This window comes from Halomonas sp. EF61 (assembly GCF_040147045.1).
Classification (GTDB): Bacteria; Pseudomonadota; Gammaproteobacteria; order Pseudomonadales; family Halomonadaceae; genus Halomonas; species Halomonas litopenaei.
In genome coordinates, this window is sequence record NZ_JAMSHM010000001.1 from 57,672 (window position 1) to 173,014 (window position 115,343).

At 64.3% G+C, this 115,343-nt stretch carries 101 protein-coding genes (1 of these 101 only partly in view); 39 read left to right on the forward strand and 62 right to left on the reverse strand.

Annotated features, from left to right (window positions below; genetic code table 11):
- Positions 1 to 2,311, reverse strand: partial view of a phosphoenolpyruvate--protein phosphotransferase gene (ptsP, locus tag NFI08_RS00255; protein WP_349586315.1) — the 5' portion only. The gene continues 578 nt to the left of window position 1, outside the view; the window shows 2,311 of its 2,889 coding nt (coding positions 1-2,311); the start codon lies at positions 2,309 to 2,311; its stop codon lies off the left edge, out of view.
- Between the two features lie 331 nt (positions 2,312 to 2,642).
- Between ptsP and cra the strand changes: the two genes are divergently transcribed.
- Positions 2,643 to 3,641: a catabolite repressor/activator gene (gene cra, locus NFI08_RS00260; protein WP_108448258.1), complete on the forward strand. Its 999-nt coding sequence runs from the start codon at positions 2,643 to 2,645 to the stop codon at positions 3,639 to 3,641.
- A gap of 66 nt (positions 3,642 to 3,707) precedes the next feature.
- On the opposite strand, the gene NFI08_RS00265 is transcribed toward cra, so the two are convergent.
- From NFI08_RS00265 to NFI08_RS00290, 6 genes are all read right to left on the reverse strand, one after another.
- Positions 3,708 to 5,882, reverse strand: a complete 2,175-nt coding sequence (locus tag NFI08_RS00265) for an ATP-binding protein (protein WP_108448257.1) — start codon at positions 5,880 to 5,882, stop codon at positions 3,708 to 3,710.
- A gap of 166 nt (positions 5,883 to 6,048) precedes the next feature.
- Positions 6,049 to 6,462 carry a putative pterin-binding protein gene (locus NFI08_RS00270; RefSeq protein ID WP_240184182.1) on the reverse strand — a complete coding sequence of 138 codons (414 nt, stop codon included), beginning with the start codon at positions 6,460 to 6,462 and terminating at the stop codon, positions 6,049 to 6,051.
- A gap of 242 nt (positions 6,463 to 6,704) precedes the next feature.
- The gene (locus NFI08_RS00275; RefSeq protein WP_045994083.1) at positions 6,705 to 7,523 is read right to left on the reverse strand and encodes a DUF2189 domain-containing protein; all 819 of its coding nucleotides are present in this window, start codon (positions 7,521 to 7,523) and stop codon (positions 6,705 to 6,707) included.
- Positions 7,524 to 7,744: 221 nt separating this feature from the next.
- Positions 7,745 to 8,173: a universal stress protein gene (locus tag NFI08_RS00280; protein WP_045994084.1), complete on the reverse strand. Its 429-nt coding sequence runs from the start codon at positions 8,171 to 8,173 to the stop codon at positions 7,745 to 7,747.
- 11 nt (positions 8,174 to 8,184) lie between these two features.
- The gene (locus tag NFI08_RS00285) at positions 8,185 to 10,779 is read right to left on the reverse strand and encodes a TRAP transporter permease (RefSeq protein WP_045994085.1); all 2,595 of its coding nucleotides are present in this window, start codon (positions 10,777 to 10,779) and stop codon (positions 8,185 to 8,187) included.
- A 213-nt stretch (positions 10,780 to 10,992) separates the two neighbouring features.
- On the reverse strand, positions 10,993 to 11,976 hold the full coding sequence (locus NFI08_RS00290; RefSeq protein ID WP_045994086.1) for a TAXI family TRAP transporter solute-binding subunit: 984 nt from the start codon (positions 11,974 to 11,976) through the stop codon (positions 10,993 to 10,995).
- Positions 11,977 to 12,395: 419 nt separating this feature from the next.
- On the opposite strand from NFI08_RS00290, the gene NFI08_RS00295 reads away from it, so the two are divergent.
- Both NFI08_RS00295 and NFI08_RS00300 read left to right on the forward strand, forming a co-directional pair.
- Positions 12,396 to 13,262, forward strand: a complete 867-nt coding sequence (locus NFI08_RS00295; RefSeq protein ID WP_349586323.1) for a carbon-nitrogen hydrolase family protein — start codon at positions 12,396 to 12,398, stop codon at positions 13,260 to 13,262.
- An 11-nt stretch (positions 13,263 to 13,273) separates the two neighbouring features.
- The gene (locus NFI08_RS00300; RefSeq protein WP_204248980.1) at positions 13,274 to 13,801 is read left to right on the forward strand and encodes a macro domain-containing protein; all 528 of its coding nucleotides are present in this window, start codon (positions 13,274 to 13,276) and stop codon (positions 13,799 to 13,801) included.
- A gap of 76 nt (positions 13,802 to 13,877) precedes the next feature.
- Here NFI08_RS00300 and NFI08_RS00305 read toward each other — a convergent pair whose 3' ends face one another.
- From NFI08_RS00305 to NFI08_RS00315, 3 genes are all read right to left on the reverse strand, one after another.
- Positions 13,878 to 15,173 carry a TRAP transporter large permease gene (locus NFI08_RS00305; protein WP_045994088.1) on the reverse strand — a complete coding sequence of 432 codons (1,296 nt, stop codon included), beginning with the start codon at positions 15,171 to 15,173 and terminating at the stop codon, positions 13,878 to 13,880.
- Entirely contained in the window at positions 15,163 to 15,639 is a 477-nt protein-coding gene (locus NFI08_RS00310) for a TRAP transporter small permease (protein ID WP_045994089.1), read from the reverse strand. Before NFI08_RS00310 ends, NFI08_RS00305 begins: the two co-directional genes overlap by 11 nt.
- 89 nt (positions 15,640 to 15,728) lie before the next feature.
- On the reverse strand, positions 15,729 to 16,760 hold the full coding sequence (locus tag NFI08_RS00315; RefSeq protein ID WP_045994090.1) for a DctP family TRAP transporter solute-binding subunit: 1,032 nt from the start codon (positions 16,758 to 16,760) through the stop codon (positions 15,729 to 15,731).
- Positions 16,761 to 17,174: 414 nt separating this feature from the next.
- Between NFI08_RS00315 and NFI08_RS00320 the strand changes: the two genes are divergently transcribed.
- Complete coding sequence (locus tag NFI08_RS00320; protein WP_306168556.1) at positions 17,175 to 18,071, forward strand: DMT family transporter; 897 nt, start codon at positions 17,175 to 17,177, stop codon at positions 18,069 to 18,071.
- On the opposite strand, the gene NFI08_RS00325 is transcribed toward NFI08_RS00320, so the two are convergent.
- The 9 genes from NFI08_RS00325 to gcl all read right to left on the reverse strand — a co-directional run bounded on the left by NFI08_RS00325 (position 18,068) and on the right by gcl (position 27,788).
- The gene (locus tag NFI08_RS00325; RefSeq protein WP_349586330.1) at positions 18,068 to 18,577 is read right to left on the reverse strand and encodes a DUF192 domain-containing protein; all 510 of its coding nucleotides are present in this window, start codon (positions 18,575 to 18,577) and stop codon (positions 18,068 to 18,070) included. The two genes, NFI08_RS00320 and NFI08_RS00325, sit on opposite strands and share 4 nt — an antisense overlap.
- Positions 18,578 to 18,586: 9 nt before the next feature.
- Positions 18,587 to 19,735 (reverse strand): ABC transporter ATP-binding protein, encoded by a 1,149-nt coding sequence (locus tag NFI08_RS00330; RefSeq protein WP_349586333.1) that lies wholly within the window; start codon positions 19,733 to 19,735, stop codon positions 18,587 to 18,589.
- A 2-nt stretch (positions 19,736 to 19,737) separates the two neighbouring features.
- Positions 19,738 to 20,406, reverse strand: a complete 669-nt coding sequence (modB, locus tag NFI08_RS00335) for a molybdate ABC transporter permease subunit (RefSeq protein WP_349586336.1) — start codon at positions 20,404 to 20,406, stop codon at positions 19,738 to 19,740.
- Between the two features lie 7 nt (positions 20,407 to 20,413).
- Positions 20,414 to 21,229 carry a molybdate ABC transporter substrate-binding protein gene (gene modA, locus NFI08_RS00340; protein WP_349586339.1) on the reverse strand — a complete coding sequence of 272 codons (816 nt, stop codon included), beginning with the start codon at positions 21,227 to 21,229 and terminating at the stop codon, positions 20,414 to 20,416.
- 46 nt (positions 21,230 to 21,275) lie between these two features.
- Positions 21,276 to 21,998 carry a GntR family transcriptional regulator gene (locus NFI08_RS00345; RefSeq protein WP_349586342.1) on the reverse strand — a complete coding sequence of 241 codons (723 nt, stop codon included), beginning with the start codon at positions 21,996 to 21,998 and terminating at the stop codon, positions 21,276 to 21,278.
- A 162-nt stretch (positions 21,999 to 22,160) separates the two neighbouring features.
- Positions 22,161 to 23,636, reverse strand: coding sequence for a pyruvate kinase (gene pyk, locus NFI08_RS00350; protein ID WP_045994096.1), 1,476 nt, complete (start codon positions 23,634 to 23,636; stop codon positions 22,161 to 22,163).
- Between the two features lie 582 nt (positions 23,637 to 24,218).
- Positions 24,219 to 25,130: a 2-hydroxy-3-oxopropionate reductase gene (locus tag NFI08_RS00355; RefSeq protein WP_331281210.1), complete on the reverse strand. Its 912-nt coding sequence runs from the start codon at positions 25,128 to 25,130 to the stop codon at positions 24,219 to 24,221.
- Between the two features lie 19 nt (positions 25,131 to 25,149).
- Positions 25,150 to 25,929 carry a hydroxypyruvate isomerase gene (gene hyi / locus NFI08_RS00360; RefSeq protein WP_045994098.1) on the reverse strand — a complete coding sequence of 260 codons (780 nt, stop codon included), beginning with the start codon at positions 25,927 to 25,929 and terminating at the stop codon, positions 25,150 to 25,152.
- Positions 25,930 to 26,012: 83 nt separating this feature from the next.
- Positions 26,013 to 27,788 (reverse strand): glyoxylate carboligase, encoded by a 1,776-nt coding sequence (gene gcl / locus NFI08_RS00365; protein ID WP_349586346.1) that lies wholly within the window; start codon positions 27,786 to 27,788, stop codon positions 26,013 to 26,015.
- 634 nt (positions 27,789 to 28,422) lie between these two features.
- Here gcl and NFI08_RS00370 point away from each other — a divergent pair.
- Complete coding sequence (locus NFI08_RS00370) at positions 28,423 to 30,477, forward strand: EAL domain-containing protein (protein ID WP_349586349.1); 2,055 nt, start codon at positions 28,423 to 28,425, stop codon at positions 30,475 to 30,477.
- Between the two features lie 60 nt (positions 30,478 to 30,537).
- Here the strand turns inward: NFI08_RS00370 and NFI08_RS00375 are convergent, their stop codons facing one another.
- The 3 genes from NFI08_RS00375 to puuE form a co-directional block, all read right to left on the reverse strand.
- Positions 30,538 to 31,380: a bifunctional allantoicase/(S)-ureidoglycine aminohydrolase gene (locus NFI08_RS00375; RefSeq protein WP_045995186.1), complete on the reverse strand. Its 843-nt coding sequence runs from the start codon at positions 31,378 to 31,380 to the stop codon at positions 30,538 to 30,540.
- A 66-nt stretch (positions 31,381 to 31,446) separates the two neighbouring features.
- Entirely contained in the window at positions 31,447 to 31,938 is a 492-nt protein-coding gene (locus NFI08_RS00380; protein WP_045995185.1) for an ureidoglycolate lyase, read from the reverse strand.
- A 77-nt stretch (positions 31,939 to 32,015) separates the two neighbouring features.
- Entirely contained in the window at positions 32,016 to 32,957 is a 942-nt protein-coding gene (gene puuE / locus NFI08_RS00385; RefSeq protein ID WP_349586353.1) for an allantoinase PuuE, read from the reverse strand.
- A gap of 796 nt (positions 32,958 to 33,753) precedes the next feature.
- Here puuE and NFI08_RS00390 point away from each other — a divergent pair.
- The 4 genes from NFI08_RS00390 (at position 33,754) to NFI08_RS00405 (ending at position 39,460) form a co-directional block, all read left to right on the forward strand.
- Positions 33,754 to 34,512: an aspartate/glutamate racemase family protein gene (locus tag NFI08_RS00390; protein ID WP_108132434.1), complete on the forward strand. Its 759-nt coding sequence runs from the start codon at positions 33,754 to 33,756 to the stop codon at positions 34,510 to 34,512.
- 71 nt (positions 34,513 to 34,583) lie between these two features.
- Positions 34,584 to 35,945 (forward strand): NCS1 family transporter, encoded by a 1,362-nt coding sequence (locus NFI08_RS00395; RefSeq protein WP_108132433.1) that lies wholly within the window; start codon positions 34,584 to 34,586, stop codon positions 35,943 to 35,945.
- Between the two features lie 87 nt (positions 35,946 to 36,032).
- Positions 36,033 to 37,484 carry an NCS1 family nucleobase:cation symporter-1 gene (locus NFI08_RS00400; protein WP_108448251.1) on the forward strand — a complete coding sequence of 484 codons (1,452 nt, stop codon included), beginning with the start codon at positions 36,033 to 36,035 and terminating at the stop codon, positions 37,482 to 37,484.
- 377 nt (positions 37,485 to 37,861) lie between these two features.
- Complete coding sequence (locus tag NFI08_RS00405) at positions 37,862 to 39,460, forward strand: inorganic phosphate transporter (RefSeq protein WP_108448250.1); 1,599 nt, start codon at positions 37,862 to 37,864, stop codon at positions 39,458 to 39,460.
- Positions 39,461 to 39,639: 179 nt separating this feature from the next.
- Here NFI08_RS00405 and NFI08_RS00410 read toward each other — a convergent pair whose 3' ends face one another.
- The 3 genes from NFI08_RS00410 to uraH all read right to left on the reverse strand — a co-directional run bounded on the left by NFI08_RS00410 (position 39,640) and on the right by uraH (position 42,148).
- Positions 39,640 to 40,374 carry a GntR family transcriptional regulator gene (locus NFI08_RS00410; RefSeq protein WP_083970245.1) on the reverse strand — a complete coding sequence of 245 codons (735 nt, stop codon included), beginning with the start codon at positions 40,372 to 40,374 and terminating at the stop codon, positions 39,640 to 39,642.
- 110 nt (positions 40,375 to 40,484) lie between these two features.
- Entirely contained in the window at positions 40,485 to 41,717 is a 1,233-nt protein-coding gene (locus NFI08_RS00415) for a urate hydroxylase PuuD (RefSeq protein ID WP_045991738.1), read from the reverse strand.
- 77 nt (positions 41,718 to 41,794) lie between these two features.
- Positions 41,795 to 42,148, reverse strand: a complete 354-nt coding sequence (gene uraH / locus NFI08_RS00420; RefSeq protein WP_045991737.1) for a hydroxyisourate hydrolase — start codon at positions 42,146 to 42,148, stop codon at positions 41,795 to 41,797.
- Positions 42,149 to 42,586: 438 nt separating this feature from the next.
- Between uraH and uraD the strand changes: the two genes are divergently transcribed.
- Positions 42,587 to 43,105 (forward strand): 2-oxo-4-hydroxy-4-carboxy-5-ureidoimidazoline decarboxylase, encoded by a 519-nt coding sequence (gene uraD / locus NFI08_RS00425; RefSeq protein ID WP_045991736.1) that lies wholly within the window; start codon positions 42,587 to 42,589, stop codon positions 43,103 to 43,105.
- Between the two features lie 715 nt (positions 43,106 to 43,820).
- Here the strand turns inward: uraD and NFI08_RS00430 are convergent.
- Positions 43,821 to 44,177 carry a hypothetical protein gene (locus tag NFI08_RS00430; RefSeq protein ID WP_045991735.1) on the reverse strand — a complete coding sequence of 119 codons (357 nt, stop codon included), beginning with the start codon at positions 44,175 to 44,177 and terminating at the stop codon, positions 43,821 to 43,823.
- Positions 44,178 to 45,012: 835 nt separating this feature from the next.
- Positions 45,013 to 45,726: a glutathione S-transferase N-terminal domain-containing protein gene (locus NFI08_RS00435; RefSeq protein WP_045991734.1), complete on the reverse strand. Its 714-nt coding sequence runs from the start codon at positions 45,724 to 45,726 to the stop codon at positions 45,013 to 45,015.
- A 357-nt stretch (positions 45,727 to 46,083) separates the two neighbouring features.
- On the opposite strand from NFI08_RS00435, the gene NFI08_RS00440 reads away from it, so the two are divergent.
- Positions 46,084 to 47,787 carry an L-lactate permease gene (locus tag NFI08_RS00440; RefSeq protein ID WP_045991733.1) on the forward strand — a complete coding sequence of 568 codons (1,704 nt, stop codon included), beginning with the start codon at positions 46,084 to 46,086 and terminating at the stop codon, positions 47,785 to 47,787.
- Between the two features lie 614 nt (positions 47,788 to 48,401).
- Here NFI08_RS00440 and NFI08_RS00445 read toward each other — a convergent pair.
- From NFI08_RS00445 to NFI08_RS00490, 10 genes are all read right to left on the reverse strand, one after another.
- Entirely contained in the window at positions 48,402 to 48,926 is a 525-nt protein-coding gene (locus tag NFI08_RS00445; protein WP_045991732.1) for a gamma carbonic anhydrase family protein, read from the reverse strand.
- Between the two features lie 88 nt (positions 48,927 to 49,014).
- A complete protein-coding gene (ltaE, locus tag NFI08_RS00450; protein ID WP_045991731.1) occupies positions 49,015 to 50,043 on the reverse strand; it encodes a low-specificity L-threonine aldolase in 1,029 nt (342 codons plus the stop codon).
- A gap of 141 nt (positions 50,044 to 50,184) precedes the next feature.
- Entirely contained in the window at positions 50,185 to 53,193 is a 3,009-nt protein-coding gene (locus tag NFI08_RS00455) for an FAD-binding and (Fe-S)-binding domain-containing protein (protein WP_349586364.1), read from the reverse strand.
- A gap of 65 nt (positions 53,194 to 53,258) precedes the next feature.
- Positions 53,259 to 54,482: a pyridoxal-phosphate-dependent aminotransferase family protein gene (locus tag NFI08_RS00460; RefSeq protein WP_108448249.1), complete on the reverse strand. Its 1,224-nt coding sequence runs from the start codon at positions 54,480 to 54,482 to the stop codon at positions 53,259 to 53,261.
- A gap of 178 nt (positions 54,483 to 54,660) precedes the next feature.
- On the reverse strand, positions 54,661 to 55,848 hold the full coding sequence (locus tag NFI08_RS00465; RefSeq protein WP_349586368.1) for a CaiB/BaiF CoA transferase family protein: 1,188 nt from the start codon (positions 55,846 to 55,848) through the stop codon (positions 54,661 to 54,663).
- A gap of 25 nt (positions 55,849 to 55,873) precedes the next feature.
- A complete protein-coding gene (locus tag NFI08_RS00470) occupies positions 55,874 to 56,668 on the reverse strand; it encodes an enoyl-CoA hydratase/isomerase family protein (RefSeq protein ID WP_349586371.1) in 795 nt (264 codons plus the stop codon).
- A 28-nt stretch (positions 56,669 to 56,696) separates the two neighbouring features.
- Complete coding sequence (locus NFI08_RS00475) at positions 56,697 to 57,983, reverse strand: TRAP transporter large permease (RefSeq protein ID WP_045991726.1); 1,287 nt, start codon at positions 57,981 to 57,983, stop codon at positions 56,697 to 56,699.
- Positions 57,984 to 57,996: 13 nt separating this feature from the next.
- Positions 57,997 to 58,563 (reverse strand): TRAP transporter small permease, encoded by a 567-nt coding sequence (locus NFI08_RS00480; protein WP_071211091.1) that lies wholly within the window; start codon positions 58,561 to 58,563, stop codon positions 57,997 to 57,999.
- Positions 58,564 to 58,625: 62 nt separating this feature from the next.
- Positions 58,626 to 59,600: a TRAP transporter substrate-binding protein gene (locus tag NFI08_RS00485; RefSeq protein WP_348814752.1), complete on the reverse strand. Its 975-nt coding sequence runs from the start codon at positions 59,598 to 59,600 to the stop codon at positions 58,626 to 58,628.
- Between the two features lie 436 nt (positions 59,601 to 60,036).
- The gene (locus tag NFI08_RS00490; protein WP_349586376.1) at positions 60,037 to 60,513 is read right to left on the reverse strand and encodes a GlcG/HbpS family heme-binding protein; all 477 of its coding nucleotides are present in this window, start codon (positions 60,511 to 60,513) and stop codon (positions 60,037 to 60,039) included.
- A gap of 235 nt (positions 60,514 to 60,748) precedes the next feature.
- On the opposite strand from NFI08_RS00490, the gene NFI08_RS00495 reads away from it, so the two are divergent.
- The gene (locus NFI08_RS00495; protein ID WP_349586379.1) at positions 60,749 to 61,408 is read left to right on the forward strand and encodes a GntR family transcriptional regulator; all 660 of its coding nucleotides are present in this window, start codon (positions 60,749 to 60,751) and stop codon (positions 61,406 to 61,408) included.
- Between the two features lie 46 nt (positions 61,409 to 61,454).
- Here NFI08_RS00495 and glcC read toward each other — a convergent pair whose 3' ends face one another.
- Positions 61,455 to 62,228, reverse strand: a complete 774-nt coding sequence (gene glcC / locus NFI08_RS00500) for a transcriptional regulator GlcC (RefSeq protein WP_045991722.1) — start codon at positions 62,226 to 62,228, stop codon at positions 61,455 to 61,457.
- A gap of 186 nt (positions 62,229 to 62,414) precedes the next feature.
- On the opposite strand from glcC, the gene glcD reads away from it, so the two are divergent.
- From glcD to NFI08_RS00550, 10 genes are all read left to right on the forward strand, one after another.
- The gene (gene glcD / locus NFI08_RS00505) at positions 62,415 to 63,914 is read left to right on the forward strand and encodes a glycolate oxidase subunit GlcD (RefSeq protein ID WP_108448248.1); all 1,500 of its coding nucleotides are present in this window, start codon (positions 62,415 to 62,417) and stop codon (positions 63,912 to 63,914) included.
- Between the two features lie 281 nt (positions 63,915 to 64,195).
- Positions 64,196 to 65,281 carry a glycolate oxidase subunit GlcE gene (gene glcE / locus NFI08_RS00510; RefSeq protein WP_045991720.1) on the forward strand — a complete coding sequence of 362 codons (1,086 nt, stop codon included), beginning with the start codon at positions 64,196 to 64,198 and terminating at the stop codon, positions 65,279 to 65,281.
- A gap of 128 nt (positions 65,282 to 65,409) precedes the next feature.
- Positions 65,410 to 66,642, forward strand: a complete 1,233-nt coding sequence (glcF, locus tag NFI08_RS00515; RefSeq protein ID WP_108132418.1) for a glycolate oxidase subunit GlcF — start codon at positions 65,410 to 65,412, stop codon at positions 66,640 to 66,642.
- Positions 66,643 to 67,047: 405 nt separating this feature from the next.
- On the forward strand, positions 67,048 to 67,449 hold the full coding sequence (locus NFI08_RS00520; protein WP_045991718.1) for a GlcG/HbpS family heme-binding protein: 402 nt from the start codon (positions 67,048 to 67,050) through the stop codon (positions 67,447 to 67,449).
- Positions 67,450 to 67,590: 141 nt separating this feature from the next.
- Complete coding sequence (locus tag NFI08_RS00525; RefSeq protein WP_108448247.1) at positions 67,591 to 68,487, forward strand: DMT family transporter; 897 nt, start codon at positions 67,591 to 67,593, stop codon at positions 68,485 to 68,487.
- Positions 68,488 to 68,669: 182 nt separating this feature from the next.
- Entirely contained in the window at positions 68,670 to 68,984 is a 315-nt protein-coding gene (locus tag NFI08_RS00530) for a hypothetical protein (RefSeq protein ID WP_045991716.1), read from the forward strand.
- A gap of 533 nt (positions 68,985 to 69,517) precedes the next feature.
- Complete coding sequence (locus NFI08_RS00535) at positions 69,518 to 69,868, forward strand: hypothetical protein (RefSeq protein ID WP_108132416.1); 351 nt, start codon at positions 69,518 to 69,520, stop codon at positions 69,866 to 69,868.
- A gap of 275 nt (positions 69,869 to 70,143) precedes the next feature.
- Positions 70,144 to 71,718 carry a GNAT family N-acetyltransferase gene (locus NFI08_RS00540; protein WP_349586387.1) on the forward strand — a complete coding sequence of 525 codons (1,575 nt, stop codon included), beginning with the start codon at positions 70,144 to 70,146 and terminating at the stop codon, positions 71,716 to 71,718.
- Positions 71,719 to 71,721: 3 nt separating this feature from the next.
- Complete coding sequence (locus tag NFI08_RS00545) at positions 71,722 to 72,564, forward strand: M90 family metallopeptidase (RefSeq protein WP_108448245.1); 843 nt, start codon at positions 71,722 to 71,724, stop codon at positions 72,562 to 72,564.
- Positions 72,564 to 73,271 (forward strand): TVP38/TMEM64 family protein, encoded by a 708-nt coding sequence (locus tag NFI08_RS00550; protein ID WP_108448244.1) that lies wholly within the window; start codon positions 72,564 to 72,566, stop codon positions 73,269 to 73,271. The genes NFI08_RS00545 and NFI08_RS00550 overlap by 1 nt, the downstream gene beginning before the upstream one ends.
- A 16-nt stretch (positions 73,272 to 73,287) precedes the next feature.
- Here the strand turns inward: NFI08_RS00550 and NFI08_RS00555 are convergent, their stop codons facing one another.
- From NFI08_RS00555 to NFI08_RS00565, 3 genes are all read right to left on the reverse strand, one after another.
- Complete coding sequence (locus NFI08_RS00555; protein WP_349586391.1) at positions 73,288 to 74,364, reverse strand: sensor domain-containing diguanylate cyclase; 1,077 nt, start codon at positions 74,362 to 74,364, stop codon at positions 73,288 to 73,290.
- A 168-nt stretch (positions 74,365 to 74,532) separates the two neighbouring features.
- A complete protein-coding gene (locus NFI08_RS00560) occupies positions 74,533 to 75,870 on the reverse strand; it encodes a glycosyltransferase (RefSeq protein ID WP_349586394.1) in 1,338 nt (445 codons plus the stop codon).
- A gap of 236 nt (positions 75,871 to 76,106) precedes the next feature.
- Positions 76,107 to 76,985 (reverse strand): LysR substrate-binding domain-containing protein, encoded by an 879-nt coding sequence (locus NFI08_RS00565; RefSeq protein WP_349586396.1) that lies wholly within the window; start codon positions 76,983 to 76,985, stop codon positions 76,107 to 76,109.
- Between the two features lie 164 nt (positions 76,986 to 77,149).
- Between NFI08_RS00565 and NFI08_RS00570 the strand changes: the two genes are divergently transcribed.
- Complete coding sequence (locus NFI08_RS00570) at positions 77,150 to 78,328, forward strand: TauD/TfdA family dioxygenase (RefSeq protein WP_349586399.1); 1,179 nt, start codon at positions 77,150 to 77,152, stop codon at positions 78,326 to 78,328.
- 16 nt (positions 78,329 to 78,344) lie between these two features.
- Here the strand turns inward: NFI08_RS00570 and NFI08_RS00575 are convergent, their stop codons facing one another.
- A complete protein-coding gene (locus tag NFI08_RS00575; protein WP_045991710.1) occupies positions 78,345 to 79,250 on the reverse strand; it encodes a LysR family transcriptional regulator in 906 nt (301 codons plus the stop codon).
- 173 nt (positions 79,251 to 79,423) lie between these two features.
- Here NFI08_RS00575 and NFI08_RS00580 point away from each other — a divergent pair, with 173 nt between their 5' ends.
- A complete protein-coding gene (locus NFI08_RS00580) occupies positions 79,424 to 80,500 on the forward strand; it encodes a tartrate dehydrogenase (RefSeq protein WP_045991709.1) in 1,077 nt (358 codons plus the stop codon).
- Positions 80,501 to 80,539: 39 nt separating this feature from the next.
- On the opposite strand, the gene NFI08_RS00585 is transcribed toward NFI08_RS00580, so the two are convergent.
- From NFI08_RS00585 to NFI08_RS00600, 4 genes are all read right to left on the reverse strand, one after another.
- Positions 80,540 to 81,853, reverse strand: a complete 1,314-nt coding sequence (locus NFI08_RS00585; protein ID WP_045991708.1) for a TRAP transporter large permease — start codon at positions 81,851 to 81,853, stop codon at positions 80,540 to 80,542.
- Positions 81,853 to 82,362: a TRAP transporter small permease subunit gene (locus tag NFI08_RS00590; protein WP_240184180.1), complete on the reverse strand. Its 510-nt coding sequence runs from the start codon at positions 82,360 to 82,362 to the stop codon at positions 81,853 to 81,855. Before NFI08_RS00590 ends, NFI08_RS00585 begins: the two co-directional genes overlap by 1 nt.
- Before the next feature lie 55 nt (positions 82,363 to 82,417).
- Positions 82,418 to 83,467 carry a TRAP transporter substrate-binding protein DctP gene (gene dctP / locus NFI08_RS00595; RefSeq protein WP_108132408.1) on the reverse strand — a complete coding sequence of 350 codons (1,050 nt, stop codon included), beginning with the start codon at positions 83,465 to 83,467 and terminating at the stop codon, positions 82,418 to 82,420.
- A 509-nt stretch (positions 83,468 to 83,976) separates the two neighbouring features.
- Complete coding sequence (locus NFI08_RS00600) at positions 83,977 to 85,038, reverse strand: class I SAM-dependent methyltransferase (protein WP_349586405.1); 1,062 nt, start codon at positions 85,036 to 85,038, stop codon at positions 83,977 to 83,979.
- 155 nt (positions 85,039 to 85,193) lie between these two features.
- Here NFI08_RS00600 and NFI08_RS00605 point away from each other — a divergent pair, with 155 nt between their 5' ends.
- The 11 genes from NFI08_RS00605 (at position 85,194) to msrA (ending at position 95,301) form a co-directional block, all read left to right on the forward strand.
- Positions 85,194 to 85,790 carry a lipocalin family protein gene (locus NFI08_RS00605; RefSeq protein ID WP_108448237.1) on the forward strand — a complete coding sequence of 199 codons (597 nt, stop codon included), beginning with the start codon at positions 85,194 to 85,196 and terminating at the stop codon, positions 85,788 to 85,790.
- 128 nt (positions 85,791 to 85,918) lie between these two features.
- Positions 85,919 to 86,941, forward strand: coding sequence for an SMP-30/gluconolactonase/LRE family protein (locus tag NFI08_RS00610; RefSeq protein WP_045992790.1), 1,023 nt, complete (start codon positions 85,919 to 85,921; stop codon positions 86,939 to 86,941).
- A gap of 428 nt (positions 86,942 to 87,369) precedes the next feature.
- On the forward strand, positions 87,370 to 88,377 hold the full coding sequence (locus NFI08_RS00615; protein ID WP_349586409.1) for a succinylglutamate desuccinylase: 1,008 nt from the start codon (positions 87,370 to 87,372) through the stop codon (positions 88,375 to 88,377).
- Positions 88,378 to 88,600: 223 nt separating this feature from the next.
- Positions 88,601 to 89,371, forward strand: coding sequence for an ABC transporter ATP-binding protein (locus NFI08_RS00620; RefSeq protein ID WP_045992792.1), 771 nt, complete (start codon positions 88,601 to 88,603; stop codon positions 89,369 to 89,371).
- An 18-nt stretch (positions 89,372 to 89,389) separates the two neighbouring features.
- Positions 89,390 to 90,094, forward strand: a complete 705-nt coding sequence (locus NFI08_RS00625; RefSeq protein WP_045992793.1) for an ABC transporter permease — start codon at positions 89,390 to 89,392, stop codon at positions 90,092 to 90,094.
- On the forward strand, positions 90,094 to 90,825 hold the full coding sequence (locus NFI08_RS00630) for an ABC transporter permease (protein ID WP_045992794.1): 732 nt from the start codon (positions 90,094 to 90,096) through the stop codon (positions 90,823 to 90,825). The genes NFI08_RS00625 and NFI08_RS00630 overlap by 1 nt, the downstream gene beginning before the upstream one ends.
- 194 nt (positions 90,826 to 91,019) lie before the next feature.
- The gene (locus NFI08_RS00635; protein WP_371931862.1) at positions 91,020 to 91,787 is read left to right on the forward strand and encodes a transporter substrate-binding domain-containing protein; all 768 of its coding nucleotides are present in this window, start codon (positions 91,020 to 91,022) and stop codon (positions 91,785 to 91,787) included.
- Between the two features lie 438 nt (positions 91,788 to 92,225).
- The gene (locus NFI08_RS00640; RefSeq protein ID WP_349586414.1) at positions 92,226 to 93,008 is read left to right on the forward strand and encodes a transporter substrate-binding domain-containing protein; all 783 of its coding nucleotides are present in this window, start codon (positions 92,226 to 92,228) and stop codon (positions 93,006 to 93,008) included.
- Positions 93,009 to 93,069: 61 nt separating this feature from the next.
- The gene (iadA, locus tag NFI08_RS00645) at positions 93,070 to 94,227 is read left to right on the forward strand and encodes a beta-aspartyl-peptidase (RefSeq protein ID WP_349586417.1); all 1,158 of its coding nucleotides are present in this window, start codon (positions 93,070 to 93,072) and stop codon (positions 94,225 to 94,227) included.
- 115 nt (positions 94,228 to 94,342) lie between these two features.
- Positions 94,343 to 94,789 (forward strand): peptide-methionine (R)-S-oxide reductase MsrB, encoded by a 447-nt coding sequence (gene msrB, locus NFI08_RS00650; RefSeq protein ID WP_108132402.1) that lies wholly within the window; start codon positions 94,343 to 94,345, stop codon positions 94,787 to 94,789.
- A gap of 2 nt (positions 94,790 to 94,791) precedes the next feature.
- A complete protein-coding gene (gene msrA / locus NFI08_RS00655; RefSeq protein WP_045992797.1) occupies positions 94,792 to 95,301 on the forward strand; it encodes a peptide-methionine (S)-S-oxide reductase MsrA in 510 nt (169 codons plus the stop codon).
- A 142-nt stretch (positions 95,302 to 95,443) separates the two neighbouring features.
- Here the strand turns inward: msrA and cadR are convergent, their stop codons facing one another.
- Positions 95,444 to 95,893 (reverse strand): Cd(II)/Pb(II)-responsive transcriptional regulator, encoded by a 450-nt coding sequence (gene cadR / locus NFI08_RS00660; protein ID WP_222515997.1) that lies wholly within the window; start codon positions 95,891 to 95,893, stop codon positions 95,444 to 95,446.
- Positions 95,894 to 96,396: 503 nt separating this feature from the next.
- On the opposite strand from cadR, the gene NFI08_RS00665 reads away from it, so the two are divergent.
- Positions 96,397 to 98,499 carry a heavy metal translocating P-type ATPase gene (locus tag NFI08_RS00665; protein WP_349586422.1) on the forward strand — a complete coding sequence of 701 codons (2,103 nt, stop codon included), beginning with the start codon at positions 96,397 to 96,399 and terminating at the stop codon, positions 98,497 to 98,499.
- Positions 98,500 to 98,639: 140 nt separating this feature from the next.
- Complete coding sequence (locus NFI08_RS00670; protein WP_287164245.1) at positions 98,640 to 98,891, forward strand: FitA-like ribbon-helix-helix domain-containing protein; 252 nt, start codon at positions 98,640 to 98,642, stop codon at positions 98,889 to 98,891.
- 12 nt (positions 98,892 to 98,903) lie between these two features.
- On the opposite strand, the gene NFI08_RS00675 is transcribed toward NFI08_RS00670, so the two are convergent.
- From NFI08_RS00675 to NFI08_RS00730, 12 genes are all read right to left on the reverse strand, one after another.
- Positions 98,904 to 99,158, reverse strand: coding sequence for a type II toxin-antitoxin system Phd/YefM family antitoxin (locus tag NFI08_RS00675; protein ID WP_045992800.1), 255 nt, complete (start codon positions 99,156 to 99,158; stop codon positions 98,904 to 98,906).
- Positions 99,159 to 99,369: 211 nt separating this feature from the next.
- Entirely contained in the window at positions 99,370 to 99,639 is a 270-nt protein-coding gene (locus NFI08_RS00680; protein ID WP_108132401.1) for a BrnA antitoxin family protein, read from the reverse strand.
- Positions 99,608 to 99,892, reverse strand: a complete 285-nt coding sequence (locus NFI08_RS00685; RefSeq protein ID WP_108132400.1) for a BrnT family toxin — start codon at positions 99,890 to 99,892, stop codon at positions 99,608 to 99,610. The genes NFI08_RS00680 and NFI08_RS00685 overlap by 32 nt, the downstream gene beginning before the upstream one ends.
- 128 nt (positions 99,893 to 100,020) lie before the next feature.
- Positions 100,021 to 100,755, reverse strand: coding sequence for a glutamine amidotransferase-related protein (locus NFI08_RS00690; RefSeq protein WP_108132551.1), 735 nt, complete (start codon positions 100,753 to 100,755; stop codon positions 100,021 to 100,023).
- Between the two features lie 122 nt (positions 100,756 to 100,877).
- Positions 100,878 to 102,056 carry an iron-containing alcohol dehydrogenase gene (locus tag NFI08_RS00695; protein WP_185696393.1) on the reverse strand — a complete coding sequence of 393 codons (1,179 nt, stop codon included), beginning with the start codon at positions 102,054 to 102,056 and terminating at the stop codon, positions 100,878 to 100,880.
- Between the two features lie 7 nt (positions 102,057 to 102,063).
- A complete protein-coding gene (locus NFI08_RS00700; protein ID WP_349586429.1) occupies positions 102,064 to 103,449 on the reverse strand; it encodes an aldehyde dehydrogenase family protein in 1,386 nt (461 codons plus the stop codon).
- Between the two features lie 111 nt (positions 103,450 to 103,560).
- A complete protein-coding gene (locus tag NFI08_RS00705) occupies positions 103,561 to 104,940 on the reverse strand; it encodes a glutamine synthetase family protein (RefSeq protein WP_349586432.1) in 1,380 nt (459 codons plus the stop codon).
- A gap of 99 nt (positions 104,941 to 105,039) precedes the next feature.
- Positions 105,040 to 106,098 carry a twin-arginine translocation signal domain-containing protein gene (locus NFI08_RS00710; RefSeq protein WP_045992803.1) on the reverse strand — a complete coding sequence of 353 codons (1,059 nt, stop codon included), beginning with the start codon at positions 106,096 to 106,098 and terminating at the stop codon, positions 105,040 to 105,042.
- A gap of 136 nt (positions 106,099 to 106,234) precedes the next feature.
- Complete coding sequence (locus tag NFI08_RS00715; RefSeq protein WP_045992804.1) at positions 106,235 to 107,557, reverse strand: TRAP transporter large permease; 1,323 nt, start codon at positions 107,555 to 107,557, stop codon at positions 106,235 to 106,237.
- An 83-nt stretch (positions 107,558 to 107,640) separates the two neighbouring features.
- Positions 107,641 to 107,769 carry a hypothetical protein gene (locus NFI08_RS00720; protein ID WP_349586437.1) on the reverse strand — a complete coding sequence of 43 codons (129 nt, stop codon included), beginning with the start codon at positions 107,767 to 107,769 and terminating at the stop codon, positions 107,641 to 107,643.
- Positions 107,766 to 108,332: a TRAP transporter small permease subunit gene (locus tag NFI08_RS00725; protein ID WP_349586440.1), complete on the reverse strand. Its 567-nt coding sequence runs from the start codon at positions 108,330 to 108,332 to the stop codon at positions 107,766 to 107,768. The genes NFI08_RS00720 and NFI08_RS00725 overlap by 4 nt, the downstream gene beginning before the upstream one ends.
- A gap of 183 nt (positions 108,333 to 108,515) precedes the next feature.
- Positions 108,516 to 109,475, reverse strand: coding sequence for a LysR family transcriptional regulator (locus tag NFI08_RS00730; protein ID WP_349586443.1), 960 nt, complete (start codon positions 109,473 to 109,475; stop codon positions 108,516 to 108,518).
- A 183-nt stretch (positions 109,476 to 109,658) separates the two neighbouring features.
- On the opposite strand from NFI08_RS00730, the gene NFI08_RS00735 reads away from it, so the two are divergent.
- Positions 109,659 to 110,459 (forward strand): TraX family protein, encoded by an 801-nt coding sequence (locus NFI08_RS00735; RefSeq protein ID WP_349586446.1) that lies wholly within the window; start codon positions 109,659 to 109,661, stop codon positions 110,457 to 110,459.
- A 334-nt stretch (positions 110,460 to 110,793) separates the two neighbouring features.
- Here NFI08_RS00735 and NFI08_RS00740 read toward each other — a convergent pair whose 3' ends face one another.
- Positions 110,794 to 111,738 (reverse strand): LysR substrate-binding domain-containing protein, encoded by a 945-nt coding sequence (locus NFI08_RS00740; protein WP_349586449.1) that lies wholly within the window; start codon positions 111,736 to 111,738, stop codon positions 110,794 to 110,796.
- Positions 111,739 to 111,939: 201 nt separating this feature from the next.
- Between NFI08_RS00740 and NFI08_RS00745 the strand changes: the two genes are divergently transcribed.
- Positions 111,940 to 112,950 (forward strand): YeiH family protein, encoded by a 1,011-nt coding sequence (locus tag NFI08_RS00745; RefSeq protein WP_108132395.1) that lies wholly within the window; start codon positions 111,940 to 111,942, stop codon positions 112,948 to 112,950.
- A gap of 205 nt (positions 112,951 to 113,155) precedes the next feature.
- On the opposite strand, the gene NFI08_RS00750 is transcribed toward NFI08_RS00745, so the two are convergent.
- Together NFI08_RS00750 and NFI08_RS00755 are read right to left on the reverse strand one after the other, a co-directional pair.
- Positions 113,156 to 114,064 carry a BMP family protein gene (locus tag NFI08_RS00750; protein WP_349586453.1) on the reverse strand — a complete coding sequence of 303 codons (909 nt, stop codon included), beginning with the start codon at positions 114,062 to 114,064 and terminating at the stop codon, positions 113,156 to 113,158.
- Positions 114,065 to 114,199: 135 nt separating this feature from the next.
- Complete coding sequence (locus NFI08_RS00755; RefSeq protein WP_108448226.1) at positions 114,200 to 115,315, reverse strand: 5-(carboxyamino)imidazole ribonucleotide synthase; 1,116 nt, start codon at positions 115,313 to 115,315, stop codon at positions 114,200 to 114,202.
- Positions 115,316 to 115,343 lie beyond the last annotated feature (28 nt).

Here is a 115,343-nt window from a genome sequence, read left to right on the forward strand (position 1 = left end):
CGCTGAACTGATCGCGCAGCACCTGGGGACGCCTGAGGGCCAGACGAATGCCACGCAGGCCGAGGAAGGGGTTGTCCTCCTGGGGCAGTGGCCAGTAAGCCAGCGGCTTGTCGCCACCCACGTCCAGGGTCCGCGCCACCAGCGGGCGGCCGTCCAGAGCATCCAGGGCTTCGCGATATTCGCGCTCCTGGGTCTCCACGTCCGGCAGCGAGGCGTGGGCCATGAACAAAAACTCGGTACGCAGCAGCCCCACCCCCTCGGCGCCGCGCGATACGGCGTCGCGGGCGTGGGCGGTATTGCCCAGGTTGGCGACCACCTCCACGCGGGTACCATCCTCGGTCCGGGCGTCCTCGAAGCGAGCGTCCCAGGCACGTGCCTTGAGCGCCTCCAGCGCTTCCATGCGCGCCTCGAAGCGCTCGCGACGCGCTTGCGAGGGTGCCGGCACGACCCAGCCTTCATCGCCGTCGAGCAGCATCTCAGTGCCATTGTCGAGCGCCAGCACGCCGGCACCGGCACCGACTACCGCCGGTATCCCTAGTGCCCGGGCGAGTATCGCGCTGTGGGCGGTGGCGCCGCCCCGGGCGGTGAGGATGCCGCGAACCCGCTCGGTGTCCAGGCGGGCGACATCGGACGGACCGATATCGTCGGTCACCAGCAGGTAAGGCACGGCCGGCGGCTCGGGCAGCTCGACGTCGCACAGGATACCCAGCACACGACGGCCGACGTCACGCAGATCCGCGGCTCGTTCGGCCAGCAGGCGATCGGCCAGCTGTTCCTGGGCGCGGGCGGCGACGTCGATGGCCTGCCACCAGGCGGCCTCGGCGGAAAGCCCCTCGTCGATGCCCTCGCGCGCGGCCTGGGCCAGTTCCGGGTCTTCGAGCATTTCCTCATGCATCGACAGAATGGCGGCGACCTCGCCTCCGGCGGTCCGGGCGATCAGGGCCTTGAGCTGCTCGCCGCCCTGGGCGATGGCCCGCTCGAGGCGCTGTCGCTCTAACGCGGAGTCCGCCGCCTCGCGGGGATAGTCGAAGTCCGGGGTCTTGATCACGAAAAGCGGCGCCACCGCGAGTCCCGGCGATGCGGCCACCGCTTCCAGCGGCTGGTCGGCGGGCGGCATGCTTGCCGCCACCGGCTCCTCGACCGCCTGCTCGGCTTCGCCTTGCGACACAGCCGAAGACGCCAGTGGCGTCACCTGCTCCCCCAGACCATCGTTGATCGCCTCGACCAGCGATGTCAGCGCCTGTTCGGCACCCTCGCCTCGCGCCGACAGGATCAGCTCCTGTCCTCGTCTGGCACCAAGACCGATCACCTTGGTCAGCGACGCCGCCGACACCGGGCGTCCGCTGCCCTCGGCCAGGCGCACCTGCACGGCGACCCCGCTTTCGCGTGCCTTCTGGACCAGCACCTTGGCCGGACGCGCGTGAAGCCCATGGGCGTTGAGCAGGCGTACGCGACGACTCTGGGCCGAGCCACCTTCGCCAGCCAGCAGCGCCAGCCAGTCGTCGGCGTCCCGCTCGCGCAGATGGGCGGCGTCGGACTCATCCAGTGACGCCACCAGCGACACGATGGCGTCGGCCAGCGGGCGTCCAGCCTCGCCATGGGAGGCCAGGCACAACACCGCCTCGACGTCGCTGCCCTGATGCTGGACGGGCTTGGCCGGCGTCACCGCAGCGAGTGCCGGCGTGGACACGCCGGCTTCGCTGGACGCAAGCCACAGCCCCCGTCCCAGGTGCGTCGGCATGGAGGTGACCATCTCGGCAAGATAGGCGGTATCGACCAATGCCAGCTGGCGCAGCCGCTGAGCCCCGGCCAGCGCCAGATCGAGCAGGTCGTCGGCGCGATGGCCCAGCACCAGGGTGTCCTGGTCCAGTCGCGGGCGAACCACCGGCCGAGCCAGCAGCTCGGTGATCTCCTCGGCGCTGCTCGCCTGGGCCAGGCGTTCGGAGACACCGTCCCGGTCGAGCACGTGGGTCAGGCTTCTGAGGATATCCAGGTGCTCATCACTCTGGGCGGCGATGGTCACCAATACATGAACGAGGTTGCCGTCGTGCCAGCGCACGCCCTCGGGGAACTGCAGCACCCGCACCCCGGTGCGACGCACCGCGCCTCGACTCTCGGGGGTGCCGTGGGGGATGGCGATGCCATTGCCAAGCCAGGTGGAAGACTGGGACTCCCGATCGACCAGGCCCTGGCGGTAGCCGTCATCGACCAGGCTGGCCGCCTTCAGGGCGTCAAAGGCGGCGTCGAGGGCGTGGCGCCAGCTCTCGGCACGACAATCCAGCAGGATGTCGTCGGCGTTCAGCGTCAGCATGAAGGGCTCTCCTGGGTGAGGTGCAGCGTTTCCTCACCGGTATCGGTTGAACGGTGTCGGCGAGGAGGTCCAGCGCCCCGGCACTGCCGGGATGCAACAGATACAGCGCACGCCGGATGCTGGGATCACCTGGCTTCGGCAAATGCAAATTGCTCGAAAGCTGAATCGTGTCACCTCACCATGCCACAATGCTGGTACGATTCAGCGCACATGGCAAGTCGCAAAAGCTACGACTTTGGCAGGGGGACACTGCTGCCATGCCAGGTAGACTAGAGGGAATTGACACCTTGTCGCCGTGACCACGCCCGACGCCTTCAATGGAGACACCCGCATGACCTTGGCCGAAATTGCCCGCCTGGCCGGCGTTTCCCGCACCACCGCCAGCTACATCGTCAATGGCAAGGCCAGGGAGCGCCGTATTCGTCAGGACACCGTGGACCGAGTGATGGCGGTGGTGGCGGAGCATGGCTACCGTGTCGATGCCCAGGCGGCGGCCCTGCGGCGCGGCAGCAGCCGCATCCTGGGGCTGATCGTGCCGGACCTGGAAAACTCCAGCTACGCCCGCCTGGCCAAGCACCTGGAACGCGGAGCGCGGGCCCAGGGCTACCAGCTGCTGATCGTCGGCTCCGACGACCAGCCCGACAGCGAGCGGGACCTGGCCCTGTCACTGCGCGCCCAACGCTGCGAGGCGCTGATCGTGGCAAGCTGTCTGGCGCAGCCGGCGTCCTTCTATACCGAATTGATGAATGAGGGTCTGCCGATCATCGCCATCGACCGGGGCCTGCCCGAAGCGAGCTTCGCCAGCGTCGTCAGCAACGACCGCGAGGCCGCCGAACAGCTCACACGCTCGCTGATGACGCCGGCAGTCAAGAGCGTGCTATGGCTCGATGCGGTGCCGCACCTTTCGATCACCGAAGAGCGCCGCGCCGGCTTCCGCGCAGGCGTAAGGGGACGCGAGCTCGAGTGCACCCTGGAAAGCGGCGACCACTATGCCCGCGAGGAAGGCGCCAGGCTGCTGGCTGACTACATCGACAAGAAGGGACTGCCCGACGCCCTGGTAACCGCGTCCTACATTCTGCTGGAAGGCGCCCTGGACGAATTGATTGCACGCGGCGGCCTGCCCCCGCGTCTGGCCATGGCGAGTTTCGGCGACAACCGCCTGCTGGACTTCCTGCCGCTGGCGGTCAACTCCGCCGTCCAGGATCATCGGGGCATCGCCGAGCAGGCCCTGGCGCTGGCGATGGATGCGGTGCGGGGTGAGTACCGGGCCCAACGGGTGGTGGTGCCACGACATCCGCGCTGGCGGCGTCCCCGTCCCCAAGGCAACTGAAACGGCACTTTCCCACGACCACTGAACAGTAGAGCTCAGCAACACAGCGGGACGCCGAAGCCGACCTCAGGTCTGGGAGGCGCGCCTCTCGCTGCGGGCAAAGGCCGCCAGGGTGCGTTCAAGCAGCTCAGGCAGCGCATCGATGACGCCTCTGGCATCCTCGATGCAGCCATCCAGGGCACAACGCTCCAGCGCTCGCGCCGCCTCGGCCAGAGCCATGGCGCCGACGCCGGCGGCCTCGCCCCTGAGCTGATGGGCCAGTTGGGCCAGCGGCTCCTCCTCGCCTCGCCGGTAGGCGCTCTGGATCTCCGGCAAGCGTTCGCGCGCCTGTCGCCCGAACAGGTCCACCAGAGCATCCCGGCGCTCGCCCCCAAGCCCTTCGTCCAGGGCATCGAGCGTATCGGCATTGATCAGTGAGGTGATACCCCTCGGAGTCGTCGAGGTCTCGGACTCTCCCAGCAGGTGGCGCTTGAGCACCATCAGCAGCGTGCCCATCAACAGCGGCTTGGTCAGATAGTCGTTCATGCCGGCGGCCATGCAGTCCGACTCATCGTGACTGGCGCCACCAGCGGTCATCGCCACCACGGGAACCTCACTACGCCAGTCGGAAAAGCTGCGAAGGCGTCGGGTGACCTCGCGACCATCGAGGTCAGGCATCTGGACATCCATCAATATCAGGTCAAAACGGCGCTGTGAGCAGAGAGCCAGCGCTTCCTTGCCGCAGGAAGCCAGGGTAGCCGAACAGCCGAGGCGTTCCAGCATCGCGATCGCCACTTCCTGGTTGACCAGATTGTCTTCCACCACCAGCAGATCCGCCTCGGCGAGCTGTTTGGGATGCGCGCGCGCCCTGGCCACCGTCAGCGGTTGACGGCGGGGTTCGTCACAGGGCACCAGCGGCAATCGGAACCAGAAGCGACTGCCCTTGCCTCGACGGCTGTCGACCCCTATCTCGCCCCCCATGGCCACTACCAGGCGCTTGGAAATCGCGAGGCCCAGACCGGTGCCGCCATAGCGCCGGGCGACGGAGGCATCGCCCTGGCGGAAGGGCTCGAACAACTGAGGCAGCAGGGACGCCTCGACACCCTGACCGGTATCCACCACGTCGAACTGCACCCAGCCCTCGTCCACAGGCGCTACCGACAGCCTCACCATGCCGCGGTCGGTAAACTTGATGGCGTTGGCCAGCAGGTTGAGCAGCACCTGCCGAAGCCGGCCTGGGTCCCCCTGGAGTCGTGCCGGCAGCGTCTCGTCCACGTGGCCAAGCAAGCGCAACCGCTTGTCGAGTGCGCGCGGACGAAACAGCTCCAGCGCATCTTCGATCAAGGCATCGAGTGCCACCGGCTGAACATCCAGCTCCATGCGTCCTGCCTCGATCTTGGAGAAGTCGAGGATGTCATCGATCATGCCCATCAGTTGGCGGGCGCTGTCATGAATGGTGTGCGAGTAGCGGCTGGCGGGCTCCGACAGTTCGAGATCACGCAACAGTTCGCTCATGCCGATGACGCCGTTGAGCGGCGTGCGGATCTCGTGGCTCACCGTGGCCAGAAAGTCGGACTTGGCCTGACTGGCGGACTGGGCGCGCCGGGCACTGATTTCCAGTTCGCCGCTCAGCGTCTCCAGTGCCTTGCGCGAGGCCTCGTTGTCACGGGCTTCCTTGAAAAGTACGGCAAGCATGACCCCTCCGGCCAGGCTCATACCGAGGATCATCACCAGCAGCAACAGGTACAGTCGCTGCAGACGAACACGCTCTGCGGTATTGATCTCGGCCAGATGGCCGTTGACGGCCATGATCAACCTTTCGGTCTCGGTGGATAGCGCGGCAAGATGCTGGTCAAGAACGGCCTCTGCCTCGCTATCGAGGGACGCCAGGGCACTGACCTCGGCATCCAGGTCCTGCATCAGGCTGATGATGATCGACAGTTGGCGACGCGCGGCCGGAGCCTCCTCGACCAGATCGTGAATGTCGCTGTGGCGAAACAGGTTCAGTCGACTGAACAACAGGTCGAACTCGAGCCTGAAGCCGGCCAGTTGTTCGGGTCCATGCTCCCCGAACAACAGGTGATTGCGCAGCAACACCACGTCTCGGTCCAGCTTGTAGGAATGCCAGGTGATGTCCTCCACCACCTGGTGGGAAAGATTGTCATGGCGCCAGGCGACCAGACCGATCACCACCATGGCAGCAGCAAAGAAGGTCAGTGCCGCCACGGCGCTGAATACCAGTCTCAGAGGATAGCGTCGCATACGGAACGGATGCGCCGAGCACCCTCCTCCTTGGGTCGGGAATCTGCTGGCAGAATGTTCGGGTCGACACCAGCCGATACACCGGGATCACTCACTATGGTATTGGGGCGCTGCACTCCCTGCCTTGCCTCCTGATGGCCTTCGACCGATCTCCCGGTGACATTGATCACGGGACCTCGATGGCATCTACCTGCCACACCGAGCGAAACTGGACCGACTCGTTTCGCAGTTCTGGATGATCATCGAAAGGGTACAACACGAACAGCGGGCCGAAGTTTCGCACCGACATCGCTTCGCCGTCCTGCTTCATGGCCAGGATGACGTCATAGCGATAGGCATCGGAGACCGGGATATCGGCCACGAAGCCGTTCAAGGCGTGCACGCGAATGCTGTCGGCGGTGACACCGGCGGATTCCAGCACGCTGCGGAGCAGCGGCCCCTCGAAACGGCTGGCCTGGCTATGCCACGGGGTATCGGTCACCAGCGCACGACTCTCCAGATCGTCGAGCATGGCACGATCCAGCAGAAGCTGTGCATCCACATTGGTGTTCTGGATATTGCCCGATACTTTAAGCAGCACAGGCCCCACCGGAGCTGGCAAAGGCTGGGAATGGGCCTGGCCGATTCCCCCTGCTACCAACAGCCCCAGGAGGACACCCACCTGGCAAAGGAAAGCTGGCACCCGCATGACGTCTCCTGACTCTTTCTGCAGGAGTAGATTACGTGATCGAGCGCCAAAGGTCAGTCTGCGGGCCCCTCGAGCTTTGCTGGTTCAGGAAAACGCCCCCTGTCGGGGCGTCTTCGCGGACCAGGTTGCCGCCCTCAGGCGCCGGGGTCGTCCAGCCGTTCGCACACCACCAGGTCTTCGTAGGCGTGCCAGCTCGCGTGCCCCAGTACCGGCAGAATCAAGGCAAGCCCGATATAGAAGGTGGCCATCCCCACCAGTACGCAGCCGGTGAGAATCGCTGCCCACAGCAGCATCGGTCGGAAATTGCGTGCCACCGAACGAATACTGGCCTCGATGCCCTCCATGAACGTCAGGTCCTGATCCATCAGGGTTGGAATCGCGACCACGCTAATGGAAAAGGCGCCAAACGCCAGCACACAGCCAAAGGCCAGCCCCACCACCAGCATGCCGAGGCCTTCCGGCGTGGTCAGAAGTGACGCATAGACCGTGGACGGATCCGGCGACTGGAGACCGAAGAACAGGGCAAACAGCAAGGTGGCCAGGCGAATCCAGGCGAGAAAGAAGATCATCATCATCACGCCCATCATGGCCAGTTGCCCGGTGTGGCCGCGCCAGGCGCCAAAGGCATCCCCCAGGGTCGGGGAGCGGCCTTCTTCCAGCGCCCTGCTGATCCCGTAGGAGCCCACCGCCACCAACGGCCCGATGAACATGAAGCCGGCCACCAGCGGCAACAGCCAATGCCACAGTCCCAGCGTCAGCGCCCCTGCCGTGACGGCGATGCTGAGCCCGACCCAGAACATGCCATAGGAAAGGCTGACCGCAGTGGCGGCCCGAAAGTCCTCGAATCCCGAAGATAACCACACCCTGGGCCGCCCCATACCGACGTTCTTGATGGAGATCTTTACCCTGGCCCCGCTCGACTCCTTGTCGTGTCGTGATGCTGCTGCACTCATCATCTACTCCCCCTTGTACCCACGGATGACGGTTGCCACCGCCCACCTGTCACGGGAGTCAAGGGGCAAGATGCGAGGTTCCTTCACGCCATCGCCGGCGCCCATCGACTCTAATTTGACTGTAGTTGATGGGCCCTGGATTCGCCTTCAACCTACGCAAGCTTACGAAAACGCCCCCTCATGTGAGGGGGCGTCGATGGCGCTAGCGCTTGTCGTCTGGGTCAACGCACGATCATCACCGAACACTTGCTGTGATGGACGACGTGCTCGGCGTTGGGGCCGATCACGTAGTCGGCGAACTTGCGCTTGGTATGCGAGGCCATGACGATCAGGTCGGCATCGATCTTCTTGCCGACCTTGATGATGGCTTCCCAGGGGGAGCCATCGGCGATGATCGCCTGAGCCGTCAGGTCCTCCGGCACGTGCTCGACGATGAAGTCATGCTGCGCCTTCTGTACCGCTTCATGGGCCTTCTTGGCGAAGTCCTTGGGGAAGTAGGACCCCACCAGCGGCATGCGGTAGTCCGGCAACACCGTCACCAGGTGCAGGCTGGCACCAAAGTTGCGGCACAGCGAGAGCGCCACCGGCAGTGCCCTCTCCCACGACGATGGCTCATTGAGATCGACCGGTAACAGGATCTTCTGGTACATGACGGACCTCCTCAGGCCGTGGCCTCAGTGGTTTCAGGGGGCCGGCGACGGCGTTGTGCCAACACGATCAGGGCGAACAGCAGCAGCGCCGGAATCCACATCAGCTCTTTCGGCCAGCGGTCCACCGGTGCCTGAATCTCGACGATCTCCTGATCGAAGTCGAAGCCGAGATCCGCAGCCTGACTGCCATAGGTCACCATGTCGACGATGGCGCGACCGTCCTCGACGATCAATTCCAGACCGAGATTGAGCAGGCGATCCTCACCGGTCTCGCCGTCTGCCACCGGCAGCGTCATGTAGGTCGTCAGCGGATCGCCGAAGGCGTCCTCGCCCTTGACCTGCAGACGCAGGGTGCTGTCCTCGTCCACGTTGCCGTAGGCCTCGACGAACTCGGACGGCGGCACACTGCGATAAGGATCATGGATGATGTCCATCCAGAAGCCCGGGCGGAACAGGGTGAAGGCCACCAGCAGCAGCAGGATGCTCTCGTACCAGCGATTGCGGGTGATCATGTAGCCCTGGGTCGCCGCGGCGAAGATCAGCATGGCGATGGTCGCCACCACGAAGATCAATACGCCCTGCAAGGGCGCCACATCGATCAGCAGCAGGTCGGTGTTGAAGATGAACAGGAACGGCAACGCGGCGGTACGCAGGCTGTAGTAGAACGCCTGGAAGCCGGTGCGGATCGGATCCCCTCCAGAAACCGCCGCGGCGGCAAAGGAGGCAAGGCCCACCGGCGGCGTGACGTCGGCCATGATGCCAAAGTAGAACACGAACAGGTGCACCGCGATCAGCGGTACCAGCAGACCATTCTGCTCACCCAGTTGCACGATCACCGGAGCCAGCAGCGCCGACACCACGATGTAGTTGGCGGTGGTCGGCAGCCCCATGCCCAGGATCAGGCTGAGAATGGCGGTGAAGAACAGAATCAGCATCAGGTTGCCCATGGACAGGATCTCGACCACGTCCGCGAGCACCAGGCCGACACCGGTCTGGGAGACCGCACCCACGATGATGCCGGCGGTGGCGGTGGCGATACCGATACCGATCATGTTGCGCGCGCCGGTCACCAGCCCCGTCCACAGGTCCAGACAGCCTTCGCGCAGATCCTTGCCAAGATCACCCCGCCCACGGAAGGCGTGCATGATCGGGCGCTGGGTCAGCATGATGAAGATCATGAACACCGTCGCCCAGAAGGCGGACAGTCCCGGTGACAGGCGCTCCACCATCAGACACCAGATCAGCACGATCACCGGCAGGATGTACTGCAGGCCTACCAGCACCGTGGGTCGGGTCTGGGGCAGCTTGTAGATAGGCTCGTTGGGATCATCGAGCTCGAGCTCGGGATAGTTTGCACCCAGCTTCAACAGCGCCACGTAGACCACCGAGAGCGCCACGGCCACCACCCAGGGAGTCGCATCACCCAGTACCGGCTTGAGCCAGCCCAGGCCGTAGTAGACACCCAGCGCCACCACCATCATCAGCAGCAGACCACCGAGGAAGCCGATCACCTTGCGTACCAGCGGCTTGGGCGGGTTGGAGCTTTCCAGCCCCTCCATGTTGGCCTTGAGCGCCTCGAGGTGAACGATGTAGATCAACGCGATATAGGAAATCAGCGCCGGCAGGAAGGCGTGCTTGATCACCTCCACGTAGGAAATGCCGACGTACTCCACCATCAGGAAGGCGGCGGCGCCCATCACCGGCGGCATGATCTGGCCATTGACCGAGGAGGACACCTCCACCGCACCGGCCTTCTCCGAGGAGAAGCCGACACGCTTCATCATCGGAATGGTGAAGGTACCGGTAGTCACGGTATTGGCGATGGACGAGCCGGAGATCAGGCCGGTCATGCCGGAGGCCACCACGGCGGCCTTGGCGGGCCCGCCCTTGTAGTGGCCCAGCAACGAGAAGGCGACCTTGATGAAGTAGTTGCCGGCACCTGCCTTGTCGAGCAGCGCGCCGAACAGCACAAACAGGAAGACGAAACTGGTCGAAACGCCCAAGGCGATACCAAACACACCCTGGGTGGTCAGCCACTGGTGATTGACCAGGCCGTAAAGGCTGACGCCACGGTGAGCGAGGATACCCGGCATCCAGGGCCCCGCCAGCGAATAGAAGATAAAGATCGAGGCGATGATCATCAGCGGCGGCCCGAGCGCCCGCCGTGTTGCCTCGAGCAGCAGAATCAGGCCGGTCACACCGACGATGACGTCCTGCAGGATGGGTGCGCCAGGACGGTCAGCCAGCTGTTCGTAGAACACGAACATGTAAGCCCCGGCGGAAGCGGCCAGAATCGCCAGCACCCAATCCTGAAGAGGAATGCGGTCCCGCGGCGAGCGCTTGGTCGCGGGGTAGGCCATGAAGGCCAGAAACAATGCAAAGGCCAGGTGAATAGAGCGCGCTTCGGTGGCGTTGAAGACGCCGACGCCGGCCATGAACGGCAACGGCGAAGCAATCCATAGCTGGAACAGCGACCATGCCGCCGCAACGCCTACCAGCAGCTTGCCGGGCGCACCCAAGGGGTTGCGCGAACCGGAGTCGCTGGAGGCGACCATGTCCTCGAGATCCACTTCGGACTGCGTGGATCTCTTGTTGTCCTCAGTCATAAGCGTGCCCTGCCTGGAAGAGGAATCGTCATGATGGAGGGCTTCGCCTCCATCCCCGAATGCCCGCTTTCGCGGGCCAGTCGTGCTGGCGCTGTCTGGTCTCTACCGAACGTCCGGTGTCGATCCATCGACGGGCCACAACGCACTGCGCGGCCGCCCAACGGCCGACCGCGCAGAGATTAGCTGGCTATTCCCCCGAGAGGGGAAGAACCCTTACTCGATCCAGCCCTGCTCGCGATAGTAACGAGCGGCACCTTCATGCAGCGGTGCGGACAGACCGTTGGATACCATGTCCTGCGGATCCAGGTTTTCGAAGGCCGGGTGCAGACGCTTGAAGCGATCGAAGTTGTCGAACACTGCCTTGACGGTCTGGTAGACCAGCTCGTCGTCGGCCTCGGCGCTGGTCACGAAGGTCGCGGCGACACCGAAGGTCTCGACGTCATCCGGGTTGCCCTTGTACAGACCGCCTGGAATGGTGGACATGGAGTAGTACGGATACTCCTCGACCAGGCCCTTGATGGCGTCGTCGTTGAGCGGCACCAGCTTGGCGTCGACGGTGGTGGTGGCTTCCTGGATGGAACCATTGGGGTGGCCGACGACGTAGGCCATGGCGTCGATGTTGTTGTCCGACAGGGCAGATGCCATCTCGGCTGCGTCGAGCTGCGAGGCCAGCGAGAAGGTGTCTTCGGTCCAGCCCTTGGCGTCCATCACCACTTCCATGGTGTTGCGCTGGCCGGAACCCGGGTTACCGATGTTGACGCGCTTGCCGGCCAGGTCATCGAGGCTCTCGATGTCGGCGTCGGCACGGGCCAGGATGGTCAGCGGCTCGCCATGCACCTTGAACACGGCACGCAGGTCTTCGTAGGCTTCGCCCTCGAAGTTGCCGGTACCGTTATAGGCCTGATACTGCACATCAGACTGGGCGACACCCATGGTCAGCTCGCCACTGCGAATACCATTGACGTTGGCCACGGAGCCACCGGTGGACGGCGCGTTACAGCGGATGCCGGTCTCTTCGCTGTTGCGATTCACAAAGCGGCAGACAGACTGGCCAACGACGTAATACACGCCGGTCTGACCCCCGGTGCCGATGGTGATGAACTGTTCTTCGTCCTGGGCCATGGCCGGGGACGTGAACATGGCGGCTCCGAGAATGGCGCTGGACAGTGCAGCGGCGGAGAAAGCATGGCGCTTCATGGTCACACCTCTTTTGGTATTGTCGACGTTGACGGCATGGACTCGTGCCTTGCCCCTCCTGGGCCGGCAAAAGATCCACCAGTCATTCCTTTTGCGATAAATTCACCTGGAGAGACCAGGCCGAATCATTGTAAAACGAGAGTTTAGCTACCGCTAACGTTTAGTGGGCGTTAATTTTTTCTGCACGCCCCTCAGGGCGTGGAGAAATATCCCTTCCCTCCCCGTCGGCCTGCAACGATGGCCAGGTACACAACGAGGACTTAAGGCGCTCGACCACTGACACTCGCGGAGCGGAAATCGAGCGTCGACGGTCTACCGTGAGCATAGCCCTTGGCACCGCTGACGCAATCGACTGCCGCCCATGTCGTCGCGCTGTCGATTCGGGTTACCCTGCCTCTTTCGCCAACTGCGAGGAATCCATGCGCCTGCTGGCTTGCCAGACCACAATCCCGGCGACCCGCAATCGGCTCGACCAGCGCGACCACCTGGACGCCCTGGCCGGGCGCCTGCGCACTGCCGCGTCGCAGCAACGCCCACAGCTGATCGTGCTGCCGGAGCTGTCGTCCCAGGAGTACGGCGAGCAGGCCTTCGAGGCGATGGATGAACTCGATGACGACCTGCAAGGGCCTGTGACAGCACACTATTGCGCGCTGGCCCGGGAACTCAGGTGCCCGATCGCCTTCGGCGTGGCGCGCAGATCACGCCGGGCCGACGGCTCCCTCCGGCGCCATATCAGCCAGGTGGTCGTCGACGCCGAGGGGCAACTGGCGGGAGCCTACGACAAGCTGCACTGCGCCCAGTTCGGCGCCAGCGCCGAGGCGGCCCACTTCAGCCCGGGCGAGCGCCTGGTGACGCTGGATATCGCCGGCTGGCGCGTCGGCTTCATGATCTGCTACGACCTCAGGTTCGGTGAGCTGGCCGCCCGCTACCGCCGGTTGGGCGTCGACCTCATGATCCACCCGGTGGCCTTCACTCGGGACTTCTCCTTCACCAGCTGGCACAGCTTCGTCATCACCCGGGCGATGGAAAACCAATGCTACTGGCTAAGCCTCAACCGGGCCGGTAACGGCTGGGGGCACTCGCTGTTGTGTCCGCCACTGGTCACCCCCGAGGCGTCGCCAGAGGTTCTGGGCGAAGAGGAAGCGTTGGTCAGCTGGCAGCTCGAGCGCGACACCCTGGAGCGTGCCAGGAAGCGGCTTCCACTGGCGGGCGACCGCCGTCAGGACATCGACCGGCTGGCCACAGGGCCGCTACCGTCACCGACGGTTACCACCGCAAGCCAATGACAGGAGTCTCCATGGACTATCCCTTGATCGAATGCATTACCGGTGACATCGCCCGCCAGGCCGACGTCGAGGCGGTGGTCAACGCAGCCAACGCCCAGCTGGAAAGCGGCGGCGGTGTGGCCGGCGCCCTTCACCGTGCCGCCGGCCCGGAGCTGGCCCAGGCCGGGCGGCCGCTGGCACCGATTCGCCCCGGCCAGGCGGTCATCACCGAAGGCTTTGCGCTGCCCAACGCCTGGGTGATCCACTGCCTCGGCCCGGTCTACGGCGTCGACGAACCGAGCGCCGAACTGCTCGCCGGCTGCTACCGAGAGGCGCTGGGCCTGGCCCAGCAGCAAGGCATCCGTCGAGTGGCGTTCCCGGCACTGTCCACCGGCGTATTCGGCTACCCGCTGAACGAGGCGGCGGAAATTGCCGTGTCCACGGTCCTGACCACCCTGCCCGCCTGCCCCGATATCGAACTGGTACGCTTCGTGCTGTTCGACGAGGCCAGCCGAGACGTCCATCAACGCTGGCTCGAGACGCTGACCGACAACGACTGAAGACCATGAACACAACAAGGCGCGAGCCATGCTCGCGCCTTGTGCCCCCACTGCCCAGGGTACTGCCCCAGGCGGCCTAGACGTTGTAACCCAGCACCCGAGGCAGCCACAGCGCGATCTCCGGGAAGATCACCACCAATGCCAGCGCCGAGGCCATCGCCGCCACGAACACCATGGCCCAGCCCAGGGTCTGCTCCAGCCTGACCTTGGCGACCTCGGTGGTCACCATCAGGTTGACCGCCACCGGCGGAGTAAACTGGCCGATGGCGATGTTCATGGCCAGCAGGATGCCGAACCACACCGGATTCCAGCCGAAGTGCTGCATCACCGGGATCAGGATCGGCATCATGATCAGGTAGATCGAGATGGCGTCCAGCAGCATGCCCGCGGCCAGCACCGCCAGCATGATCAACAGCAGCAGCAAGGTGCCGTTGTCGGATAGCCCGATGACCCACTCTGCCAGGTGACGGAAGGTGCCGAGCATGGTCCCGGACCAGGCGAAGATGCCCGCCAGGGCGATGATCAGCATGACCACCCCGGACACCACCGCCGCCTCGCCCATCAGCCCCCACAGGTCCTTGAGCGACAGCTCACGGGTCAGCACCAGGCCGACCAGGATGCCGTAGGCCACGGCGACCACCGCCGCCTCGGTGGGCGTGAACAGGCCACTGCGCAGACCGCCGAGTATGATCACCGGCGCGAACAGCGCCGGCAGCGCCTCGCGGAAGCTCTTGCCGATGGGTGGGCGCTCCATCTCGGCAGGGTCTTCCCAACCATAGCGCCGGGACAGCCACAACGCCGGAATCAGCAGCGAAGCGCCGGCCAGCACCCCGGGAAAGAGTCCGGCGGCGAACAGCGCCCGCAGATCCACTCCCGGCACCACGATGGAGTACAGGATCAAGGCCACCGAAGGCGGGATCAGGATGGCGGTAGACGCCGAGGAAGCGATCAGGGTCGCCGAGAAGGGCCGCGGATAGCCCGCGCGGGTCATGCTCGGCAGCATCACCATCGCCACCGCGGCGGCGTCGGCGGGGCCGGAGCCGCTCATGCCCCCCATGATCATGCACACCACCACCGCGACCACCGCGAGGCCACCATGGCGAGGCCCGATCAGCGCCTGGGCGAAGCGCACCAGGCGTGCCGCGACCCCCGCCCGCTCGAAGATCAGCCCGGTCAGGATAAATAGCGGAATGGCGATCAGCGGATACTTGGCCACGCTGTTGTAGGTATTGGTGCCAAGGGTCGCCAGCATCGCCGGCGACAGCCCGGTGACGATGCCCACGGCGCCGGACAGGCCCAGCGAAAAGGCCACCGGCACGCCGGCGATCAGCAGCACCAGAAAGGCGATCAGCATCCATACATCAGGCGTCATCGTGAGCACCTCCGCGCAGTCGCTCCAGGCTCGCCTGGCACTGGCGGAGGAACATCAGCCCCGACAATAGCGGCAGCCAGATCAGGTACCACCACTGGGGCAGCCCAAGTCCGGGCGACAACGACTGCCACTGGTACTCCTGCCAGGTCATGAGCGCACCGAACCAGGTGATCAGGCCCAGCACCAGCAGCCCGCACAAGCCCTGGAAGATCACCAGCAGGCGATAGCCAAGCGGCGGCAGCGCCCGCTCCAGCAGGCCGATACGGATATGGCGATGGCTTCGCAGAGCCACCGAGGCACCGGCGAAGGTCAACATGACCAGCAGAAAGACAGAAAACTCTTCGGTGAACGCAAAGGAACCACCGGTGATGTAGCGCACCACCACATTGACCAGGCTGATCGCACCGATGATCAGGATCGCCAGGGTGGCCAGGGTGCGCTCGATTCGTGCATCAGGACGTTTCATCGAGAAAGGGCGTCGGTAGGGAGTCAATCAACGCCGACCCTCGATCATGAGGATCGGCACAAGGTTTACCGCCGCGTCAGAGCGGTTGCTCAGCGCGCGTCGATGGCGCTTCGGGCGGCCTCGACCAGGTCCTCGCCGATGCGCGGTACCCACTTCTCGTAAACCCCTTCGGTCGCCGCGACGAACGCCTCGTGCTGCTCCTCGTTCAAGTCGGTGACGGTCACACCACGCTCCTGAATGGCCGCCAGGCGCTCGCTCTCCTGCTCGCGGGTCATGGCGATCTCCCAGGCGCCGGCTTCGACCGCGGTCTCACGCAGCAACGCCTTCTCGTCATCGGACAGGGTGCTCCAGACCTGCTGGTTGGCGGCGAAGATCAGCGGATCGTTCATGTAGTTCCACAGCGTTACGTGCTCCTGGCCGACCTGGTCGATACGCGCCACGTCGAACACCGACAGCGGGTTCTCCTGGCCATCCACCGCGCCGGTGGTCAGCGCCGGCTTGGCGTCGGCCCAGCTCATCTGGGTCGGGTTGGCGCCCAGTGCGCTGAAGGTGTCCTGGAACAGCGGCGACCCCACCACCCGGATCTTCAGGCCTTCCAGGTCCGCCGGCTCGTCGATCACGCCCTGGGAATTGGACAGCTGGCGGAAGCCGTTCTCGCCCCAGGCCAGCGGCACCACGCCCCGCGACTCGATCGCCTGGAACACCAGCTCGCCGGCCTCACCTTCGGTGATCGCGTCCACCGCGCTCTCGTCCGGCATCAGGAAGGGCAAGGAGAACAGATTGAGTTCCGGCACCTGGGGCGACCAGTTGATGGTCGAGCCCACCGCCAGGTCGATCAGCCCCGAGCGCATCGCCGAGAACTCCCGGGTCTGGTCACCGCTGACCAGCTGGGAATTGGGAAAGACCCTGAGCGTCAGCTCGCCGTCGGAACGCTCCTCGACCAGGTCAGCCCACTTCTGAGCGGCCTGGCCCCAGGGGAAGGCATCGGAAAGCACCGTGGAGACCTTGAGTTCCCGCGCTTCGACGTCCGCCGAGGCGGCCAGCGAGCCAAGGGCGATGGCCGCACCGACCAGGGTGAGAGAGAAACGAGACGGCGAGCGCGAGCCGAACAGAGATGTCATGACGTGTCCTTGCATTGATGCCCCCTTGGCCAGGCCAACGCTGAGCGGTACCTGACACAAGCGCTGCATCAGAAGCCGGATCTAGCCTGGCGAAGGCTGGGGGTCGAGTGTGGTGATTAAGGGAGAAACGTATTGATCTTGTCGACTTTTCAATATGCCTGCAAACGGTAATCCGCGACAAGTGCCGCGCGATGCGCGAAAGGCCCGTTGGCCTTCGGACACGCACGCTCAGATGTCCTCGCCATGTCGTTCGTGCGAGGGCTGCACGGCTGGAGCTTGTGAGAGCGTGGACACCAAACGTCTGCGAAGGGGGTGCTAGCATGACGCGGTGAACAAGGCAGTCGAACGAAGGCGCCCCTCGGACCGGCCCAGGGGCTCTGCTATGCTGCTCGTTTTACCCATCAAGGACGACCGGTGCCCCTACGCGACCTCCTCCTCGGCCTCCTGGTCATCGCCATCTGGGCGTTGAATATCATCGTCATCAAGCTTGGCGTGTCAGACATGCCGCCCTTGCTCCTGACTACCCTGCGCCTGGCACTGGTGGCCGCGCTGCTGGTGCCCTTTCATCCGGTGGCGCGCCATCAGCTGCCCTTCCTGGCACTGCTGTCGGTGACCTTCGGGGTGATGAACTTCGCCCTGCTGATCATCGGGCTCGGCCAGGCCGAGGCGGGTACCGGTGCCTTGCTGGTGCAGATGGGTACGCCCTTCGCCACCCTGCTGGCGGTGATCTTTCTCAGGGAGCGGCTCGGCGCAAAACGCCTGGTGGGACTGTTGCTGTCGTTCGGTGGCATCGGCGTGCTGGCCGGAGGGCCGACCCTGCCGGCGCCGCTGCCTACCGCACTGCTGCTGGCCAGCGCCCTGGGCTGGGCGGTATCCCAGCTATTGATCAAGCTCGGGCCCAAGGTCTCGCCGATGGCGATGGCCGGCTGGATCGCGCTGTTCGCCACCCCACAGCTGGCGCTGGCCTCCTGGTGGTTCGAGGACAACCACTGGCAGGCGCTGCAGGATGCTGGCCTTGCGGGATGGGGGGCGGTGCTCTACACCGCCCTGATGTCCTCGATCCTGGCCTACGGCATCTGGTTTGGCTTGATCCGGCGCCACGACGTCAACCGGGTGGTACCGCTGACGCTGCTGGTGCCGGTGCTGGCGGTGATCCTCGGCATCGTGCTGCTGGGTGACAGCGTCAACGCCTACAAGCTGGGCGGTGGTGGCATGGTGGTCGCAGGGGTGGCGCTGATCGTCATCCGCTTCGGGCCTCGTCGTGCTCCCGCCACCCCGCCGGTACCCACCGCCGCCAGCAAGGACCCCTAGCCGCTGCAGCTCTCGCTGCTGCCCGGCCAGCTGACACAGTCGCCGGGACCGACGCCCAGCGCCTCGAACGTCCCGGCCTTGACCTCCAGGGCAGCGTGGTAGCGCGACGCCGGACGGGTGGTCGGACATCCCTGGGCCTCGCCCTGGCAGGGCTCCATGCGACGAATCTCCTGGATGCGTCCGTCGGCACCGATAAAGGCGATATCCAGCGCCAGCAGGGTCTGATACATCCAGAAGCCGTTATGCACCCCCTGGGGACTGGCGTAGAGAAACAGCATGCCGGCATCATCGGCCAGTCGCTCGCGCCCCATCAACCCACGGTTGCGCTCCGCCGCCTCGTCGGCCACCTCGACCGTCAGACGACTCGGCCCCTGGGATCCGTGGACCACCAGGGTCACCTCTTCCCTGTCGGCGGCGGCAAAGGCCGACGTCACCAGAAAGGGAGTAGAAAACGCCACCGGCGCGAGCGCCAGGGAGCTGAGGAATCGACGGCGAGTCAGGGTCATGGAGGCCTCTCAGTCAGGATGGTCATCGGCAGACAAGGCAGGCAGCTTATCCGCTTGCATCAGGTGGATGCCAGCGGCCAGCAACGAGACATTGACCCAGGCACCCTGCGCAAGCCCATTGCGCCTGGCGGCGTGGGTCGAGATATCAAAGCGCAGGGGCTGGCTTTCGTGGGGCACCCTCAGGGTCACGGAACTCTGTCCGCCCAGCACCAGCAGCTCATCCACCCGCGCGGTGACCAGGTTTTCCCGCACCCCGCGGGAGGGCCGGTCGCGGCGCTGCAGCACGATATCGGATTCCGGCAGGTACCAGGTCACCCTGGCTCCCTCGCCAAGCCCCTCGAGGCCTGCGGCCACCTCAAGACACCACTCGCCCCAGCCAAGGCGCAGTCCCTGGGCGGTATCGACCACTCGCCCGCTGAAGATGTTCGGCCGGTCCAGCAGGCGCGCCACCTCAGGACTGTCGGGGCGCCGGAACAGTTCGCTCGGGGTGCCCTGCTGCAGGGTCCGGCCGCCATGCAGCACGCACAGGCGATCGGCCAGGGCGCTGGCCTCGTTGAGGTCGTGGGTGACCAGCACGATGGGGATATTGAGGCGTTCGCGCAACTGCACCAGCTCACGCTGAAGCCGCCGGCGCGTCACCTGGTCCACCGCCGAGAAGGGTTCGTCGAGCAGCAGCACCTGTGGCTCCCTGGCCAGCGCCCTGGCCAAGGCCACCCGCTGACGCTGGCCACCGGACAGCTCTCGCGGCAGGCGCCGCTCCAGCCCTTCGAGGTTGACTCGCTCTAGCCAGTGCGCGGCTCGCAGGCGACGTTCACGCCGCGGCAGGTGTCCCAGGGCGGTGGCGATATTGTCGGCGGCGTCGAGATGAGGAAACAGCGCATAGTCCTGAAACACCAGCCCCACCCTGCGCCGCTGCGGCGACCACACCACCCCCTGTTCGGCGTCAAACCACCGCTCGCCGCCACAGCGCACCGTCCCCGAGGCAGGAGCATAGAGCCCCGCGATGGCGCGCAGCAGGGTCGACTTGCCGCTGCCCGAAGGACCGACCAGCGCCAGCAACTCCCCCGGGCGGCAGGCGAACCGTGCCTCGAGCGGGATCGGCCCGGGCTGGGCCAGGTCGACGTCGAGTCCCGTATGGACATCCTGCTGATGGTGCATGCTCAACGCCCCCGCCAGCGGCGGCGTGCCGCCAGCCCGTAGACCACAGCAATGGTCACGAAGGAGACCACCAGCAGCAGCGCCGACATCACCCCGGCGGCCCCCTCGTCGAAGGCCTGGACGTGGTCGTAGATGGAAATCGCCAGGGTGCGGGTCTCGCCATCGATGGCCCCTCCCACCATCAGGATGACGCCGAACTCCCCCAGGGTGTGGGCAAAGGTCAACGCCAGCGCCGAGATGACGCCAGGCATCACCAGCGGCAATTCGATGGTCATAAAAGTGCGCCAGGTCGATAGCCCACTGCACCAGGCGGCCTCACGCAGGTGGTCCGGCAAGGCCTCGAAGGCACGCTGGATCGGCTGTACCGCGAAGGGAATGTTGACCACCAGCGAGGCCAGCAGGATGCCGCTGAAGGAGAAGTTCAGGCTGGTGCCGGTCAGCGCCTGCCAGGCGCCGCCCAGCGGGGCGTCGGCACTGAAGGCGAGCATCAGGTAGAAGCCCATGACGGTGGGCGGCATCTCCAGCGGCAGTGCCACCAGGGATTCTGCCAGCGGCCGCCAGCGTGACCGGCTGTGGGCCAGGCGCCGCCCCAGCCAGATACCCGGTGCCAGCAACAAGAGACTGGTCAGCAAGGCCAGCTTGAGCGAGACGACCAGCGCCAGAGCGTCCATAACGCGGCTACTCGCCGGTCACGGGCGCAGTGAAGCCATAATCCCGCAGAATCTCCTGCGCCTCGGGCGTCTGCAAGAAGTCAAAGAAGGCCTCGGCGCCGGCGCCCGCCCCTTCGAGCAGCACCATGCGCTGTATCAGCGGTCGATGCCAGTCAGCCGGGATCAACCGCCAGGCAGCGCGCTCGGCCAGGCGTGGCGCCTTGACCAGGGAATAGGCGACCAGGCCGCCGGAGGCCTCGGCGGACAGCGCGAACTGGGCGGCCTGGGCGACGTTTTCACCTAACAGTTGCAGGGGTTCACTTGCCTGCCACAGCCCTTGACGTTCGAGTACCTCGCGGGCGGCCATGCCATAAGGGGCGTGGCGCGGGTTGGCCAGGGCGATACGCCGCGCAGGGCCGCCCTGCTCAAGCCCTGCGACCGCCTCACGCACAGCCTCAAGCGGTGCGTCCTGCGGCGGCAGCGGTCGGTCGTCACGCTGCAGCCAGACCAGCCGGCCCTGGGCATAGTCGACGCCCTCGCCCTGGGTCAGCCCGGCCTGCTCGAGGTCCCGGGCGCGGCGCTCATCCGCCGACAGAAACAACGCGAAGGGCGCCCCCTGTTCGATCTGGCGCTGCAGATTGCCCGAGGCGCCGAAGGTGACGCTGAGGTCGATGTCGCCATCCTTGCTGGCGCCGCTGTCGCTCGTCTTGAAGCGCTCGATCAGGGAGGGCATCGCGAACTGCAGCGAAGACGCCGCCGCGACGTGAACCCGGTCGGCCACGGCGGACATCGGTGCAAGTCCGAGAGACAGGCCAAGGAGAAGGATCGACAAGGGAAAACGCATGATCAACACGGCTCGCGGCGGCAATCAGGAAGAAAGGAGTCTCGCCTCAACCCTCGCCGCCCAGGATCGACTTGAGGTCGATACGGCTGTCCCGTGGTCCCAGGTCGAGAAGGCCCATCAGGCTGTCGAGGTGATGCTCGATGTCGTTGCGACTGGCTGCGGCGTCGCCACTGCGCAGGTGCTCGAGCAGACGGTGGTGATCGCCCTCGAGATAGCAGCTACCGAGCCCCTGGCGCTTGTACAGCGCGATGACGATCGAGGTGCGCAGGATCAGGTCAGTGAGCATGGTGCCCAGCACCCGGTTGGGAGAATGCTCCGCCAGCAGGTGGTGGATCGCCAGGGAATGTTCGATGCGCGAAGGCTCATCATTGGCGAGAAAGGCCTGACGCTCACGGTCGGCACGATCCTCGATCTGCAGCAGTACCGTCGATGGCAGCGTGCCGGTAGTCAGCGCCGCCAGCTCACCTTCCACCAGACGCCGGGCGGCAAAGGTCTGGCGGGTTTCGTCGACGTCCGGTGAGCGCACCCGCGCCACCTGATTGGGGCGCTGGTCGACCACGTACTCGGAGGCCAGACGGGTCAGCGCCTTGCGCACCACCGAACGACTCACGCCGAACACCTCGCCCAGCGTCACCTCGGGCAGTCGGGTGCCCGGCGGCAGCCGCTGGGCCAACACGGCTCGGCGAACCTGGCGTACGATATCCCCATCGCTGATGCGTCCCCCGGCCTTGATCTCGGCCAGCACCTCTTGCTGCCAGGCGTTGCTCATTGCTGCCTACCCATCATCTTGGAAAGCTTGACCTTCTCACGTTTTCTGCCATTGCACCACATTCGGCGCATCATATGTATACACCAGTGGTGGCACCCCACAACGACCGCGCCCGATCCATTGGATCGGGCGCGGAACCTGTGCATCGGGCTGAGTGAAGGTTCAGCCAGCGACGTGACCGTCGTTGACGTCCAGGATCTTCAGGGTATTGGTGCCGCCGTGGGCGTTCATGTGGTCGCCGCGGGTCAGGATGACGTGGTCCCCCGGCACGGCCACGCCGTGGTTGACCAGACGCTCCAGGGCGCGGTCGTTGAGCTCGGAGGCGGACATTTCGCTGGTGTCGAAGGGCAGCGAGATGACCCCGCGATACAGCGCCATGCGACGCTGGGCGATGGGGTTGTGGGCCAGCCCTACGATCGGCAGGCCCGAGCGGATGCGCGAGGCGATCAGCGGGGTGTAACCGGTAGAGGTCATGCAGGCGATGGCGGCCACTCCCTCCAGGTGGTTGGCGGCGTACATCGCCGACAGCGCGATGGTCTCGTCGATGCGCTCGAAGCCTTCGTGGATGCGGTGCCCGGACTCCTGGGCGATGCGCTCGCGCTCGGCGCCCAGACAGACGCGATCCATGGCTTCGATGGTTTCCACCGGGTAGTCGCCGGCGGCGGTCTCGGCCGACAGCATCACCGCGTCGGTGGCGTCCAGCACCGCGTTGGCCACATCGAACACCTCGGCCCGGGTGGGCAGCGGCGACTCGATCATAGACTCCATCATCTGGGTGGCGGTGATCACCGCGCGGTTGTGGCTGCGGGCATGCTTGATGATGCGCTTCTGGGTACCGATCAGCTTCTCGTCACCGATCTCGACGCCCAGGTCACCACGCGCCACCATCACCGCCTCACTGGCCTCGATGATGCCATCCAGGGTCTCATCGGAGGCCACCGCCTCGGCGCGCTCGAGCTTGGCGACCAGGCCGATCTCGGCGCCGGCCTCGCCCAGCAGGCGACGCGCCTCCAGCATGTCCTCGGCGGTACGCGGAAAGGACACGGCCAGATAGTCGACGCCGATATCGATGGCGGTCTTGAGGTCTTCCTTGTCCTTGTCGGTCAGTGCCGGCGCCGACAGGCCACCGCCCTGCTTGTTGATGCCCTTGTTGTTGGACAGCTTGCCGCCGACCACCACACGGGTATGGATCTGGCTGCCGTCGACGCGGTCCACGTCCAGCACCACGCGGCCGTCGTCCAGCAACAGACGGTCGCCACCGGCCACGTCGTCGGCCAGTTCCTTGTAGTCGCAGCCGACCCGAGTGGCGTCGCCGGCCTGGGAATCCATCGACACATCGATGACGAAGTCAGCGCCTTCTTCCAGATTGACCGCCCCCTCGGCGAAGCGGGCGATGCGGATCTTGGGTCCCTGAAGATCCCCCAGCGCGGCCACACTGCGACCGAGTCGATCGGCGATGGTCCGGACCTCGTTCAGGCGGCGGCGATGGTCGTCGGCGCTGCCATGGGAAAAATTGAGGCGAACCACGTCGACGCCGGCACGCAGCATCTCCTCCAGGACCCCTTCACGATCACTGGCGGGCCCGAGGGTGGCAACGATCTTGGTACGACGTACGGGGGTATGCGGGAGTTGGCTCATGCTGTCCTCGACTGGTTCGAAAATGACGCAAGCAGGATAGGTGGAAGCCACTTCGATGGCATCCAGATCCGAATCCTGTAATTTTACTACAAAATGATCGCTGTAGCGACCACCACTAAAGGCCAAGATGCTGGTGCCGCCACCTATACAATGCGCCAAGGTTAGGCGCAACCTGATGATAGACAAGGATCATCACGGAATGCGAGCACGCCAATTCCAGCGCAGGAAAATTTGATCGCGGCCTGTAATTAAACTACAAAACTTTCGTGATAGCGGGGCTCGCCAGCAGTGATACCTGTTCAAGGCTGCCTTGCTCAAGAGGCTATCGCAATCCCTCTTTCCGTCGATACGACAGAGATGCCCAGGACGAAAGGCAGAGAGGGCTCAGGTCAGCATCGCCTGGCATCAAGCGTCGCCTGTCAGCAAAAAGAGCTCACCGATGGGAAAAATGGGGGGGGCCCATCGGCGAGCAAGGATCGCCTGCGCGATCCCGACGAGTGACGACCTCACACCCGCCGTTCAGGGAGCAGTCATCTCCCTGCCCGGCCCCCGGACCTTGCCGGCCCGAGGGCTCGAACCCGTCTACTGCCCGATTTCGTGATCGGCCAGGGCCTCGAGGGCACGCACGATACCGGCGTGATCCCAGTCGCTGCCACCCAGGGCGGCACAGGACTGAAACAGTTGCTGAGCGTTGGCGGTACCCGGCAGCGCCAGATTGAGCCCTCGTGCTCCTTCCAGTGCCAGATTGAGATCCTTCTGATGCAGGCGAATACGGAAGCCAGGATCGAAGGTCCGCTGGATCATCCGCTCGCCGTGCACGTCGAGGATCTTCGACTGGGCCAGACCACCCAGCAGCGACTCACGCACCTTGGCCACGTCGGCACCTGCCTTGGAGGCGAACAGCAATCCCTCGGACACCGCCTCGATGGTCAACGCCACCACGATCTGGTTGGCCACCTTGCAGGTCTGCCCGGCCCCGTGACCGCCGATATGCGTGATGGTCTTGCCCATCACCTCCAACAGCGGCAAGGCACGCTTGAAGCCTTCCTCGGTGGCGCCCACCATGATCGTCAGGGCGGCATTGATGGCGCCCCCCTCGCCGCCGGATACCGGCGCGTCGACGTACTCGCCTCCGGCCTCGTGAATACGACGGGCAAATTCCTGGGTCGCCAGGGGCGCGATCGAGCTCATGTCGATCACCAGAGTGCCGGGCTTGAGCCCTTCGATCACGCCGTCTTCGCCGAACAGCACGTCTTCGACATCCGGGGTGTCGGGGACCATGGTGATGATCACCTCGCTGGCCTCGGCCACGGCCCTGGGGCTTGCGACCTCACTGAGCCCCTTTTCCGCCAGGGTCGCGTCGAGCTTGCCGCGCTTGACGCTGACCAGCTCATGCCCGGCATCCAGCAGATGTCCCGCCATGGGACGCCCCATGATGCCCAATCCGATAAAACCGATCTTGCTCATTGTGATTCTCCTTGCCTGATATTTCAGGGGGTTACGAATATCGGGATCACGCCCTGGCCTGGTCGAACCAGCCCAGGCCTTCCTGGGTGGTCGTGGCCGGCTTGTACTCGCAGCCGATCCAGCCCTGATAGCCGATCCGGTCGAGGTGGGCGAACAGGAAGGGATAGTGGATCTCGCCACTGCCCGGCTCGTGACGTCCGGGGTTGTCCGCCAGCTGCACGTGGGCGATGCGTGCGAGATGACGCTCCATCGTCGGCGCCAGATCCCCTTCCATGATCTGCATGTGATAGATGTCGTACTGCAGCTTCAGATTGTCGCTGCCCACCTCATCGAACAGCGCCAGCGCCTGTTCGGTGCGATGGAGAAAGAAGCCCGGGATGTCACGGGTATTGATCGGCTCGGCCAGCAGCACGATACCGGCGTCGGCCAGGCGTTCGGCGGCGTAGCGCAGGTTGTCGACCAGCGTACGGTGAGCCTCGTCCTGACTGACGCCCTGGGGCACGATGCCGGCCAGACAGTTGACCTGACCGCAGCCCAGGGCGGTGGCGTACTCAATCGCGGTGTCGACGCCGGCACGAAACTCTTCGACGCGATCCGGGTGGCAGGCGATACCGCGCTCTCCGGCGGCCCAGTCGCCGGCCGGCAGGTTGTGCAGCACCTGGGTCAGGCCATGGGCGTCGAGCCGCGCCTTGATCTCCTCGGCGGGATGGTCATAGGGAAAGAGGTACTCGACACCCTGGAAGCCGGCCTTGGCGGCGGCCTCGAAGCGATCGAGAAAGTCCACTTCGGTGAACAGCATGCTCAGGTTGGCGGCAAACTTGGCCATGAAAATCTCCTGTTGCGCGTAAGACACTTCGTCGATCGACGACCGCCAGACCACGGCGGCCGTCGCTCTCAGTTAGAGCTGAATCAGGTCAGAGCAGCGATGGAACTCGGTGCATCCTCGAGGTTCTCGGCCAGCGCCTCGAACTCGTTGATACCGGTCAGGTCGGTGCCCATGGCGATATTGGTGACCCGCTCGAGGATGACCTCGACCACTACCGGTACCCGGTGCTGGCGGGCCATCTCGCGGGCCTGCTCCAGCGCCGGCGCAATGTCATCGGGCCGGCTGACCCTGAGCGCCTTGCAGCCCAGTCCCTCCACCACCGACACATGGTCGACGCCGTAGCCGTCGATCTCCTCGCAGTTGATGTTCTCGAAGGCGAGCTGCACGCAGTAGTCCATGTCGAAGCCGCGCTGGGCCTGGCGAATCAGGCCGAGATAGGCGTTGTTCACCAGCACGTGGACGTAGGGCAGTTTGAACTGGGCGCCCACCGCCAGCTCCTCGATCATGAACTGGAAGTCATAGTCTCCCGACAGCGCCACCACCTCGGCCTCGGGATCCGCCCGGCAGACACCGAGGGCGGCAGGAATGGTCCAGCCCAGGGGGCCAGCCTGACCGCAGTTGATCCAGTGGCGTGGCCGATAGACGTGCAGGAACTGGGCACCGGCGATCTGTGACAGGCCAATGGTGCTGATGTAGCGGGCGTTGCGGCCGAAGACCTTGTTCATCTCCTCGTAGACCCGCTGGGGCTTCACCGGCACATCGTCGAAGTGGGTCTTGCGCAGCATGGTGCGCTTGCGCTCCTGACAGGACTCGGCCCAGCCGCTGCGATCCTTGAGCCGCCCCTGTTCACGCCACTCGCGGGCCACCTCGACCATCGTCTCGAGCGCCGCCTTGGCGTCGGAAACGATACCGTAGTCGGGGCCGAAGATACGCCCGATCTGGGTCGGCTCGATATCGATATGCACGAAGGTGCGGCCTTCGGTGTAGGTCTCGAGATTGCCGGTGTGACGGTTGGCCCAGCGGTTGCCGATCCCCATCACGAAGTCCGACTCGAGCAGTGTCGCGTTGCCGTAGCGGTGGGAGGTCTGAAGCCCCACCATGCCCGCCATCAGCGGGTGATCGTCCGGCACCGCGCCCCAGCCCATCAGGGTCGGAATCACCGGCACTCCGAGCAGCTCGGCCAGGGTCTGCAGCTCGCCGGCGGCGTCGGCGTTGATGATGCCTCCTCCCGCCACCAGCAAGGGGCGCTCGGCCTCGTTGAGCATACCCAGGGCCTTTTCGCACTGGGCACGGCTGGCCCGCGGCTTGTAGGCCGCCAGGGGCTCATAGGCGTCTACATCGAACTCGATCTCGGTCAACTGGACGTCGATGGGCAGATCGATCAGCACCGGCCCCGGACGCGAGGAACGCATGATCTGGAAGGCCTGCTGGAAGGCGTGCGGCACCTGGGCCGCCTCCCGCACGGTGATCGCCCACTTGGTCACGGGCCCGGCGATGGCCTGGATATCCACCGCCTGGAAGTCTTCCTTGTGCAGCTTGCCGACCGGAGCCTGGCCGGTGATGCAGAGGATCGGTATGGAGTCGGCGCTGGCGGAGTAGAGCCCGGTGATCATGTCGGTTCCGGCAGGCCCGGAGGTGCCGATGCAGACCCCAATATTGCCGGCCTTCGTGCGGGTATAGCCTTCAGCCATGTGGGAGGCGCCCTCGACATGGCGCGCCAGCACATGGTCGATCCCGCCGACGCGTCGCATCGACGAATAGAAGGGGTTGATCGCGGCCCCGGGCACGCCGAAGGCCACCTCGATACCTTCCTTGATGAGTACGTGAACAGCGGCGTCGGCAGCAGTCATGCGAGTCATGATGCATCTCCTGAATCGTCTATTATTGTATACATTTTTTGCAGCGCAACATCATACGAAACTGTTTTTTTGGAATCTCTTTCCATTATTTCTAGCAGCCAGACAAGCGCCCCGCAAACAATTTTGGAAATTTTTTCCATTAGCTCGTTGACGTCAGCCAACTTGCGTAGGCAAGTCCCTGATACAACGAGTGATCGGTGAGATGTGCCCTAACGGGCGTCGCCCATCGGGGAGAATCGCGCGACAACTGGCGGTCGCGCGGACAAGGAAAGGTTCGAAAGCACGGCGCCGTGCTGTCGAACCAGAGAAAACGTCAAGAAGAGTGAGTGGAACAGGAACACTCACCCGAACAGCAACGGGCTATACTCGATAAACTGTGCGGTTCAAAGCACATAAGGGACAGGCCGCCGGATTGGCGGGCACCCGCCCTATTCGCCTCTGATGACCAGAAGGGAAGGCAACCTTGCCCAGCGGTTCACGGTGCGCCAGCCAATGACGCTCTTGCTCTTGCTCTTGCTCTTGCTCTTGCTCTTGCTCTTGCTCTTGCTCTTGCTCTTGCTCTTGCCCCTGCCCCGCTCTCCTGCGCGCAAGCGTCACCGGGCGCTCGAGATCGACTGCCACGGTGATCGACACGATGGCCAACTTTCGCGATATCGATGAGCGCTTGTCCAGCCTGTCGGCGCATCGCACCCTGCTGGCCATTCGCAACGCCTATCTGTCGATCCTGCCCTACGTCATCGTGATGGCAGCGGTGACCGTGGCCGCCAATCTGTTTCACTTCGCTGGCATCGACACCGGCATCGCCGTCTATGTCAGCCACCTGGCACGCTATCTCGGAGAGCTGTTTCCCGAAGTGATCCTGCTGTCGTTGAGCTGGTCACTGAACAGCCACAACCGTATCCGAGCGCCGGCCGTCATGCTGGTGTCGCTGCCGGTGTTCTGGATCCTGTGTGGCTGGGACCAGCTCTACGCCGAAGTCGGCCAGCAGACCCGCAGCCTGGGGTCGACCATCGCCATCTACCCCGCGATCCTGCTGACCCACACCACCTTCAAGCTGTTCGCCCGGGAGAACACCCGGAGCCATCCCCAGCGAGTGGTCATGAGCCAGATGATCACCTTCAACCTGCGCTACGTGCTGCCTGGCGTGATCGCGGTAATGCTGGCCATCGTGCTGCGCTTTGTCTTCGTCGCCCTCGCCGATCGCTACGCCCAGGACATCTATGCGCTGCTGGTCGACCGTATTCCCTATCACCTGGAGGTCATCCTGTTCGTGATGTTTCTGCAGGTGCTGTCGCTGTTCGCCATCCACGGCTACGCCACCATGCTGGGGGTGTTCGAATACCTGCAGAACAAGAGCGACGTGCTGGGGCTGCCTTCGCCGGAGTTCTTCACCCTCTACGCCACCCCGGGCGGGGCGGGCTCGGTGTTGTGCCTGATGCTGGTGATGCTGGTGGTGAGTTCACGCCGGGAGTACAAGTCGCTGGCGCGCATCTCTGCCCCGCTGACCTTGTTCAACATCAGCGAGACCCTGGTCTTTGGCATACCGCTGGTGTTCAACCTGCGCATGGCCTGGGCCTTTATCTCGGTGCCGACGATCAATGCCAGCCTGGCCTACGCCGCCATGTCCATGGGCTGGGTGGCGCCGCCACCCAACAGCGTCCACTGGGCGGTGCCTTATCTGATCTCGAGCTACCTGGCCTTCGACGGCGTCTACCTGCCATCGATGCTGCTGCAACTGACCTGTATCGGCTGCGGGGTGCTGATATACAGCGTGGCGTGGCGCCGCTATGTTCACCGCGAGCGCTCCAGCAAGGACGAATACCCGGTCTTTCCCTCGCGCAATGCAAGCGACTCGGCGTTTGGCGATGACGCCCTGGATATCGTGCTGATGGAAGAGAACGTCAGCCGCTGGAGTCGTATCAAGCAGGCAGACCGAACCCTGAAATGGCTGAACGAAGGCCAGCTCGAACTGGTTTTCCAGCCCATCGTCGACGTCAGCACTCACCGCATCAAGCACATCGAGGCCCTGCTGCGCTATCGCGATGCCCAGGGCCTGCTGCATCCCCCGCAGTTTCTGGACGTGCTGCGCCACCACCCCGGCGTCATGGAAGGCATCGAATGCTGGGTGATAAGTACTGCCGCTCACCATGTGCGGCAGTGGAATGAGGCGGGGTTGTCCAAGCGTCTGTTCATCAACGTGACGCCGCTGTTCTTTTCCAGCGGCAACGTCCGGCGATGCTTCTTCAATGCGCTCAACGATTGCCCGATCAACTCGCTGGGCATCGAGATCACCGAACAGGCCCTACTCGAGGACCTTCCCCGAACGCTTTCCGATATCAAGCTGTTTCAATCCATGGACGTCCAGTTCGCACTGGATGACTTCGGCAGCGGATACTCCTCCTTCAACTACCTGAGCCAGCTTGGCGTGGACTTCATCAAGCTGGACAAGACGCTGATCGACGATATCCACCTGCCCCGCCAGGCCAGTGTCGTCGAATCGGTGTACCAGTTGTGCCGGCACTTGAGCCTGCAGGTCATCTGTGAGGGCGTGGACAAGGACGCCAAGGAGGCTCGCCTCGAGCGAATCGGCGTCACCCTGATGCAGGGCTTCCTGCTCTACCGCCCGATGGAGGCCCCCGCGCTGGAAACCCTGCTGCGTCAGGAGCAGCACGCAGCAGGTTCCGCGTAAAGGGCGTGAGGGGTCGGGGGCCTCAATCGAGCTCGCTTTCCGGGCCGAGGCCCTGGTCGGTCAGTCCAGCGTCGGCAGCTTCATATGCCGATTGACGTCCTTGTACAGCAGATAGCGGAACGGACCGGGACCACCGGCGTAGCATGCCTGCGGGCAGAAGGCGCGCAGCCACATGTAGTCACCCGCTTCGACCTCGACCCATTGCTGGTTGAGGTGATACACCGCCTTGCCCTCGAGCACGTAGAGGCCGTGCTCCATGACATGGGTCTCGTCGAAGGGAATCACTCCGCCGGGCTGGAAGGTCACCACCGTCACATGCATGTCGTGACGCATGTCGTCGGGATCGACAAAGCGGGTGGTCGCCCACACCTCGTTGCAATCCGGCATCACCGTCGGCGCGATATCGTTCTCGTTGGTGACGATGGGCTCGGGCAGATCGATACCGTCGACGCGTTCGTAGGCCTTGCGTATCCAGTGGAAACGCACGGCTTCCTTGCTGCGATTGTGCACCTGCCAGTCGCTGCCAGGGGGGATAAAGGCGTAGCCGCCGGGCACCATCACGTGCACCTGGCCCGCCAGGGTCAGCTCCAGCTCCCCCTCGACGACAAACAGCACGCCTTCCGCCTGAGGGTTGGGCTCCGGACGTTCACTGCCGCCCTCCGGGCCGACTTCCATGATGTACTGGGAGAAGGTTTCGGCGAACCCCGACAGCGGCCGTGACAGCACCCACAGCCGGGTGTTGTGCCAATGGGGCAGCTTGCTGGTGACGATGTCCCGATAGACGCCCTTGGGGATCACCGCGAAGGCTTCGGTGAACATCGCCCTGTCGGTGGTCATCACCTTCTGGTCCGGATGCCCACCGCGGGGCGCATAGTAGTGTCGTGTCGGTTGGGAAGCGCTCATTGAAAAATCCTTGTTGTTGGCCCGTATGCCGTGCAGCAGTGTCTTTCGCCCGGTCGACGGGGCTCGTCACTCACCCAGGGTGACGCGAATCTCGAGGGGGTATTCGTCGCAATTGTTGCCGTCACCACCGCGATCGACGACGAGAAACTCGCCTTCACGCTCCAGCACGGACTGGATGGCGTGCCAGGTACCGGCGCGGTAGTTGACGCCCTGACGGCCGTCGGTGACGAAGGCACGCACCTCGGCAGGGTCGATGCTATCGCCGGCCGGAGCCACCACGATGATGAAGCGTTCCTCATGCAGCGGCATGAAGGCCTGGCTGCCGAGAGGATGGCGCTCCAGAAAGGACAGCGTCAGCGGCAACTCGATGGGCTGGCTGACGAACAGGCTGATCATCGGCCGCGCGTTGTCGCCCAGGGTCTCGATCGGCACCAGATCATGGTGGCGCTGGGTGCGACCAGCATTGATCGGAAAGGAGGCGGAGTTGCGCGCGTCGATGACCTCGCCAAAGGGGGCGAAGGCCTCCGCCGTCAGGGGATGTGCGGTCAATTCGAGCATGGTATTTCCTGAAGTACGGGCGAGAAAGGGCTCCCCGAGGCGGTCGACACTCGGGGAGATCAGGGCGATGGCTTGCGTCAGCCGATCGGCGCCGGCGTCGGCGCGGGAAATTGCTCCGCCCAGTGACGGGCAATATCGATCCGCCGGGTGATCCAGACCCGATCGTGGGCCTCGATATGGTCGAGAAAGCGCTGCAAGGCGCGAAAACGTCCCGGACGGCCAATCAAGCGGCAGTGCAGGCCTACCGACAGCATCTTGGGAGAGTCCTCACCCTCGGCGTAGAGCACATCGAAGGCATCACGCAGATAGGTGAAGAAGTGATCGGCGGTGTTGAAGCCCTGGGGCGCGGCGAAGCGCATGTCATTGCTGTCCAGGGTATAGGGCACCACCAGATGCGGATGGTGCTGGCCCTGGCTGTCGGCCTCGCAGGTCCAGAACGGCAGGTCGTCGCCGTAGTAGTCGCTGTCGTAGAGGAAACCGCCTTCATCGAGTATCAGCCGCCGCGTGTTGGGGCTGTCGCGGCCGGTGTACCAACCCTGAGGACGCTCGCCGTAGAGCCGCTCGAAGATCTCGATGGCCTTGCGCATGTGCTCCCGCTCGACCTTCTCCGAGACCTGCTGGTAGTGGATCCAGCGATAGCCATGACAGGCGATCTCGTGCCCCAGCTCCTTGAAGGCGTGGGCCAGTTCAGGGTGGCGTTCCAGCGCCATGGCGACCCCGAACACCGTCAACGGCAGCCCCCGTCGCTCGAATTCCCGCAGCACTCGCCAGACCCCGGCACGGGAGCCGTACTCGTAGATCGACTCCATGCTCAGATGGCGATCGGGATAGCTGTCGGCACCGATGATCTCGGACAGAAACTGCTCGGAGCCCGCGTCACCATGGAGCACACAGTTCTCGCCGCCCTCTTCGTAGTTGAGCACGAACTGCACGGCGATCCTGGCCTTGCCCGGCCAGTTGGCATGGGGAGGCGTGCGACCATAGCCGATCAGATCACGCGGATAGGATGTTGTTGTCATGGGTAGCTTCTCCTGAAAGTCGGGCCATGGCCGGGGCCACCACTGCCGTGCGAGCGTGCAAGTACATAGGCGACAGAGCAAGGTGGCGTGCCTGCGGCCCCCGGACGCCTGCGGTTGAATGGGCACCTGAAACACAGTTTCTGGAACCTGGGGCCCGGGTCGTGGTGGCAGGCACACGGGATCAGGCACTTTTAACCAGACACATGAGCAACGACGCCTGGAGCTCCCTGAACAGCGCGCTTCAGCCGATCGTTTCAACGAGGCACTTCAGCTGAACGCTACCCTCCGGGCGCAGCGTTTGCGCCTGCCTTCGCTCCTCCCTTGCGCCTGCCTTCGCGCGCCGTGCGTGACGTCACCGCACGCCATTATGTATACAAACTAAAAATAGACTGTACTCACTTTCTTGGCAACACCTTCATCGATCCCCTATCAGGGGAAAAAGGCACATCGTACTTCACCGCAGAACTCGCCGCAGAACTCGCCGCGAAGCAACGCCCACGCCCTCCCCTCACTGCCCATACCGTTCATGACGACAGGCCGCATGAAGTCCATACACGAGAAACTGTATACAACAATTACCATTATATTGTACTGACTATATCGATAACCCAGTATTCACTTACAGTTCACACTCCTCATGATCGTGACCCTCGCACCATAAAAGCACTCAATGCACTGTTTTTTAAGGCGTTTCCCCGCCAACCGCGCTCGATCAATTCAGCCCTTGATGCGTATCCGATATCGATCTATTTTGTGTACAAAGATATTAATTCCTCGTCCATGAAGGAAGACAGGCATGCATCTCCACCTGATCAACCCCAACACCACCGCCGGCATGACCGAGACGATTCGCCTCGCCGGCAGTGCCATCGCCGCGCCAGGCACGCGCATCACCGCCTCCCAGCCGGTCAGTGGCCCGGTTTCCATCGAGGGCCATTTCGACGAGGCGATCAGCGCCGTGGGCGTGGTCGAGGAAGTCCTGCGCATGGACAGGGAAGCCCAGGTCGATGCCTACGTGGTGGCCTGCTTCGGAGACCCGGGCCTGTTGGCGGCGCGAGAAGCCACCCGTGCACCGGTGATCGGGATCGCCGAGGCGGCCTTCCATATGGCCAGCCTGATCAGCACGCGCTTCTCGGTGGTGACCACCCTGGGACGCACCGTGATCATCGCCGAGCACCTGCTCGACCAGTACGGTTTCCGCCACCAATGTCGCCGAGTGCGTGCCGCCGAGATCCCGGTGCTGGACCTTGAAGACGATAGCGACTGCGCACTCGACAAGATCATCGAGGAGAGCCGTCGTGCCAGGGACGAGGACGGCATCGGCGCCATCGTGCTGGGCTGCGGCGGCATGGCCGACCTGACCGAGACCATCAGCCGCGAGGTGGGCCTGCCGGTGGTGGAAGGGGTGACGGCGGCGGTGAAGCTGAGCGAGGCACTGGTAGGGCTGGGCCTTGGCACCTGCAAGACCGGTGACCTGGCCTTTCCCCGACCCAAGGCCTTCAGTGGCACCTTCCAGCATCTGTCCCATCTGGATCTGGAGACCACCGGCCGCTGACCCCTTCCCTCTGCCCCCTGACCGCATGACAAGGCTTGACCCATAACAATCCACAACGAGCGAGGTCCAAGATGACCACTTCCACTTCCCGGCCAGGCGAGCCCCAGGGCGTCGCCGAGGCCACCACCAAGAGCGTCGGCGACGAATCGCTGGCCCCCCAGAAGACCCGTATCATGGGGCGCACCTCCTACCTGCTGGCCTGGTTCGGCGGCTGCGTCTCGATCGGCACCTTCACCATGGGCTCCAGCGTGGTCGGCACCCTCAACCTGATCCAGGCCACGGTGGCCATCGCCATCGGCTGTTTCGTCATCGGCATCGCCCTGGCCATCAATGGCGCCGCGGGCTACAAGTACGGCATTCCCTTCATGGTCCAGGCGCGCAGCGCCTTCGGTTTCCAGGGCACTCGTCTGCCAGGACTGGTCAGGGCGGTGCCGGCCATCGTCTGGTACGGCTTTCAGAGCTGGATCGGAGCGGGCGCCCTGAACCTGGTGTCGGCCACCCTGTTCGGCTACGACAACCTGATCGTGTTCTTCATCGGCTTTCAGTTTCTGCAGATCGGCCTGTCGGTGCTCGGCTTCCAGGGCATCAAGTGGCTGGAGAACGTGGGTAGCGCCTTCATCCTGGCCTCGCTGGTCTACATGTTCTATAGCACCGTGGTCCGCTACGGCGATGCCCTCTCGGCCAACCTGTTGACCATGGAAGGCTCCTGGGGGCTGCCTTTCTGGGGTGCCACCATGCTGTTTCTGGGCATCTACTCGACCATGATGCTCAATGTCAGCGACTACTCCCGCGAGCACGTCAAGGGCACCGGGCCGGGTCTGTTGACCACCATCTACGCCATGTCGATCCTGCCGTGCACGCTGTTCATGGGGTTGATCGGCTACATGGTGTCCGAGGCCACCGGCGTGGCTGACCCGATCAAGGTCTTCGCCAACGCCGTGGACAACACTCCGCTGCTGATGACGACCCTGCTGTTCATCGCCTTCGCCCAGGTCACCACCAACGTGCTCAACAACGTGGTGCCGCCCACCTACGTGCTGATGGACACCTTCAAGATGAGCTTCCGCAAGGCGACGGTGGTCGTCGGCCTGCTGGCCTTCGCGACCTTTCCCTGGGAGCTGGTCAAGGACGAGTCTGCCGCCGGCCTGCAGGTGTTCGTGCAGACCTACTCCTCCTTCCTCGGCCCGATCTTCGCGGTGCTGGTGGTGGACTACTACCTGATTCGCCGCCGTACCCTGGATCTGGACAAGCTGTACGACGAGAACGGCCCTTACCGTGGCGTCAATCTGGCCGCCTTCATCGCCACCGCGGTGGGTGTCGTCGCCGCCTTCAGCATGCCCACGGTGTCCTGGTACGCAAGCCTGATCCCGGCGGGCCTCACCTACCTGCTGCTGATGCGCTACTGGAAGGGCTGCCAGCGCTTTACTCAGTAACACTACCTATCAGTACAGCTATCGACGGGGCCTCTGGCCTCGTCGTCTCCATGTCATTCCATCTCTCCAACAACAAGAGACACCTTTATGTCCCATGACGATCTAAGCCTCGATACCTCCCGGGTCGATCCGGGCCTGTACAACGAGGACCTGGCCCCGCTGCCCCACGCTCGGCGCAACTGGGGCGCCTTCGAGATCTTCAACGTCTGGTCCAACGACATCCAGAGCCTGTTCGGCTACACCCTGGCCGCGTCGCTGTTTCTGTCCTACAACCTGAGCGGCTGGGCGGTGATGGCGGCGATCATCCTGGCCGGGGTGATCGTGATGTTTCTGGTCAATCTGACCGGTGCCCCCAGCGTGCGCTACGGCATCCCCTTCCCGGTCATGGTGCGGGCGAGCCTGGGCGTGCGCGGCTCCAACCTGCCGGCGCTGTTGCGCGCCCTGGTCGGGATCTTCTGGTACGGCGTGCAGACCTACTTCGCCTCCACCGCCGTCACCCTGATGATCACCGCCCTGATCGGTACCGACGGCGGGGCCGGCATGCTCGGTCTGTCACCGGTCGCCTGGCTGTCCTTCGTGCTGGTGTGGCTGTTTCAGATCGCGATCTTCTGGTCGGGGATCGAGCGTATCAAGCACTTCCTCAACTGGGCGGGGCCGCTGGTCTACGTGGTCATGGTAGCGCTGATGGTGGTGGTCTGGTGGCAGGCCGGCAGCGAGCTGCTGCCGGCGGTGGGCACCATCTTCTCGGCCAGCGGGGAAGGCGGTGGTGGCATCGGCGCCTTCGCTGCCGTGGTCGGTACCATGGTGGCCTACTTCGCCGCCGTGGTGATCAACTTCGGCGACTTCACCCGCTTCGTCAGAACCGAACGTCAGATGAAGCTTGGCAACCTGCTGGGGCTTCCCCTCAACGTCGCCTTCTTCTCCTTTATCGCGCTGATCATCACCGCCGGTACCCTGGTGCTGTTCGGCGAGGCCCTGACCAACCCCACCGATATCGTCGAACGGGTCGACGCCTTGCCGTTGACGCTGCTGGCGGCGGTCACCTTCTTCGCCGCCACCGTCGGCATCAACCTGGTGGCCAACTTCATTCCCCCGGCCTACGACCTGGCCAACCTCTTTCCCCGGGTGATCAGCTTCAAGGTCGGCGGCCTGATCACCGCCTGCGTGGCCTTTTTCGTCGGCGCGCTGTGGGTCTCGGTGATCAGCCAGATCGGCGTGCCCGGCTTCGTCAACGCCGTGGGTGCCATCGTCGCTCCGTTCTACGGCATCATCGTGGTCGACTTCTACCTGATCAAGGGCCGCCGACTCGACGTCCAGGCGCTGTTCTCGTCCCGTGAAGGCGACGCCTACACCTACACCAACGGCTGGAACCTGCGCGCCGTGGTGGCCTTTGCGCTGGCCGCGATCTTTTCGCTGGCGACGGTAGTGGTGCCGGCCCTGCAAGGACTGGCCGGCTTCGGCTGGATGATGGGGGCAGCACTCGGTGGCGCCATCTACTACGCGCTGATGCGCCAGCACAAGCAGGTGGTGACGGCCTGATGGGAGCCAAGACGGCAGACCATCACTGGCCCTGCTGAGCCGCCGTCGTACTGCCAGTCCGTACGACTAAGCCACAGCACTACAGGGCCGCACTACAGGGCCGCACTACAGGGCCGCACTACAGGGCCGCACTACAGGGCCGCAGCTAGCCTACCGTCGTCAGGCGGTAGGCTAGCTGCGAAAGGTGGGTACGAAAAGTCTTTCAAGTCTCGCGCCATCACCTACACCTTCACCCTATTTGCGCGCAAAACAGCGCAAAAAACGCGATAGAGTATAGTGCTCCATCACATTGCAACAAATCCGTAAAGCGCCCCCTCCATCGTCGTCCTCTTCCCGCCGTCCATCTTCTTCAGGCCGGCCCAACATGAAGACATCCAATGACAACACCCAGTCATTCCGTATCGACATCGTCGGGATTCAGGCCTTCCGGCCTCAGCCTGGCCTTCGCCGTGCTGCTGTTTGCCACCGTCGGCTACTTTCTGTTCTGGGGGTCTGGCTACACTCAGGGCCATTTTCCCCTGGTCTTTGGACTGGCCACCCTGTTCGGGGTGTTCATGGCCTTCAATATTGGTGGCAATGATGTCGCCAACTCCTTCGGCACCAGCGTCGGCGCCGGCACCCTTACCATCAAGCAGGCACTGCTGGTGGCAGCAGTGTTCGAGGTCAGCGGTGCGGTGATCGCCGGCGGCCAGGTCACCGACACCATTCGCAAGGGTATCGTCGACCTGTCCGGCTTTACTGTCGCGCCGATGGACTTCGTCTACATCATGATGTCGGCCTTGATCGCCGCCGCCCTGTGGCTGCTGTTCGCCAGCAAGAAAGGCTATCCGGTCTCCACCACCCACTCGATCATCGGCGCCATCGTCGGCTCCTCGCTGGTACTCGGCGCCTTGACTCCGGGCGTCCACAGCATGGAACTGGTGCAGTGGGACCAGATCTGGCAGATCGCGGTGTCCTGGGTGCTGTCGCCAGTACTGGGCGGTCTGGTCTCCTACGCCCTGTTCGGGCTGATCAAGAAGCACATCCTCAGCTACAACGACGAAGCCGAGAATCGCCTCAAGGAGATAAAGCGCCAGAAGTACGAGAACGACCGCCGCCACAAGGAGGCCTTCGAGCGACTCTCGGAAATCCAGAAGATCTCCTATACCCACGCCATGACACGTGATGTCCAGGCTTACCACGACCAGGACTACGAAAGCGCCGAGTTCGAGTCGGACTACTTCAAGGAGCTTTCGCGCATCGAGAAGCAGCGCGAAGATGTCGACGCCCACCGAGCCCTGCAGAACTGGGTACCGATGGTGGCCGCCGGTGGTGCCATGATCATTTCCGCCATGCTTCTGTTCAAGGGCTTCAAGCACCTGGAACTGGGTCTGACCACCCTCAACAACTACATGATCATGGGCATGATCGGGGCCGTCGTGTGGATGGCAACCTTCATCTTTGCCAAGACCCTCAAGGGCAACTCGCTGTCACGTTCCACCTTCCTGATGTTCAGCTGGATGCAGGTTTTCACCGCCGCCGGCTTCGCCTTCAGTCATGGTTCCAACGACATCGCCAACGCCATCGGTCCCTTCGCGGCCATCCTCGACGTACTGCGTAATGGTGCCATCGGCAGCGAGGCGGCGATTCCTCCGGTAGCCATGATCACCTTCGGGGTAGCGCTGATCGTCGGGCTCTGGTTTATCGGCAAGGAGGTGATCCAGACGGTGGGCCACAACCTGACGGCCATGCATCCGGCCTCGGGATTCGCCGCCGAACTGGCGGCTGCCGGAGTCGTCATGCTGGCCACGATCATGGGTCTTCCGGTCTCCAGCACGCATATTCTGATCGGTGCGGTGCTGGGGATTGGTCTGGTCAACCACCAGACCAACTGGACCCTGATGAAGCCGATCGGTCTTGCCTGGATCATTACACTACCGGCAGCAGGGGCCATCAGTGCGGTGTCGTTCGTGACGTTGCGCTCGATCTTTGGCTAGGGCTAGGCTAGCCTTGGGTCAGGCTGTTGCGGTTACAGGAAGCGAGCTGTTTCAGGCCACGGCCATACGCAAGACGGCCCCGCTGACACCATGGCGTCAGCGGGGCCGAAACCTGTCAAATCCGGGCGTTTACCAGCGGTCGAGTGGCCGCTGCTCCGCCGCTAGATCACTTGTCGCCGTCAGGGCGCAAAGATATCGAACAGGTTGGGCGCCTCGTCCTCTTCCTCGACGATCGACAACGAGGCCTCGATGGCCTTGAGGTGGCGGCCCATGAAGGCGGCGGCACGCTCGCCCTTGCCGTCTTCCAGGTACTGGATCAGATCCTGATGGTCGTGTGACTCGCAGCCCAGGTGCCCGGCGTTGCCATAGACCGCCAGAATCAGCGAACTGCGCGAACACAGGCGCTCGACGAAATCCGCCAGGGTGCGGTTGCCGGAGACCCGGGCCAGATAGGTGTGGAAGTCGGCGGACAGGCGAATCGCAACGCTCTGCTCGCCGCTGCGCAGCGCTTCCCGCTCGCGCTGGGCCATGTCCTTGAGGGTGACGATGTCGTCCTGGGTGATGCGCCTGGCGATATCCGACATCAGCCCGCACTCGACCATCTGGCGGGCGTCGAACACGTCCTTGGCTTCGTCAGCGGTAGGACGCGTCACGCTGGCGCCACGGCGTGGCGTCAGGGTGACGAGCTGCTCCAGCGCCAGGCGCTGCAGGATCTTGCGAATGCCGGTACGACTGACCCCGAACACCTCGGACAGGGCATCCTCGCGCAAACGTGCGCCCGGCTTGAGCCGGTGCTCGATGATGGCGTCGCTGATCGAGCGATGAATGGCCTCGTGACGCTCGGCGCCGTCACCGTTCTTGCCCTGTCTGGGGGCCGGTGAGGCGGGGGGCGAAGGCTTCACGCGCTGATTCATCGACACTGTCCTCGGATGCAATATATCCCCATTGTATACGAGATATACCGACAGGAAAGAACCGCAGTTCCCCGCATCCCGCCGGGGCAACTGCGGCTCATCCTGGTCCTCTATTCGCCCCAGTTGGCGACCAGAGCACGCTCCTCGTCGGTCATCTGGGTCAGGTTGCCAAGCGGCATATAGCCGCTGGCGACCACCTGCTGGATCGCGGCCTTCTGCTGCTCGACCTGGGCCTCGGTTTCAAGCGCCACACCGGCGGGCGGAGCGGTGAATCCGGCGTGGGCGGGCTGGGCGGCGTGGCAGCTGACACAGCGCTCCTGCATGACGGCATGCACCTGGGCCAACGGCGAAGCGTCGGATGCAACCGGTGCACTGCTGCCGCTGTTGGCGTTGTCGGCGGCCGGACTGGTCGTCAGGCTCGGAGCCCCCACCGCGAAGGCCACCAGAATCAGCGCCACCCCGGCGGCCGGGTAGCTCGGCTTGTGCTGACCGCTGTGCATCAGCACGAAGTACTGGCGAATCAGGGCGCCGGCAAAGATCAAGAGCGCCATGATCACCCAGGCCCAGTCGCTGGTATAGGCGAAGGAATAGTGGTTGCTGATCATCAGCAGCACCACCGGCAGGGTGAAGTAGGTGTTGTGCACCGAGCGCTGCTTGCCGCGCTTGCCGTCCAGGGGGTTGGGCGTCTCGCCCGCCTTCATTGCCTTCACCATGCGGCGCTGACCCGGAATGATCCAGAAGAAGACGTTGGCGGACATGGCGGTGGCCATGACGGCACCGGTCAGCAGGAAGGCGGCACGTCCGGCGAAGATATGCACGCTGAGATAGGCCACCACCACCATCATGACGGCGACACCCAGGCTCAAGAGGCCATCGCGCTCCATGTTGGGGCTGACACGCTTGCACATCTCGTTGTAGACGACCCAGCCACCGAGCAGGAACAGCAGAGCCACCACATTGGCCTGCCAGCCGGACAGATTGGCGGCCCACTCCCAGGGACTCTGGGGGTTGACCAGGTAGAAACTGGGGTTGGCCATGTACAGAATCACGAACAGCGCAAAACCGGACAGCCAGGTGGTATAGGCCTTCCAGAAGGACCAGTGCAGATCGTCCGGCAGCTTGGCCGGCGCCGTGGCGTATTTCTGATTGTGGTAAAAGCCACCCCCGTGGACCGCCCACATTTCGCCGAACACACCCTTGCCGCGGTCTTCTTCGTCCTTGGGGGTCTTCAACGAGTTGTCCAGCATGACAAAGTAGATCGACTCGCCTATCCAGGCGATGGCCGCGATGACATGCAGCCAGCGCAGCAGAAAATTGCTCACGTCCAACAGGTACGATGACATGGCCCTATCTCGACTTCAGTTGTTGTTGGAAGGCAGTCAATATCGATGGCTGCCTGGTTGATCGTGCTCAATGACGCTCAGCTGCCGCGGTAGGTGGAGTAGCTATAAGGCGACAGCAAGAGCGGCACATGGTAGTGCTCACTGGCATCCGCCACGCCGAATCTCAGGGGAATCCGATCGAGGAAACGCGGCTCCGAGGCCTCGACACCCAGGGCGCGCAGATAGTCACCGGCGTGAAACAGCAGTTCGTACTCTCCTTCGACGAAGTCGTCGCCTTCGAGGATCGGGCTATCGCAGCGCCCGTCATCGTTGGTCATCGTCTCCCCGAGGCGCTGACGTTCGTCGCCAAGGATGCGGAAGAGCTCAATACGAATCCCCTGGCCTGGGCGGCCAAGCGCGGTATCCAGTACATGGGTGGTCAGGCGTCCCATAAGTGTCCTCCCCTCTCGCGGGTCATCAGCGGGTCGATCAGCGGGTCAATGTATCCAGTCCTGGACTGGCTAAAGTGAATCACTGATATGGAGCATCATCGTCTCTCGTCACACCTGGCCAGAGGCTTTCGCCGGTCGTGGCTTGCAGCAACACGAAGATGACTTCAGCGATGCCGGCATGGCGGAACCAGTGCATGGTGGTGTGGAACCATGACAACATACATCATTGACCAAATTAAGAGTACATTTCAAACTATTTTTTGTATACAGTTTGAGCATGCATAGCTGCCTGGTGTTTGCCGACAGCAACAAAGGCTCGACCGACCTCTTGCCGTCTGCGCCTACGCCCGCTGCCAACAAGGTGTGACCGACACCAACGAGTCATCAGAGCTATGCTCGTCCCCATCTACCTTGCCGTCATGACAGGAGCCACTCCCCATGCCTAGCCTCACCCAACGCCCCAGCCAGATGGACAAGACCCAATTCGTGACCACCTACGGAGACGTCTTCGAGCACTCACCCTGGGTGGCGGAGCGTGCCTTCGATCGTGGCCTGAACGAGCAGCATGACGACCCGGTACGTCTTGCCGAGCACATGGGCCAGGTCCTCAGCGACGCCTCCCCGGAGGAACAGCTGCAGGTCATCCGGGCGCACCCTGATCTTGCCGGCAAGGCTGCCGCCGCAGGCGAGTTGACCAACGACTCCACCCGCGAGCAGGCCGGGGCCGGGCTGGACCAGTGCACCCCGGAGGAGCTGGAGCGCTTCACCCGCCTCAACGAAAGCTACAAGGCGCGTTTTGGTATTCCCTTCATCATGGCGGTCAAGGGCGGCAATCGGCACACCATCCTCGCCGCCTTCGAACAGCGCCTGAACAACTCAGCCGAGCAGGAAAGGCAGGAAGCCGTGGTGCAGATCAATCGGATCGCTCGGTTCCGACTGGAAGATCGCGCTAGCTGAAGTAGCAAGCACACAAAAACGGCCGGTCACCTGGTGACCGGCCGCCAAACCCTACGTCGATGACCAGAGGCCTTGGCGCTCTCGTCATCCTGAAATCGTCACGCTTTTCGCGTCCGGGCTGGTTGTAGACGAACGGCCCCATGTGGATGGCGGCCTACCAGACCCTTTCACGTGGTGCCCATCGGCCACGTTCAGCGAACCACCGGGTCATGCTCTGGGCCCTGCCAGCTGCACGACAGTAGAGTTGCGCTACCTCACTTCTGGGGCTCGTCGCTCTCGCTTGAGTTGCACTACCTCATCTCACGACCATGCTGAAACTGCACCCAAGGCGGGACCATTACGCTCGTGCCCACCTTTCCGCGACTTGCGCAGCGCCTGTCGCTCGGGGCCAGGCACCTTTTTACTGCTTTATTTACTTCTGACTAATCTCTTTCTAGCTAATCTCTTTCTAGCTAATTTCCTGCTAGCTAAACGCTTGCTGGTGACGTTCCTGCTGGCTCCATTCTTCTTTTTTGATATCTCTGCTTGAGCCTGCCGGTGTCATCATCGACATGTCGACGTCGATATCTCCGGACCATATCGCCGAGCCATATCACCGAGCCATGTATCCGGGCCGTGTCTCAGGGCCGTGTCTGCGGGCAATATTCCTCGACGATGACGCTAGCCGATGTCTCCGACCGACGCCCCTGGCGTCCAGAACGTACCAGCTTCGCCGCTACTCCTTGGCCGAATCCAGCGCTTCCTTGGCCACTCCCTGACACTTTTCCTGGTACTCCTTGCTCAACTTGAGCAACGTCTCGCTCTCCTCGCGCAGGCTCTCTCCGATCACCGACAGGGTTTCCTGCTGGGACTGGCTGGCGTTCTTCAGACTTTCGGCATCGCGCACTTCGCACCAGGACCGGGCCTGTGCGATACCTGCCTTCATGGCGGAGTCCATGGTCTTGAAACGCACATCCAGCATCTTCTGGGAATACTCCAGCGTCAGCAGGCTCCCCTCACGCCACGGACTCAACAATTTGTCCATGGAGGGGATCATGTTTTCCATTGTCGGCATTGCCTTGTTCTCGCTCATGTTGGTACTCCCTATAGGTATGCCAGCACGCTCGGCCCACGGGCAGCCTGACCGCCGTAACAACGACGAGACGAGGCAGCCTGGCAGTATCTTGTGCTGCACCGGTTACATATCGTCTTCAAACGAGCACAGAATCGTCTCGCATGTGAAGACTAGAACGCACCTTGTTGCACCGCAACATCATATAAGGCATATACGAGCCACTAATTGCACTAACGCGGGTAAAGTCACCCAGCATTCTCAGCATCTGCCCAGCGGCGCACCATTCGCACCATAGCAGTAGATGATTGACGCTCTGATGACAGCAGCGGCACCAGCTCCAGAAGCACAATAAACACGCTTTTGTGAGACATAACGACCAATACAATCGCCAATAACGACGGTCGCCGATAGAGACAATCGACAGCAGCGACAATCGGCAGTAGCGACAATCGACAGCTTCGTCATCAAACACAAGACCGCTGCTTCGCCATTTCCGACGGGCCACCGGAGCAACTTGCACGCAGATTCACCAGCTCGGTACAGCTACCGCAGCGTTGTCCGATGGCCTTCCAAAAGATATCTGCAAGATTAGCCAAGACGAGGGCCCTTGCTGGCGATCCTCTAAAGCCATGATCGACATGCGGTAATAACCGAGGGGTCATGATCGCCGCAGACTAAAGGCGAAAGCTTACCGAAGGAAACTGAGGAGGGAAGCGCAACGAGGAGCCAAGAGTCGAGAGCAGAGAGCAGAGAGCAGAGAGCAGAAAGCAGAGAGCAGAGAGCAGAGAGCAAAGAGCAAAGAGCAAAGAGCGAGACGACGATATCAGGGCGTCGCCTCGCTCGGCAGCAAGGGTCAGGCGCGATAGGCGCCTTCGATATCACAGATGCGCACCGCGTTGCGGCCGACACCGCCATTGGCATCAAGCATCCGCTCGATCCAGGCGTAAACCGGATCGGCATTGGACACCAGATCCGCGGTGGACACCGAACGCGCCCACATGAAGTTGGCAAACACCAGGTAGTCCGCCGCACCGGGTGTGTCGCCATCAATGAAGTCGCTTCCCGACAGCTGGCCACGCAGGGGCTCCAGGGCGCTATCGAGCTGGCTGAGCCCCTTGGCCGGAGAATGGAACTGCTCCAGGGTCATGCCCAGGCGTTTTTCACGAGTGGTGCGGAAGTAGTCGCGGTCCTTGGGATGGATGGCGTTCATCAGGTCCATCACGATGGTACGCAGGATCGGCAGCTGCAGGGCGCGCTCGCTGTAGTGCTTGAAAAAGCGGGCGCGGGATTCGGCCAAGGGACCGCCAAGCAGCGTCGGGGCCTCAGGGTAGGCACGATCCAGGTAACGCAGGATCTCGAAACTGTCGGTGATCACTTCGTCGCCATCGATCAGCACCGGGACCTTGTCATGGTCCGTGAATTCGAGCTTTTCCTTTTCGGTAAAGCACCAGGGCCGCGCCTCCACCTCGAGCCCCTTGTGGGCGATGGCCAGCTTGGCTCGCCAGCAGAAGGGAGAAAAACGCAGTGACTCATCGATGCCACACAGGTCGTACATCACCAGGGCCATGCCAGATACCTCTAGAAGGGGAATGTCTGCCGATAGTGCCATCAACCGCCCACCTCGCCAACGCCATGATTTCCTGAGGGATGGAGACAAACCTGTCCATTAGTCTAAGAAACTAGCCTCGTTCGCACCCGCCTCCAGCGTCTTTGTCAACTCTAACCTACTGTTAAACAATAAATTTGAAGAATGATCGGACGAGGAGTCATCAGCGCTGCATTGGTCTGACCAATATCCCAGTCTAGAACGATTTCGCTAGTCGGCTTATCGTGCCGCCTTGTCCGAGCCTTACCCCGGCGTGAGACCGCCAACTTCGACACAACGGATATTACAAACAAGGACACGACAAGAGACCCCAACACCATGACCGACACCACTCTAGCCTTGATAGCCTTTGTGCCGCTCATACTGGCCGGCATCCTGCTGATCGGCATGCGCATGGCCGCCAAGGTCGCCATGCCCATCGTCTTTCTGGTCACCGCGCTGATTGCCCTGGTGGCCTGGGACATGACCTTCACACGGGTCCTGGCCTCGACCCTGCAAGGGTTGATCCTGACCGTGGCGATCCTGTGGATCATCTTCGGCGCCATCCTGCTGCTCAACACCCTGAAGCACTCCGGCGGTATCGCCGCCATTCGCAATGGCTTCTCCGGCATCAGCCCGGACCGCCGCGTCCAGGCGATCATCGTGGCCTGGCTGTTCGGCTGCTTCATCGAGGGCGCCTCGGGCTTCGGCACGCCGGCGGCGGTGGCCGCCCCGCTGATGGTCGCGCTGGGCTTCCCGGCACTTGCCGCTGTGGTGGTGGGCATGATGATCCAGTCCACCCCGGTGTCCTTCGGCGCTGTCGGCACCCCCATCGTGGTCGGTGTCGCCGGTGGCCTGGACAAGGTCGGCATCACCGAGACGCTGGAAGCCGGCGGCTCCACCTGGATGGAGTACTTCCGCCTGATTGCCGGAGAAGTCGCGCTGGTGCATGCCGTGGTCGGTGTGCTTATGCCGCTGATCATGGTCAGCGTCATGGTGCGCTTCTTCGGTGCCAACCGCTCCTGGAAGGAAGGCCTGGCGATTGCTCCCTTCGCGATCTTCGCAGGCGTCGCCTTCGTGGTGCCCTACGCCCTGGCCGGAGTCTTCCTGGGCCCCGAATTCCCGTCGATGATCGGCGCCATGGTAGGCCTTGCCATCGTGGTCCCGGCCGCCCGTCGCGGTTTCCTGATTCCCGAAAAGAGCTGGGACTTCCCGGAAAGTGACAGCTGGCCTGCCCACTGGATCGGCAAGCTCAGCATCAAGGCCGACGAGGTCGTGGGCCGCGCACCGATGAGCACCTTCATGGGCTGGCTGCCCTACGTGCTGCTGGCGGTACTGCTGGTGGCGTCACGTACCATCGAGCCGTTCAAGCAGGCACTGACCTCGGTAAGCCTGGGCTTCAGCGACATCCTGGGTGAGGCCGGTATCTCCGGCAGCCTACAGCCACTCTACCTGCCCGGCGGAATCCTGCTGATGGTGGTGCTGATCACCGCTCTGATGCATCGCATGAACGGCAATCAGCTCAAGGCGGCCTTCAGTGAATCCAGCCGTACCCTGCTGGGCGCCGGCTTCGTGCTGGTGTTCACCATCCCCATGGTGCGCATTCTGATCAACTCCGGCGTCAACGGCGCGGATCTGGCCTCCATGCCGGTGGCCATGGCCACCGCGGTGGCCAACGGTGTCGGCGACATCTATCCGCTGTTCGCTCCTGCCGTCGGCGCGCTGGGTGCCTTCATCGCCGGCTCCAACACCGTGTCCAACCTGATGCTGGCAGACTTCCAGTTCAACGTGGCCCAGCAACTCGGTGTGTCCACCGCGCTGATGGTGGCGCTTCAGGCCGTCGGCGCCGCCGCCGGCAACATGATCGCCATCCACAACGTGGTAGCCGCCTCGGCCACCGTGGGCCTGCTGGGACGCGAGGGCATCACCATTCGCAAGACCATCCTGCCGACCATCTACTATGTGCTCGCGGCGGGGCTGATCGGGCTGGTGGCGATGCAGGTGGTCGGTATCTCCGACCCGCTGATGGGGCTGTTGCAGTAGGCACTACGCCAAGCCAGGCGCCACCTGGCTGACCGACAAGGGGGTGTCATCGACGATGACACCCCCTTCTTGTTGGCGACAGGCGCCACCTTTGCTCGAGAACTGCGCCACTCTAAGCACAGTTTGACTACCTCTGTGCCGATATGGCGACCCTTATACCCTGCGCCTAGAGTTAATTCAGTGTAGTACGCACGTGCAGCATTCTTGCTTTCAGGTTCACCGGCAAGGCGCGTTGCCTTCGTACTGACCAGGGGATGGCTCTTCGTGAGCGCCCACGGACGCATGGCCTCGACAAGGGCCACGACTCTCGACCAGGGGAAATTCAGATGTCCTATCTGCTGCTTGCCATGATCACCGTGATCGCCGTCGTGGTGATTACCAACGGCGCGAGATCCTCGGAATCCATGCTGTTGCTGAGGCACAAGGCTCCCGGTCCACACAGGGTCAAGCGGCACAGAAGGCCGACCCGACGGCATCTCTAGGCCGGGGAGGCTCCCTCCAGGGTGTTGACGAGTTGCCCGCAGACCACAGACAGCGCGGCGAAGTGTCCGTGGCCTCTTGCGAAGGGGCGCCAGGCGCTGTCCGATACGTCGACGAGCGCAGGCTCTGATGACCTAGCCGATGCGAGCCAGCCGGGTACGATGTAGCCGCGCCTTGGTCACGTAGCCCTCGGCATTGGTCTTGAGTGCGGCGATGGCCTTGTCGTCCAGTTGCCGGATCACCTTGCCCGGCGAGCCGACGACAAGGCTGTTGTCGGGGATCTCGGCGCCTTCCTTGACCAGCGCCCCTGCCCCGATCAGGCAGTTCTTGCCGATCACGGCGCCGTTGAGCACCACCGCCTGGATGCCGATCAACGAGCCCTCGCCCACGGTGCAGCCATGCAACATCGCCTGGTGCCCCACCGTGACGCCCGGTCCCACCGACAGCGGGTAGCCGGGATCGGCGTGCAGCACGGCGCCATCCTGGATATTGCTGCCTTCGCGCACTTCAAGTGATTCGGTGTCGCCCCTGAGTACCGCCTGGTACCAGATGCTGGCGTCTTCATGGATTTTCACCTGGCCGATGACCTCGGCGCTCTCGGCGACGAAGACGGTGCGATGAATATGGGGGGAATGGTTACCCAGACGATAGATGGCCATGGCCCGCTCCTGACGAGGTTATCCTTGTGGATGGGGGGCGCTGGGCGCCCACCCTGCCTATATAGTGGACGCTGTTTCCAAACTCTGCCTACTCCGTTATCGGTTCCTGTGCGAGAGAGGCAAAGTACGCTGCGATCTCCGTCGCCACTCGGCGAACATCCGACTCGCTGACCCCCAGATGGGTCACCAGGCGGGTGCGCGGCCTCACCGCGATCAAGATGCCACGCTCGGCAAGAAAGCCCTCCAGTGCGGCGCAGTGAGGAGCCGGTACGTCGAGAAAGACCATGTTGGTGGCCTGACCTGCCACCCCGATGCCTTCAATACCACCCAGCCACTCGGCGAGCTGGCGGGCATGACGGTGGTCGTCGGCCAGTCGCTCCACATGGTGATGCAAGGCATGCCGACAGGCCGCCGCCAGCAGCCCCGACTGGCGCATGCCGCCTCCCAGAGTCTTGCGCCAGCGACGGGCCGCGGCGATAAAGCGCTCGCCGCCGACCAGCAACGAGCCCACCGGCGCGCCCAGCCCCTTGGAAAAGCACAGAGATACAGAATCGAAACCGGCGCACAGCTCCGCCAGCGACTTGCCGGTGGCGACACTGGCGTTGAACAGGCGGGCGCCATCGAGGTGACAGGCCAGGCCTCGCTCGGCGGCAAGGCCGGTCACCTCCTGCACATAGTCCTGGGGCAATACCCGACCCTGAAAGGTATTTTCCAGTGCGATCAGTCGGGTTCGCGCATGATGGATATCGTCTCCCTTGATGGCCTCGGCGATATCCTCAAGCGCCATGCGTCCGTCTGCCTGCTGGGCCAGGGGCTGGGGCTGGATACCGCCAAGGACAGCGGCACCGCCGCCTTCATCGCGATAGATGTGCGAGCGTTGCCCGGCGATCACTTCGTCGCCACGCGCGCAGTGGACCAGCATGGCGGTCAGATTGCTCTGGGTGCCGGAGGGAAAGAAGGCCGCCGCGGCGAAGCCCGCGCGATCGGCCACCTCAGCCTCGAAGGCGGCGACGCTGGGGTCATCACCCCAGACGTCATCGCCCACCGGTGCGATGGCCATGGCATCACGCATGGCCTCGGTCGGTTGGGTCACGGTATCGCTGCGTAGGTCGATCATGGCGCTCTCCTTGTTCGCGCTGCCCTTTCCCCGAGTATGCCAGTTCGGATTTCGTCTGAGGACTGTCGCCCTAAACTGTCATTCCTGAACTGTCACAAGAGGACCGTCACCCGAGCATTGCCCCCCTGCCCTCCCGACGACTCAGGCCAGCGCCTCGGCCAGCACCCTGGCGACATGACGCGCCTCACGTGCGGCACCGTCACGAATCTGGTGACGACAGCTGGTGCCGTCGGCCACGATCAGCGCATCCTCGGCGTCGCGCACCGCCGGCAGCAACGAGAGTTCCGCCATCTGCATGGAGGCCTCATAGTGCTCACGCTCGTAGCCAAAGCTGCCGGCCATGCCGCAGCACGACGACTGAATGGTCTCCACCTCGAGCTCGGGAATCCAGGACAGCACCTGCTGCACCGGCGTCAGGGCATCGAACGCCTTCTGGTGACAGTGGCCATGGAGCAGCGCCCGCGACACCGGCAGCGCCTCGAGCGACAGCTCCAGCCTGCCGGCGTCCTTCTCGCGCACCAGAAATTCCTCGAACAGCAGGCTCGCCTCGGCCAGTCGCTTGGCGGGTTCGCCCAGGCCGAAGCCCAGGAACTCGTCGCGCAGGGTCAGCAGGCAGGATGGCTCGAGCCCGACCACGGCAAGCCCTTTTTCCACGTGGGGGGTCAGCGCCGCCAGGGTCCGCTCGGCCTCCGCCCGGGCCCGATCGACCTGACCGCTGGCCAGGTAGGTACGCCCGCAGCACAGCGGACGACGATCCGCAGCGCTCGCCAGGATCACCCGGTAACCCGCGGCTTGCAGCACGCGCATGGCGGCCTCGGCGTTGTCGGCTTCCATATAGTTGTTGAAGGTGTCGACGAACAGCACCACCTCCTTCACCGCCTGGTCGCCAACGGCCGGTCGCTCGCCCTGTCGGGCCCGCCCCAGGTAGTCGTCGGTGACGCGTGGCAGCGCGCGCTCCTCGGCCAGCCCCAGCGCCCGCTTCAGCGGTGAGGCCAGCCAGGGCATGCCGTCGATGGCCTTCACCAAGGGTGACAGGCGTCGCAGCACCGGTGCGCGCCTGGGCAGGTCACCGATCAGTCGCTCGCGCAGCGACACCCCTTCCTTGGCGACCCGTGCCGCCCGGGCCTCGATCTTGATCCGCGCCATATCGACGCCGGTGGGACAGTCACGCTTGCAGCCCTTGCAGGAAACGCACAGATCGAGCGCCTCCTTGACCTCGTCGCTGGCCAAGCCGTCGCGACCGAGCTGGCCGGACAACACCAGGCGCAGGGTATTGGCGCGGCCGCGGGTCAGGTGCTTCTCGTCGCGGGTGATGCGGTAGCTAGGACACATGGTGCCGGCATCGAACTTGCGGCAGTGGCCGTTGTTGTTGCACATCTCCACTGCGCTGGCGAGGCCGCCGGTGACATCGCGGCCGCTACCCGGTGGGGTCTGCTCGCCGTTCAAGGGATCTCGCTCGACGTTCCAGGGCGACCAGTCCAGCACCGGCGTCAGTTCGATGCGCTGGTACTCCCCGGGAAAGCGGAAAAGCCGCGAGTCGTCCATCTTCGGGGTGTCGACGATCTTGCCGGGGTTGAGCAGGTTGTCCGGGTCGAACAGCCCCTTGACCTCGCGGAAGGCGTCGTTGAGTGTCTCGCCAAACTGCCAGGCCACCCACTCGCCGCGACAGATGCCATCGCCGTGCTCGCCGGAGTAGGCCCCCTTGTAGGCCTTGACCAGTGCCGAGGCCTCCTCGGCGATGGCGCGCATCTTCTCGGCGCCGTCCCGGCGCATGTCGAGAATCGGGCGCACGTGCAGGGTGCCGACGCTGGCGTGGGCGTACCAGGTGCCCTCGGTGCCGTGACGACGGAACACCTCGGTGAGCTTGTCGGTGTACTCGGCCAGATGCTCGAGCGGCACCGCACAGTCCTCGATGAAGGACACCGGCTTGCCGTCGCCCTTCATGCTCATCATGATGTTGAGTCCCGCCTTGCGCACGTCCCACAGCGCCTTCTGGGCCTTGGGTTCGGGCATGTCGACGACACAGTCCGGAAGTCCCAGGTCTGCCATCAGCTCGTTCAACCGGGCCAGGCTCGCCAGCAGCTCGTCGCGATTCTCGCCGGCGAATTCCACCAGCAGCACCGCCTCGGGCTTGCCGATCAGGGCCTTCTCGATCACCGGACGGAAGGACGGATTCTCCAGCGACAGCGCGATCATGGTCTGATCGACCAGCTCCACCGCCGTCGGTGACAGGGTCACGATGTGCTGGGTCAGGTCCATGGCCTGATAGAAGGTGGGGAAGTTCACCACCCCCAGCACCTTGTGCTGCGGCAACGGTGACAGCTTCAAGGTCAACTGGCGGGTCAGCGCCAGGGTTCCCTCGGACCCCACCAGCAGATGGGCCAGGTTGGCGCGACCGTCGGCCTCATAGGGCAGCGGGTTCTGACAGTCGAACAGATCGAGGTTGTAGCCCGCCACCCGCCTGAGCACCTTGGGATAGTGCTCGCGGATGCGCTCGCCTTCGCGCCGGGCGATGGCCTCGACCTGCTCGGCCAGCCGCGCCGCCCGGGAACCGGCGGCCAGCTCGTCGACCAGACCGAGGTGCACCTTCTCGCCGTCGGCCAGCAGGACGTCCAGTGCCTGGACGTTATGCACCATGTTGCCGTAGTGGATCGAGCGCGAGCCGCAGGAGTTGTTGCCGGCCATGCCGCCCAGGGTGCACTGGGCGCTGGTGGATACATCCACCGGGAACCACAGGCCATGGGGCTTGAGCCAGGCGTTGAGGTGATCGAGCACGATGCCGGGCTCGACCACCACCGTACGCGCTTCCTTGTCGAAGGACACCACACCGTTCAGATGGCGGCTGGCGTCGATCACCAGCGCCTCTCCCACCGTCTGGCCGCACTGACTGGTGCCGCCACCCCGAGGCAGCACCGGAATGCCTTCCCCACGAGCGATCTCCAGGGCCGTGGCCAGATCATCCTGATGGCGCGGGATCACCACGCCCACCGGGGTGATCTGATAGATCGAGGCGTCGGTGGAATAACGGCCGCGACTGGCGGCGTCGAACAGCACCTCGCCCTGGATTTCCCTGGCCAGGCGCGCGGCAAAGTCCGGCAGCGGCTGGATCCGTGCATCCCGCCCCTTGGCGGCAGACGTCAACGAGTTCATCACCCTCTCCTTGATAACCCTGGGTAGACCGTCGGCGACAGCGCCGCCGACGGGCGGGCGGTGGTTCAATCGCGAGCAAGGCGGGCCACGTGGGGCGCCGGGTTCTCGGAGAAGTACGCCATGGCAGCCTCGACGCCGCTGCCGGCAAGGCTCACCCCGGAAAGCTTCAGCCCCATCTCGCAGCCGGCCAGGGTCGCCATCAGCGTCAGGTCGTTGCAGTCGCCCAGGTGGCCGATACGGAACATGCGCCCCTTGGCCTTGCCAAGCCCGGTGCCGAGCGACAGGTCGAAGCGCTCGTAGATCAGCTTGCGCACGGCATCGGCGTCGACGCCCTCCGGCATCACCACGCCGGTCAGCACCGGCGAGTAGACCTCGGGGTCCTGGCACTGGATCTCGAGTCCCCAGGCGTTCACCGCCGCGCGCACACCCGCCGCCCAGCGCTGATGGCGGGCCAGGACGTTATCCAGCCCCTCGTCCAGCAGCATGTCGATGGCCTCGTTGAGGCCGTAGAGCAGATTGGTATTGGGGGTATAGGGCCAGTAGCCCCCCTGGTTGGCCTCGAGGATCTCGTCCCAGGCCCAGAAGCTCTTGGGCAACCGCGACTCGCGACTGGCGGCCAGGGCCTTGTCGGAGATCGCGTTAAAGCTGATCCCCGGCGGCAGCATCAGTCCCTTCTGGGAGCCGGAAATAGTGACGTCGACACCCCACTCGTCGTGGCGATAGTCGGCGCTGGCAAGCCCCGAGATAGTATCGACCAGCAACAGCGCCGGATGACCGGCGGCGTCGATCGCCCGGCGCACCGCGGCGATGTCGCTGGTAACACCGGTGGAGGTCTCGTTGTGGACCACGCACACCGCCTTGATCCGCTGCTCGGTGTCTTGCTTGAGGCGTGCCTCGATCATGTCGGCCTGGACACCGTGGCGCCAGCCCTCGGCCCCCGGCAGGCCCAGAAACTCGGGCTCGAGTCCAAGACGCAGGGCCAGACGATGCCACAGCGAGGCGAAGTGGCCGGTCTCGAACATCAACACCTGATCCCCCGGCGACAGGGTATTGGCCAGGGCGGCCTCCCAGGCCCCGGTACCGGAAGCCGGATAGATGATCACCGGCTTGTCGGTCTTGAAGATCTTGCCGACCTTGCCGAGCAATTCACGTCCGAGGGCGCCGAACTCCGGGCCACGGTGATCGATGGTCGGCAGGCTCATGGCCCGCAGGATACGATCCGGTACCGGCGAGGGGCCGGGGATCTGGAGGAAGTGACGTCCGGTGGGATGAAAGTCGAGATTCAGCATGTAAGGCCTCCTGGCCAGACGTCGCACTGGGCGACGCCTGGATAGCTGTTCGGGCGACAAGCGCTGCCGCGCCCTTCTTGTAATAATTTGTAATAATGAATGCAATTTTTATGGTGACACCGCCCCACCGATTCGGCGACATGCCAGACGCTAGCTGCCGATCGCGGTGGTGCCGGTGTCAGCGCACGGCACCCTGCTGACGCAGCGCTTCGATCTCGTCCGCTGCCAGCCCGATCTCCCCAAGCACCTCGTCGGTGTGCTGGGCGAACAGCGGCGCCGGCTGGCGAATCGCCAACGGGGTCGCCGAGAACTTGCTGGGAAAGCCCAGGGTCTTCATCCGCCCCATGGTCGGATGATCGACCTCCAGCACCATCTCGCGGGCCAGGTAGTGTTCATCGTGCATGGCCTGGTCGAAGTCGTTGATCGGCCCTGCCGGCACCCCGGCGGCGTCACAGCGATCGAGCCAGTAGGCGCGATCCTGTTGCCCGAGGATGTCCTCGAGGATCGCCTCCAGCGCCTCGACGTTGGCCCCGCGGTCGAGGTTGGTCTTGAAGCGCTCGTCGACCATCAGCTCGGGGCGCTCGATGACGTCCTCGCAGAAGCGCTCCCAGGTACGCTGGTTGGCGCAGCCGAGCATCATGTAACCGTCGCGTACCCGCATCGCCTGGTAGGGCGCGGACACCCGATGGCGCCAGCCGGTGGCCTCGGGCACTCGGCCTTCGGAGAAGTAGGCACCCGCCTCCCAGGTGAACCAGGGCAGGCCACACTCGGCGATGGCGATGTCCAGGTGCTGGCCTTCGCCACTACGCTGACGGTGGATATAGGCCGCCAGGATCGAGTAGATGGCGGTCAGCCCGGCGCCGATATCGTAGACGGCGACCCCGGTCTTGAGCGGACGCCGGCCCGGTTCGCCGGTCATCGACATCAGCCCGCTCATGCCCTGGGCCACCAGGTCGAAGCCGCCCTTGTGACGCGACGGACCGGTCTGGCCGTAGCCCGAGATCGAGCAGTAGATCAGCCCCGGGTTGATCGCCTTGAGGCTGTCGTAGTCGATCTTCAGCGACTGGGTGACGCCGGGTCGATAGTTCTCGACCACCACGTCGGCTTCCTTGGCGAGGCGATAGAACACCTCGCGGCCCTTCTCTTCTTTCAGGTTGAGCGAAATGCTCTTCTTGTTGCGGTTGATCTGGGCGAAACAGGTCGATTCATCCTCGACGTAGGGGCCCATCTGGCGGCTGTCGTCGCCGCCGTTGGCCTTCTCGACCTTGATCACCTCGGCGCCCATGTCTCCCAGCACCATGGTGCAGTAGGGGCCGGCCATGATCTGCGAAACGTCGAGTACCTTGATCCCATCGAGTGGCAGCATTGTGGTTCTCCTTGCCTCAGGGCCTTTACTGACCCTGCCAGCGGAACGGTGTCTTGTTGACGAACTTGTCCACCGCGGCCTTGAAGTCGCGGCTGGTGTAGCAGGTGGCGATCCAGTCGTCGCTGGCGTCGAAGGCCGGGCGGCGCTGTTCGATGACCCGCTGGATCACCTCCTTGGCCGCCCGCACGGTCAAGGGGGCACGCTCCTTGAACGCCTGCGCGCGCTCGGCCACCGTCGCCTCGATGGCCTCGGCGTCGACGATCTCGCCGACCAGGCCCAGGGCCAGGGCCTCCTCGGCACGTACCAGTTCGCCCGCCATCAGTACCTGCTTGGCCCGGGCGATACCGGCGTGCTCGACCAGCCGCGAGACGTTGGTGATCGACAGGCAGTTGCCCAGCGTCCTGGCGATGGGGATGCCGAACTTGAGACTCGGTGTCGCCAGGCGGAAGTCACAGGCCAGAGCGATGGCGGCGCCACCGCCGACACAGAAGCCTTCCAGCAGCGCCAGCGTCGGCAGCGGCAGGTTCTCCACCCGCCCGACCACCCGGTCGATGCGACGCTCGTAGGCGATGGCGTCTTCGCCCTTGTCGAAGGCGGCGAACTGCTTGATGTCGGTGCCGGCGACGAAGGCTTCGCCGCCGGCGCCACGCATGACTACCGCCACCAGCTCCGGGTCGTTCTCGATGGTCTCGCAGTGGGCCTCGAGCTGGTCGTACATCTGCCAGGTCATGGCGTTGCGACTGGCGGTGCGATCGAAGGTCAGCCAGGCGACGCCGTCTTCGCTGTGGTAGTGCACCTGGCCTTGATCGTTGTCGCTCATGTCGTTGTTCTCCTTGTGGTGGTCGCGATCACACGCCGTAGATCAGGTTGACCAGCGCCAGGGCCACGGCGGGCACGTAGGTGTTGATCAGCAGGATCACGAACAGCACCGCCAGGAACCACAGATTGGTGCGCGTGGTGGCCCAGATGTCGGCCTTGGCGATGGAGCAGGAAGCGATCAGTACGCTGGCTACCGGCGGGGTCTGCTGGCCGATGGCCAGGTTCAGCGTCACGATCAGACCGAAGTGCAGCGGATCGATGCCCACCGCGGTCACCAGCGGCAGCACGATGGGCACCACCAGGATGATCGCCGCCGCCGAGTGCAGGAAGATGCCCAGCACCAGGAAGATGACGTTCAGAAGCGCCAGTACCACGTACTTGTTGTCGGTCATCTCGGCGATCGAGTTGGCCAGCTGCTGGGGAATCTGGGTCTCGGTCAGATACAGACCGACCACCGCAGAGGAAGCCACCAGCAGCATCACCACCGCCGTCTGCACGCCAGCATCGAGACAGGCCTTGTAGAAGATCTTGAGGCTGAACTCGCGATAGATCACCGCGCTGATGAAGATCGCCACGACCACCGCCAGCGCCGCGCCCTCGGTGGCGGTGACGATGCCGCCGAAGATGCCGCCGAGGATGATCACCGGAATCAGCAGCGCCCAGATGGCGCCCTTGAAGGCCTCCCACAGACGCGAGGCCTGGAAGCTCTGCTCCGCCGGCAGGTTGTGACGACGCGCCAGGAAGTAGCACATGGCCGCCAGCCCCAGGGCGCCGAGCAGCCCAGGGAAGATGCCGGCGACGAACATCTTGACCACCGATTCGCCGGACATGACCGCGTAGAGGATCATCGGGATCGACGGCGGCAGGATGATCGCCAGGCTCGCCGCCGAGGACGAGATGGCTGCGGCGAACTCCTTAGAGTAGCCCTTCTTGCGCATGGCCGGAATCAGGATCGAGCCGATCGCCGAGACACCTGCGACGGCGGAGCCAGAGATCTCGGCAAAGAAGATCGAGGCGCCGATGGTCACCATGGCGAGACCGCCCTTGATGAAGCCGACCATGGCCGAGGCCAGATCGATCAGACGGCGCGAGATGCTCGAGGCGTTCATGATGGCGCCGGCCAGGATGAACAGCGGTATCGCGATCAGCGGGAACTTGGTAGCACCGTCGAACATCACCATGCCGACATTGGGCAGGGCCAGGGTGCCGTAGCTGGCCACGGTGGCCAGGGCGCCGACGAGGCCGAGGGCGATGGCCACCGGCACGTTGATCAGTATCAGCCCGATCAGGCCGAAGAACATGGAAGCAATGATCATGGGGTTCTCCTCGTCAGCTGGCGCGCTGCGGACCGGTGGGTGAATCGTCGGTACGCACGTCGTCGGCCAGCACACCGGCCTCTTCGAGCTCGTGATCGACGAAGCCGGCTCCCTTGGCCGCCCGGATGACCTCGGGGAGCCTGAGCAGCTGGGCGAGAATGAACATCGCGGCACCGATCGGAATCACCGACTGGGTGAACTGCACCGAGATGCTGGGCAGGCTCACCAGGGTGGAGCCTTCAAGAATCTGCACCACCTGAAAACCGGTGACGCCGAGCAGCACGAAGAAGCCGATGGTGATCGCCTCGGCGAGCAGCGCAATGGGCAGGCGAATGGACGGCGAAACCATGTTGATCACGCTGGGACAGGCGATATGGGCGCCCTTGAGGGCGGCCAGGGCGGCGCCGTAGTAGGTCAGCCAAGCCAGTCCGATCGAGGCGACCTCGTCGTACCAGCTGAAAGGAGAGCCCAACAGGCGTGACGCGAACCCGATGGTCACCACCAGGGTCAGCGCCAGCACATTGAGAAAGACGATGACCTCCAGAATCTTCTGGTAGGCCGCGGAAATGGTGGTAAGCACAGAGCATCCTCCGAAGGTGGATGCGGCCTCACCGAAAGTGGAGAGGCCGCAGTGGACAGGCGTTATTCGCGCAGTGCTTCCACCCGCGACAACAGTTCCTCACCACCTTCCACCTCGGCGGCGAACTTCTCGTAGATCCCGCGGGAACCCTCGACGAAGGCGTCGGTGTCGACCTCGTTCACCTCCATGCCTTCCTCTTCCATGGTGCTGACCAGGCTTTCGTCAAGCGCGGCGCCCTGCTCCAGTGCGAAGGCCTCGACCTCTTCGGCGGTCTCGATCAGCACCTCGCGGACGTGCTCGGGCAAGCGGGTCCAGCTGGCACCGGCCAGCACATAGGCCGGGGAATAGACGTGATTGGACAGCGACAGGTAGTCCTGGACCTCCTGGAAGCGCTGGGAATAGATCTGTACCAGCGGGTTTTCCTGACCGTCCATGGCGCCGGTCTGCAGCGCGACGAAGGCCTCGGACAGCGCCATGGGCGCCGGTGATGCGCCGTAGCTCTTGAACATCTCGACCCGCCAAACACCGTTGGGGGTACGCAGCTTGATGCCGTCCAGATCCTCAGGGACCACGATCGGGCGGACGTTGTTGGTGATCTGGCGGAAGCCGTTCTCCCAGATGCCGATGATGCGGTAGCGCTTGTCTTCGGCGACCGGATACAGGACATCGCGCAGTACCTCGTCGCGGACTCGGGCGAGGTGCTCCCGGTCCTCGATCAGGTAGGGCATCTCGAACAGCGAGAATTCCGGCGCCACGCTGCTCATGATCGAGGACGGCAGCGACAGATCGATGGTGCCGAGCTTGAGCTTGTTGAGCATCTGCTCGTCGGAACCCAGCTGGCTGGAGCCATAGGTCACCACCTCGGCCTCGCCTTCCAGGCGCTCGTTGGCCAGACGGGCGAACTCGTTGGCGGTCTTCTCGAACAGCGATCCCGGGCCACCGACGTGGCCGAACTTGATCTGCACCTCGTCGGCCTGAGCGGCACCGACGCCAAGCGCCAGTACGGATGCGGCCAGTACGGTCTTCAGCAGTTTCATAACCCTCACTCCGATTGTTGTTGTCCATCGTGGTCTGGCGGTGGGCGCCGACTGGCACCCTGGAGGAAGCCTCAACGGGAGCTGGCGTGCTCTTCACGTAACGGTTCCGTCAGTCGCGGATTCCGTCACTTGAGCTTTCCGTTTCCAGGGCGTTAAGGGCCTGGGGACAGGAGTCGCTTCCCGCTGGGTCAGGGTCAATATGGATACATAATTCAAAATTAGGTATTAGACTTTTGTCTTTCGCAAACTCGCCTTAGAGAATATTTATCGCTTAAATTTCAATGTCTTATGTAGAAACAACGAACTATCCAAGCCACTCGCTCCCTTGCTGCATCCCTGGAGACATACACAAAAAAAGCGAGCTCGAAGGCTCGCTCTGTCGCTTGCTGACGGGTCTGGCATCCGTCCCTGTCGCCAGACAGTTGCCAGACCGGAATCAGGGATCTGAGACCGTCTCGGGCTCCAGCCCGGCTTGCCAGCCTGCCGCCTCGATGCCAGCGATGGCGGCGGCCTGATCGTCGGCCGAGGAAGCGCCACTGATACCGACCGCGCCCAGAATGCGCTGGTCGTCATCGAGGATCAGCACGCCCCCCGCCACCGGCACGAAGCGGCCCCCGGAGGCCTCGGCCACCGCCGCCAGGAAGGCGGGACGCTCGCGGTTGCGCTCGCCGGTGGTACCACTGGATACCCCGATACCCAGCGCGGCGTAGGCCTTGCCGTTGGCCACCGGCCAGCGCAGCGGGCTGCAGCCGTCTTCACGCTCGGCCGCCACCGGATTGCCGCCGGCGTCCAGCACCACCGCGGTCAGAGGAGGCAGTTCGACCTTGCGGGCAAAGGCGAAGGCGGCGTCGAGCAATTGCCGCGCCGACTGACGCGACAATTGTACCTGTGCAAGAAATACGTTTCCGGCCATAGCAACTCCAGCGCAAGATATGAGAGAAGACAGAAAAGAACAGGCAGCAAGACAGCGGCCGGAATCCGATCGATGCCATTCGGCCCCACCCTCCGCTGCCTCACAGGGTTACCCGAGTGCCTGGCCAAATACGCTCGCCAACACTCGCATAATTTGAATAATGAATTCATAATACGGAAAAGTTGAACCGTCAAGCGTTCGACTGTCAAACGATGATGAGCCCGGGAAATCCGCTATGGAAAAGATTCAGCCGCGTAGCCTGTACCTGGAAGTGGCCGACAGGATCCGCGACCTGATCGAGCAAGGCAGCCTGCTGCCCGGCGAGAAGATCGCCGAAAAGGCCCTGTGTGAAACCTTTGGTGTGTCACGCACCCCGCTCAGAGAAGCCCTCAAGGTGCTGACCTCGGAAGGGCTGGTCGAGAACCTGCCCAACCGAGGCTCCCGCGTGGTGCGATTGACCCGGCGTGGGGTCAAGAATACCTATGACGTCATGGGCGCCCTGGAAGGCCTGTCCGGTGAACTGGCCTGTCAGCACCTGACAGACGCCGACATCGAGGAGATCCGTCGTCTGCATCAGCTGATGCTGGGTCACTACCAGCGCCAGGAGCTGGCCCCCTACTTCGAGGTCAACCAGCAGATCCACGAGTGCATCTTGGCCGCGTCGAACAACGACGTGCTGATCGAGATGTACAACAACCTGAGCCAACGGGTGAAGCGCATTCGCTACAGCGTCGAGATGGGCTCGGCCAACTGGGCCAAGGCCGTCGACGATCACGAGGCCATGCTGGAGGCGATCGAGGCCCGCGATGGCAAGCGCCTGGGCGACATCCTGCGCGCGCACCTCGGCCACAAGCTCGAGGTAGCCGCCGTCAGCGGCATCATCGACGAGGAATAGCAGGTCCCGGGACGGCGCGCAGAAGTCTCTGCCGTCGTCCCGGCACTTACCACTCCTCCAGGCGCATGGCCGAGCGCTCCAGACGCTGATCCTCGGCCTCGATCTCGCGCAGCATGTCACCGATGGTGGACAGGTGCTCCAGCGCCACCCGCCGCGCCAGTTGTGGCTTGCCCTCTACCACGGCTCGGTGCAGGCGGGCGTGCTGGCGGTTGATCATGTCCCTGGCGTCAGGGCGATGATAGAGGTGCTTGACCGAGGCGAACACCGAGCTCAGCAGCAGATCGGTCAGGCTCTGCAGCGTATGCGCCAGCACCGGGTTATGCGACGCCTGGCAGATCGCCAGGTGGAAGGCGTGATCGAGTCGCGCCAGACGCTCCACCTCGAGGGGGTCCGCCTTGTCCACGTAGTCCGCCATCTCGCGGTAGCGCCGGGTGATCAACACCCTGTCCGAGGCGGTGCCTCGGCTCGCGGCCAGGCTCGCCGACTCCCCTTCCAGCAGCGCACGCACCTCGAGCAGGTCGTACAGGGTGCGCGGGTGCTCGCGAAACAGGTGCATCAAGGGCGTGGCATGGGGCGCCTCCACCAGTGGCGCCACCTCGGAGCCACGCCCCTGGCGAGTCACGATCACGCCTTTGCTTCGCAGGCTGCCAAGCGCCTCGCGCAGCGACGAACGCCCCACCCCCAGCCGCTCGCACAGCCGCCGTTCCGAGGGCAACAGCTGGCCCGGGCGAAAGACACCGTCAAGGATCAGCGTCTCGAGCTTCGAGGCGATGGCCTGGGAGGTGCTGCTCGGTGCCAGTCGTTCTTCGTTGTCCCACATGTCCTGCCTCCCGCAGCGTGCGCGGTTCGTCGTCCGTATTGATGCCCTGAACCGAGCACATCTGCCAATAACTGGTCAGACCAGCAAACCAAAATCTGGACACCGAGGTCAAGACAACGCAGATTGTAGTGCAGACAATAACCATCATTAGCCGCACGACCGTGCTAGCTCAACCGAGGAAGCGTCATGAACATCCTCTATGACGAACGCCTGGACGGCGCCTTGCCACGGCGCGACAAGAACGAGGTGCTCGCCGAACTCACCCGCGTGGTCCCCGACCTCACCCTGCTGCACCGCGAGGAAGACCTGCGCCCCTTCGAATGCGACGGCCTGTCGGCCTACCGCGTACTGCCCATGCTGGTGGCCCTGCCAGAGCGCCTGGACCAGGTCGAGGCGCTGCTCAAGCAGTGTCGTGAACTCGGCGTGCCGGTGGTCACCCGCGGCGCTGGCACCGGACTTTCCGGTGGGGCCCTGCCGCTGGAACAAGGCGTGCTGCTGGTCATGTCGCGCTTCAATCGGATTCTCGACATCGACGCCGACGCCCGCATCGCCCGGGTCCAGCCCGGGGTGCGCAACCTGGCCATTTCCGAGGCGGCGTCGCCCTACGGGCTCTACTATGCGCCGGACCCCTCCTCCCAGATCGCCTGCTCGATCGGCGGCAACGTGGCCGAGAACGCCGGCGGCGTGCACTGCCTCAAGTACGGCCTCACCGTACACAACGTGCTGAGGCTCGAGGTGATGACCATCGAGGGCGAGCGCATGACCATCGGTTCCGAGGCGCTCGACAGCCCCGGTTTCGACCTGCTGGCGCTGATGATGGGCTCCGAGGGCATGCTCGGCGTGGTCACCGAGATCACCGTCAAGCTGCTGCCAAAGCCCGAGACCGCCAAGGTGCTGATGGCCAGTTTCGATGACGTGGAAAAGGCCGGCGCCGCGGTCGGTGACATCATCGCCGCCGGTATCATCCCCGGTGGCCTCGAGATGATGGACAACCTGGCCATCCGCGCCGCCGAAGACTTCATCCGAGCCGGCTACCCGGTGGACGCCGAGGCGATCCTGCTGTGTGAGCTCGACGGCGTCGAGGCCGATGTGGACGACGATATCGAGACCGTGCGTGAGGTGCTGGCCAAGGCTGGCGCCAGCGACGTTCAGCTCGCCCGCGACGAGGCCGAACGCGCCAAGTTCTGGGCCGGTCGCAAGAACGCCTTCCCTGCGGTCGGCCGCATGTCGCCGGACTACTACTGCATGGACGGCACCATTCCTCGCCGCGAGCTGCCGAGGGTGCTCAAGGGCATCAGCGATCTGTCAGAGCAGTACGGGCTCAAGGTGGCCAACGTCTTCCACGCCGGCGACGGCAACATGCACCCCTTGATCCTGTTCGATGCCAACCGCGAAGGGGAACTCGAAACCGCCGAGGCACTGGGCGGCAAGATTCTCGAGCTATGCGTGGAAGCCGGCGGTTCGATCACCGGTGAACACGGCGTCGGCCGCGAGAAGATCAACCAGATGTGTGCCCAGTTCGACAGCCTGGAGATCACCGCCTTCCACGCGGTCAAGGCCGCCTTCGACCCAGAAGGACTGCTCAACCCGGGCAAGAACATCCCGACGTTGGCCCGGTGCGCCGAGTTCGGCGCGATGCACGTGCACAACAACGAGCTGCCGCACCCGGAACTGCCAAGGTTCTAGCCATGACAGCCACGAGAGCGTCCCGACGCTGGCGCGCTGCGCGCGATCAAGGTTCAGTGCCATGCATGGTGCACAACAACGAGCTGCCGCACCCGGAACTGCCAAGGTTCTAGCCGGAGCCGCCACGCTTCCAGGCGCCGCAGGAAAGGGTCACGGTTCAGACAGGAAGGCGGCAAGCCTCGTCTCCCGCCATCGACCGTGACGTCCTTGCAGCGCTTCCGTGCTCCGTGTGTCGCGCCTTGTCGACGTTTGTCCCTCTTTGTCGGAATTCAGGTACCACCATGTCCAACAATGACGTTTCCCCTTCCGCCTTCGACGGCCTGGCGGCTCTGTCCGAAGCGATCCAGTCGGCAAGCGCCGAACGTCCGCTTCGCATCGTCGGCGGCAACACCAAGGCCTTCTATGGCCGCCCGGTGGAAGGTACGCCGGTATCCACCCGCGAACACCGCGGTATCACCAGCTACGATCCAGTCGAGCTGATCGTCTCGGTGCGTGCCGGCACCCTTCTCTCCGAACTCGAGGAGGCGCTGGCCGACCAGGGCCAGATGCTGCCCTTCGAACCCCCGCACTTTGGTGCCGAGGCCACCGTCGGCGGCACCATCGCCGCCGGACTGTCCGGGCCCCGCCGCCCCTGGGCCGGCTCGGTGCGGGACTTCGTGCTGGGCCTGCGGGTACTCGATCACCAGGGGCGTGAACAGCGCTTCGGCGGCGAAGTCATGAAGAACGTGGCAGGTTACGACCTGTCACGCTTGATGGTCGGCGCCCAGGGCACCCTGGGACTGATCACCGAAGTCACCCTCAAGGTGCTGCCGCTACCCACCGCCAGCGCCAGCCTGCGTCTGGAAATGTCCCAGTCAGAGGCTCTGAGTCGTCTGGCCGAATGGGGACGCAAGCCGCTCCCCTTGAGTGCAGCAGCCTGGCACAGTGGCGCCCTGCATCTGCGTCTCGAAGGCGGTACAAGCTCGGTGGCCGCCACCCGCGAGGCGATCGGCGGGGACACCCTCGAGGCCGACTTCTGGCGCGAGCTCCGAGAGCTGTCGCTGCCCTTCTTCAGGGATGCCAGCACGCCGCTGTGGCGGATCAGCCTGCCGACCAACACCCCGAGCCTGGACATCGCCGGCGTCGAGCCACATCAACTGCTGCTCGACTGGGCCGGCAATCAGCGCTGGCTCAAGGGGCAGGTCGACGCCGAGTCGCTGCGCGACGCCGTCGCCCAGGCAGGTGGCCACGCCACCTGCTTCACACCGGGCGCCGCCGAGCCCTTCACGCCACTGCAGCCGGTGGTCGCCAAGTACCACGAGCGGGTGAAACGCAAGCTCGATCCCGACGGCATCTTCAATCCGCGCCGACTGTATCCGGACTGGTAGACCGGGCACTGAACGATCACAGCCGCCCGGCGAAGGCGGCATGATCGGACAGCCATCGACAGACGACCTGATCCCCCGTTTGGCCCCGGCGAAGGTCCGGGCCTCGACCATGACTAGCGGATAACAACATGCAGACCCATTTCAGCGAAAAAGACCTCGAGAAGCCGCACATTCGCGAGGCCGACAGAGTCCTGAGAAGCTGCGTTCACTGCGGCTTCTGCAATGCCACCTGCCCGACGTACCAGTTGCTTGGCGATGAGCGCGACGGTCCGCGCGGCCGCATCTACCTGATGAAGGAGATGCTCGAAAGTCCTGAAGACGACGACCAGATCACCGAGGAAACCCGTCTTCACCTCGACCGCTGCCTCACCTGTCGCAACTGCGAGACGACCTGTCCCTCAGGCGTCGAGTACCACAAGCTTCTGGATATCGGCCGCGCCGAGATCGAACGGCGTGTGCCGCGCAGCACCTCCGACAAGGCGCTTCGCTTCGGCCTGCGCAAGGCACTGGTCGAGCCCGGCCGGTTCAAGGCCCTGCTGGCGCTAGGCCAGACCTTCAAGCCGCTGGTCCCCGGGGCGCTCAAGAGCAAGATGCCCCCGGCCCCGGTCGACGCTGGCAAGCGCCCCGACGGCAAGCGTCATCCGCGCCAGATGCTGATTCTCGAAGGCTGCGTGCAGCCCGGCCTGTCGCCCAACACCAATGCCGCCACTGCTCGCGTGCTGGACCGCCTGGGGGTCGGCCTGACGCCCGCCCCCGAGGTCGGCTGCTGCGGCGCCATCGACTTTCACCTGAACGCCCAGGAAGCCGGACGCGAGCGAGCCAGACGCAACATCGACGCCTGGCTGCCTCACTTGGACGCCGGTTGCGAGGCCATCATCCAGACCGCCAGCGGCTGCGGCGCCTTCGTCAAGGAGTATGTCGAAGTGCTGGCCGACGACCCCGACTATGCCGAGAAGGCACGCCGGGTCAGCGAGGCCGCCAAGGACCTGGTCGAGGTGCTGGGGCAGGAAGACCTGACAACCCTCGACGTGCGCGCCGACCAGCGCCTGGCCTTCCATTGCCCCTGCACCCTGCAGCACGCCCAGAAGCTCAACGGCGCGGTGGAAACGGTACTGACCAGGATGGGCTTCACCCTGACGCCGGTGCGAGATGGTCACCTTTGCTGTGGCTCCGCCGGCACCTACTCGATCACCCAGCCCGAACTGTCACGCCAGTTGCGTGACAACAAGATGGACGCGCTGGAGGAAGGCAAGCCGGAGGTGGTTGTCACCGCGAACATTGGGTGCCAGACCCATCTCGCCGCCACCAACCGCACCCCGGTGCGCCACTGGATCGAGATCGTCGATGAGGCCCTTGGCTAAGGACGGATGGTCACCGCGCTGAAATGTTCAGGTGCCAGACCCATCTCGCGGCGACCAACCGCACCCCGGTGCGCCACTGGATCGAGATCGTCGATGAGGCCCTTGGCTAAGGACGTATGGTCACCGCGCTGACATCTTCAGGTGCCAGACCCATCTCGCTGCGACTAACCGCACCCCGGTGCGCCACTGGATCGAGATCGTCGATGAAGCGCTGGGCTAAGGACGGATGGTGACCGCGCTGACATCTTCAGCTGCCAGACCCATCTCGCTGCGACCAACCGCACCCCGGTGCGCCACTGGATCGAGATCGTCGACGAGGCTCTGGTCAGACAGGCCCAGAGCGCCTAGACTAAAAACGAAAATATTTTCCATATTAACCACAACCCTCAATCACAAGGACTCCCCATGCCGACCAAGCCTTACCTCGACCAGTCCCAGGTCAACGCCATCCTCGACGCTGCCCAGAAGGAAGCCGAGGCCAATGGCTTCGCCGTGACCATCGTCGTCAGCGATGATGGCGGCTACCCGCTGGGCCTGCGCCGTCTCGACGGCGCTGCACCGTTCAGTGCCGACGTCGCGATGGCCAAGGCCCGCTCCGCCGCTATCGGTCGCAAGGAGACCCAGGTCTTCGAAGACATGATCAACGGCGGCCGCAACGCCTTCCTGTCGGCGCCCATGGAGGGCCTGATGTCCGGTGGCGTACCGGTGATCATCGACGGCCAGGTGGCCGGTGCCGTGGGCATCTCCGGCGTCAAGCCGGACCAGGACATCCAGGTCGCCAAGGCCGGGGCCGCCGCTATCGGCTAAACGCCTGGGCAGGACACAGTGATACGTCACTCGAATCCTGTACAAGCCTGCTGTACAACTGGTATTGCGTTATCGACCGCCGCCTTGACTGGCGGCGGTGCCTTTTCCGCCAGACCTTCTCGATGACATGGACCCGTCCCGATGCCCCTCCTGCCCTTTCTGGCGCCCCTGGGCGCCGTCTTGATCTGGTCCGGCAACATGACCATCAACCAGCTGACCGTCGGCACCATCGCCCCCAGCAGCATCGCCTTCCTGCGCTGGGTACTGGCGGTGGCCGTGTTGACGCCCTTCGTCTGGCGCCAGAGCTGGCGCGAGCGACACGCCATCGCCACGCATTGGCCCAAGCTTGCGCTTCTGGGACTGCTGGGCATGGCTCTGTGGCAAGGATTGGCCTACGTCGCGGCGGCCTCTACCAGCGCCACCAACATGGGCATTCTGGCGGCCATGGTGCCGCTGTTGACGATTCTGCTCAGCGCCCTGGTGCTGCGTGAGCCACCTAGCTGGGGCGGCTGCCTGGGCGGCGTGATGGCTCTCGCGGGCGTGCTGTGGCTACTCGGCAGAGGTGACATCGCCGTCCTGGCCAACCTGGAAGTGGCTCCTGGCGATGCGCTGATGGTGGTGGCCGCGACCTGCTACGCCCTTTACGGGGTCATGCTCAAGCGTTGGCCGCTTGCCATATCGCCCTGGGTCATGCTCTACGTTCAAGCGGTGTTCGCCGTCCTGCTGTTGCTGCCGGCCTACCTGCTGGGCCCAATGACACCGATCGACACAAGCAACGCCGGCCTGATCCTGTACGCCGGCATCCCCGCCTCTATCATCACCACCTATCTGTGGATGTTCGCGATTCGCCACATCGGCGCCAGCCGCGCCAGCATCTTCATCAACCTGATGCCGCTGTTCAGCGCCCTGATCGCCATGCTCTGGCTCGGCGAACGGCTTGGCTGGTACCACCTCAGCGGCGGCGCTCTGGTGCTTGCCGGCGTGCTGACGGCCCAGACCTTCCGGCAGCCGATCCGCCGTCACGGCGAGGCCCGCTGACTTTCGTCCCGCGGCCCCGTCACAAGGGCCGAGGACGTCAAGATGTCGCTGAAACGGCTAACCATAATTAGACAAGAATAACGTCCGTATTTGCAAAACCACCATGCGTTGTATAGGTTTAGTACAACCGTTGAGCACAGGACGCCAACGGCCTCTGCAAATCCAGCGACGAGAGGTTCCGCATGAAACACATCGTCAAGGCCGCAGCACTCATGAGCACGATGGCACTGTTCTCCAGCATGGCCATGGCCGCTCACCATGAGGAAAACGAAGCCCAGGAAAGCGGCGTCGATACCTCAAACAATGTGACCGAACAGCAAGACTCTTCCAGCATGGCCGATGACAGCGCCATGAATGCCGACAAGCCCCTCGTCGAAGACGGTGGCGTCGACTCTTCCAACAGCGCCGAGCAAGCCGACGACAGCATGTCCGAGACCCAGCCGAAGGGTGAGCTGGCAGAGGATAGCGGCGTCGACTCCGCCAACGACACCGAATAATCGCCAGGCCACGGATGGTCACAGTGGCAGGGACTCGCCACGGCATGGCGGCCAGGATGGCCGCTGGTGGTTCCAGGAAGGAACCGCAGGGCAGGACGCCCACGACTGAGCGATGGACAGGCTCGCGCCCGATATCCCCATGGACGATCTCGGGGCCCACGGAAGGGCCCAGGCCTTGACCCGAACAGCCGCGTGGCAGTCATCGCCGCGTGATAGCGGCCAGGATGGCCGCAAGAGGTTCCAGGAAGGAACCGCTGGGCAGGAACCCCAACAGAGCCAGCGGACAGGCTCAGTGCCCGACACCGACAGGGAAGAACACAGGGCCCACGGAAGGGCTCAGGCCACCCACTCGATGGCGTCACCAGGAAGGTGACGCAATATGTCGGGAGCAGGCCTGCTCACGACCCGCCCCACATCCCGCCCCCCACCCTTCAGTCCCCGCATGAAGCGACGGACAATGAAAGGTCGACGACGGGAATGCCGTTGTGCCGTCATCAGAGCATCATCAACAGCTACAACCCGGAGGTACTACGATGAACACCTACCAGACCACACTGCTGAAGCGCCTCGCCCTGGCCGGCTTGATCGGCCTGTTCTCCAGCGCCGCCCTGGCCGATCACCACGCCGAGGGAGACGAAGAGATGAAGCAGGAGCAAGTCATGCCTGAAGATAGCGGCGTCGACTCCTCCAACGATTCAGCGAAGGCCGAGGGCGAAGATGGCGCCATTCCCGGAGGCGAGATCGTCAAGGATGGCGGTGTCGACTCCAACCACGCGCCCAGCGACGACGCTTCCGCCAGCGACAGCCAGTCGGCGCTGGACGAGGGCGACCTGGTGGAAGACAGCGGTGTCGATTCGGCCAACGAGCCGGAAAACGACGTCTAAGCCTCCAGATTGCAGGACACCTGCGCTGCAGAGCTTGCACGCAGCATCCCAAGGCTCCGCTACGGCGGGGCCTTTGTCGTGGCAAGGCCCGCTGTTTGTTGGACGCGTTCTTTCCAGCGCTCTCTCCAGCGCTTCATGCTTCCCTTGATGTGCACTACTGCCCCCCGAGCTTTAGATGCATAACGCTTATGCTTTTGCGCTATGCTGCACACCTCGTTCCGCCTTGCTCTGGGCGGCATGTTAGACTATGCGGTCCATTTCCGGAGGAACGCTTCATGTCCCTCGATGATCTTCAGCTCAATCTCCGTAACCTCACCTGTGACGACTACCCTCAGCTCAAGGGGCTGATGGACAAGGTCTACCACGACATCGGCGGAGCCTGGCCCAGGATCACCATCGACAGGCTGGTGGCGGAGTTTCCTGACGGCCAGATCGTCATCGAGGACGACGGCCGGGTCATCGGCGTGGCGCTTACCGCCCTGGTCGACTACGAGGAGTTCTCCAACCCGCACAAGTACGACGACCTGATCGGCAAGCGCGAGACGATCCAGAACGCCAAGGACGGCGATGCCATGTACGGCATCGACGTGCTGATCGACCCCGACTACCGCGGCTATCGCCTTGGCCGTCGCCTCTACGAGGCGCGCAAGGAGGTCTGTCGCCAGCTCAACCTCAAGGCCATCCTGGCCGGCGGACGCATCCCCGAGTATCACCGGGTGGCCGACAGCATGTCGGCGAGCGAGTACATCGACAAGGTCTCGCGCAAGGAGCTGCATGACCCGATCCTGTCGTTCCAGTTGTCCAGCGACTTCCAGGTCAAGCGCCTGCTGCGCAAGTATCTGCCGGAAGACGAGAAGTCCCAGGGCTACGCGACCCTGCTCGAGTGGAACAACATCCTGTTCGAGCCGGCCGAACGCATGCTGGAAAGTCGTCCGACCCAGGTTCGAGTCGGCGCCGTGCAGTGGCAGATGCGCGAGTTCGCCTCGGTGGAGGCGGTGCTGCAGCAGGTCGAGTACTTCGTCGATGCCTTGTCCGACTACCAGAGCGACTTTGCGGTCTTCCCGGAGCTGTTCAATGCACCGCTGATGGGCCTTCAGGACCGCGCCGCCCAGCAGGACCAGATGGCGGCCATCCGCTTTCTGGCCGGCTTCACCGAGCGCTTCAAGACCGAAATGTCGCGCATGGCGGTGGCCTATAACATCAACATCATCGCCGGATCGATGATCGAGGAAGGTGACGACGGACGCCTCTACAACGTGGCCTACCTGTGCCACCGCGACGGCTCCATCGAGCGCCAGGCCAAGCTGCATATCACCCCCCAGGAGCGCCGCGACTGGGTGATCGAGGGCGGCGAGGATCTGTGCGTATTCCAGACGGATGCCGGACGCATCGGCATCCTGATCTGCTACGACGTGGAGTTCCCGGAGCTGGGCCGACTGCTCGCCGATCAGGACATGGACCTGCTGTTCGTGCCCTTCTGGACCGATACCAAGAACGGCTATCTGCGGGTACGTCACTGCGCCCAGGCCCGTGCCATCGAGAACGAATGCTACGTGGTGCTGTGCGGTAGCGTCGGCAATGTGCCATCCATCGAGAACCTGGACATCCAGTACGCCCAGTCCTCGGTGTTCTCGCCTTCCGACTTCGCCTTCCCCCACGACGCAGTGATGGCAGAGACCACCCCCAACACCGAGATGATCATGTTCTCCGACCTGGATCTGTCGCGGTTGACCGTGGTGCGCGCCGAGGGCTCGGTGACCAACCTCAAGGACCGCCGCAAGGACCTGTTCGACCTGCGCCTGCGCGACTGGTCGTGGAAGTCCGGCGCCAGGGACCAGGACGACAGCTAGGCTGTGTTGTCACGACTCAAGCGCTGGCGGGCGGCCCGCTTCGATGCCCGCCACCCCTTCCCCGCCGCCACCTGGGCAGGCGCCCGAGCGCGCCTGCCCTTGCTGGCCCGCGTGCCCGAGGCTTCGGCCCAGCGCCTGGGTCAGCGCGCCTGGCGGTTTCTTCACGACAAGCGTCTGAGCCTGCACCCGGACCTGGACCCTGCGGCACTGGATAGCGAGGAACGCCTGGCCCTGGCGGCCCAGGCCTGCCTGTTGACGCTCGGCTGGAGCGAGCACGAGCACCAGGAAGCCTTTGCCAACGTGCACGAAGTACTGGTGTTGCCCGACGCCTTTCGTCGCCAGGTCGAAGAGATGGACGAGGCCGGGGTGATGCACGTCTACGAGGACGAGCGCGCCGGCGAGACCTTCTACCAGGGGCCGGTGGTGATCGCCTTTCCCGATCTGGTCGAGAGCGGTGGCCTGGATGGCTTCAACGTGGTCATCCATGAATTCGCCCACAAGCTCGACATGGGCAATTCCCAGGACGTCGACGGATTTCCACCACTGCCGGTCGCCATCGCCTCCAGGGAGTGGCATCGCGAGTTCACGGCGGTCTGGCAGGATCTGCAAAAGCGCCTCGAAGCAGGCGACCCCACGCCCATCGATGACTACGCCGCGAGCCATCCCGGCGAGTGCTTCGCCGTCTGCTGCGAGACCTTCTTCAGCGCCCCCGACCGTCTGATGGAGGCCTACCCGGGGCTCTACGGTCTGCTCTGTCGCTACTTTCAGCAGCAGCCCCTCAAATGGCCGCTGACTGCCGATAACGTCCCGCCCGCACCCTCACCCGCCACTCAGGAATCCCCTTGATGACGCGGCGCTGGCTACTGCCGACCCTGGCCATCACCGTGCTGGCAGCGCTGGGACTGACCTGGCAGTGGCTGGCCATGCATGACCTGCTTACCGTCGACACCCTGATGAAGCTTTCCCAGGATGGCACGGCGTGGCGCGACAGCCCCTGGGCCATCGTCGTGGTGGCTGCGGTCTATGCGGGGCTATCGCTTGTGATGTTTCCGCTGAGTCTGCTGGTGGCAGCGACCGGGCTGGTATTTGGCCCCTGGTGGGGCTTCGGCTACGCCCTGATCGGTACCCTGTCGGCCTCCTGCCTGACCTGGTGGGTCGGTCGCAAGCTTGGCCGCGATGCGCTGTTGCGCTACGGGGGAAAGCGCTTGAACGGCCTGTCACGCTACCTGTCGGGACGCGGCATCCGCACCATGACGCTGGTCAACCTGCTGCCGCTTGCCCCCTTCACCCTGACCAACATGATGGCCGGGGCCTTCCATCTGCGCTTTCGCGACTACCTGATCGGTTCCACCCTGGGCATCGCCCCGGGCCTGGCCGGGGTCACCCTGCTCGGCAGCCAGTTGGGCGAGTTGATCACCGCCGACAGTCGCAGCGAGATCTTCTATGCGCTGGGTGGCCTGGCGCTGGGTGTCGGCCTGCTGGTCGGACTCAAGCGCTGGGCAGACGGGAGAAAGGCCGATCGGGGATCATCCAGACAAGTGGAAAGCAAGTAGCACCGCCACGGCTGACCTACTGCGTCACGTGCACGAACTCGACTCGGTTTCGACCATTGGTCTTGGCCTTGTACATCGCCTGATCGGCCTGATTGACCAGGCTGTCGAGGTCGCTCCCATCGCTGTCGATCAGCAACGCACCGATGCTGGCAGTGACGCGTATCACGCTGTCGGCGACGGGTATCTCCAGCTCGGACAGGGCAAAGTTGAAACGCTCGAGGGCAGACATCAAGGCGGGCTTATCGACGCCCGCCATGACCACGCAGAACTCCTCTCCCCCCATGCGGGCGATAAGGTCCGACTTGCGAAAGCTTGCGTCGAGCGCCTTGGCCACGGCGACCAGCACCCGGTCTCCGGATTCATGGCCGTAGGTATCGTTGATCGACTTGAAGTGATCGAGATCGACCAGCGCGACACCCAGCGCTCCCTTGCCGCGCTGCCAGCGCTTGGCCAGGGTGGCGAAACGGGTAGCAAAGGCGCGACGATTGCACACCCCGGTCAGGGGGTCGGTCTCGGACAGCACTTCCATCTCTTCGATCTGATGATGGATGCGTATGCTGGCGGCGACCCAGTGGGCCATGGCCTGCAGGCGCTCACGATCTTCATCGGTGAAGGCATTCGGGCTTTCGTGGGCGATGTTCATGGTGCCCACGCAGCGACTGCCGCTGATCATCGGGACATCGAGACAGCACCCTAGCCCCTTGGCACTGAGCATCTGGCAGTCGAGATCGGGACTCCCGTCAAAACGCTCGGCGTACTCCGCCTGGCGAGTGCGATAGACACGTCCGACCATTGTGCCGTAGATCGGCACAGGCTGATCCATCGGGATGGCGTTGTTACCTTCCATGGCGATCAGGGTCAGCTCGGTCTCGGACTGCGCCAGAGTGATGGAAGCGCGGTTGGCGCCAAACACCGTACTTGACCAGCGTGCCACCGTATCCAGCACGTCCTGGAGCGATTCGGCCGCGGACAGCTCATGCACGAAGCGTATCGGTAACTCGATGGTCAGATCCGCGCGCTGGGACACGGCGTCGTCATCACGCTGCGCCGACGATGATCGCTTGCTGTCCTGCCGTGTCTGTTCCAACGTCATACCCTCACCGAGCGCTGGTCGCTCTATCCAACCGAAGAAACGAAGCCTTTGGAGATTCTATCGTGCTCTCCTGGTGAAGCACGAGTCACATGAGCATAAAATGAATGAACGCACTATTCGGAAAATCTTGTGCGTTTAAACCTAGGTGTCTTGAATCACCAAGCGGCGTCACCTCGACGGCAGTTCGGGTTCGTCTTCGTGTTGGCCGGGCCACCAGGATGGCCGCTCCTCACGCCACTCTTCACGCCACTCCTCCTGGACCAGGTGGCGTAGTACCCTCCCACGGTAGCGTAGCATCTGCCACTCCGCGCCCAGCCGGCTGCGTACACGCTCCCAGCCGCCGTCATCGGCGTGGGTGAAGGGGCCGCCGCGGGCGATCGCCAGGCGGTAGACCCGCAGGCAGCGTTCGGCGCAGCGAGCCTCGTCGTAGGCCTGGGCCGTGCTCAGGGCGGCCTCGTGCAGGGCCGGCCAGTATCGTGCGTCGGTACATTCGGCCAGGGCCAGGGCGAAGGCCTGCTCATCCTCATGCGCCAGCAGCCGTCCATTCTCGCCATTTCGCACGACTTCGCGAACGCCAGGGGCATCGAGGGCCACCACCGGCAGCCCCGCCGCCATCGCCTCGGCCACCACCATGCCCTGCGTCTCGCTGTGTGATGCAAAGGCAAAGACGTCCATGGCGTGGTAGGCGTCGATCAGCGCCTGCCCGTGCAGGCAGCCGGTAAAACAGACACGCTCGCTCACGCCATGACGATCGGCGGCCGCTTCCACCGCTTCTCGGGCATCACCGTCTCCTACCACCAGCCACCAGGCCTCGGCATCCTCGACCAGCGCCTGGCACACCGCGCCCGCCAGAAATGCCAGATTCTTCTCCTTGGCCAGCCGACCAAGATGCCCGATCACCCGGGCATCAGCGGGGATCGCGAAGTGATCCCGCCAGTGATCACGCTTGCCCGTCGCAAAGCGTGAAGTGTCCACTCCGCTGGGCACCACCGTCATGTCCGGGTTGCCGGCGCGCTGGACCAGCAGTTGCTTGACGCTCTCGCTGGGAGCAATCACCTCGTCGCACAGCCAGGTGTACTGGGTCGCCAGCGCCACCGCAAAGCGCTGCATCCGCGAGGAATCCCCCGGCACGTAGTGGGTGTAGTGCTCGTACAGCGTGTGGTGGGTGAACACCAGTGGCAGGCCGTAGGTTTCCGCCGCGCGCGCTGCGGTGTCGCCCAGCAGGAAGGGATGGTGGGAATGAACGATGTCCGGCTCGAAGGCCTCGATGGCGTCGAACAGTTGTCCGGGGATCGGCACCGGCAGCGAGAAGTCGCTGCCGTTGAAGTGCTGCACCGCGACGACACGCACCACGTCCGGCTCGTGTTCCGGCTGTCCCTCCAGCCGAGGCGCCACCACCAGGACACGATGCCCCGCCCGCTGCAACTGGTGCTTCAGGCGCTGCACGGACTCGCTGACACCACCGACGATCGGCGCATAGGTGTTGGTGAACATCAACACATTCACGGCGGCAGCAGTCTCCCGAAACAGATGATGGACCGCACCCCGGCGACAACAATCCCAGGGCGCGGTGCAGGCGGGGGCCGGACGGCACCCTCACTCTCAATTCTATGCTCTTACGAGCGCCAGCGCCCGCCAGCGATAGCGCTCGATAAGCGGGCACGATCATACCGACTCGAGCGGCTCAGCCCCAGCCCTCCTGGAGCAAAGTGCCGAGGCCTGACCTCTTGCCGACAAAGTTGTCACGATGGCCCAGGCGCCACTTCGCCCGCCAGCCAGCGCCATAGCCGTTCGCTTTCGATACTGCCCTGCGCACTGCGCGGGCGACACAACCAGAATCCTTCGCGGGTGGGCACCTCGATGTCGAACGGGGCAACCAGCCCCTGGGGATCTTCCAGCAGGCAGCGGTGCACCAGCGCCACCCCCGCCCCTTGCCGGGCCAGGGCCATCACCATGGACAGGTTGTCGCAGATCAGACTGTGACAGTGGCTCGACAGATCCTTGCGCCCGGCGTGCTCCAGCCAGGCCGGCCAGCCGGCCGCGAAGCCCGCCGCGTGGAGCAAGGTCTGCCCGGCCAGGGCATCCAGCGAGACGAGCTGCTCTGCCAGCGGCGGCGTACAGACCGGCAACAACGACGACGCCCCCAGAGAGATCGACTCCATGCCGCGCCACTCTCCCTGGCCGTAGCGCAGTTCGATATCGGCCCCTTCGGCACCGAAATCCGAACTCCAGACGGCGCTGACCACACGCACGGTCACCTCGGGGTGGGCAAGGTGAAATCGTGCCAGACGAGGCGCCAGCCATTGGCTCTGAAGCGCCGGCGTAGTGCGCAGCGTCACCGAACGATCCGGGGTCACGCCGAACACCTCCAGGGTGCCCTCATCGAGCCGCGCAAAGGCTTCCTGGACGCTCGGCAACCAGGCCTGGCCCGCCGGCGTCAGCGTCAGGCTGCGCGGGTGGCGCACGAACAGTGGCTGCCCCAGGCGGTCCTCCAGCAGCCGAATACGTTGACTGATGGCGGCCTGGGTCACCGACAGTTCCTGGCCCGCCGCGGTAAAGCTCAGGGTTCTTGCCGAGGCCTCGAAGGCCTGCAGCCAATGCAGAGGAGGAAGTCGGTGCATGTAGTTTCTGGCCCTGTGGTTTAGCGACGATGAAAAAGACGGTCATAAGCCAGGCTTGGCCTAAGGCGTCATATTAGTCGTTTGTCGCCATCGCCTCGAGCCCCCACCATCGGCGTCAACACTCGTCACCTATTTCGTCAACACTCGTCACCTGGGAGCCATCCATGAGAACCACCTCGTTGACCTCGACCGCCGACGCCGGCCACATCGATATGCACGAACTGGCCCCCTGGCCCCAGCACCTGACGCTGACCGACGTGGTCGCTGAAGGCTTGCGTCTCTCGCTGGTCTGGAACAACGGCGACCGAGGACAATTTCCTCTGTTGTGGCTGCGCGATCACTGCGCCTGTGATCAGTGCCGCCACCCCCTGACCCGGGAACGCCTGGTCACACCGATGGCCGCCGTTCCAGGGCTCGACGAGGCCCGCATCGAGCACGGTCAGCTCCACCTTGACTGGCAGGACGGACACCACAGCCGCTTCGCCGCCGGCTGGCTGCACCAGCGTCGCCCCGGCGAGGCCGCCATCGACAGCCTGCCGCGGCCTGTCGCCTGGCAGACGCCGTTTTCCCCCCAGCATGTGCGGCATGCCGATCTGGTAGCCGGGGGCAACGGCGAAAAAGCCTGGATCACGGCGTTGCTGCGCGACGGCCTGGTGCTGCTCGACGAGGGGCCGCTGGAACTCGAGGAGGTCAGTCGCCTGGCACGGCGCATTGGCCCGCTCAAGGCCACCAACTTCGGGGCTCGCTTCGACGTCATTTCAAAGCCCAACCCCAACAACGCGGCCTACACCTCGATTGCCCTGGCGCTGCACACCGACCTGCCCAACTGGCGCCAACCGCCGGACATGCAGTTGCTGTATTGCCTGAAGAACGATGCCGAAGGCGGCGGCTCGATCTTCGCCGACGGCATCCAGGTCGCCGAGGCGCTGCGCGCGGCCAACCCAGATCACTTCCAGCTTCTGGCCGAGACCGCCATCGACTTTCGCTTCCAGGACGAGGAACACGATATCGGCGTCCGCGAGCCTGTCATCGACGTCGGCACGGATGGGCGCATCCGCGAGATTCGCTTCAACAACTGGATTCGTGACACCTTGCACCTGCCTGCCGACCTGATCACCCCCTGGTACGAGGCCTACCACCACTTCTGGACCCTGCTGCATGCACCACAGCATCAGATTGCCCTCGACCTGCGTCCCGGGCAGATGGTGGCCTTCGACAACCGCCGGGTACTGCATGGACGTGAGGCCTTCGATCCCACCACCGGGGAGCGTCACCTCCAGGGCACCTACCTGGACCGCGACATGCTGGAATCCCGGCTGCGAGTGCTGGCACGCAAGGGCTGACGGGGCCGGCAGTCGTTCAACCGAGTGACGGGATCCTGGCCGCCAGGCGCCGAGCGAGGAAGTCGACCAGCGCACGCAAGCGCGCGGGGACGTGCCGGCGCTGGGCGTAGACCGCGAAGAAATCGGCACGCACCCCCTGCCAGCCCGGCAGCAGGCTGACAAGGCGCCCCTCCTTCAGTTCATCGTGAACGTCCCACCAGGAGCGCAGCATCACCCCGTGACCATCGAGCGCCAGTCGCTTGATGACCTCACCGTCATTGCTGGTAAGGCGCCCGCCGACCTTGACCGACGTCTCGACACCGTCGGCGTCGACGAATCGCCACAGCGCAAAATCGCTGTCATTCTCCCGCAGTACCAGACAGGCGTGGCGCTGCAGCGCCTGGGGAGTCTCGGCCCGACCACAGCGCTCGATATAGTCGGGAGAGGCGCAGGCAACACGTCGGCTGGCCACCAGACGGCGGGCCACCAGGCGCGAGTCAGGGGGCTCGCCGATACGGATGCCCAGATCCACGCCCTCCACCAAGGGCGCGGGAAAGTTCGAGAGTTCCAGTGACGCCTCGATGCCCGGATGCAAGGCACAGAACTCGGACAGCAAGGGCGCCACATGGCGACGGCCGAAACCGAAGGTCGCGTTGAGCCGCAGCGGTCCCGCCAGCGCCTCGCGATCCTCGCCCAGGCTCTCTTCCAGTTCGGCCAGCTCATCCAGTAGCGCGACTCCCCTTGCCAGGTAACGCTCACCTTCGGCGGTCAGGGTAAGCCGCCGGGTGGTGCGCGTGGCGAGTTCCACCCCGAGCCGCGCCTCCAGCTGCTTCAGACGCTTGCTGACCGCCGACAGCGACAGTCCCAGCTCGCGTGCGGTGGCGGTCAGATTGCCGGCCTGGGCCAGTTGACGAAAGAACGCCAGATCATCGAGCGATGCCACCCTTTTCTCCACTTGAGGTCAACAATGAATTGCCATCGAGCCCCATTATCGCCTCGCTGTAAAGAGCTAGACTGACCTTACACCTTGCCGCCGCCACCCTTCACACCAAGCACAATCGTGGCCGCTGCGCGAGGCACCCTCTACACGCCAGCAGACAGGATCAAGGAGCTTTCATGGCCCATCGCATCGCCATCATCGCCGGTGACGGTATCGGCACCGAAGTCATGCCCGAGGGCGTGCGCGCCCTCGAGGCTGCCGCCAAGCGCTTCGCTATCGACCTGGATACCCAGACCTTCGACTTCGCCTGCTGCGACTACTACCTCGAGCACGGCAAGATGCTGCCGGACGACTGGCGCGAGACGCTGATCGACTTCGATGCGATCTTCTACGGCGCCATCGGCTGGCCCGAAAAGGTACCGGATCACATCTCGCTGTGGGGCTCGCTGCTCAAGTTCCGCCGCGAGTTCGACCAGTACGTCAACCTGCGCCCCTGCCGCCTGCTGCCGGGTATCAAGAGCCCGCTGGCCGGTCGCGAGCCCGGCGACATCGACTTCTACGTGGTCCGCGAGAACACCGAAGGCGAATACTCGAGCGTCGGTGGCACCATGTTCGAGGGCACCGACCGGGAGGTGGTGATCCAGGAAACGGTGATGACCCGCCACGGCGTCGACCGGGTGCTCAAGTACGCCTTCGACCTGGCCCAGAGCCGCCCGCGCAAGAAGCTGACCTCGGCCACCAAGTCCAACGGCATCGCCATCACCATGCCCTGGTGGGACAGCCGTGTGGCCGAGATGGCCAAGCAGTACGGCGACGTCGAGGTGGACAAGTTCCACATCGATATCCTGACCGCCAACTTCGTCATGCATCCGGACTGGTTCGACGTGGTGGTGGCCTCCAACCTGTTCGGCGATATTCTTTCCGACCTTGGGCCCGCCTGCACCGGCACCATCGGCGTGGCGCCCTCGGCCAACATCAATCCCGAAGGCACCTTCCCGAGCCTGTTCGAGCCGGTTCACGGCAGCGCCCCGGATATCGCCGGCAAGGGCATCGCCAACCCCATCGGCCAGATCTGGTCCGGCGCCATGATGCTCGAACACCTGGGTCACAAGGACGCCGGTGACGCCATCCTGGCCGCCATCGAGGCGGTGCTGGAAGACGGCGACAGCGAAGTGCTGACCCCGGACCTGGGCGGCAACGGCACCACCGAGCGTCTGGGCGCCGCGATCAGCGAGCGTATCGCCCAGGGCTGAGCGCCCTGCCGGCCCGGCATCCTCGAGCCGGGCCGGTCTTCAGAACCCCACGATCTGCTCTGGCAACCATGTCGCCAGACTCGGCACCAGTGCCACCGCCAGTAGCGTCACCAGCTGGATCGCGATGAAGGGCAGCACGCCTCGGCACATCTGACCGTAGGTGATGTCATCCGGGGCGATGGACTTCAGATAGAAGATCGATGATGCCATCGGTGGGGTGAGATAGCTGGTCTGGATGGTCACCAGCACCAGGGTGGCGAACCAGACCGGATCGATGCCCAGTTGCTTGACCACCGGCGTGAAGATCGGAACGCAGATCAGCACGATGGAGGTCCAGTCGAGCACGAAGCCGAGCAGGAAGGTCACGCCGAGGAAGAACAGTATGACACCGGTGGGGCCGCCGAGCTGCTCAGCGATCTCGGCCACCATCTCGCCGCCGCCGTTGACCGCAAAGATCCCAGTAAACATGGTGCCCCCCGCCACGATCAGCAGAATCATGGCGGTGATGCGCACCGTCAGGGACAGCGACTCCCCTAGCGCCTGGACGCTGATACCGCCATTCATCACAGCCAGCAGCAAGGCGCCGCCCACGCCGACCGCCGCCGCCTCTGTCGGTGAGGCAATGCCCATCAGCAGCGAGCCCAGCACCGCAAACATCAACAACAGCGGGGGTACCAGGGCCTTGGCGGTGATCGCGAGCTTCTGGCCCAGCGGCAAGGGTGTCGCCTCCACGGCCGGAGGGCCGTCCTGGGGGCGCAGGGCGCAGCGCACCAGAATGTAGAGAGCAAACAGCGAGACCATCAATCCGCCTGGCAGAATGATGGCGGCAAAGAGTTCGCCGATGGAAAGCTGGGCAAGGGCCGCATACACCACCACGATCACGGTCGGCGGAATGATCGTGCCCAGAGAGCCCCCGGCGCAGATGGTCCCGCTCATCAGGCTATTGCGATAGCCATAGGCGCGCATCGCGGGTATCGCCATCAGACCGATCATGATCTCGACAGCACCGACCACTCCAGAGGCGGCGGCAAAGATGGCCGCCATGGCGATCGTCGTCAGCGCCAGCCCCCCAGGCAGTCGGCCGATCCAGAGCTGGATGGCATCGAACAGTTGACGCGCGATTCCCGACTTCTCGAGGATTCCTCCCATCAGCACAAACAGCGGGATGGAAGACAGCACATAGTGGGTGGCGGCGCTGTAGACGCTACCGTACAGCTGCTGAAAGATCATCGGTCCGAAGGCGTACCAGCCAGCGGCAACCGAGACCAACGTCAACGAATAGGCGATGGGGATGCCCAGGAAGATAAGCAGAAATAAGCCGGGAAACATCAGACCGGCAACGAGGGCATCCATCAGCGACTCTCCTCGGTGGTACGTACTGTACAAAGCTGCCGCACTCCGTCCACCGCAAGCTGGCAGGCGAAGAGGGAAAGCCCGATGGCGATAAGGGCGTAGAGCGGCCACATCCTGGGTGCCCATACGCTGACCATTTCCACCTCATTGGTGTGCCAGGCCCGCAGGGTGCGCAGCCATCCGTGATGCGCCATCAGCGCCACCACCGGCATCATCAGCAGTAGATAGACGGCACCGTGCAGGCGCTGGGCCAGACGCGGCGGAAGCAGGCGACTAAAGGCATCGACCCTGACGTGGCCATCCACCTTGGCGGTCCAGGCGATGCCGAGAACAAAGGCAGTTCCCGTGGCCATGTAGGACAGATCGAAGGCCCAGATGGTCGAGGCATTGAAGACATAGCGTGCAATGACTTCGTAGAGCATGGCGCCGGTCAGGGCGACAAGCGCCAGGCGACTGCCCCACGCCAGCAGCGTCGACGCCCTGTCGATGAGGTTCATCAGTGTATTCATGAATAGGCGTCACCCCGCAGGCCGAGGTGACGTTCCTCCAGGATCGGTTGAGGGGTCAGTCGCGGATCAGGTAGTCGTTCTGCTCGCTCCAGCGCTGCTGGTAGGTGCGGTAGTCTTCCAGCAGCGCCTGCATTGCAGGATCGTCTGACGCTTCAACCGTGGCCTCCATCCAGGCCCGACCGCTCTGGGCCAGATCCTCGACAAACTCGGGGTCCAGGCTCACCACTTCATTGCGGCCCGAACGGTAAGCCTCCATGGCCAGCATGTCCTGGTGATAGAACTGGCTCAGGCCTTCATAGGTCGTGAGCTTGGCGGCGGCTTCGATCAGCGGCTTGAGGTCGTCTGGGACGGCCGCCCAGGTGTCCTCGGTCACGACAACCTCCCAAAGGAAGGTGGGCTGATGCACGCCGGGAACCACGATGTACTTGGCGGCTTCATGGAACCCTTCTGGCTGGTTGCTCGATGGGGTTGCCCACTCCACCGCGTCGACACCCTTGCGCTGAAGCAGGGTGTAGGTGTCCCCCGGCGGCACCACGGTCGGCACTGCGCCGTAGTATTCACGCATCACCTCCGCCCAGGGGCCCGACGTACGATACTTCAAACCTTCGAGATCGTCGGCACCATCGATCCTGACGTTGGCGTGAGCGAAGACTTCGGTGGAGCCGATACCGACGATCAAGGAATGCAACCCCTCGCTGGCGCGCAGCTCCTGCAAGGCCTCTTGACCGCCCCCTTCGTAGATCCAGTTGATATAGGTCTCCGGCCCCATGCCACCGGGGAAGCCGGCAAAGATGGCGTTGATGGGCTTCTGGTTTACCAGGTAGCTGGGCGTGGAGTGCCCCGCCTCCACGGTGCCTTCCAGCACGGCCTCGTATACCTGCAACGCAGGTACGATCACCCCTGCGCCGAAGGGTTTGATCTCCACCCGACCCTGGCTGAGGGTGTCGGCGTTGTCGGCAAACCGCTCCAGAAAGTTCTCGTAAAAAGGGGAGCCCGCCGGTACCGAGGTCGGCACCTTCCACTCGACGTCAGCCGCCAGGGCAGGCGCCACCAGCCCCATCACCAGACTTCCGATCGCTGCTGCACTCAAGGCCTTGTTGTTCATTGTATTGACTCCATCGGTGTATCCAGCGCCCATCGCCAGATTCCACATTCCCCAACGCTTCGACAGGCCGATACACCCAGACTCAGGCAACGCCGCCAAAAACGTAGATTGTATAAAATATATTTACAGGATACCCAAATGCAAGAGCGCCGTGAAAGCCCGCCCCTGTGATCCATCAAGACAATGGTCAGACCAGAACCCGGTCAGGTGGCGCATGCCAGCTCGACGTGACACAACCGCACCAGGCCACCCTGTACCAAGGCGTCGCGCGTCGGCCGAGAGAGCCCGCGAAAAAAGCACGGAGGGAAGGCAGGAAACAGAGAAGGATGCCGAGAGAAGAATGCAGAGAGACGACCAGAGAGCACAGAGCATTAGCAGGCTTGGCAAACCCGTGCCCCCGAGGAGGCAACCATGGGAGAGGGAGCCTCCTGGAGGAGGCCGTCCGCTGAACGACATACAGCGGCGCTTATTCTATGAATCCAGGTGCTTGAATTCAGGGGGTCAAACTGTCAGGTTCGCGGCAATGGGTGGTGTTGCCACACCCCCTGGACCACCCTAACCCGGTCGTCGCTGAGGTTATCGAGCAGGTTACGGCCCATCTCCACGAAGACCTCACCAAAGATCAGCGCAGGCCCGGGCAAGCGGGGACGAATGGGAGGACGGGCAGCAGGTCCTGACGCCTGAGGTGACGACTCGCCCCCCTCCTGCCTGGGCGGCTGCGCCTGGTCCGTGTTGCTGCCCCCATGGGCTCGGCGGTCGGTCCCGCCCTGCTCGCGACGCCGGTGATGGCTGCGCCAGGCCAGCGCCTCGGCGCTGACATCCTCCAGTGCCTGGCGCTGAAACCCGGCGGCCTGGAGGTGTTGCTCGAGATCCTTCAGGGACAACAGTCGGCTATGCTCGGGCGTTCTCGCCCAGGGCACCGGCAGCGATAACGGCGCAGGATTGTCGCCTCGAACCACCTCGTGGAGCAGCAACCTGCCGCCCGGGGCGAGCACCCTGCGACACTCGCTCAGCACAGCGGCGATGTCCGGCATATTGAGCAGGGCATGCTGGCACCACACCGCCTCGACACTGGCATCCCCCAGCGGCAACTCGGCAGCATCGGCGCACACGAAACGGGTACTGTCCTCCAGTCCACAGGCCCGACTCAGCCAGGTCGCGACCTCGATGAAACCCGGCGTGATATCCACCCCCACCACTTCGTAGCCAAGCTCGCGGGCCAGCAGACGACTGGCGCCGCCGGTACCGCACCCCAGATCGAGAAGGCGCGCTGCGCCGCTGGAACCCGTGCCCGCGACCGCGTCCAAGCGAGGACCGTCCCCCTTGTTCGGGGACTGGCCGGCATCTCCCCCCGCCAGGGCCATCAATCGCCGGCTGGCCGCCCTGCCCCCCAGATGCAGTTGATCGATACCGGCCATCTCGTTGTGACTCAGATGGTCGGGGTCGCATCCCGCCTCGACGAAGGCACGCTCGAGCCGTGCCAGCAGGCTTCCTTTGGCATCATAGTGCTGGCCCAGCTGGCTACCTGCCGTTCCCTGCGCGGCCTCTCCGGGTGTCCCCTTTAGCGTCATGCGGCGCTCCTTGCACGTTTATGGCTGCTCGACCTCAAGCGGGAAGCCTCTTGGACAACAGCAGCAAAAAAGACATACACTTCTTGTACGGAAATTATGCAACACATTCAGCGGTGACTCGTCTTCCACCCGCCTGCCACCCTTCAGGAGCCCTCATGGATACGCAAGGACGCCGGCCTTCGTCGGCCCCGGCTCGAAAGCCGACGCGCCTCTCCACCCTGCTCGCAGCCGTTGGCGCCCCGCTGGTGCTGTCGGCCTGCACAGGCCTGCCCTCTGGCACCCAGCCCATCGATGACTTCGCCCTGGAGGACTATCTGGGTCGCTGGTACGAGATCGCGCGCTTCGATCACAGCTTCGAGGAAGGGCTCGACTGCGTCACCGCCGACTACGCCACCCGGGATGACGGTGGCGTCCAGGTGATCAACCGTGGCGTCGACCTGTCCAAGGGCGAGCCCGACGTGGCCGAAGGCAAGGCCTACCTGCTGGAGGAAGACAACGTCGGCCGCCTGAAGGTGAGCTTCTTCGGCCCCTTCTATGCAAGCTACAACATTCTGGCGCTGGATGACGCCGGACAATGGTCGCTGGTCACCGGACCGGACCGCGACTATCTGTGGATCCTCGCCAGAAGTCCCCAGCTTGACGATGCGACCTACCGCTCGCTGGTCCAGCGCGCACAGGATCTGGACTACCCGGTCGAGGAGCTGATAGAGGTCGAACAGGGCGAGGAGTGCGAGCCCTATCGCCAGGGCTGAGCAATAGTCAGGCGCTGCCGCAGGGCCGCCTGACTTCGTCAGAATGTATAACATACAGACCAGTGAACACCTCATACGCTGAAAGGGCGACCACCTCGGTCGCCCTTTCACTGCATGGAGGTCAAGCAATGTCACTGGGAAGACGAGAGTTTCTTGCCGCCACGGCGGCCATCGGCGCCACCGCTGCGGCGCCGTCGCTATTTGCCCACGCCGGCGGCACGCCCGAGCGCTATCCGATCGACGCCTGGCAGGTGGTGGATGATCGCTTCAAGCAGTACATGCTGTTCAACGCCCCGCTGGAACGGGAATGGACGGGCGGACTCTGGCTCGAGGGGCCTGCCTGGAACGCCGTGGGTCGCTACGCAGTGTTCAGCGACATCCCCAGGGCCCGGCAGATGCGCTGGGACGAGGCCAGCGGCCAGGTCAGCGTGCTGCGTGATCATATCGGCCATTCCAACGGCAACGCTTTCGACGATCGTGGTCGCCTGATCGCCTGCGAACACTCGCCGGCCCAGGTGGTTCGCTACGAGTGGGACGGCAGTCGCCATGTGCTGACCAGCACCTTCGACGGCAAGCCACTCAATGCCCCCAACGATCTGGTCACCCTGCCCGGCGGCGCCATCATCTTCACCGACCCCGGCTACGGCGCGCACTCCGACTACGAGGGCAAGCAGCGCTCGCTCGAACTCGAGACCGCCATCTACTACTGGGAGGACGGCATGCAGGAGCCGACCCGTCTGACCACAGAGCTCTACAAGCCCAATGGTATCGCCCTGGGGCCGGACGGCAGCTCGCTGTATGTCACCGATACCGCCCCTTCGCACCATCCCGATCAGCCCGCTACCATCACGCGATTCACTTTCAGCGCCGAGAACAGGACGCTGGCTGGTGCCGAGAGGCTGGTGGAAAGCACCAGCGAGGGCTACGACGGCATGTGCTGTGATGAGGACGGCAACCTCTGGGTCGGCACCTCAGGGGGCGAGGGCAAGGATGGGGTCAGCGTGTTTGCTCCGGATGGCACCCTGATCGGTCGCGTCCTGCTGCCAGAAGTCTGCGCCAACGTCTGCTTCGTCGGAGAGAAGCGCAACCGTCTGCTGATGGCCGCCAGTCAATCGCTGTATACCCTCTATACCGGCGCTCGCGGTCTCTAGGCGCCTGCCGCTGTGGCCGCTCATCTCCAACCCGGCGGCGAATGCTGCCGGGCCTTTCATTATCGCACCCCCGGTTTTCACCAGATCGACGCTCGCTCTTGCGAGGTCCCTCGCTGCCTAAGAAGGTGAAGCGGCATCCGCGCCTCCAGCGATGATCGAATGCCCGACCATCGGCCGCTGACAGGCCACGCCCTGCCCTGTTTCCGTTCGCCCCAGCTCGGCTGGCGAGTCGGCCCGGAGGGTCGCTAGTGGGTAGGTAGTGGGCCAGCTCTGGGCCGATAAGAGGCAACGGGGTCCTCCTGGGGGCTCGCAATGGTGCGGCGACAAGAATTCGATAAATGCCTTGGCAACAAGAAGACTCCCGATGACGTTTGTTCTGACACCCGACTCAGGTTCCCTTTGTTCCTCGCCTCTGGCGGGAGGTCGCCATGCTGGCTGAGTGGCTGACGGCAAGTCTTGAGGCCGATGCGTCGTCCCCCGACCGGCCGATCAAGGGCCGGGAAGGCTCGCTAAAAGGCGGCCGCTATCGGATCGAGGGGCCAGGCCTGCTGCGCCTGATCCCGGACACCGTCAGCGCAGATGCACGCGCCTGCGTGCTGTCCGTCGGCATCCACGGCAACGAGACCGCGCCGATCGAGCTGCTGGGTGATTGCCTGGCGCGCCTGGAGGCAGGGCTTGCCTCTGTCGGTGCTCCGGTATTGGTGATCCTCGGCAACCTCGAGGCGATTCGTCGCAACACCCGCTTCGTCGAGACCAACCTTAATCGGCTGTTCCGGCGGGAACTCGACCAGCTAGGCGACGAGGCCGTCCGCGCGCGTGAGCTGATGGCCGCGGTGGATGCCTTCTTCGCCGACCACAGCCAGCTGCCAAGGCTGCACTACGACCTGCACACCGCGATCCGCGACAGCCACTACCCACGCTTCGTGGTGGACCCTTTCGCCGAGACTCGTACCGATAGCGAGCAGTGGCACTGGATGGCCGGCGCGGGCATCCAGGCGGCGCTCAAGCAGCATCAGCATAGCTGGACCTTCTCCCACTACAGCAAGCACTACCACGGCGCCCAGGCGTTTACCCTGGAACTCGGCAAGGCGTTGCCGTTCGGCCACAATGATCTCGAGCCACTTGAACCCATGGGCCGGCTGATTCAATCGCTGATCGCCGGACAATTGCCCGAGTCGGGCGAGATCCAGCAGCTGGATGGCTTTGCGGTGGCTGTCGAAGTGTTCCGTGAAAGCGAGGACTTCGCGCTGTGCTTTGCCGATGACATTCCCAACTTCACCGAGTTCGCCCCCGGTACCGTGGTGGCGCGTGACGCCCAGGCCGGCGATACCCGTATCGGTGACGAGCCGCTCAAGGTGGTGTTCCCCAACGCCAGGGTAGAACTCGGCGCTCGAGCGGCGCTGCTGGTGCGCCCGGTGAGGCTGACATCAGCGTAAGATCGCACCTCTTTTACTTACAATAAATATATACATAACAACAACCTGGAGATAGACGCATGACAACTCCCGCCCCTATACTCGACGAAGGTCTATACCCCCTCGGATCAGCTTCGTCTGCTGCGCCGTTCCAAGCCTGTTAGAATCCCCCGTTTTTTTCGCGCCAGCCCGCGCCATCCGGCCGGCCCACCCGGCACGGCCGATTCTATCTGGAGCCCGATTCATGGCTGATACACCAATTCCGCTGGAAGTGCGCAATATCAAGAAGCGCTTTGGCAACACCGAAGTGCTCAAGGGGCTGTCTCTCGAGGCCCGCAAGGGGGACGTCATCACCCTGATCGGCGCCTCCGGCTCCGGCAAGAGCACCTTCCTGCGCTGCATGAACCTGCTTGAACAGCCCAACGAGGGCGAGCTGTTTGTCCACGGCGAACAGATCCGCTTCAAGGAAACCAAGCACGGCCGCGAGCCTGCCGACTGGAACCAGGTGGTACAGATGCGCGCCAAGCTGTCGATGGTCTTCCAGAGCTTCAACCTCTGGGCCCACATGACCCTTCTGGAGAACGTCATCGAAGCGCCTGTCCACGTGCTCAAGAAGTCGAAGAAGGAGGCCATCGAACACGCCCGCGCCCTGCTAAAGCGGGTCGGCCTGGCCGAACGCGCCGACTACTATCCGGCCCAGCTTTCCGGTGGCCAGCAGCAGCGTGGTGCCATCGCCCGGGCACTCGCCATGGACCCGGAGGTCATGCTGTTCGACGAGCCGACCTCGGCGCTGGACCCGGAGCTTGTCGGCGACGTGCTCAAGGTCATGCGTGACCTGGCCGAGGAAGGCCGCACCATGATTGTGGTAACCCACGAAATGGCCTTCGCCCGCGACGTCTCCAGTCAGGTGATCTACCTGCACCAGGGTCAGGTCGAGGAAGCGGGTCCGCCCGACCAGGTGCTGGGCAACCCCAGCTCCGAGCGACTCAAGCAATTCCTTGCACCCAAGCGCTGAGGCGGCCAGGAGAGACCCATGATTGACCTTCACGGTTACGGGCCACGCCTTCTCGAGGGGGCGCTGGTCACCATCGAACTGGCGGTGCTGTCACTGATCCTGGCCATCGGGCTTGGCCTTGTCACCGCCAGCGCCAAGATGTCGCGCAACTGGGTGGCCCACCGCCTGGGCACCCTCTATACCACCATCATCCGCGGCGTACCGGACCTGGTGCTGATGATGCTGCTGTTCTTCGGCGGCCAGATCGGCATCAACATGGTCACCGACTGGCTGTATGCCCGCTTCGGTATCGACATCTTCATCAACGTCAACGAGTTCGTCGCCGGCGTCCTGACCATCGGCCTGATCTTCGGTGCCTATATGGGCGAGACCTTCCGTGGCGCCTTTCTGGCGGTGGACAGCGGCCAGATCGAGGCAGGCCGCGCCTACGGCATGAGCCACGCCCTGGTGTTCCGCCGTATTCGCTTCCCGCAGATGATGCGCCATGCCCTGCCGGGCCTGTCCAACAACTGGATGGTGCTGTTGAAGACCACTGCCCTGGTCTCGGTAATCGGCCTGTCCGACATGGTGCGGGTCGCCGCGGAGGCCTCCAAGGCCACCCGCGAGCCCTTCCTGTTCATGATCATCGTGGCGGTCATCTATCTGCTGATCGCCAGCGTCTCGGAGTGGTTCTTCGCCAGACTGCAGAAGCGCTACGACGTCGGCTTCGGAGGGCATGACTGATGGATTCACTGCTTGCCTCAATCGAAGCACTGCTGGCCAACAACACCATCTTCACCCTCGACACCCTGTCCTACTACGGTGAGGGCCTGACCACCACGGTCCAGCTGGTGTTCCTGTCATTGATCGTCGGCCTGATCGCCGCGGTGCCACTGGCCATCGGCCGGGGTTCCAAGCGCCGCTGGATCAAGATGCCGATCTTCTTCTACACCTATGTGTTCCGCGGCACGCCGCTGCTGGTGCAGCTCTATCTTATCTACTACGGCGTGGTGTTCGTCGAGGGCATCCAGGACACCTGGCTATGGGTACTGCTGGAGAAGCCGTTCTTCCCGGCGCTGGTGGCGTTCTCGTTGAACACCGCGGCCTACACTACCGAGATCTTCCATGGTGCGATCAAGGCCACCCCGCGTGGCGAGATCGAGGCGGCCAGGGCCTACGGCATGCGCTACTCGCTGATGATGCGCCGCATCGTGCTGCCCAGCGCCTTCCGCCGGGCGCTGCCGGCCTACGGCAACGAGGTGATCTTCATGCTCCACGCCAGCGCCATCGCCAGCGTGGTGACCATCATGGACCTGACCGGTGCGGCACGCTTCGTCTATGCCCGCTACTACGCGCCCTTCGACGCCTTCCTGTTCGTGGCGGCGATCTACCTGTGCCTGACCTTCGCCATCCTGTACCTGTTCCGCTATCTGGAAAAGCGCCTGCTGGCTCACTTGAAGCCGGCCTCCGGTTAAGCCGTCGTGACGCCGGAGGCCACCGCCTCCGGCGCCGTCGCGCTATCGTCAAACAAGCGTTGGGAACTGGCGTTTCATTTCTGCCGCCCTGCCCTTCCTGAGAGGGCCCCGATTCGCTAAGGTGATGGTATGCGTCCACAAGACGCCCTCCCATCGCATCAACACCCGCTTATCAATAACAAGGGTTTACCGATATGACACTGCGCAAGCTCTTTACCGCTGGCCTGATCGGCACCGCGGTTCTCGCTTCTACCGCCCAGGCCGAGGTTCGTGACATCCGCATCGGCGTCGATGTGCCCTACGAGCCGATGGAATACCGCACCCCCGACGGCGAGCTGACCGGCTTCGACATCGATCTGGGTAACGCTCTTTGTGCTGAAGTCGGCATCCAGTGCGAGTGGGTGGTTCAGGGCTGGGACGGCATCATCCCCGGCCTGATGGCGCGCAAGTACGACGCCATCATGTCCTCCATGACTATCAACGACGAGCGTCGTGAGCAGGTGCTGTTCTCCGACCCCTACTTCACCCCGCCGTCCGCCTGGTTCGCCCCGACCGACCTGGAGATGGGCAACCCTGACGTCGAGTCCCTCGAGGGTCTGACCATCGGCGTGCAGCGTGGCACCCTGCAGGACAACTACGTCACCGACCTGTACGGCGACGTGGCCGATGTCAGCCGCTACGCCACCGCCGACGACCTGGTGCTGGACATGGACTCCGGCCGCGTCGACATCGGCTTCCTCGACTATCCGGTCGGCAAGTCGACCCTGCTGGACAGCGAGGCAGGCGACTACAAGGTGGTCGGCGAGCAGATCACCGAGCCCAAGGAGTACTTCGGTGACGGCTTCGGCATCGCCTTCCGTCAGCGTGACGAGGACCTGGCCAAGGCCTTCAACGAGGCGCTCGCCACCCTGAAGGACAACGGCACCTACGAAGAGATTCATGCCAAGTACTTTGCTGAATAAGTCTTTGCTGAATAAGCATCTTGCTGAAGCAACAAGTCCTGCTCGAGCCAACGCCTCGAGCAGGCACCGCGCCGGACCTTCCGGGTCCGGCGTCACCACCGGCACTCGCTGGAACACTTGCTGGCAATCTTGCTATAGCACTCGCTAGAACACTCGCTAGAACACTCGACAGCACCTTGAAGCGACAGGACATCTTCGTGCCCCTGACCTGGCTCCCCATCTTCGCAGAGTCCCTTCCCCGGCCGCCCTGGCTGGATGGCTTTGCCCTGAGCGAATGGTTCGACGAATAGCGTCCCCGGCGTATACTCCAACGCCTTGAAAGTTCTGCTTGTTCGCCCTCCCCTGGCGACATTCCCCTGTCTGTCGGCAGCCCCCTGCTAATGCATCGCTGCAGGGGTCATATGCTGTGGTTATTCACTCTTGTCCAAGGAAGTCCCCATGAATCGTTCCCCCCTTCTGCTGGCCTCCGCCCTGTCCGCGCTGATGATCGCCGCAGGCCCGGCACTCGCCGATGAGCCGCTGCGCCTGGCCGTCGATGTGCCCTACGAACCCTTCGAGTACAAGACCGCCGACGGTACCCTGACCGGCTTCGAGATCGACCTGGGCAACGCCGTCTGCGAGCGCCTCGAGATCCAGTGCACCTGGGTCGAGCAGCCCTGGGACGGCATGATCCCGGCGCTGATGGCGCGCAAGTTCGACGCCATCATGTCGTCCATGGCGATCACCGAGGAACGCAGCCGCCAGGTGCTGTTTTCCGAGCCCTACTACACCACCCCGAGCGCCTGGATCACGCCGCGCGGCCGCGACATCGACATCGCCGACAAGGCCAGCCTCGAGGGCCTGAGCGTCGGCGTGCAGCGCGCCACCCTGCAGGATCGCTACGTCACCGACCTGTACGGCGATGTGCTCGAAGTGCGCCGCTACGCCAGTGCCGACGACGTGGTCGCCGACCTGCGTGCCGGCCGCCTGGACCTGACCTTCATGGACTACCCGATCGCCGAGGCGATGATCGACATCGATACCGAGCAGAGCGACTTCGTGCGCATCAGCGACTTCATCAAGGAGCCCGAGACCTACTTCGGCCAGGGCGTCGGCGTGGCCTTCCGCAAGCGCGACCGTGAACTCGCCGAGCGTTTCAACGAGGCCCTGGCCGAGCTCAAGTCAGACGGCACCTACGACGAGATCATGAACGAGTACTTCAGCTACGACGTCAAACTGTGAACGTTGCCCTTTATCGTTCAGGCCGGCCTGCCCCAGGGCCGGCCCTGTCTCGGGAGCCGCCATGCTGACCCTTCTGAAGAATGCCCGCCTCTACGCCCCTGCCGCGGTGGGCCTGAAGCACCTGCTGATCACCGACCGCCGCATCGCGGCGGTGCTGGAGCCCGAGGCCAGCGTCGATGAACACTTTCCCGGCCTCGAGGTACACGACCTCGAGGGCCGGCGGGTCATCCCTGGCCTGGTCGATCCGCTGGTGCACATGACCGGCGGTGGTGGCGAAGGCGGCTTTGGCACCCGCACCCCCGAGCTCCGCCTCGAGGATGCCATCGCCTCCGGCGTCACCACCCTGGTGGGGGCGCTCGGCACCGACGCCCTGACCCGCACGCCGGCCAACCTGCTCGGCAAGGTACGCGAGCTCGCCGCCGGCGGCCTGAGCTGCTACGCCTACACCGGCTCCTACCAGCTGCCGCCGGTGACCCTGACCGGCTCGGTGGCCGAGGATATCGTCCATATCCCCGAGTTCATCGGCGTCGGTGAGGTCGCCATCAGCGACCATCGCGGCTCCCAGCCCAGCGCCCATGAGCTTGCTCGGCTGGCCTCGGAAAGCCGCACCGCCGGGATGCTCGCCGGCAAGTCCGGGATCGTCTTCATCCACACCGGCGACGCCGAAGGTGGCCTGGAGATCCTGCGTGAGGTAGCACGCACCACGGCCTTGCCCATCGCCCAGTTCATGCCGACCCACATCAACCGCACCGCGGCGCTGTTCGAGGATGGCCTGCGCTTCGCCCGGGACGGCGGGCGGGTCGACTTCACCACCAGCACCACGCAGGAGCTTCTGGCCGACGGAGAGGTGCCGGCCTCCGAGGCCGCCGCCAGGGCGCTCAAGGCCCGCGTCGACCCTTCGCGCATCAGCCTGTCCTCCGACGCCAACGCCTCCCTGCCCCGCTTTGACGCCGAGGGGCGATTCGTCGGCCTCGAGGCGGGCCGCCTGGACAGCCTGTTCGAGGTACTGGGCGAGTGCGTCAACGACCACGGCATCGCCCTGGAGGTCGCCGTGGGCCTCGCCAGCACCCACGCCGCAGACGCCCTCGGGCTCAAGCGCAAGGGACGTCTGGCGGTCGGTCAGGACGCCGATCTGCTGGTGCTCGGCGACGATGACTGGGCCATCGACCAGGTCTGGGCGCTGGGCCAATGCCTGCATCGGCGTGACACGAATCGTTAGGCGTGTAAGGATCTCTCCATCACCACGACTGATTACGGTCCCGCAAGCTGGCGTGTAACCTTGATGGCAAGCCATCGCGCCGAGCCTGCGTCTCCCCCACCCACGAGGAGAGCCCATGAAAAGCTATGAAAAGTCACCCGAGGCCATCGCCCGACTGAACCGCGAGCAGTATCGGGTCACCCAGGAAAGCGGCACCGAGCGTCCCGGCACCGGGGAGCACCTGCACAACCAGGAGCCCGGCATCTACGTGGACATCGTCTCTGGCGAGCCGCTGTTCGCCTCGTCGGACAAGTACGAGTCCGGCTGTGGCTGGCCCAGCTTCACCAAGCCGATCGAGCCGGCCTACGTCAACGAGCTGGTGGATTCGTCCCATGGCATGATCCGCACCGAGGTGCGCTCATCCCACGGTGACAGCCACCTGGGTCACGTCTTCAACGACGGCCCCAGGGACAAGGGAGGCATGCGTTACTGCATCAACTCGGCGTCGCTCAGGTTCATCCATCGCGATGACATGGAAGCCGAGGGCTACGGCGAATATCTGAATCAAGTCGAGGAGGTCTGAACATGGCACAACAACGCGCAGTTCTCGCAGGCGGGTGCTTCTGGGGCATGCAGGATCTGATTCGCCAGTTGCCAGGGGTCGAGTACACCCGGGTCGGCTACACCGGTGGCGACGTGCAAAACGCCACCTATCGTAACCACGGAACCCACGCCGAGGGTATCGAGATACTGTTCGATCCCGACGTGATCAGCTATCGCAAGCTGCTGGAGTACTTCTTCCAGATCCATGATCCAACCACGCCCAATCGTCAGGGCAACGACCGTGGCATGTCCTACCGCTCGGCCATCTACTACGTGGATGAAGAGCAGAAGCGTGAAGCGCTCGACACCATCGCCGACGTGGAAGCCTCGGGTCTGTGGCCCGGCAAGGTGGTCACCGAGGTCGAGCCGGTGGGGGATTTCTGGGAGGCCGAACCTGAGCACCAGGACTACCTGCAGCGCATTCCCCATGGCTACACCTGCCACTTCCCGCGCAAGGACTGGGTACTGCCCAGGCGCACCGAAGAGGCCTGATGCGCGTCGTCTGACAACGTCAACCAGGCCATCGCATCACGGCACCCACCAGCGCCGCCCCTCGGGGCGGCGCTGTCGTGTCCGGCTCCTGGTCCTGTCCGGGCTCTATGCAAGGGGAGACGCGGGCTTGCGCCAGCCGGGCTCAACGCCGCGGATGGACGCCACCGACGTGGGCATGCTCCAGCGTCTCGGGGGGATCGACCGGCTGGGACAGTTCATTAAGGATGCCGCACTCGCCGACCTTGCCCTGGCCTGCGCAGCGACGGCGCAGGCCTTCCAGTTCGACCTTGAGCCTGGAGAGCTGAGCGATCCTCTGCTCGACGTGCCCCAGGTGCGCCTCGATCAGGGCGTCGGCCTCCTCGCAGGGCTGATCGGGATCGTCCTGACACGCCAGCAGCGCGCGGATCTCGTCCAGCGTCATGTCCAGGGCGCGGCAGTGACGGATAAAGTCCAGACGCTCGGCGTGGGCCTCACGATAGAGTCGATAGTTGCCCTCGCTGCGCGCAGGCTCGGGCAGTAGGCCCTCGCGCTCGTAGTAGCGCACCGTCTCCACCTTGACCCCGCTGCGTCTTGCCAGCTCGCCGATCTTCATGGGTTTTCCTCTCGCCAAACGTCCGTCCATTCTGGCCAGGCATCGACTGTCTCGTGCCAGCCCTTGACCCTATAGTGACTACAGGGTGTCAACTCTGACTCAGAGACCCGAGTGGAGTTCCCAGGATGGTAGATTCCCCCAAGATGGCAGATTCCCCTGAAGAGCGCAGCGCGAAAAGTACGAGCAAGGCCGGCTGCTGCGCTTACCGAAGCGCAGACGGCGATTCCAGTGTTGATGCAAGACCGGCAAGCACAGATGCCTGCTGCGGCTCCGACGCCAGGACCGAAACAGTAAGCGAAACCAGCTCGGCAAGCGCTGGCAGTTGCTGCGCCTCCAGTGCCACGCCCCGCACTGAAACCAAGACCGAAACTAGAGACGAAACAACAAGCGAAACCAGGCCGGCGGGAACCAGTACCTGCTGCGGGGCAGCCGAGACTGCCGACACCCCACAGAGCAGCGAAGCGTCCCCTTCGGCCAGTCGTCTTGCGCTGACCATCGACGAGATGTGCTGCCCCACCGAAGAAGGCGTGCTCAGAAAGGCGCTGGCCGATCTTCCCGGGGTCGAGGCACTGAGCTTCCAGCTGATGCAGCGTCGTCTGGTCGTCCATCACCACGGGGTCGATCGAGACGCCCTGACCGCCCGTGTCCGCGACACCGGCATGACGCCTCGCTTCGAGGATGACCAAGGCGCCGACGCCGCCGATGATTCCCGCAGCACCACGACGACGCCCTGGGGGCGCCTCGCGCTGGCCGGCATTCTGGCCCTGGGCGCCGAGGCCATCGGCTGGCTAGGGCTGACCGCTGGCTGGCTTACGCCGCTGCTGGCCATCGTCGCCATCGCCCTGGTCGGCATTCCCACCTGGAAAAAGGGCCTTGTGGCGCTGCGCCACGGCACCCTCAACATCAATGCGCTGATGAGCGTGGCGGTAACCGGCGCCATGCTGATCGGCCACTGGGCCGAGGCGGCCATGGTGATCGTGCTGTTCACCCTGGCCGAGCACCTCGAGGCCAGGTCGCTTGCACGCGCGCGCCAGGCCATCTCTGGACTGCTCGACCTGGCCCCACCCAGGGCACGGGTGCTGGATGAAGGAGAGTCTGGCAGCGGCGAGTGGCGCGAGATCGACGCTGACGACGTCGCCATCGGTGATCTGGTCAGGGTACACGCCGGCGAGCGTCTGGCGCTGGACGGCGAGATCGTGCGCGGTGACCCTAGCCTGGATGAGGCGCCGATCACCGGCGAGAGCCTGCCGCGTGATCGCTCCCTCGGCGAGAGCGTCTACGCCGGCTCCATCAACCTGGCCGGCGACTTCGACTACCGCATCACCCGGCGGGCCAATGACACCACCCTGGCGCGCATCATCCACGCGGTGGAAGAAGCCCAGTCCCGTCGCGCGCCTACGCAGCGCATCATCGATCGCTTCGCCGCCATCTACACCCCGGTGGTGTTCGTGCTGGCCGGGCTGGTCGCGCTGGGCTGGCCACTGCTCGGCCTCGGCCCCTGGCTCGACGGGGTCTACCGCGCCCTGGTGCTGCTGGTCATCGCCTGCCCCTGCGCGCTGGTGATCTCCACCCCGGTAACGGTGGTCAGCGGCCTCGGTGCCGCCGCACGCCAGGGTATCCTGATCAAGGGCGGCGTCTTTCTCGAGCAGGCCACCCGACTCACCCACCTGGCGCTGGACAAGACCGGCACCCTGACCGAGGGCAAGCCACGGCTGGTGCGCTCAGCTGCGCTCGGTGACAGCAGCGACGCCGAGGGACAGCGCCTGGCCCTCGCCCTGGCGGAGCGCTCCAACCATCCGGTATCCCGCGCCCTGGTGCAGGGGCTGGGCTCTCAGCCTGCTTCTCAGCCCGCGGTCTCACTGGAAGGTGTCGAGGAGCGCGGCGGTCGTGGTCTGGTGGCAAGCGAGGCCGATAGCGGTGCGACGGTGTGGCTCGGCAACGCCCGCCTGGCCGGCGAGATGGGGGTCAGCCAGGCCCAGCTGACCAGCGGTGACGCCGACAACGACGACGCCGGCATCGTCTGGCTGGGGCGCGACGATCGGCTGCTGGCCTACTTCGCGGTCAGGGACGCCCTGCGCAGCACCAGCCGCCAAGCCATCGAGCGCCTGCATCGCCAGGGGGTGAGCGTCAGTATGCTCAGCGGCGACGCCCAGGCCAGGGTCGATGCCATCGCTCGTGAAGCCGGCATCGACGAGGCCTACGGTGAGCTGTTGCCGGAGGACAAGCTGGCGCGCCTGGACGCGCTGTCCCGCCGTGGTGTGTGCGCCATGGTCGGCGACGGCATCAACGACGCCCCCGCACTGGCCCGGGCCGATATCGGCATCGCCATGGGCGCGGCAGGCAGCGACGTGGCCATCGAGACCGCCGATATCGCACTGATGAACGACGACCCGGCCAGCCTGCCACGGCTGATCGACCTGGCCCGTAGCACCCGCCGCCTGCTGGTGCAGAACATCGCCCTGGCGCTCGGCATCAAGGCGGTATTCCTGGCCCTGGCGCTGACCGGCCACGCCACCCTGTGGATGGCGGTGTTTGCCGACCTGGGCTCGAGCCTGCTGGTCGTCGGCAACGGACTGAGGATACTCAGACAGCGGTTTGATGGTTGATAGGCAAAGAGGGAGCACCTGAGCCTGGCTTTTCTGGCGAAGGAAGCTCCCATACTGCCAACCAACACCGCAGCGCGCCTAGTTGCCATGCAATCAGGTGACTACGATGAATGCACTGAATGCACTGGGAGACGCTACCTATGGCCATGCTGACGGTTCACAACCTTCCCGACGAGGTACATCGCGCCCTGCGCATCCGTGCGGCTCGACACGGTCATAGCATGGAGGCGGAGGTACGCGAGATCCTCGAGACGGCGGTATCGCTCAAGGGCAAGGTCAAGCTGGGTTCGTTGCTGGCCGATATTGGCAAGCAGGCCAGGCTGAGCGACAGCGAATTTGCCGTGTTCGAGCAGGCCCGCGACAAGACGCCTGCGCGACCGGTGAGTCCATAACCCGACGCGCCATCACGGTATCCCTTGCGACGAGTCGAACTGGGAGAAGGTGTCCCATACCGACATACGATCAAAGTCCTCCGGCACGCTGAACTGGCCATCAAGAAAGCCAAGCCGCCTCAGGTGCTCGGGCTCCGGTCTTTCGATGGAGGTAACCCGAACCACCGGCTTGCCCGCCATTGTAATGAAGCATCCTTCTCCCTGACGGACTCGCTCGACGAGCTGTACCAATTGCGTGCTGGCTTCTTCGATGTCAAAGGATCGCATGCTCTTCCCCGCGCCTGGTCACGACAAACTGCCTGCGACATGAGACAAGCGTACAGCCGTATTCAGCTTGCTGCAGTCATCGTCATCCCTCCCTGACCGCCATCGCCTCGCGCATGAAGCGCAGTATCCATTTGGCCATCACGCCGTCGTCGATGCGTCCGGCCAGCGAGGCCTCGCCTGGCGTGTCCGCCAGCTATTTGGCGGCCAGACCTCAATCGCTACCATGTTCTCGAATATACTGTTTCAGGGCCTGGTCGATGCGGCGCTGCCAGCCATCACCGCCCTGCTTGAAGTGGTCAATGACGTCCCGAGACAGACGGATCGACGTCTTCACCTTCGTCGGCGTTCGTTGCGCCCCCCGCTGTCCGATGGCCCGTTTGAGGTTTGCAGGCAACACCTCATCCATGGGGCGCATACGTTCGATATCCTCATCGGTGAGTTCCCGGACCTCACCTGTCCTGTCCGTGAGTCGCCTTGTCATAGCGCCGCACCTCCCGAGCGTTGGCCTTTCTCAAGCTGATGACGCGAATTCCACCTTCAATCGGCGTGAAGCACACCACGTGGGCCCGCTGACCGATCATCCCGATGGCAACAAACCGACGCTCCGGGTAATCGTTGCGCTTGTCTTCGGTCAGTAGCGCCCCTTCCCAATCGAAATGAGACACCTCGCTGAAGGGCAGGCCGCGCTCTCTGGCATTCCAAGCGCTCTTCCCCGGATCGAAGTCGATGATCATGCTTTAAATGTATGGACAAAAAAAGGACAAGAAGGTTCGTTCTCCCACAACGCACTCGTTGCCGAAACTAATGCTTGCCAGGTGCCTTGGCTGCCACCACCAAATAATGGCCTCCATCTTGCGTCTCGTCACCCCTCCCTGACCGCCATCGCCTCGCGCATGAAGCGCAGTATCCACTCGGCCATCACGCCGTCATCGATGCGTCCGGCCAGCGAGGCCTGGCCCTGGCGTACCCGTTCTTCCCCGACCAGGCCCTGGCGCAGGTGCATCAGGTCGCGGGAGTAGTCGGGGCGAAACTCGGGGTGGCCCTGGACGCCGAGAAAGCAGCGGCCGACGCGGATCAGGTAGTGGGGGCAGAAGCCGCTGCCGCCCAGGGTCGAGGCGCCTTCGGGCAGCGTCTCGACCTGATCCTGATGGCTGACCAGCAGGTCGAGGTCATGCTGCCAGGGGGTCATCCAGGGCTCGCGCTCGCCGACCCGATTGTTGGAAAGCCCCACGCCCCAGCCCTTGGGACTCTTGATCACCTCGCCGCCCAACGCCTTGACGATCAACTGATGGCCGAAGCACACCCCCACCAGCGGCTTCTCGGCGCGATAGAGCGCGCGCACGAAGTCCTCAAGCCGGGCGATCCAGGCGTGGCCGTCGTTGACCCCGAACTTCGAGCCGGTGGTCAGCCAGGCGTCCACTGCCTCGACGTCATCGGGAATCTCGCCGTCCAGGCAACGGTAGACCTGCCACTCGAGGCTGACCCCCAGGGAAAAGGCCGCCGGCGCCAGCAGCGCCTCGAACATGGCCGGATAGTTGCCGTGGGCGTCGATCAGCTCCGGCGCCACGTCGTCGCACTGCAGTAGACCGATTCGCATGATGTTCTCCATCACCAGTACTCCCTTGACGCTGGCCGGCCACCTTGCCAGAGACGACCCGGGCGCCGCCAGGACTACGTCATCGGGCGGGGCCGGGCGCTATACCAACGCTATACCAAGCGCTATAGCCGGCCCTGCTGGGCCGCCAGGAAGATGCGTTGATAGTCCTCGGCCGTAAAGGCGATGGGATTACTTGCCGCGGACGGGTCGACCACCGCCATCTCGCCGATCTTCACCGCCTCGGCGTCGTCGATGCCGATGGCCGCCAGGTCGTGGGGGATCGCGAGCCGCTCGCGCAGCTCGAGCACCCAGTCGATGGCGCTTGAGGTGCCCGGCTGGCGGATATCGAGATAGCGACACAGGCGCACCATGGGCTCACCGATGGCGCGCTCGTTGGCCTTGAGCACATAGGGCATCAGGATGGCGTTCAAGGTGCCATGGTGGGCGTCGTACAGCGCCCCCAGTGGATGGGCCAGGGCATGCATGGCGCCGAGCCCCCGCTGGAAGGCGGTGGCGCCCATGCTCGATGCCACCAGCATGTTGAGCCGGGCCTCCAGGTCGTCGCCGTGGGCGTAGGCCCGGGGCAGATAGTCACGGACCCGGCGCATGCCCTCCACCGCGATGCCCTCGGCCATGGGGTGATAGCCCGGCGCGCACCAGGCCTCCAGACAGTGGGACAGGGCATCCATACCGGTAGCGGCGGTAACCGCAGGGGGCAGGCCCACGGTCAGGGTCGGGTCCAGGATCACCCGGGCCGGCACCATGCCGGGGTGGAAGATGATGCGCTTGACCCGCTCGGCCTCGTCGGTGATCACCGAGGCGCGTCCCACCTCCGAGCCGGTACCGGCGGTGGTCGGCACCGCCACCAGCGGCACGATGGCGTCGCCGTCGGCGTTCTTCCAGTTGTCGCCGACGTCCTCCAGCGACCACAGCGACAGGCCGTCGCGCTGATTGGCCATCAGCGCCACCGCCTTGGCCGCGTCGAGTCCGGAGCCTCCGCCGAAGGCGATCACGCCGTCGTGTTCCCCCTGGCGGAAGGCATCGACGCCGGCGATGACGTTGGCACCGGTGGGATTGCCCTTGATCTCGGCAAACAGCCCCGCCCTGAGTCCTTCGCCGGCGCAGTGATCGAGCACTTCGCGCACCATCGGCAGCGCCGCGAGCCCCGGATCGGTGATCAACAACGGCGCCGTCATGCCAAGCTCTCGGCACTGGGCTGGCAGATCACGAATTCGACCGGCGCCGGTGAGGATGGCCGAGGGGTAGTTCCAGCTGGTGGTGTAGCGGCTGATATCGCTCATGGTTGCCTCAGGCGTGTTTCAGGTGGAAGGACTTGGGCCGGGTCAGGCTGTCGAAGCCGAGCCGCGACAGCGAGCAGCCGCGCCCCGAATGCTTGACGCCGGTCCAGGCCAGCTCCGGGTCCAGATAGTCGCAGCGATTGACGAAGGCGGTACCCACCTGAAGCCGCGCGGCCAGCGCTTCGCCGGCGACCAGGTCGCGGGTGAAGATCGCCCCGGTCAGGCCGAACTCGGAGTCATTCATCAAGGCGATGGCCTCGTCGTCGCCATCCACCGCCATCACCCCGACCACCGGGCCGAAGCTCTCCTCGCGCATCACCGCCATGCTGTGGTCGACCCCGGTCAACAGCTGTGGCGCCAGATAGGCGCTGCCGGGGCGCGACAGCGGATAGTCGCCGGGGTCGATCCAGGCGCGGGCGCCGGCGGCCACCGCGGCCTCCACCTGGCCCCGCACGAAGTCGGCGGCGGCGGGCTTGACCACCGGTCCCAGGCTGGTGGACGGGTCGCAGGGGTTGCCGAGCCTGAGCTGCTTGAGCCAGGCCACCGCCCGTTCGACAAAGTCATCGAAGATGGCGCGCTCGACGTAGATCCGCTCGATGCCGCAGCAGCTCTGGCCCGAGTTGAAGAAGGCGCCGTCCATCACCCCTTCCACCGCGCTGTCCAGGTCGACGTCGGCACGCACATAGGCGGCGTCCTTGCCGCCGAGTTCCAGCGCCGTGGCGATAAAGCGCCCGGCGGTGGCGGCTTCGACGGTGCGACCACCGCCCACCGAGCCGGTGAAGGACACATGGTCGATGCGAGGGTCCCCCATCAGGGTCTCGGTGGCCTGGTGGCTCAGGTGCAGGTACTGGAACACCCCCTCGGGGATACCCGCCTCTCGGGCGGCCTCGACCATGCGCTCGGCACACAGCGGGGTCTGGGCGGAGTGCTTGAGGATCACCGCATTGCCGGCGAGGATCGCCGGCACCACGGCGTTCACCGCGGTCATGTAGGGGAAGTTCCAGGGCGCGACGATCAGCGAGACGCCCAGCGGTTCGCGGCGAATGTAGCGGGTAAAGCCGGGCTTGTCGGCCAGGCGCAGGGGCGAGAGCGCCTCAGGCGCCATGGCGATCATTGCCCGGGCGCGCTCCTCGAAGCCGCCGATTTCCCCGCCGCCCTGAGAAATGGGCCGGCCCATCTGCCAGCACAGCTCCTCGGCGTGCTGATCGCGCCGGGCGACGAAGGCGTCCACCATCGCACTGCACAGGCGGCAGCGCTCGGCGACGTCACGTTCGCGCCAGTCCTGCTGGGCCTCGACCGCGCGGGCCAGGGCCGTTTCGATCTCGGCCGCACCGGCCTGCTCGCGCTCCACGTACACCGAGCCGTCCACCGGCGATATCGTCTGTTGAATGGCCATGCAGTTCTCTCGTCTGTCGGTTGGCGGGATGCCGGGATGCCGGGCATCCGCGTCAGATGATCTCGATGCCGTTCTATCGTCCGTCGATCGGCATGATGCCGGGCATCCGCGTCAGATGATCTCGAAGTAGCGATCGAGCTCCCAGTCGGTGATATGCCGACGGAATTCGCGCTCCTCCCACTCCCGGGTGGCGGCAAAGTGCTCGACGAAGTCGTCGCCAAAGAGCCCGCGCGCCGGAGTCGATGCCTTGAGCCGCTGGGCCGCCTCCCACAGGGTTCGCGGCAGCGCCTGGTGCTCGGGATGGTCGAGCTCGTAGGCGTTGCCGGTGACCGCGGTATCGGGCTCGAGCCCCTGCTCGATGCCATAAAGGCCGGCACCGATGGCGGCGGCCAGCGCCAGGTAGGGGTTGGCGTCGGCGCTGCCGAGCCGGTATTCGACCCGCTGGGACTTGGCGCTGCCGGGGATCACGCGCAGGGCGGTGGTGCGATTCTCGACGCCCCAGGTGGCGTCCGTCGGCGCCCAGAAGCCGGGAATTAGCCGGGTGTAGCTGTTGATGGTGGGGGCGAACATGGCCAGAAACTCCGGCATCAGCCGCTGCTGGCCGGCGACGAAGTGACGCTGGATGGCGCTCATGGAGTGCTCGGCGTCGGCGTCGTAGAAGGCCGACTCGCCGCTCTCGAGGTGCTTTAACGACAGGTGGATATGGCCGCTCTGGCCGGGATAGTCCGGCGACCACTTGGCCATGAAGGTGGCCATCAGGCCGCGTCGCTGGGCCCACACCTTGGTGAAGGTCTTGAACAGCGCCGCCTTGTCGCCGGCGGCCAGCGCCTCGTCGACGCCGATGGCGGCCTCGAGCACGCCTGGCCCGGTCTCGGTGTGCAGCCCCTCGATGGGGAAGTCCATGCGCTGGGACAGCTCCAGCAGCTCGTGGTAGAGCTCGGCATGCACCGAACTCCTGAGCATGGAGTAGCCCATCATGTCCGGGGTCAGCGGACGCAGGTTGCGAAAGCCCTTCTCGCGCACCGATTCCGGCGTCTCCTGGAACATGAAGAATTCGTACTCCAGCGAGCCGTGTACCGAGAAGCCCATCTCAGCGGCCCGGCCCAGCACCCGCCGCAGCAGGCCACGCGGACAGATCGCCTCGGCCCGCTCGGTGAATTCGGCCATGAACAGCAGCATGTCGCCTTCAAAGGGTACCTCGCGACAGCTCTCCGGCAGCACGCGCAACTGGGCGTCGGGATAGCCGGTGTGCCAGCCGGTATAGCGCGTGTTGTCGTACAGCTCGTCCTTGCTGTCCCAGCCCAGCACCACGTCGCAGAAGGCGAAGCCGCCGTCGAGGGCGGCAAAGAACTTGTCGCGGTGCATGTACTTGCCGACCATCACCCCGTCCAGATCGAGGAAACCGATCTTGACGTGGGAGAGGTTGCGCGCCTCGACCACCCGGCGGACGTCATCCGCCGTGCGCACGTCCCTGGGATTGAGTCCTGACATCGATCACCCTCCTCATGGGCGAAGGAACAAAGGCGAAGAAACAACGGGCCGACCTTGATTGCCGGGCCGGCCCGCAACGCCCGATATCTACCGAGAGTGTCAGCTGTAGCGGTAGGGAGGTCCCGCCTGCTGCATGGTCTGACGATAGTCCTTGAGGATCTGCACCACCTTGGCGTTGCGCTCGCTCTGGCCTGCGATCTCGTCCCAGAAGCTCAGCGCCTCGTCCTCGATGGTCTGCCACTCGCTTTCCGGGATCGAGGTCAGCTCCAGCTTGCCGCCCTGGGTGCGGTAGTGGGCCTCGCCCCACCAGTACCAGTGCTGACGATAGTAGTGAGAGCTGTCCATGCACATTCTGAACAGCGTCTTCAGGTGATCCGGCAGCTCGTTCCAGCGCTCGCTGTTGGCGAAGTAGGAGCCGGCCCAGGCGCCGGAAATATTGTTGGTCAGGTAGTAGCTGGAGACGTCAGCCCAGCCCACGGTGTAGGCCTCGGTGATGCCGGCCCAGGCGATGCCGTCGAGTTCACGAGTCTGCATGGCGACCTCGATGTCCTCCCAGGGCAGGGTCACCGGCACCACCCCGAAGCGGGTCAGGAAGCGCCCGGCGGTGGGGAAGGTGAAGACCCGTTTGCCCTCCAGGTCCTTGATGCTGCGAATCGGCTCCCGGGTGACAAAGTTGCAGGGGTCCCAGCTGCCGGAGCCGAGCCAGGTCACTCCCTCGATCTCGCCGTAGGCCTCCTCCCAGATTTCCTTGAGACCGTAGTGGTTGAACAGGGTCGGCACGTCCAGGCTGTAGCGCGAGGCGAACGGGAAGTAACCGCCGAACACGGAGACGTCGACCGGAGCATTGATCGAGTCGTCGTCGCTCTGTACCGCGTCGATGGTGCCCCGCTGCATCGCCCGAAACAGCTCGCCGGTGGGCACCAGCTGGTCGGAGAAGTACAGCTCGATCTCCATCTCGCCGTTGGCGGCCTTGTTGAAGGCCTCGATGGAGGGCTTGATCACGTGCTCCGCCAGGGCTGGTCCTGCGTAGGTCTGCAGTCGCCAGCGGATCGGCGTCTTCGACTGGGCGTGGACGTAGGGGGCGGCCAGGGTGCCCGCCCCCACGGTGGCGGCGGTGGCGACACCGGCCTTCTTGAGGAAGTCGCGACGATTGGTCATCCGTTCTCTCCCGTTTTCGTTGTTGTTGCCTGACGTTGCGTCCGTAAAGGACGCCTGTTGTCGTCTTCTCCTGCCTTCTTTAAAGCTCCTTGCTTCACATCCCTGTCTGCCGGGCCAAGACTGCGACAGTCCTGCCTCAGTAGTCCCTGAACAGACCCGGCAGCCATAGCGCCAGCTCGGGAAACGCGGTGATCAGCGCAAGCCCCGCCAGCATGATGGCGACGAACGGCCAGACGCTGCGGTAGATGTCGCCGAGACTGATCTCCGGCGGGGCCATGGCGCGCATCAGAAAGAGGTTGTAGCCAAACGGTGGGGTCATGTAGGCGATCTGCACGGTGATGGTGTAGAGCACTCCGTACCAGATCGGGTCGAAGCCCAGTGTGATCACCAGCGGCACGTACAGCGGCGCCACGATCACCAGCATGGCGGTGTCGTCGAGGAACATGCCGAGCAGAATGTAGGACAGCTGCATCATCACCAGGATCTGCCAGGGGGTGAGGCCGAACTGGTCGAGGAATACTGACTCGATGGCGCGCACCGCGCCGAGACCATCGAACACCGCGCCAAAGCACAGCGCCGCCAGGATGATCCACATGAACATGCAGGTGATGCCGAGCGAGCGGCGCACCGTGGTCTCGATTACCGCCAGCGTCAGACGGCGCTTGAACGCCGCCGCCAGGGTCGCCGACAGCGCCCCCACCGCGGCGCTCTCGACCAGGCTGGTGACGCCCATCACGAACAGCCCGGTCATGAAGAAGAAGATTGCCAGCGGCATGATGCCCGCGCGCAGAAGCTTCAGCTTGTCGGCGGTGGACAGGTTGCGCTCCTCCGGCGGCAGCGCCGGCCCCAGGCTCGGCTGCAAGCGACAGCGCACCACGATGTAGATGACGAACATCGCCGCCAGGATCAACCCGGGGATGGCTCCGGCCAGCCATAGCTGGCTGACCGGCTGTCGCGCGATCATGCCGTAGAGCACCAGCACCACGCTGGGCGGCACCAGGATGCCAAGCGAGCTTCCGGCCTGGATCACCCCGGTGACCATGATCTTGTCGTAGCCCCGACGCAGCAGTTCCGGCAGGGCGATGGTGGCACCGATGGCCATGCCGGCCACACTCAGTCCATTCATCGCCGAGACTACCACCATCAGCCCGATGGTACCCACGGCGAGCCCGCCCTTGAGCCCGCCCATCCATACGTGGAACATCTCGTAGAGTTCGGAGGCGATGCCCGACTCCGACAGCATGTAACCCATGAAGATGAACAAAGGCAGGGTCAACAGCGGATACCAGTTCATCAACTGGATGGCGGCGCTGAACGGCATCTCCATGCCGCCATCGCCCCACAGCAAGAGCGCCGCCGCCGCGCCGACGAAGCCGATGACGCCGAACACCCGCTGTCCGGTCAACAGCAGCAACATCATCGAAGAGAACATCGTCAGCGCGATCATTTCATAGCTCATCGATCGCCCTCCGTCCCTGGCTCTGGCTTAGAAACAGCAACATCATCGACGCTCTCGACAAAGGCAGCGTAAGCGCGATCATTTCATAGCTCATCGATCGCCCTCCGTCCCTGGCTCTGGCTCTGGCTCTGGCTCTGGCTCTGGCTTAGAAACAGCAACATCATCGACGCTCTCGACAAGGGCAGCATAAGCGCGATCATTTCATGGCTCATCGATCGCCCTCCCCGTCCTTCCCGTCCTTCCCGTCCTTCTCCCCATCGCTCTGCTCGAGCGGGTGTCCTCTCAGCACGGCGATATCCTTGAACAGGGTCGAGAGGCACTGGGCGAGCATCAGCGCCACCCCCAGGGTCATGATGATCTTGATCGGCGCCAGCGGCGGCGCCCAGGAGCTGTAGTTGGTCTCGCCGTACTTGATCGCGTAGCTGGTGCTGGAGATGCCGCCGGCCAGCAGGGTGGCGAGGAACACCAGCAACAGCAGCATGGTCAGGACGTCGCTCATGGCCTTGGCCCGTGGCGACAGTCGGGTATAGAAGAGATCCATGCGCACATGGTCGTCGAGCTGCATGGAGTAGGCGCCGCCCAGCAGAAAGTAGGCGACCATCAGGAACTGGGAGACCTCGACGCCCCAGATCAACGGCCGATCAAACAGGGTGCGCGAGAGCGAGGCGTAGAGCAGGACCCCGATCATCACGAAGATCAGGTACATGACGATACGACCGATACGCCGATTGAATCGGTCCACGTAGCGGACGTAGAGACGAATGGCTGCCGGCATGGGCGCTCCCGGACACAAGAGGAATCTCCTGAGTCTTGGCCCAGCCTGGCCGGACGTGCCAGTTGCATCGACTTCAACGACGTGATGACTATCGAAGCTTTCGATACTGCTCAAGCAAAGTGCAGAGAAAAGCAGCCACTGCACCGAAACCGGCCATGAAACTGGCCATCGCCGGGAATATCCTCACACGGAAGTGACGATCTGCTCCTCGACCCAGGGCAGCTCCTCGGTGAGCGTGGCACGAAAGTCGCCGTCCAGCAGGCGGCGGGCGTCCCGCGCCAGCTGCCCAGGCAAGCCACCGAGTTCGTCGCGCCTGGCGACCAGCGTCAACGAGCGCTTGAGCGGCGCCAGCGGCAGCGCTTCGATACGCACCCTGAGCTGATCGAGCCCCGCCTGATACAGGCACAACGGGGTCGTCACGGTAAAGCCGACGCCGTCGCTCACCGCCTTGAGCAAGGCGCAGGTGTTGTCCAGGTGCAGCCGCGCCGGCAGCTCCACACCGGCCAGGCGCAGGTGGCGCTCGATACTCTGGCCGATCAGCGACTGTGGCACGTAGCGCACGAAGTCGAGCTGACGCGATAGCCAGCGCAGATTGTCAGCGGGCCCCTTCCAGCTCGCCGGCAGCACCAGCACAAAGGGCTCGTCCAGCACCCTGTGACGCTCCAGGCCGTCATAGTTTTCCAGCCGATCGTCGGAGATGATCACGTCCACGTGCCGCGTCAGCAGCGAGTGCCCGTGCATGTGCGAAAGCCCGGTGGTCAAGGTGTAGTCACGGGTGTGGCGGCGGATGACGTCGATCAGCGGCTTGCCCACGGCGGTGGCCAGCGAATCCACCAGCGCCAGGCGCATCTGATGCAATTGACCGAAGGCGCCGGTGATCAGTTCGCGGCGGGTATCCCGGGCCTCGCCCAGCAGACGGCGGGCACGGTCATAAAAGAAGCGCCCGGCGCTGGTGGGCTCCAGCGGCCGCGAGCGGCGCTCGAACAGCGCCAGCCCCAGGCTCTCTTCGAGGGTCGCCAGACAATGCGACACCGACGACTGGGTCAGGCCGAGCGCCTCGGCGGCGGCGCTCTGGCTACCGCGTTCCAGGGTCTCGACGAAGATTTCCATACTGCGCAGGTCGAAGCCGAAGCCATTCTTCATGGCGTCTCCTCGGTGGTGATGTTGTTATTGTCTCGGCGCTGTTGTCGGCTCTTGCAGGGGCTGTCGCAGGGATCCTTGACCCGGTGCTGATCCTGATCGGTGTCGAAGCTCTACTCTAACTCCTGCGGAACTTGTCGGTCCGGCACAAGTCTACCCTGGCAAGCCGAACAACAGGGAAGTCCGATGACCTACGTCGCCAGCGCCAGCTACCACGAACGACCGTCCTCCCACTGGACCGGCTGGGGCCAGTGGATCGCGCTTGTCACCATGACCCTGGACCACCTGGCACGCTACCTGGCCACCGACGCCTGGCACCTTGGCTGGGTCGACTCGAGCGTGGGCCGTATCGCCTTTCCACTGTTCGCCGGCATGGTCGCCTGGCACGGGCTGTTCAATACCCGTGATCCGCTGCGCTACGCGCGCCGGGTGATGATCATCGGTCTGCTGGCCCAGTTACCCTACCAACTGATGCCCCGCGAGGCGCTGTTTCAGCTCAACATCTACTTTACCCTGGCGCTCGGGCTGATGGCCGGCCACTGGCTTGAGCAACTGACCCGGCGACAGGAAGCTGGAGAGCTGGGCCATGTACGCCTGGCGCTGGAAACCCTCGGCGTGGCAACCGGCTGGTACTTTGCCGGCTTCTGGGTCGAATACGGCCACCATGGCCTGTTGCTGGTGCCGTTTTTCATGCTCGGCATGGGCCAGCTCCATCGTACCGACGACGCCCTGCTCTCGCGCCTGCTGGCGGTGGTCGGCTGCCTGCCGCTGCTGCTGGTGGCAGGCATGATGAACAGCTCCGACATGGCCAAGTCGGTGACCGTGGCCACGGTCCTGGCGGTACTGCTGCTGGCCGCTGGTGCTCACCGGCTATGCCGCGCGCCCGGCATCGTCATGCCGCGGCGGATGTGGCTCGCATGGTATCCGGCCCACTTCGCGGTGATCGCCGCCATCCTGTTGTGGACCGGCAACGCCCAGATAATGTAACGGCACCGGCAACGGTCAAAGAACCCGCCAAGGTGGCTCGCCTGCTCTTGATACCCCCAGGCCCACTTCGCGGTGATCGCCGCCATCCTGTTGTGGACCGGCAACGCCCAGATCATGTGAACCCGCCAAGGTGGCTCGCCTGCTCTTGGTACCCCCAGGCCCACTTCGCGGTGATCGCCGCCATCCTGCTGTGGACCGGCAACGCTCAGATAATGTAACGGCACCGGCAACGGTCAAAGAACCCGCCAAGGTGGCTCGCCTGCTCTTGATACCCCCAGGCCCACTTCGCGGTGATCGCCGCGATCCTGCTGTGGACCGGCAACGCCCAGATCCTCTAGGCGTCCTGCGCCGGCAGCGCGAAGCGGCTTCTCTGTTCCATCAAGAAGACCTTGAAGGCCTGCCAGGCCGGGCTGCGGTAGCGGTCCGGATGCCACACCAGCGAGAAGTGGCGGGTCAGCGGCAGGTCATGTGACAGCGCCAGCAACTCCCCTCGTTCGAGCTCTCCCCGCACGCTCAGGTGCGACAAGCAACCCAGTCCCAGGCCCGCCGCCACAGCCTGCTTGATCGCCTCGTGCTGCCCCAGCTCCATGCGTACCTTGAGCCTCGGCACCCGGGGCAGCACCGCCGCCTCGAGCACCTCCCGGCTGCCGGAGCCGATCTCGCGCAGGATCCACGACTGCTCGATCAGATCAGCGTCCTCGACCCGGCCCTTGGCCACCAGCGGATGTCCGGGCGCGCAGACGATCACCATATGGTCCTCGCACCACACTTCGCTGGCGAGCCCCGGCTCGTGACAGCGCCCCTCGATCATCCCCAGATCGGCGTCGAAGCGCTGAACCTCGGAGATCACCTCGCCGGTATTGCGCAGCCTCAGGCGCAGGTCGACCCCCGGATGCAGCCCGCCGAACTCCCCGGCCAGCGGCGGCAACAGATAGGTGCCGATGGTGGCGCTGGCGGAGATCGCCAGGCTGCCGTGGAGCTCGTCTCCCGGTTCCTCGGCGGCGGCGATCAGCTCGCCCAGATCATCCAGCAGCTGTTCGGCGCGCGGCAGCAGCCGATGGCCCATGTCGTTCAGGCCAAGCCGCCTTCCCGGGCGTTCGAACAGGGTGACACCAAGCTGACGCTCCAGGTCTGCCAGCGCCTGGCTGGTCGCCGACTGGGACAGGCTCAGTTGCCTGGCCGCGGCGCTGACGGTTCCCAGCCGGGCCACCGCCACGAAGACCTCGAGCTGGCGCAGGGTGATATGGGAGCGGGTGGGACTGTCTGGCGAGAAACTCATCACGGTGCTCGACGGTTGCAGGGAAGATGGCGGGGAAACGACAACGGCTCCTATATCGGCTCAGCTTATAACAGGTTTCGTTATTACACGATAATCATCTGGTATATCCACGCCTAGAATCTCCCTATCGAACCGACGCCTCAGGCTCCACCCAGACGAGCCGGTAGCGACGATACCCTGACACGAAGAGGAGATCCGCTCATGTGGCAAGGACTTGCGCTATGCGCACTATTGACGCTGGCCGGGCAGGCCATCAGCCGACTGCCCGGTATCGCCGACGCAGGCGTCAGTCCGCTGGTGTTCGCCCTGCTGCTGGGCATCGTGGTCGGCAATCTGCCGCTCAAGCGCACCGTCGAGGGCGCCCAGCCGGGGCTCGCCTTCGCTACCCGCTGGCTGCTGCGCGGCGGCATCGTGCTGTTCGGCCTGTCGCTGACCTTCGCTCAGGTGGTCGGACTCGGGCCCAAGGTGCTGCTGCTGGACGCGCTGATCATCACCGCGGTACTGCTGGTCGGCTACCAGATCGGCACCCGGGTGCTCGGCATGGATCGCGAGACCACCCTGCTGACCAGTGCCGGCAGCGCCATCTGCGGCGCCGCTGCGGTGCTCGCCACCGAGTCGACCATTCGCTCGAAGCCGGCAGCGGCGTCCATGGCGGTGGCCACGGTGGTGCTGTTCGGCTCCCTGGCCATGCTGACCTACCCGCTGCTGTATCCGTGGCTGGGCATGGACGAGGGACTGTTCGGGGTCTATATCGGCGCTACCGTGCATGAGGTGGCCCAGGTGGTCGCCGCCGGCGACGCCGTCGGCCCGGATGCCCTGGCCAACGCGGTCATCGTCAAGCTGGTGCGGGTGATGCTGCTGGTGCCCTTCCTGCTGGTGGTCGGCCAATGGTGGCTGCGTCAGCCGACCCAGGAAGGCGCCGAGGCCGGCGCTCAGGGCGCACACAAGGCCAAGCTGGTGATCCCCTGGTTTGCCCTCGGCTTTATCGCCATGGTCGGCGTCAACAGCGTCATCACCCTGCCCGCGCCGCTGCACTCGGGTCTGGTGCTGGCCGGCCAGATCGCCCTGACCATGGCCATGGCCGCGCTTGGCATCAACACCCGGATGTCTCGCCTCAAGGCACTCGGCGTGAAGCCCTTTCTGCTCGCCCTGATCCTGTTTGTGCTACTGGTGGTTGGTGGCGGGATGGCCAGTGCCCTGCTGATGGGCTGACCGGATCGATGGACCGGGCAGGAACCCGATACACAGCGAAGAAGGCGGCCTTGCGGCCGCCTTCTTGCGTGGTGCTGATCCATTATTGAGCAGCGAGAGACTTGCATCCTCGACATGCCCCCTGCTACAGGGAGAATTCCTCGCCGTCGTAGGACGTCTGTACCTCGATGCTTCCTTCGACGATCTCGGCGGCGAGGCGATCGAGTTAGGCGACGATGTCGTCCTCGACCCAGGGCGCCAGCGACAGACGCACCGCCTCCGGGTTCTCCAGGCCGATACGCACCACCTCACCCGAGCTCCAGCTGCCCTCCTTGACCGCCTCGGCAGCTACAAAACCTGCCATGGACACGTTGGCGATGGCGGAGCCGGCGAACACCTCCGGGTAGTCCTCATGCCACTCGCGCACATTGCCGAACTGCCAAACGCCTTCGGCCTCCTGCATCGCCTCGATGGCCCCTTGGCGACCTGCGTTGAGCATGGTGAAGATGATATCGGCACCGGCATCGATCTGGGCGCTGGCCACGTCATGGGCCAGTGCCACGTCGTCCTGATCGCCGGCGAAGATGGTGAGGAAGTCGGCGTCCGGTCGGGTATGCTGCAGACCGTGGTAGAAGCCCCCGCGACCCTTGAGACCCGGAGTGACGCGAATCCCCGAGATATGGCCCACCACGCCGCTTTGGGTCAGCAGACCCGACGCTGCACCGGCGAGCCAGGCGGATTGCTCCTGAAGGACCTCATAGCTCGACACATTGTCGCCGGTGACATCCCCCTGGGTGACGGAGAACAGCACCTCGGGATAGTCCGCGGCCACCGTCATCACCGCCTCGGAATTCTGACCGCCGTGGGCGATGATCAGGTCCGGCCCGGCATCCGCCAATCGCCGCAGGGCGGCCTCAAGCGCGTCGGGCTCCGGCGCTATCCCGTCCTCGTAGCTGATCTCGGCGCCAAGTTCGGCCTCGATGCGCTCGAGTCCACGGTAACCCGCCTCCATGAAGCCGCCGTCATCCTTCTGCCCAGGCAATAGCATGGCCACCTCGAAGGCATCCGCCACGGCCAGGGAAGGCGAAAGCGAGAGACCACACAGCGCCGCCATGTATCCAACTTTGCGAATCATCGAACACCTCATTACTTATTTTTGTATACAGAACGCATCAACTACTCTAGCGCCGCGGTGGCGTCATCGCCACCCCGAAACAACGACGGGCCCCGTGTTGGGGCCCGTCGTGGAGGAGGCGAAACAGCGCCTGGCTCAGTCTTCGAAGCTGAAGCGCACCTCGGGCGCGTCCGGCACCAGGGCGGCGCATTCGCGCACCCGCTCGAGCAGGCTCGCGTGATCGTCGGCGACCAGGTTGATGTGACCAAGCTTGCGACCGGCGCGCTCGCTCTTGTCGTAGCGATGAAGATGAGCGTCGCGCATGGCCAGCACCTGGCTCGGCTCGGGCTCGCGTCCGATCACGTTGACCATGCAGGTCGGCGCCCGGGCACTGGTGTCCCCCAGCGGCAGGCCCTGGATGGCACGCAGATGATTCTCGAACTGGCTGGTCACCGCGCCATCCATGGTCCAGTGGCCGGAGTTGTGCACTCGCGGTGCCATCTCGTTGGCCAGCAGGCTGCCGTCGGCGCACTGGAACAGCTCCAGGGTCAGCACACCGACATAGTCCAGCTCATCCAGCAGCGCCCGGATGTATTCATCGGCGGTGTGCTGGACGCTATCGTCGAGATCCGGCATCGGCGCCAGCGAGTAACGCAGGATGCCATCGACATGGACGTTTTCCGCCATGGGATAGAACACCACCTCACCGTCGCGTCCGCGCACGGCGATGATCGACACCTCGCGCACGAAGTCGACGAAGGACTCGACGATCAACCGCGGGTGATTGATGCGCTTCCAGGCATCGGCCGCTTCCGCCGGGTCCTTGAGCACCGCCTGCCCCTTGCCGTCATAGCCCTCGGTGATCGACTTGGCCACCACCGGCGTGCCCAGCTCACGAGCGGCGGCTTCCAGCGACTCGGCGCTGTCCACCAGGCGATAGGCCGGCGTCGGAATACCCAGTCGATCGAACAGCGCCTTCTCCTCGGCCCGATTCTGACACACCCGGATCGCCTCACTGCCGGGGTAGACCGGTTTCTCGGCTTCGATCGCCTGGACCAGCGACACCGGCAGGTGCTCAAACTCGTAGGTGACCAGGTCGACGTCTTCGAGGAAGCTCTGGACGTGCTTCTGGTCGGTATCGATCATCACCTCACCGATCCCGGCGCTGGGGTGGCCGGTGGTATCGAGAAAGCGGAACCGGTTGGCCAGCGGATAGCCGGCCAGCGCCAGCATACGGCCGAGCTGTCCGGCCCCGAGAACGCCAATCTTCATGACTTGCTCCTGTTTTCCTGCGGGTACA

Coding starts and splice junctions, on each gene's coding strand:
- modB (WP_349586336.1), bottom strand. CDS start 20,406: ATGGACGCTCTGGCGCTGGTCGTCTCGCTCAAGCTGGCCTTGCTGACC.
- cra (WP_108448258.1), top strand. CDS start 2,643: ATGACCTTGGCCGAAATTGCCCGCCTGGCCGGCGTTTCCCGCACCACC.
- NFI08_RS00565 (WP_349586396.1), bottom strand. CDS start 76,985: ATGCACCGACTTCCTCCTCTGCATTGGCTGCAGGCCTTCGAGGCCTCG.
- NFI08_RS00405 (WP_108448250.1), top strand. CDS start 37,862: ATGACAACACCCAGTCATTCCGTATCGACATCGTCGGGATTCAGGCCT.
- NFI08_RS00670 (WP_287164245.1), top strand. CDS start 98,640: ATGGCCATGCTGACGGTTCACAACCTTCCCGACGAGGTACATCGCGCC.
- NFI08_RS00755 (WP_108448226.1), bottom strand. CDS start 115,315: ATGAAGATTGGCGTTCTCGGGGCCGGACAGCTCGGCCGTATGCTGGCG.
- NFI08_RS00535 (WP_108132416.1), top strand. CDS start 69,518: ATGAACACCTACCAGACCACACTGCTGAAGCGCCTCGCCCTGGCCGGC.
- pyk (WP_045994096.1), bottom strand. CDS start 23,636: ATGAGCCAACTCCCGCATACCCCCGTACGTCGTACCAAGATCGTTGCC.
- puuE (WP_349586353.1), bottom strand. CDS start 32,957: ATGACAACAACATCCTATCCGCGTGATCTGATCGGCTATGGTCGCACG.
- gcl (WP_349586346.1), bottom strand. CDS start 27,788: ATGACTCGCATGACTGCTGCCGACGCCGCTGTTCACGTACTCATCAAG.
- NFI08_RS00455 (WP_349586364.1), bottom strand. CDS start 53,193: ATGAACTCGTTGACGTCTGCCGCCAAGGGGCGGGATGCACGGATCCAG.
- NFI08_RS00705 (WP_349586432.1), bottom strand. CDS start 104,940: ATGTCAGGACTCAATCCCAGGGACGTGCGCACGGCGGATGACGTCCGC.
- NFI08_RS00600 (WP_349586405.1), bottom strand. CDS start 85,038: ATGACGCTAAAGGGGACACCCGGAGAGGCCGCGCAGGGAACGGCAGGT.
- NFI08_RS00400 (WP_108448251.1), top strand. CDS start 36,033: ATGTCCCATGACGATCTAAGCCTCGATACCTCCCGGGTCGATCCGGGC.
- NFI08_RS00475 (WP_045991726.1), bottom strand. CDS start 57,983: ATGATCATTGCTTCCATGTTCTTCGGCCTGATCGGGCTGATACTGATC.
- NFI08_RS00435 (WP_045991734.1), bottom strand. CDS start 45,726: ATGGCCCTGGTGATGTACGACCTGTGTGGCATCGATGAGTCACTGCGT.
- NFI08_RS00295 (WP_349586323.1), top strand. CDS start 12,396: ATGCGCCTGCTGGCTTGCCAGACCACAATCCCGGCGACCCGCAATCGG.
- NFI08_RS00730 (WP_349586443.1), bottom strand. CDS start 109,475: ATGAAGAATGGCTTCGGCTTCGACCTGCGCAGTATGGAAATCTTCGTC.
- NFI08_RS00620 (WP_045992792.1), top strand. CDS start 88,601: ATGGCTGATACACCAATTCCGCTGGAAGTGCGCAATATCAAGAAGCGC.
- NFI08_RS00675 (WP_045992800.1), bottom strand. CDS start 99,158: ATGCGATCCTTTGACATCGAAGAAGCCAGCACGCAATTGGTACAGCTC.
- NFI08_RS00275 (WP_045994083.1), bottom strand. CDS start 7,523: ATGAGTGCAGCAGCATCACGACACGACAAGGAGTCGAGCGGGGCCAGG.
- NFI08_RS00720 (WP_349586437.1), bottom strand. CDS start 107,769: ATGAGCCATGAAATGATCGCGCTTATGCTGCCCTTGTCGAGAGCGTCG.
- NFI08_RS00395 (WP_108132433.1), top strand. CDS start 34,584: ATGACCACTTCCACTTCCCGGCCAGGCGAGCCCCAGGGCGTCGCCGAG.
- cadR (WP_222515997.1), bottom strand. CDS start 95,893: ATGAAGATCGGCGAGCTGGCAAGACGCAGCGGGGTCAAGGTGGAGACG.
- NFI08_RS00530 (WP_045991716.1), top strand. CDS start 68,670: ATGAAACACATCGTCAAGGCCGCAGCACTCATGAGCACGATGGCACTG.
- NFI08_RS00315 (WP_045994090.1), bottom strand. CDS start 16,760: ATGACATCTCTGTTCGGCTCGCGCTCGCCGTCTCGTTTCTCTCTCACC.
- NFI08_RS00615 (WP_349586409.1), top strand. CDS start 87,370: ATGCTGGCTGAGTGGCTGACGGCAAGTCTTGAGGCCGATGCGTCGTCC.
- NFI08_RS00445 (WP_045991732.1), bottom strand. CDS start 48,926: ATGGCCATCTATCGTCTGGGTAACCATTCCCCCCATATTCATCGCACC.
- NFI08_RS00715 (WP_045992804.1), bottom strand. CDS start 107,557: ATGAGCTATGAAATGATCGCGCTGACGATGTTCTCTTCGATGATGTTG.
- NFI08_RS00685 (WP_108132400.1), bottom strand. CDS start 99,892: ATGATCATCGACTTCGATCCGGGGAAGAGCGCTTGGAATGCCAGAGAG.
- NFI08_RS00375 (WP_045995186.1), bottom strand. CDS start 31,380: ATGAGCGCTTCCCAACCGACACGACACTACTATGCGCCCCGCGGTGGG.
- hyi (WP_045994098.1), bottom strand. CDS start 25,929: ATGGCCAAGTTTGCCGCCAACCTGAGCATGCTGTTCACCGAAGTGGAC.
- NFI08_RS00735 (WP_349586446.1), top strand. CDS start 109,659: ATGACCTACGTCGCCAGCGCCAGCTACCACGAACGACCGTCCTCCCAC.
- NFI08_RS00520 (WP_045991718.1), top strand. CDS start 67,048: ATGCCGACCAAGCCTTACCTCGACCAGTCCCAGGTCAACGCCATCCTC.
- NFI08_RS00540 (WP_349586387.1), top strand. CDS start 70,144: ATGTCCCTCGATGATCTTCAGCTCAATCTCCGTAACCTCACCTGTGAC.
- NFI08_RS00585 (WP_045991708.1), bottom strand. CDS start 81,853: ATGGATGCCCTCGTTGCCGGTCTGATGTTTCCCGGCTTATTTCTGCTT.
- NFI08_RS00310 (WP_045994089.1), bottom strand. CDS start 15,639: ATGAAACGTCCTGATGCACGAATCGAGCGCACCCTGGCCACCCTGGCG.
- NFI08_RS00470 (WP_349586371.1), bottom strand. CDS start 56,668: ATGAGCGACAACGATCAAGGCCAGGTGCACTACCACAGCGAAGACGGC.
- NFI08_RS00525 (WP_108448247.1), top strand. CDS start 67,591: ATGCCCCTCCTGCCCTTTCTGGCGCCCCTGGGCGCCGTCTTGATCTGG.
- NFI08_RS00490 (WP_349586376.1), bottom strand. CDS start 60,513: ATGGCCGGAAACGTATTTCTTGCACAGGTACAATTGTCGCGTCAGTCG.
- glcD (WP_108448248.1), top strand. CDS start 62,415: ATGAACATCCTCTATGACGAACGCCTGGACGGCGCCTTGCCACGGCGC.
- NFI08_RS00430 (WP_045991735.1), bottom strand. CDS start 44,177: ATGAGCGAGAACAAGGCAATGCCGACAATGGAAAACATGATCCCCTCC.
- glcE (WP_045991720.1), top strand. CDS start 64,196: ATGTCCAACAATGACGTTTCCCCTTCCGCCTTCGACGGCCTGGCGGCT.
- uraD (WP_045991736.1), top strand. CDS start 42,587: ATGCCTAGCCTCACCCAACGCCCCAGCCAGATGGACAAGACCCAATTC.
- NFI08_RS00410 (WP_083970245.1), bottom strand. CDS start 40,374: ATGAATCAGCGCGTGAAGCCTTCGCCCCCCGCCTCACCGGCCCCCAGA.
- NFI08_RS00725 (WP_349586440.1), bottom strand. CDS start 108,332: ATGCCGGCAGCCATTCGTCTCTACGTCCGCTACGTGGACCGATTCAAT.
- NFI08_RS00710 (WP_045992803.1), bottom strand. CDS start 106,098: ATGACCAATCGTCGCGACTTCCTCAAGAAGGCCGGTGTCGCCACCGCC.
- NFI08_RS00630 (WP_045992794.1), top strand. CDS start 90,094: ATGGATTCACTGCTTGCCTCAATCGAAGCACTGCTGGCCAACAACACC.
- NFI08_RS00680 (WP_108132401.1), bottom strand. CDS start 99,639: ATGACAAGGCGACTCACGGACAGGACAGGTGAGGTCCGGGAACTCACC.
- NFI08_RS00580 (WP_045991709.1), top strand. CDS start 79,424: ATGGCCCATCGCATCGCCATCATCGCCGGTGACGGTATCGGCACCGAA.
- NFI08_RS00550 (WP_108448244.1), top strand. CDS start 72,564: ATGACGCGGCGCTGGCTACTGCCGACCCTGGCCATCACCGTGCTGGCA.
- NFI08_RS00570 (WP_349586399.1), top strand. CDS start 77,150: ATGAGAACCACCTCGTTGACCTCGACCGCCGACGCCGGCCACATCGAT.
- NFI08_RS00750 (WP_349586453.1), bottom strand. CDS start 114,064: ATGATTCGCAAAGTTGGATACATGGCGGCGCTGTGTGGTCTCTCGCTT.
- NFI08_RS00690 (WP_108132551.1), bottom strand. CDS start 100,755: ATGCGAATCGGTCTACTGCAGTGCGACGACGTGGCGCCGGAGCTGATC.
- NFI08_RS00330 (WP_349586333.1), bottom strand. CDS start 19,735: ATGCACCATCAGCAGGATGTCCATACGGGACTCGACGTCGACCTGGCC.
- modA (WP_349586339.1), bottom strand. CDS start 21,229: ATGCGTTTTCCCTTGTCGATCCTTCTCCTTGGCCTGTCTCTCGGACTT.
- NFI08_RS00610 (WP_045992790.1), top strand. CDS start 85,919: ATGTCACTGGGAAGACGAGAGTTTCTTGCCGCCACGGCGGCCATCGGC.
- ltaE (WP_045991731.1), bottom strand. CDS start 50,043: ATGATCGACCTACGCAGCGATACCGTGACCCAACCGACCGAGGCCATG.
- NFI08_RS00325 (WP_349586330.1), bottom strand. CDS start 18,577: ATGACCCTGACTCGCCGTCGATTCCTCAGCTCCCTGGCGCTCGCGCCG.
- NFI08_RS00635 (WP_371931862.1), top strand. CDS start 91,020: ATGACACTGCGCAAGCTCTTTACCGCTGGCCTGATCGGCACCGCGGTT.
- NFI08_RS00265 (WP_108448257.1), bottom strand. CDS start 5,882: ATGCGACGCTATCCTCTGAGACTGGTATTCAGCGCCGTGGCGGCACTG.
- NFI08_RS00390 (WP_108132434.1), top strand. CDS start 33,754: ATGCATCTCCACCTGATCAACCCCAACACCACCGCCGGCATGACCGAG.
- NFI08_RS00370 (WP_349586349.1), top strand. CDS start 28,423: ATGGCCAACTTTCGCGATATCGATGAGCGCTTGTCCAGCCTGTCGGCG.
- glcF (WP_108132418.1), top strand. CDS start 65,410: ATGCAGACCCATTTCAGCGAAAAAGACCTCGAGAAGCCGCACATTCGC.
- NFI08_RS00695 (WP_185696393.1), bottom strand. CDS start 102,056: ATGAGCGATATCAGCCGCTACACCACCAGCTGGAACTACCCCTCGGCC.
- NFI08_RS00305 (WP_045994088.1), bottom strand. CDS start 15,173: ATGACGCCTGATGTATGGATGCTGATCGCCTTTCTGGTGCTGCTGATC.
- uraH (WP_045991737.1), bottom strand. CDS start 42,148: ATGGGACGCCTGACCACCCATGTACTGGATACCGCGCTTGGCCGCCCA.
- NFI08_RS00495 (WP_349586379.1), top strand. CDS start 60,749: ATGGAAAAGATTCAGCCGCGTAGCCTGTACCTGGAAGTGGCCGACAGG.
- NFI08_RS00740 (WP_349586449.1), bottom strand. CDS start 111,738: ATGAGTTTCTCGCCAGACAGTCCCACCCGCTCCCATATCACCCTGCGC.
- NFI08_RS00665 (WP_349586422.1), top strand. CDS start 96,397: ATGTGCTGCCCCACCGAAGAAGGCGTGCTCAGAAAGGCGCTGGCCGAT.
- NFI08_RS00300 (WP_204248980.1), top strand. CDS start 13,274: ATGGACTATCCCTTGATCGAATGCATTACCGGTGACATCGCCCGCCAG.
- NFI08_RS00345 (WP_349586342.1), bottom strand. CDS start 21,998: ATGAGCAACGCCTGGCAGCAAGAGGTGCTGGCCGAGATCAAGGCCGGG.
- glcC (WP_045991722.1), bottom strand. CDS start 62,228: ATGTGGGACAACGAAGAACGACTGGCACCGAGCAGCACCTCCCAGGCC.
- NFI08_RS00640 (WP_349586414.1), top strand. CDS start 92,226: ATGAATCGTTCCCCCCTTCTGCTGGCCTCCGCCCTGTCCGCGCTGATG.
- NFI08_RS00440 (WP_045991733.1), top strand. CDS start 46,084: ATGACCGACACCACTCTAGCCTTGATAGCCTTTGTGCCGCTCATACTG.
- dctP (WP_108132408.1), bottom strand. CDS start 83,467: ATGAACAACAAGGCCTTGAGTGCAGCAGCGATCGGAAGTCTGGTGATG.
- msrA (WP_045992797.1), top strand. CDS start 94,792: ATGGCACAACAACGCGCAGTTCTCGCAGGCGGGTGCTTCTGGGGCATG.
- NFI08_RS00605 (WP_108448237.1), top strand. CDS start 85,194: ATGGATACGCAAGGACGCCGGCCTTCGTCGGCCCCGGCTCGAAAGCCG.
- NFI08_RS00590 (WP_240184180.1), bottom strand. CDS start 82,362: ATGAATACACTGATGAACCTCATCGACAGGGCGTCGACGCTGCTGGCG.
- NFI08_RS00485 (WP_348814752.1), bottom strand. CDS start 59,600: ATGAAACTGCTGAAGACCGTACTGGCCGCATCCGTACTGGCGCTTGGC.
- NFI08_RS00745 (WP_108132395.1), top strand. CDS start 111,940: ATGTGGCAAGGACTTGCGCTATGCGCACTATTGACGCTGGCCGGGCAG.
- msrB (WP_108132402.1), top strand. CDS start 94,343: ATGAAAAGCTATGAAAAGTCACCCGAGGCCATCGCCCGACTGAACCGC.
- NFI08_RS00290 (WP_045994086.1), bottom strand. CDS start 11,976: ATGAAGCGCCATGCTTTCTCCGCCGCTGCACTGTCCAGCGCCATTCTC.
- NFI08_RS00280 (WP_045994084.1), bottom strand. CDS start 8,173: ATGTACCAGAAGATCCTGTTACCGGTCGATCTCAATGAGCCATCGTCG.
- NFI08_RS00415 (WP_045991738.1), bottom strand. CDS start 41,717: ATGTCATCGTACCTGTTGGACGTGAGCAATTTTCTGCTGCGCTGGCTG.
- NFI08_RS00700 (WP_349586429.1), bottom strand. CDS start 103,449: ATGGCCATTCAACAGACGATATCGCCGGTGGACGGCTCGGTGTACGTG.
- NFI08_RS00625 (WP_045992793.1), top strand. CDS start 89,390: ATGATTGACCTTCACGGTTACGGGCCACGCCTTCTCGAGGGGGCGCTG.
- NFI08_RS00380 (WP_045995185.1), bottom strand. CDS start 31,938: ATGCTCGAATTGACCGCACATCCCCTGACGGCGGAGGCCTTCGCCCCC.
- NFI08_RS00285 (WP_045994085.1), bottom strand. CDS start 10,779: ATGACTGAGGACAACAAGAGATCCACGCAGTCCGAAGTGGATCTCGAG.
- iadA (WP_349586417.1), top strand. CDS start 93,070: ATGCTGACCCTTCTGAAGAATGCCCGCCTCTACGCCCCTGCCGCGGTG.
- NFI08_RS00555 (WP_349586391.1), bottom strand. CDS start 74,364: ATGACGTTGGAACAGACACGGCAGGACAGCAAGCGATCATCGTCGGCG.
- NFI08_RS00465 (WP_349586368.1), bottom strand. CDS start 55,848: ATGCTGCCACTCGATGGGATCAAGGTACTCGACGTTTCGCAGATCATG.
- NFI08_RS00460 (WP_108448249.1), bottom strand. CDS start 54,482: ATGCTGAATCTCGACTTTCATCCCACCGGACGTCACTTCCTCCAGATC.